Raw genomic sequence first — 112,613 nt, 5'->3', positions numbered from 1 at the left:
CCCGAGACGCTTGAGGCCGATAAGGTCTTCGGCGCGATCTTCCAATATCCGGGCACCTATGGCCATGTCCGCGACTTCACCGCCGAATGCGAGGCGCTCCATGCCGCGAAAGCCGTGGCCGTGGTCGCGACCGATCTTCTGGCGCTGTGCCTGCTCAAAGAGCCGGGCGCGATGGGCGCTGATATCGCCGTGGGCTCCGCGCAGCGATTTGGCGTGCCGATGGGCTATGGCGGCCCGCATGCGGCCTTCATGTCCTCCACCGACAAGATGAAGCGCGCGATGCCCGGCCGGATCGTCGGTGTCTCCATCGACAGCCACGGCAACCGCGCCTATCGCCTGAGTCTGCAGACCCGCGAGCAGCATATCCGCCGCGAGAAGGCGACGTCGAATGTCTGTACCGCACAGGCGCTTCTCGCTGTGATGGCGAGCTTCTACGCGGTCTTCCACGGCCCCGTCGGGCTGCGTGCGATCTCGGAACGCGTGCACCTTCTGACCGTGCAGCTGGCCGATGCGTTGAAAGCGGCAGGCGCCTTGGTGGAGCCCGCGAATTTCTACGATACGATCACCGTTGAGGTGGGCGTGGGCCAGCAGGGCATCCTCGCCGCCGCCCGTCATCGCGGGATCAACCTGCGCAAGGTGGGCCGCGACCGGGTCGGGATTTCGCTCGACGAGACCAGCGATCCGGGCGTGGTGGCCAAGGTTCTCGACGCCTTCGGGATCACCGAAGCGGCGCCCAAGGCCACGCAACCGGCGGTGCCGGATGCGCTGCTGCGCGAGAGCGATTACCTCACCCATCCGGTTTTCCACATGAACCGCGCCGAATCCGAGATGATGCGCTACATGCGTCGTCTCTCGGATCGTGACCTCGCGCTGGATCGCGCGATGATCCCGCTCGGGTCCTGCACGATGAAGCTCAACGCAGCCGCCGAAATGATGCCGCTGACCTGGCCGGAATTCGGCTCGCTGCACCCGTTCGTGCCGCTCGATCAGGCGCAGGGCTATGCGGAGATGATCGACGATCTGACCGCGAAGCTTTGCGAGATCACCGGTTATGACGCCTTCTCGATGCAGCCCAATTCGGGCGCGCAGGGGGAATATGCGGGGCTTCTGACAATCGCCGCTTATCACCGCGCCAATGGCGACGATCAGCGCGATGTCTGCCTGATCCCGATGTCGGCGCATGGCACGAACCCGGCCTCGGCGCATATGGCGGGGATGAAGGTCGTCGTGGTGAATTCCGCGCCCAATGGCGACGTGGATCTGGAGGATTTCGAGGCGAAGGCGGCGGAGGCGGGCGACAAGCTCGCTGCCTGCATGATCACCTATCCCTCGACCCATGGCGTGTTCGAGGAGACGGTGAAGCGCATCTGCGACATCACCCACGAATATGGCGGTCAGGTCTATCTCGATGGCGCCAACCTCAACGCGCTGGTGGGGCTGGTGAAGCCGGGCGAGATCGGCTCGGATGTGAGCCACCTCAACCTGCACAAGACCTTCGCGATCCCGCATGGCGGCGGTGGTCCCGGCATGGGGCCGATCGGGGTGAAGTCGCACCTCGCGCCCTTCCTTCCGGGGCACCCGGAGACGGGCGGAGACGAGGGGCCGGTGAGTGCCGCGCCCTATGGCTCGGCCTCGATCCTGCTGATTTCCTGGGCCTATATCCTGATGATGGGCGGGCCGGGCCTGACGCAGGCGACCCGCGTCGCGATCCTCGCTGCCAACTACATCGCCGCGAAGCTGAAAGAGGGCTACCCGATCCTCTTCATGGGCAACCGCGGACGTGTCGCGCATGAATGCATCATCGACACGCGGCCCTTCGCGGAGGTGGGCGTGACGGTGGACGACATCGCCAAGCGTCTGATGGATAACGGCTTCCACGCGCCCACGATGAGCTGGCCGGTCGCCGGCACGCTGATGGTGGAGCCCACGGAATCCGAGACCAAGGCCGAGATCGACCGCTTCATCACCGCGATGCTGTCGATCCGCGACGAGATCCGCGAGATCGAGGCGGGCGAGATCACCCCCGAGGACAGTCCGCTGCGCCATGCGCCGCATACGGTCGAAGACCTCGTGGCCGATTGGGACCGGAAATATACCCGCGAGCAGGGCTGTTTCCCGGCAGGCGCCTTCCGCGTCGACAAATACTGGCCGCCCGTCGGCCGGGTCGACAACGTCTTCGGCGACCGCAACCTGATTTGCACCTGTCCGCCGGTCGAGAGCTACGCCGACGCGGCAGAGTAACCGCCAGCCAGAATCAAGAAAGGCCGGAGCATCGCGCTCCGGCCTTTCTCTTCTTCTCGATAAAAATATCCAGACGCGCCGGTTACTTCACCGGGTTGCGGTAGATCACGCGGCGCAGCGAGCCGGTTTTCGAGCGCATCAGCATCGTCTCGGATTCGATATAGGTCGGCTCGCGCTTCACGCCCTTCACGATCGAGCCGTCGGTCACACCGGTCGCGGCGAAGATCACGTCCGAGCGCACCATGTCGTCGCGCGCATAGACCTTGTCGAGATCGGTGATGCCCGCCTTCTTCGCACGGCCACGCTCGTCGTCGTTGCGGAACAGCAGTTTGCCCCACATCTGGCCGCCCATGCATTTCAGCGCCGAGGCCGCCAGCACGCCCTCAGGCGCGCCGCCCGAGCCCATATACATGTCGATGCCGGTGAAATCGGGCTCGGCACAGTGAATGACGCCCGCCACGTCGCCATCGGTGATCAGGCGGATCTTCGCACCGGTCTCGCGGACCTCGGCGATCATGTCCTCATGGCGCGGACGGTCGAGGATGCAGACCGCGATGTCCTTGGTCTCGACGCCCTGGGCCTTGGCCAGCGCCTGAACGCGCTCGGTCGGGGTCATGTCGAGCGAGACCACGTCTTTCTCGTAGCCCGGGCCGATGGCCAGCTTGTCCATGTAGACGTCGGGCGCGTGCAGCATCGTGCCGCGCGGCGCCATCGCGATCACGGTCAGCGCGTTGGGCATGTCCTTCGCGGTCAGCGTGGTGCCTTCCAGCGGGTCGAGCGCGATATCCACTTCCGGGCCGACGCCCTGACCGACTTCCTCGCCGATATAGAGCATCGGCGCCTCGTCGCGCTCGCCTTCCCCGATGACCACGGTGCCGCGGATTTCCAGCTTGTTGAGCTGATCGCGCATCGCGTTCACCGCCGCCTGGTCGGCAGCCTTCTCGTCGCCGCGACCGATCAGGTCGGCGGAGGCATGAGCAGCCGCTTCCGACACGCGGGCGAGGCCCAGCGAAAGCATGCGGTCGTTGAAATCAATCGGAGGGGTCATTTGGGTCTTCCTGTCTGCCTGGGCGTTGTGGGCCGGGCATAGGTAAAGCCTGTGGGGGCGCGAAGGGCAACCCCGTGAACGCTAACAGGAGGGGCCAGCCACTATTGCGGTGAAAAATGGCACGCAATGCGGGGTTTGGGCAGCCTGCGGTCGCGAAAATAGGCGACCGAATAACCGGTGTGAGTGGGCCGGGCGCGCGTCGTCAGGCCGCCCGGCGGAACCTCGCGGTCGGGTTGACGGCGTCCGGCGGGAAAGGGCCGAGACTTGCGGCCCTATCAGACCTCTTCGATGCGGATCGCGATCGGCTCGCCCTCGACCACGCGGGTCGCGGGCAGGGCGTCGATCGCGGCGTCGACTGCGTCGCGCGTCGTCTTGTGAGTGACGATCAGCACCGGGGCCGAGGTGTCGGCATGGCCGTATTGGCGCATCCGGCTGATCGAGACGCCCGCCTCGCCCAGAACGGTCGCGACCTTCGCCAGCGCGCCGGGTTTGTCCGACAGTTGCAGGCGCAGGTAATAGGGCGCCGGGATCGCGGTGACGGCGGGGGTGGGGGCCTCGAGCTTATCGGCGGGCTGGCCGAAGACCGGAAGCCGCAACCCGCGTGCGAGGTCCATCACGTCGCCCATCACGGCGCTCGCGGTCGGGCCTTCGCCCGCACCCGCGCCGCGCAGCACGATCTGGCCGACCGAGTCGCCTTCCAGAACGGTCATGTTGGTGCCGCCGGTCAGCTGACCCAGCGGTGAGGTGGCGGGCACCAGGCACGGCGTCATCCGCTGCTCGAGCCCGCGGCCGGTCATCTGCGCGACGCCCAGAAGCTTGATCTTGTAGCCCATATCGCCCGCGCGGCGGATATCGTCGATCGAGATGCGCCCGATCCCTTCCAGCGTCACGTCGTCGAAAGCAACCTGCGTGCCGAAAGCGATGGCGGCGAGGATGGCGAGCTTGTGGCCCGCGTCGATCCCGCCCACGTCGAGGTTCGGATCTGCCTCGAGATAGCCAAGCGCGCGTGCCTCCTCGAAGACCGTGTCATAGGGCAGGCCCGCATCTTCCATCCGCGTCAGGATGTAGTTGCAGGTGCCATTCATCACGCCCATCACGCGGCGGATGCCGTTGCCGGCAAGCCCTTCGGTCAGCGTCTTGATGACCGGGATGCCGCCTGCGACGGCGGCCTCGTAGCGGATCGTGCGGCCGAGGCTTTCGGCGAGTTCCGCGAGCGCCTGACCGTGATGTGCGAGCAGCGCCTTGTTCGCGGTCACCACGTCCTTGCCTGCTTTCAGCGCGGCTTCGGTCGCGTCCTTCGCGGGGCCTTCATGGCCGCCCATCAGTTCGACGAAGACGTCGATGTCGTCGCGCTTGGCGAGCGTCACCGCATCGTCTTCCCATGCATAGCTCGACAGGTCCGCATCGCGGTTCTTCGTGCGGTCGCGGGCGGTGATGGCGGTGATTTCGACCGGACGGCCCGCGCGGGCTGCCAGCAGATCGGCATGGCGTTGCACGATCTTCACCACACCGATGCCCACGGTGCCGAGACCCGCGATGCCAAGGCGCAAGGGTGCGGTATCTGAGACGGCGGACATAGGGACCTCATGAGCGAAACTTGGTGGTTTGCGCCCTGTTAGCGGGAAAGCGCAGGCAGGGCAACGCGGCGTGCGGCTTCAACCGCTCTATGGCGTGATTTTATTGGCTGCGCATCGCGTCTGCGCGGGAGCGCAACGCATCGGCGCGGGCCTCCAGCTCGGGGGCCGGATCGGGGGTGAGGGGCTGATCGGTCAGGATCTCGTCCATCGGCAGCAGCGTCGGATAGCCCTCCATCGACTGTTTCGAACAGGCGGCGAGCGAGGCCAGCAAGGCAAACAGGGCGATCAGGGCAGGGGCGCGCATGGTTTCTCCTCTCGGGACAGGGGCAAACTATTGCGCGCGCGGCCCCATTGCCAGTGCCGATTGCGCCGCAAATCGGGTTTGATAATGAACGCCCGTTCAGTTAGCGTCGGTATCATGGCACGCAAGACTGGCTCCCATTCCGAGATTACCGGCCCGAAGATCCGCGCCGAGGCGCAAAGGCTCTTTGCGCGGCACGGGTTTGCCGCTGTCTCGATGCGCCAGATCGCAGGCGCGGTGGGGGTCCAGGCGGGCGCGCTCTACCTCTATACGCCCGACAAAGAGGCGCTGCTGTTCGATCTTCTCAAGACCCACATGGACGAGTTGATCGCCGCGTGGCACGCCGAGCCCGGCGGGGGCGACGCCCATGCGCGGCTGGAGCGTTTCGTGCGCTTCCACATCCGCTTCAACCTCGAGCGGGCGGAGGCGGTGTTCCTCAGCTATATGGAGCTGCGCAACCTGAGCCCGGAGAATTTCGCGGTGATCGAGGGGCTGCGCAAGACCTACGAGACCGAGCTGGAAGCGATCCTGAAGGCAGGGCAGGACGAGGGCGTGTTCCTGATCCCGGATACCAAGCTTGCGACGATGGCGATCATCGCGATGCTGACCGGGGTGAATACATGGTTCCGCGAAGGTGGTCGTCTGAGCCGCGCCACCGTGGCCGATATCTACTGGGATATGGTGCGCAAATCGGTGGGTGCCTGAGCTAAGGAAAAGGGCGACCGAAGCCGCCCTGTACCTCTGTGATGAATTGCTTAACACGACTTAGCCGGGCTGAGCCTCCTGCGGCGGCGGCTCCAGAACCGGTGCTGTGGGCGCTTTCGGCCGATCGAATTGCAGGCTGTGAATGCCGCCGAAGCCTTCCCAGCCGCCCTGGAAGAAGAGATCGCCGCCGACGTTCCAATGCTCGCCCATCAGCCCGCCCGTGCCGAACCAGCCGCGGCTGCCATAGCCCATGCCCAGCTCCGCCATGGCATTGTCCTGACCGGCGACTCCCGTCAGCTTGATCTTGCCCTGCACCGGCCCCGGACCCATGCCGAGATGGAGTGACAGCTTCGCCCCGTTGATGTCGCCATTCGGATCGAGGTCGTAATTCATCGCGCCGAACACCCCTTCAAGGCCGCTCGCGCCCGGGCCGAAGGTCCAGTTCAGACCCACAAAGCCTTTGGTATCATTCGCCATGGCCGCGCTTGCGAGGCAAGCGGTCACCGCGGCAATCGTCATCATGCGTTTCATGGCACCCTCCACACTTGGTGTTAACGCTGGGTTAACCCTCACGCGGAAATTCACATGGCGCAATGATTTGTGTCACTTGCGGTGGATTTCCTCAGCGCTGTGTCAGGCGCGCAGCGCGGCCAGTGCCTCGGTCAGATCGAGCGCCCCGTCATAGATCGCGCGCCCCGAGATCGCGCCCGCGATCACGCCCGTGTCGCGCAGGGCAATCAGGTCGGGCAAGGACGACACGCCACCGCTCGCGATGACCGGGATTTCGACCGCGCGGGCGAGTGCCTCGGTCGCGGCGATATTGGGCCCGCCCATTGCGCCATCGCGCATGATATCGGTGTAGATGATCGCGGCGACGCCCGCGTCCTCGAAGGACTTCGCCAGATCGGTGACCATCACATCGGTCTCTTCCGCCCAGCCCTTGGTCGCCACTTTGCCGTTACGCGCGTCGATCCCGACGGCCACCTGACCGGGGAAGGCCTTCGCCGCCTCGCGCACAAGATCGGGGTTCTCGACCGCGACGGTGCCGAGGATCACCCGCGCCAGACCCTTGTCCAGCCACCGCTCGATCGTCGCCATGTCGCGGATGCCGCCGCCGAGCTGTGCGGGCACCTTGATCCGCGCAAGGATCGCCTCGACGGCGGCGGCGTTCACCGGCTCCCCCGCGAAGGCACCATTGAGGTCCACCAGATGCACCCATTCGCAGCCCGCCGCCTCGAACTTGGCCGCCTGCGCCGCCGGGTCGTCGCCGAAGACCGTGGCCTTGTCCATCTCGCCATGCAGCAGACGCACGCATTGGCCATCCTTGAGGTCGATTGCGGGGTAGAGGATCATCTGTGGGCACTCCTGAACTGTCGCGATGCCTCTTGCCACGGGTTCGCGGATTTTCCAAGCCTGACGCGGACGTCACGTCAGTCTTGCCGGGAATCGCTCTTGCATGGCCTGATGTGGCCAGCAGGCAAAAGGGAGGAGATTTGCCATGAAGACTTTGATGATCGCCGCAGCGACCCTGGCACTGGGCGCAGGCGCGGCACTGGCCGACCCGATCGAGGGCACCTGGAAGACGCAGCCCGATGACGGCGCCTATGCCTATGTGGACATCGCGCCCTGCGGGTCGAAGTTCTGCGGTACCATCGTGCGGACCTTCAAGGGCGGCAGCGAGTACAAGTCGGAAAACCTCGGCAAGCAGCTCGTGATCGGGATGGAGCCGAAGGGCGACAACAAATACCAGGGCAAGGTCTGGCGTCCGTCCAACAACAAGATCTACCTCGGCAAGGTCACCGTGAACGGCAACGCGATGGCGTTGGCCGGTTGTGTGGCTGGCGGCCTGTTCTGCAAGTCGCAGGACTGGCAGCGCGTGAAGTGATGCTTTTCCCGGCCCCTGCGATGACGCGGTGGGCCGGGATTTCTCGCCGGACTTACTCCGGGATCAGATCGGCATGGGCGAACCCGTCGCGCATCACCGTCTCGCCCACCCGCACCGGGATCGGCGCGTCGAAGATCGGGCCCGCGCTGACGGCGGTGTGAAACTCGCCATTCTCGCCGCAGGGATCGACGCCTTCGGGCAGATCGGCCAGCAGGCTTTCATCGAACCGCCGCCCCGCGAAGCTGGGATCGAGTTTGCTCGGGTCCACCGTCACCAGATGCGTGACGAACCCCGCCGCGATCATCTCGCGCGCCAGCCGATCCGTGGGGCGCTGCCAAAGCGGGAAGATCGCCTCGACGCCGAGCGGTTTCAGCTTCTCGATCCGGTAATCGCGCACGTCTTCGAGGAAGAGATCGCCGAAGACCATCGTCTCGACGCCAAGCGCCTTCACCTGATCCATTGCAGAGGCCATCCGCGCCTCGTAATCCTCGTTCGAGCAGGGCCAGGGCAGCGGCACCTCGATCAGCGGCAGGCCAGCGGCCTTCGCCTGACGGCGCAGCAGCTCATTGCGCGTCCCATGCATCGCCACCCGGTCGAAAGCCTCGTTGGTCGTGGACAGCAGCGCCACGACATCCGCGTGACCTTCCGTGCGGCAAGCATGCAGCGCCATTGCGCAATCCTTGCCCGAGGACCATGAGAGAACCGCCTTGGGCGCCATCAGGGTTTCCAGCCGAGGAAATTCGCGATCAGTCGCAGACCGGTGGCCTGAGATTTCTCGGGGTGGAACTGGGTGCCGACGATATTGTCGCGGCCCACGATCGCGGTGATCTCGGTGCCATATTCGGCATAGGCCAGACGGTGCTGCGGCTCGGCCACCTTGAAGTGGTAGCTATGCACGAAATAGGCGTGATCGCCGGTCGAAATCCCGTCGAGCACGGCGTGATCGTTGTCGATCACCAGATCGTTCCAGCCCATATGCGGGACCTTCATCGACGGATCGGAAGGCTCGATCTTCACCACTTCTCCGGGGATCCAGCCGAAGCCCTCGGTCTCGCGGAACTCGAGCCCGCGCGTCGCCAGCATCTGCATCCCGATGCAGATCCCGAGGAAGGGGCGGCCCTTAACGGTCACCGCCTCTTCGATCGCCTGCGCCAGCCCCTCGAAGCGATAGAGCGCCGCGCTGCAGGACGGAAACGCCCCGTCGCCCGGCAGCACGATCCGGTCGGCGCGCGCGACGACGTCGGGCTCGGAAGTCACGACGATCGTGCCGTGACCCGTCTCATTCGCCATGCGCTGAAACGCCTTCTCGGCCGAGTGCAGGTTGCCCGAATCGTAATCGACCAGTGCCGTGAGCATCAAAGCGCCCCTTTGGTCGAAGGCAGCACGCCGTCCATGCGCGGGTCGGGCTCGACCGCCATGCGCAGGGCCCGGGCGACCGATTTGAATGCGGCCTCGGCGATGTGGTGGCTGTTGAAGCCATGCACGCGGTCGATATGCAGCGTGATCCCGCCATGGGTCGAGAGCGCCTGGAAGAACTCGCGCACCAGTTCGGTGTCGAACGTGCCGATCTTCGGGGAGGGCATGTCGCAATTCCACACGAAGAAGGGGCGCGCAGAGAGATCCAGCGCGCATTGCACCTGCGTGTCGTCCATCGCCAGTGCGAAATGGCCGTAACGGCGGATGCCCCGCTTGTCGCCAAGCGCCTGCACCAGCGCCTGACCCAGTGCGATCCCGGTATCTTCGACCGTGTGGTGATCGTCGATATGCAGATCGCCCTTCGCCCGCACCGTCATGTCGATCAGCGAATGCCGCGCGAGCTGATCGAGCATGTGGTCGAAGAAGCCCACGCCCGTCTTGTTATCGAATTGACCGGTCCCGTCGAGATCGATCTCGACGCTGATCTCGGTCTCGGCGGTCTTGCGGTTGATCGTGGCTTTGCGCATGGGGCGCCTCCTTGAAACTCACCGCCTTATAGGCCGGGGCAGGGGGCGCGCTCAAGCGGGGGCATGTCGATTGACGAGCAGTGGGGCGGAAAGACAAAAGCCTCCCCGAAGGGAGGCTTTTTTGTATTGGAGCGGGCGAGGCGATTCGAACGCCCGACCCTAACCTTGGCAAGGTTATGCTCTACCCCTGAGCTACGCCCGCATCCTTGGGTATTTGACCGAACTGGAGCGGGCGAGGCGATTCGAACGCCCGACCCTAACCTTGGCAAGGTTATGCTCTACCCCTGAGCTACGCCCGCGCCGGTTCGGTGGAGGCGGATTTAGGGGATAGCGGCGTAGGCTGCAAGAGGAAATTTTGCGCGAAGAGGAATTTTCCTGCCTGACGTTTCGGCAGGCGGTGCTTTGCCTCAGTGGGAGCGGCAAATGCTGCAAGCCGGGGCTGGCACATCTTCACCATGACGGAGTTTTCCTGCGCCAGGCGAGGGGGCTCTGCCCCCGCTGGCTGCGCCAGCCCCCCGGGATATTTGAGCCAAACCGAAACCGGAAAATGCCCGACTCGATCCGCAGAAGGGCGGGCGAGCCGGGCACGTTCGTCTTGGGCGGTCATCGGCGTCCCCGCCTGTTCCGCGATTCCTTGTTAACGCAGCTGTCGTTAAGACTTCGTTGCGCGTCTTCCTCTTGGTGGAAATATCCCGGGGGGCGCGCGGAACGCGAGCGGGGGCAGCGCCCCCTCCACCCCTCGGGTCAGCTCAGCGCCCGCCAGCCGATATCGCGGCGACAGAAGCCTTCGGGCCAGTCGATCGCGTCGACCATTTCATAGGCTCGGTCGCGCGCTTCCTGCAGGCTCGCGCCGCGGGCGGTGACGTTGAGCACGCGCCCGCCCGTCGCGACGACATGTCCGTCTTTCTCAGAGGTGCCCGCGTGGAAGACCATGCGCGAGCCGTCTTCGGGCAGCGCGTCGAGCCCGCCGATCACCGAGCCTTTCTCATAAGCGCCGGGATAGCCCTGCGCGGCCATGACCACCGTCATAGCGTGATCGGGCGCCCATTGCGCCTGCACCTCGTTCAGCCGCCCTTCGGCGCAGGCCAGCAGCAGGTCGAGCGCCTGTGCGCCCAGCCTCAGCATCAGCACCTGACATTCGGGGTCGCCGAAGCGCACGTTGTATTCCACGAGCCGCGGCTGGCCATCCTTGATCATCAGCCCGGCATAGAGCACGCCCTGGAACGGGGTGCCGCGCTTGGCCATCTCGGCCACGGTGGGGCGCACGATCTCGTCCATCGCCTTCGCCTCGATTTCGGGGCTCAGGATCGGGGCGGGGGAATAGGCGCCCATGCCGCCGGTGTTCGGGCCGGTATCGCCTTCGCCGACGCGCTTGTGATCCTGCGCGCCGCCCACGGCGAGCACGTTCTCGCCATCGCACAGCACGAAGAGCGAGGCTTCCTCGCCCTCCATGAATTCCTCGATCACGACTTCCGCGCCTGCGCTTCCGAAGGCGCCGCCGAAAATCTCGTCGATGCCGTTGAACGCCTCATCGAGCGTCATCGCGACGATCACGCCCTTACCGGCGGCCAGACCGTCTGCCTTGACCACGATCGGGGCGCCCTGTTCGCGGACGTAGCCCTTCGCGCCTTCCGCGCTGGTGAAGCGGGCATAGGCTGCAGTGGGCGCGTTGCAGGCGTCGCAAATCTCTTTCGTGAAGGCTTTCGAGGCTTCCAGCTTCGCGGCCTCCGCCGAGGGGCCGAAGGTGAGGATGTTCTGCGCGCGCAGCGCATCGGCCACGCCTGCGGCAAGCGGGGCTTCCGGCCCGATCACCACGAAATCGACCGCATTGGCCTCGCAGAGTTCCAGCACCGCCGCCGCATCGTTCGGATCGATCGCCGCGCAATCGGCGATCTGCGCGATCCCGGCATTGCCCGGGGCCACGATCAGCCGGTCGCATTTCGGATTTTGCTTGATCGCCCAAGCCAGCGCATGTTCGCGCCCGCCGCCGCCCAGAACCAGAATGTTCATCGCTCGCCCCCTTGGCCTTCGCTTTCTCGCCTTCTAAGCTGCGCGAAACCCTGAGGCAAGGCGCCCCGGACCAACGCTCAAGCAGGCAGGCATATGGACCTTCTCGACGACGAAAGCGGCTCGAACGCGCATGACTACACGGTCTCCGAGATTTCGGGGGCGGTGAAACGCGTGATCGAGGGGGAATTCGGCCGCGTCCGGGTGCGCGGCGAAGTGGGCCGGGTGTCGATGCCGCGCTCGGGGCATATGTATTTCGACCTCAAGGACGACCGCTCGGTGATCGCCGCCGTCAGCTGGAAGGGGCAGGTGGCGAAAATGCAGGTCCGCCCCGAGGAGGGGATGGAGGTCATCGCCACGGGCCGGATGACGACCTTCGCGGGGCAGTCGAAATACCAGCTGATCGTCGACAATGTCGAACCGGCGGGCGCGGGCGCGCTGATGGCGATGCTGGAGGCGCGGCGCAAGGCGCTGGCCGCCGAGGGGCTGTTCGACGCGGGCCGCAAGAAGCCCATTCCGTGGTTGCCGCAGGTGATCGGCGTGGTGACCTCGCCCTCGGGCGCGGTGATCCGCGACATCCTGCACAGGCTCGCCGACCGCTTCCCGCGCCATGTGCTGATCTGGCCGGTGGCGGTGCAGGGACAGGCCTGCGCGCCCGAGGTGGCCCGCGCGGTGCGGGGCTTCAACGCGTTGGCGCCGGGTGGGGAGATCCCGCGCCCCGATCTGATCATCGTCGCACGCGGCGGCGGCTCGATCGAAGACCTTTGGGGGTTCAACGAAGAAGCCGTGGTCCGCGCCGTGGCCGAAAGCGACATCCCGGTGATCTCGGCCGTGGGTCACGAGACCGATACGACGCTGGTGGATCACGCCGCCGACCGGCGTGCCCCCACGCCCACGGCGGCGGCGGAAATGGCGGTGCCGGTGCGCGCCGAACTGGCCGCGTGGCTGTCGGAGGCACAGACGCGGATGATGCGGGCGGCGCGCGGGCGGCTCGATCAGCGCGGCCAGCGGCTGCGCGATCTGGCGCGCGGGCTGGGCCGTCCCGAGGCGCTAACGCAACCGGCGCGGCAAAGCTTCGATCTCTGGGCCGAGCGGCTGGGGCCTGCGCTGCGCACGCTGGTCCTGCGCAAGAATACCCGCTTCGCGCCCTTGGCTGCACAAATTTCGCCGAACCTGCTGCGGCGCTTCATCCGGGACCGCTCGCGTGAGATCGACGGCTTGTCGGCGCGGTTGGCGCCGGCACCGGCGGCCCGGATGCGGCGCGCGACCCAGGATCATACGCAGCTTGCGCGGCGGCTGGATGCAGCGCGGGTGCGGATGATCGGCGATGCGCAACGGCGCAACCGCGACGGCGCGGAGCGGCTGGCGGGGCTGGAAGCCCGGCTGGAGCGCTCCTTGCCCGCGCGGCTCGAGGCGCAGCGCGAACGGCTCGAGCGGCTCGATCGGATGCGCCAGACGCTGGGCTATACCGAGACGCTCAAGCGCGGCTATGCGGTGGTGCGCGGGCCTGACGGCGTGGTGACCTCGCAGGGGGTGGCAGAGAAGCAGCCCGGCCTCGAGATCGAGTTCGCCGATGGCAAGCTTGCGGTCATCCCGGGCGGGGGCGGCAGTGCGACCGCGCCGAAGCCGAAGAAGAAAAAGCCCGAACCGGGCCCGTCTCAGGGCAGCCTGTTCTGAGGCTTAGACGCCGACGTCGGGGCCCTGACAGACCAGCGGATCCTGACTTTCGGACAGGCTCACCAGCGGTTCCTGCGAGGGATCACCCTTGAACTGTGCGAGCAGCCCCTGCGCCGTGTCGTAGAAGGTCCAGCATTGCAGCGGCGCGTATTCGCCGTAATCGAAGCAGATATACTGCCCGTCCTGATACCAGTCGCCTTCCTTGCACTCGCTTTCGGTGAAGGCCCAGATCACCTTGTGGCCGGGCTTGTATTGCTCGGAGCCGTAGGGTTGGCCGAAGACCGAATAGGTGATGGTGCGCCCGACGGTGCGCTGATCGAATTGCTCCGCATTGAGCGGTGGGCCGAGCGGGTCGGCGGCACGCGCAAGCGTCGGTATCAGGGCCAAGGCCGCGAGGGACAATGTCAAGATCGGGTTCGGGCGCATGGGGGGAAGGCTCCGGCAAGGTCTTTCACCCAACCTGCCAGATCGCGGCCCGCTTGCCTAGCGCGCGCTGGGCGCGTCGGAGCCGACTGGCTGCGCTTTGCCCAAGGCCTTCACGCGCTTGTCCATGACCCGGCGCCACAGCGGCGGGAACAGCGCCAGCGCCGCCATCGCGGGCAGGCTGCGCGGCAGGACGGGCCGCTGCGTCTCGGTCAGATCGCCAAGCCGCAGCGCCGGATATTCTCGGGCCGGATGTGCGTGGTGATCCGAATGGCGCGGCGCGTTGAGCATCCACAGCGAGGTGATCGGCGCGGGCGCGTCCCAGCTGTGATGCGCATCCACCGGATCGAAACTGCCATCGCCACGCCGCCTCCGAGATAGGCCGTAATGCTGGACGTAATCGGCGAGCAGGATCTGCACCTGCGCATAGGCGCAGAGCATCAGGTAAGCCACCACGCCCTCGGCCCCGAAGAGCATCCCGAACAGCACCGCGAACCACAGCCCGCCCAGCAGATAGGACGGGTAGGGACCGAGCCGCGCGATCCTCGCCTTGATCCGCGCGCTCAGCGGCGCTTTCGGGTCGATCGCGGGCAGACGGGCGAAGCGGTTGCGCTCCATCTCGTAGCCGCCGACGAAGCTGCCGATCCAGGCTCGCGGCGCAAAGGACCAGAACCCCTCGCCAAGCTGCGCGGAATTCGGATCGTCCGGCGTCGCGACGAAACGGTGATGGACGAGCCGATGCGCCGAGGTGTGATGCCCGAAGAGCAGCGAGATATAGACCCATTTCCCCAGCAGAAACAGACGTTTGTCCGAGCGGTGGATCAACTCATGCGCGTTCGAATTCGAAACCTGCCCGAAGAACAGCCCGAAGGCCAGCCAGACCGCGATCCAGCTCGGCCCCTCCAGCATCGTATGCCCCGACATCGCCGCCACGCCGAGCACGAGCAGCACGAAATGCACCACCGCCAGCGTCGTCGACAGCGCGTCCGCTGCCGGGAATTCGGAGCCTTCCGGCGCATCGGGGGAGGGATGCTTCAGTGCCTCATCCAGGATGAACATGCACAGCCCGATCCAGACCAGCGCCGCCCAGGCCGCGATCCCGCCGAAGACGCCCGCCACCAGCAGAAGCGGCACCGGCAGAAGCGTCACGACAGCGAAACTGTCGACCCCGGGGATCTCGCGCGACCGCCGCAGCAGATTGGCAATTGCTCCGCTCAGGCGGCGCTTGCGTGAAGGGTCTTTGCCTTGGGTCACGTGCTGCGGGTCCGCTTCGCTCACTCTCAATAGTGCAATGGTTTTGCGCTATTCTTTCGCCAATTTCGACCCTTTTATGACCCCGCTTGCGACGGCCGGGCTTTTCTGCGCGAGATGTGGCCATGATGTCCGCAGCCCCGATCAGTCTCCTCATCGCCGCCGTCTTCGCGCTGATTTACCTCGCACGTCATGCGGGTGCTGGGGAAAGCGGTGCGAAAACCCTTGTGAAGACCGCCTCCGTCGTGGCGCTGATTCCGATGGCGGCGGCCATGGGCGCGCCGCTTGCGATCCTCGCAGGTCTCGCGCTCGGGGCGGCGGGCGATTTCGCCCTGTCGCGCCCCGGCCAGCGGGCCTTCCTGATCGGCATGGCGGCTTTTGCTGCGGGGCATCTGGCCTATCTTCTGGGGTTCCTCGACATGGGCGCGCAGCCCTCCGCCTGGACTATCCCGCTCATCGCGCTGGGGCTCTCGGCGGAGTTCTGGCTGCTGCCGCGCACGGGCGGACTGTGCTGGCCGGTGCGCAGCTATATCTGGATCATCGTGGCGATGGCGGCGGTGGCGATGGGCCTGCCTGCGGGCTATCTGATGGTGGTCGTGGGCAGCCTCGCCTTCGTCCTCTCTGACCTGATCCTCGCGCTGGAGATGTTCGTGCTGCGCGACGCTGGCCGCAAACAGCTGGCGGCACGCGCGCTCTGGGTGCTCTACTGGGGCGGTCAGGCCTTGATCGGCTGGGGCGCGGGATCCGGTTTTGCCGGGGGATAAGCCTTCCATCCGGGCCTGCGATGAACTAGGTGGAGCGTAAGGAAAGGCCTGATCCATGTCGTTTTTCAAAAAGCTCAAATCGCGTCTGACGCGTTCCTCCTCGAAGCTCGAGCAGGGCCTCGAGGATATCGTCGCCGAGAATGCGTCAAGTGAAGACGAGGTCGCGGAGACGCCGGAACCTTCCGCGCCCGCGACGCCCGCAGAGACCTCCCCCGAGGCCGCGCCGCAGACCCGCGCCGAACCCGCGCCCGAGCCTGAGGCAGGGCCGGAACCCGAGCCGCAGCACAGCGAGACGATCAACCTCCCCGATCCGACCCCGCCCGCGCCTGGCTACGTGCCCGCGCCGGTGACCGAACCGGTCGAGGAGGAGCACGCGCAGATCGCCAAGGCGCCGCTCGACGTCGAGCCCGCGCCCGAGCGCCCCAGCCCCGAGCCGAAAAAGCCCGGTCTTCTGGGGCGCATCTTCGGCGGTGGCGAGGCGAAAGTGGCCGAGCCGCGCCGCGTCCTCGATGACGAGATGTTGGAGAGCCTCGAGGAATTGCTGATCGCCTCCGACATGGGCGTCGATACCGCGCTGCGCGTCTCGGCGAACCTCGCGGAGGGGCGGATGGGCCGCAAGCTCTCGGTCTCCGAGATCAAGGGGCTGCTGGCCCAAGAGGTCGCCCGGATCATGGAGCCGGTCGCGAAACCGCTGCCGCTTTACCCCAAGAAGCCGCAGGTCGTGCTGGTGGTCGGCGTCAACGGCTCGGGCAAGACCACGACGATCGGCAAGCTCGCCTCGCAATTCCGCGCCGCCGGCAAGCAGGTGGTGATCGCGGCGGGCGATACGTTCCGCGCAGCCGCCGTCGAACAGCTGCAGGTCTGGGGCGATCGCGCCGGAGTGCCGGTGCTGACAGCGCCCGAAGGCTCGGACCCGGCCTCGCTCGCCTATGATGCAATGAAGAAGGCCGAGGCCGAAGGTGCGGACCTTCTGATGATTGACACGGCAGGCCGGCTGCAGAACCGCGCCGACCTGATGGAAGAACTCGCCAAGATCGTGCGCGTGATCCGCAAGGTCGACGAGACCGCGCCGCATAACACGCTTCTCGTGCTCGATGCGACGACGGGGCAGAACGCCCTGCAACAGGTCGATGTCTTCCGCAAGATCTCGAACGTGTCGGGGCTCGTGATGACCAAGCTCGACGGCACCGCGAAGGGCGGCGTTCTGGTAGCGCTGGCCGACAAGTTCGGCCTGCCGATCCACGCGATCGGGGTGGGCGAGCAACTCGACGATCTGGCGCCTTTCGATCCGGAGGAATTCGCGCAGGCCCTCGTCGGTCTCGAAGACTGACGTCGGGAAGGGGGGCGCTGCCCCCCCCCCCCCGCGCTTGCGCGCGCCCCCCGGGATATTTGTGCAAGAGCGAAGAGAGGGATGCGCCTTTCCTCTTCCCCTTGGTCGAAATATCCCGGGGGTGAATGGCCCTGAGGCCAGAGGGGGCAGCGCCCCCTTGCCGCCGACATCACGAAGGACTTCCCCTTGAGCGACTGGATCATCTCCGTCTCGGGCACCGAGACCGGCAAGCACCTCGCGCTGAGCCTCGCTCTGCTCGCGGCTTTTCTTCACGCGCTGTTCGGGGCGTTGCAGAAGGGGCGGCACGACCCTTGGCTCAGCCGCGCCGCGATCGATGCGAGCTACGGGATCATCGCAGCTCCCTTCGCGCTGTTCGTGGTGCCGTGGCCCGAGCCCTTCATGTGGCCGATCTTCGTGGGCGTGTTCTTCATCCATGTCGCCTACAAGCTGCTGCAGGCGGCCTGTTACCAGCGCGGGGCCTATACGGTGGTTTATCCGGTCGTGCGCGGCACGGGGCCGCTTTTCGCGGTCATCGGGGCGGGGTTCATCTTCGGCGAGCATTTCACGCTGGGCCAATGGGCCGGGGTGGCGACGCTTCTGGCAGGCATCTACGGGCTTGCGCTCTACAATCTGCGCAATGTGACGGTCGATCGCGAGACGATGGTGCCCGCCCTGATGCTGGCCGTGGCGACCGGCGCCTTCGTCGCGCTCTATACCACCTATGACGCCTATGGCATCCGCGCGACCGCCGATCCGTTCACCTTCCTTGCGTGGTTCTTCTTCATCGACGGCTGGTTCATGCCGATCTTTACCGCGCGGCGCTGGACGAAGCTGGCGAGTTCGGAAATGGTGCCGCTCGTCAAAAGGGGTGTTATCGGCGCGATTGTTGCTTATTTCTCCTTTGGCTCGATCATGTTGGCGACACGGCTCGACAAGGTGGGCGAGGCGGCGGTGCTGCGCGAGACGTCCACGGTCTTCGCTGCGCTCATCGGCTGGCTCGTGCTGGGCGAGAAAGTGGGGCCGCGGCGCACGGCTCTGATGGCGCTGATCGCGGCAGGGGCCGTGATCGTTGAGATAGCAGGCAGGTAAAGGCAGATGGCAGAGAAAAAGATTTCCCCCTGGGTGAAAGCGGCGCTCGACTGGGGGCCGCTCATCGTGTTCTTCATCGCCTTCAACCGGCTGAAGGACGGCACCTACACGATCCTCGGGACAGATTACTCGGGCTTCGTCGTGGCAACCGCGCTGTTCATCCCGCTGATCGCGGCGACGACGCTGATCCTGTGGCTGCTGACCGGAAAACTCTCGGCGATGCAGATCGCGACGCTCGTGCTGGTGGCGATCTTCGGCGGGCTGTCGGTCTGGCTGAACGATCCGACTTTCTTCAAGATGAAGCCCACGATCATCTACCTGCTGTTCGCGGGTATTCTCGGGGCCGGATTGCTGCGCGGCAAGGCGTGGCTGCAACTGGTGATGAACGAGGCGATGCCGATGGCGCATGAGGGCTGGATGATCCTGACCAAGCGCTTCGTCTGGCTGTTTCTGGGCCTTGCCGTGGCCAATGAGGTGGTCTGGCGTACGATGTCCGACGCGCATTGGGTCGATTTCAAGACCTTCGGTCTGCCGATCATCATGATCGCCTTCATCATGTCGCAAGCGAAGCTGTTCGAGCGTCACGGGATCGACACGGAGGAAAGCGAGGAGGGCTAACTCCGCCCTGTCCGTGCCCGCCGCGATCCGCTACACCTTTCGCGACTGCCAAACCCGGAGCCGCTCATGAAAATCGCCACCTTCAACATCAACGGCATCAAGGCGCGCCATCAGGCGCTGGTCGATTGGCTGAAGGAGGCCGAGCCCGATGTGGCTTTGCTGCAGGAGATCAAGTCGGTCGACGAAGGCTTCCCGCGCGAGATCTTCGAAGAGCTAGGCTATTCGGTCGAGACGCACGGCCAGAAAAGCTTCAACGGCGTCGCGATCCTCTCGAAGCTGCCGCTTGAGGATGTGACGCGTGGCCTGCCCGGGGACGAGAGCGACGAACAGGCGCGCTGGATCGAGGCCACCGTAGTCGGCGACAAGGGCGCGGTGCGGCTCTGTGGTCTCTATCTGCCCAATGGCAATCCGGTGGAGCTGGACGATGCGGGCCAGCCCGTCGAAGGCGGCAAATACGCCTACAAGCTGTCATGGATGGCGCGGATGAAGGCGCGCGCGGAAGAGCTGCTGGCGCTGGAAGAACCTTTCGTGATGGCGGGCGATTACAACATCATCCCGCAGGACGAGGATGCCGCGAAACCCGAGGCGTGGCGCGGTGATGCGCTGGCGCTGCCGCAAAGCCGCGAAGCCTTTCGTCGTATCCTCAATCTCGGTTTCACCGAGGCGTTCCGCGCCCGCGTGCAAGGGCCGGGGCATTACTCCTTCTGGGATTATCAGGCGGGCGCCTGGCAGAAGAATAACGGCATCCGCATCGATCATCTGCTGCTGTCGCCGCAGGCGGCGGATCTATTGCGCGACGTTGGCATCGACAAGGAAATCCGCGGCCGCGACAAGCCCTCGGATCACGTGCCGGTCTGGATCACGCTCGACCTCTGATCGCGATTGCCGCGACGTCATTTCCTCGGCCCCGTCGCACCTGTGCATAGTGGCGGCGGAAGAGAGGAGACCCCACATGCAAGACAAGATCAGCCGGCATCCGGTGCCGAAACTCGCAGACATGCCCGAGGATATCCGCACGCGGATCGAGGCGGTGCAGGAGAAGGCCGGGTTCATCCCGAACATCTTCCTCGCGCTGGCGCACCGCCCCGACGAATGTCGCGCCTTCTTCGCCTATCATGACGCGCTGATGGAGAAGCCCGGCAACCTGACCATTGCCGAGCGCGAGATGATCGTGGTGGCGACCTCGGCGGCCAATGAATGCCAGTATTGCGTGATCGCGCATGGGGCGATCCTGCGTATCCGCGCGAAGAACCCGCTGATCGCCGATCAGGTCGCGGTGAATTACCGCAAATCCGACATCACGCCGCGCCAGCGCGCGATGCTCGACTTCGCGATGAAGGTGAGCCTGCGCGCGCAGGAGGTCGAGGAGGCCGATTACGAAGCGCTGCGCGCCCACGGGTTCACCGATGACGATATCTGGGACATCGGCGCGATCACCGCGTTTTTCGGCCTGTCGAACCGCTTGGTGAACATGGCCGCGATCCCGCCGAACCCCGAGTTCTACGCGATGGGGCGCTGAGCGCCTCTGGTCTTCGCCCATCCGCGCGGTCTAGGCTCTGGCGAAACCAGCCAGTAGGAGCGCGCGATGGGCGAGATCTTGATCCGGGGCGCCGAGGTGGTCGTCACGATGGACGGCACCCGGCGCGAGCTGAAGGGCGCGGATCTGCTGCTGCGTGACGGGCAGATCGCCGCCGTCGGGCCGGGGCTGGAAAGCACGGGCGAGGTGGTCGAGGCCAAGGGTTGCGTCGTCACGCCGGGGCTCGTGAACACCCATCACCATCTTTACCAGACGCTGACGCGCGCGGTGCCGGGGGGCCAAGATGCGCTGCTCTTCGGCTGGCTGCAGACGCTCTATCCGATCTGGGCGAAGATGGGCCCCGAGGAGATCCGCGTCTCGGCGCAGGTGGGGTTGGCGGAGCTGGCGCTGACCGGCTGCACCACCAGTTCCGATCATCTGTATATGTATCCGAATGGCGCGCGGCTGGAGGACACGATCCACGCCGCCGCCGAGCTGGGCCTGCGCTTCCACCCCACGCGCGGCGCGATGAGCATCGGCGAGAGCGATGGCGGCCTGCCGCCCGATAGTCTGGTCGAGCGCGAGGACGCGATCCTGAACGACTGCATCCGGGTGGTCGACGCGTTCCACGATGCGGGCGAGGGCTCGATGTGCCGGGTGGGGATCGCGCCGTGCTCGCCGTTTTCGGTCTCGCGCGAACTGATGCGCGACGCGGCCCTGCTGGCGCGCGACAAGGGCGTGATGCTGCACACCCATCTGGCGGAGAATGACGAGGATATTTCCTACAGCTTGGAGCAGTTCGGCTGCCGTCCGGGGCAATATGCCGAGGATCTGGGCTGGACCGGCGAGGATGTCTGGCACGCGCATTGCGTGAAGCTGGACGCGGGCGAGATCGATCTGTTCGCGCGCACGAAGACGGGGGTTGCGCATTGTCCGTGCTCGAACTGCCGTCTGGGGTCGGGCATCGCGCCGGTGCGGCAGATGCGCGACGCGGGGGTTAAGGTCGCGCTGGGCGTCGATGGCTCGGCCTCGAACGATGCAGGGAGCCTCATCGGCGAGGCGCGCATGGCGATGCTGCTGCAGCGGGTGCAGAACGGTGCCGACGCGATGGCCGCGCGCGAGGCGCTGGAGATCGCGACTTTGGGCGGGGCGCAGGTTCTGGGCCGTCCCGATTGCGGGGTGCTCGCACCGGGAAAACGCGCGGATGTGGCGATCTGGGATGTCTCGGGGCTGGAGGCGGCAGGCGCATGGGATCCGGTCGCGGCGCTGGTGCTGTGCGGGACGCCCAAGGTGAAGCATCTCTTCGTCGAGGGTCGTCAGGTGGTGCGCGACGGGCAGGTGGTGACAATCGACCTGCCGCGGGTGATCGAGACGCAAAACCGTCTTGCCGCGAAGCTTATGGGCTGAATTTCTCGCGCCGCACGGCACCGGCGGCGCTCGCGATCCGCAGCAGGCGGCGTCGGTCGCCTGCAAGGGCGGCCTCCATGAGCCCGGATAGCCCGCCGCGCGCCTTCAGATGCGGCCCGAGCTCGGAATGGCCGAGATCGGGGAAGATCAGGTGGTCGACGTTTTCTGCGCGCGCGAAGGGCATCGCCTGATCCAGATCGTCATGCGCGCCGTGGCACAGGATGGCCCAGCAGGGCGCGGGCGGGAGCGGCGTGGTTTCGCGGACGAAATGGTCGATCCGAGAGGTCCATTCGCTCCAGCGCGTCTCCCCCGGCACGACGCCCGGTTTGACCGAGACTTGAGGCGACAATGCGAGCACCACGTCGATCGGGATCACCTCAGCTGCGACCAGCGCCGAGACCGCGCCCATCGAGAGGCCGATGGCGGCGATGCGGGTGACGGGGCGACGGCGCGTCACCTCTGCCAATGCGGCACGTAGGGCAGGGGCAAAGCCCGGATCGTTCGCCCAGCTGCGGCTTTCGTCGCTGATGAACAGCGCCCTGCGCGGGAAGCCGGACGTGCCGCGCCCTGTAGCGGTGGCGACGAATTCCGGTGCGGGCGGGCGGCTTGGGTCATGGCCGATCGAGGCGAAGGAGATCACCAGATCACTGCCCGCGCCGTCGAGAAAATCGACCGTGAAAGGCGCGCGGGCGTAGATCCTCTCGAAGGCGGGATCGCTCAATGCAGCCGCTTGCCCGCGACCCATGTGCCCGCGATCGCGCGGTCGTCGCCCATCATGATCGTCGGGAAGATCGCCTCCCAGATATTCTCCGCCCGCGCCGCACGCTGCGAGATGGCAAGCGTCGAGGCGAGATCGACGGCGATGAAATCCGCTTCCATTCCCGGCGCGAGCGCACCGATCTTGTCGCCCATCCGCATCGACTGCGCCGAGCCTTGCGTGGCCAGCCACCAAAGCTGCGCGGGGTGCAGCGGCTGATGCGTCAGCTGCCCGATCTCATAGGCCGCGGCCATCGTGCGCAACATCGAAAAGCTCGACCCGCCGCCGGTATCGGTGGCCAGCCCGATCCGCTGCCCCTCGGCCAGACGCGTCGGCCAGTCGAAGAGCCCCGAGCCGATGAACGTGTTCGAGGTCGGGCAATGGATCAGCGCCGCGCCGACCTCCTTGATCCGGTCGGCCTCGCGCGGTTCCAGATGGATCGCGTGGCCGTAAAGCGCGTTCTCGCCCAGCAGGCCATAGGTCTCGTAAGTGTCGAGATAGTCGCGCGCGGTGGGATATAGCTCGCGCACCCATGCGATCTCGTCCACCTGCTCGCTCAGATGCGTCTGCATCAGGCAATCGGGATGCTCCGCCCAGAGCGCGCCCAGAGCGCAAAGCTGATCCGCCGACGAGGTGGGCGAGAAGCGCGGCGTGATGACATAGCTCAGCCGGCCCGTCCCGTGCCATTTCTGCAAGAGGACGCGGCTGTCGTCATAGGCCGATTGCGGCGTGTCGCGCAAAGCCTCGGGGGCGTGGCGATCCATGCAGGTCTTGCCCGCCGCAGCGCGCATCCCGCGTGCCTTGGCGGCGGTGAAAAAGGCTTCGACGCTGGCGGGATGGATCGTGCAATAGCTGCACATCGATGTCGTGCCGTTCATCAGCGCCAGATCGAGATAGCGGGTCGCGATCTCCTCGGCATGGGCGGGATCGGCGAAGGAAATCTCTTCGGGGAAAGTATAGGTGTTGAGCCAGTCGATCAGGCGCTTGCCCCAGCTCGCGACGATCGCGGTCTGCGGGTAATGCACATGCGCATCGACGAAACCGGGCGACAGGAGATGATCGCCATGATCGATGATCTCGGCCTGCGGATGGGCCTCGCGCAGATCGTCGGCCTCGCCCACGGCGGCGATCATACCGCCGTCGATCAGCATACCGCCGCGGCGCCGGTGCGTGACCGCCTCCGGCCCTTCGACAAGCGCGTCGCCGCGGTATTCCAGAACCTGCCCAAGGTGCAGCTCAGCCATCATTCTCTCCTGTCCGACGCGTCATGCTAGGGCGGGGCGGGGCGAAGGTAAATCTCTGCCGTCGCGGCGCTTCTTTTTCGCCGCCGCCCCCCTGTCCATCTGCGAGAAAACAGCTATGTTTCACGCGCGATCGGAATGGGGGCGACATGGCCGAAGCACTTGCCGAAGAGACAGAGCGCGAGGAAGAGGATTATCGGCTGAGCGGAGAGCTGGTCGAGGAAATTCTCGATGCCGTCGAGCAGGAAGATGCAGATCGCCTGAGCGAGCTGCTCGAGCCCTTGCACGCCGCCGATATCGCCGACCTTATCGAACAGGTCTCCGGCCATGAGCGGCGTGAGATTCTGCGGCTCTGGGGCCGCCAGATCGACGGCGAGATCCTGACCGAGATCGACGAGGGCATCCGCGAGGAGGTTCTCGCGAGCCTGCCGCCCGAAGTTCTGGCCGACGCTGTCCGTGAGCTCGATTCCGATGACGTCGTCGACCTGATCGAGGATCTCGAGGAGCCGCAGCAGGAAGCGATCCTCGGCGCGCTCGACGAGACCGACCGTGCCGCGGTCGAAAAATCGCTGGGCTATCCCGAATATTCCGCGGGTCGTTTGATGCAGCGCGAGGTCGTGACCGCGCCCGAGCATTGGACGGTGGGCGAGACGATCGACTTTCTGCGCAAAGCCAAATGGCTGCCCGACCAGTTCTATCACGTGACCCTGGTCGATCCGGGCCATCACCCGGTCGGCAATGTCACTCTGGGACGCATCCTGTCCGCCCCGCGCGCCTCGAAGCTGATCGAGATTTGCGAGGAAGAGTTCCGCAAGATCTCGGCCTATCAGGACGAGGGCGACGTGGCCTATGCGTTCAACCAGTATCACCTGATCTCGGCCCCGGTCGTGGATGAAGACGACCGTTTGGTTGGCGTGATTACCATCGATGACGCGATGTCGGTGCTCGACGAGGAGCACGAGGAAGACATCCTCCGCCTCGCCGGTGTGGGCGACGAATCCGCGATCTCGGATACCGTTCTGGAAACCGTGCGTCAGCGCCTGCCGTGGCTCTTCGTGAACCTGCTGACGGCGATCCTCGCCTCGGCGGTTATCTCGATCTTCGAGGGAACGATCCAGCAGCTCGTGGCGCTCGCCGTGCTGATGCCCATCGTGGCCTCGATGGGCGGCAATGCGGGCACCCAGACCCTGACGGTGGCGGTGCGTGCCCTGGCGACCCGCGATCTGACGGACAGCAACGTCTGGCGGGTCGTGCGACGGGAAGCCATCGTGGGGCTGCTGAACGGTCTCGCCTTCGCAGTCGTGATGGGCGCGGTGGCCGCCTTCTGGTTCTCGGGCGCACAGCTTGGCATCGTGATCGGGCTGGCGATGGTGATCAACCTCGTGGTGGCTGCCTTGTCGGGCATCCTGATCCCGCTCGCGCTTGAGAAGCTCGGCGCGGACCCGGCGCTGGCCTCGGGCACGTTCGTGACGACGATGACCGATGTGGTGGGCTTCTTCGCCTTCCTCGGGCTGGCCTCTGTGGTTCTGCTATGAGCAAGGATCTCGCGCGCAAGGATGCTTTCGCGGCGCGCAAGGCCGCCCATGCCGCCGATGACGGGGCAGCGACCCGTGCGCTGACGGCGGCGCTGGAGCCGTTCGCGGGCAAGGTGCTGGCGGGCTATTGGCCGATCCGCACCGAGCCCGATCCGCGCCCGGCGATGGTCGCCCATGGCGGGCCGCTCTGTCTGCCGGTGGTGGTCGCGGAGGCGCAGCCTCTGGTCTTTCACCGCTGGACGCCCGAGACCGAGATGATCGCGGGCGCGTTCGGGGCACATATCCCGGCGGAGGGCGAAGAGATTACCCCCGAGGTGCTGATTGTGCCGCTGCTGGCTTTCGACGCGCAGGGCTATCGGCTGGGCTATGGTGGCGGCTTTTACGACCGCACGCTGGAGGGGCTGCGCGCACGCGGCCCCGTCACGGCGATCGGCTTTGCTTTCGCGGCGCAGGAAGTGCCGGAAGTGCCCACCGAGCCGACCGATCAGCCGCTCGACATGATCGTGACCGAGGCGGGCATCCTACATCTTTGATCAGCCCATACGCTCGGAAGCGTAAGCGCCGGGCGAGGCCGGGAAGACGACCGTCTTGCTGTCGTTCAGGAACACCCGGTGCTGCACATGGGCGTGGATCGCGCGCGAAAGCACCTGCGCCTCGACATCGCGGCCCAGCGAGACGTAATCCGACGGGCTTTGCGCATGGGTGACGCGCACGGTGTCCTGCTCGATGATCGGGCCTTCGTCGAGATCGGCGGTCACGTAATGCGAGGTCGCCCCGATCAGCTTCACGCCACGCTCGTAAGCCTGCTTGTAGGGGTTCGCGCCTTTGAAGCTCGGCAGGAAGGAGTGGTGGATGTTGATGATCCGGCCCGACATCTTCTGGCACAGAGCATCCGACAGGATTTGCATGTAGCGCGCGAGCACGATCAGTTCCGCACCCGATTCATCGACCACGTCCAGAAGACGCTTCTCGGCCTCGGGCTTGTTCTCTTTCGTCACCTTGATGTGGTGGAAGGGCAGGTCATGGTTCACGACGACCTTCTGATAGGTCATGTGGTTCGACACCACGCCCACGATCTCGATCGGCAGCGCACCGATGCGCCAGCGGTAGAGAAGGTCGTTCAGGCAGTGGCCGAAATTCGACACCATCACCAGAACCTTCATCTTCTCGCGGGAGTCGCGGACCGCCCAGTCCATCTCGAAATCCTTGGCGACCGGCTCGAAGGCGGCGCGGATCGCCTCGGCATCCTTGCCTTTCTCGGAGACGAAGCTGACGCGCATGAAGAACTGGCCCGTCTTCGGGTCGTCATACTGATGCGAGTCGGTGATGTTGCAGCCCTGATCGGCCAACACGTTCGCGATCCCCGCGACGATCCCCCGCGTCGAGGGGCAGGCAACGGTGAGAACGTAAGCGTCGGCAGTCTGGGTCATGTCGCATCCCTTTTGATCTTTCGCCCGGTTTCCTAGCGCGCCGGGGGTGGGGACACAATCACCCCGAGTCCGGGGAGGGGCGCGGGAGAAAGCGACGGCGTTGCGGTGAAAAGCGGCATCGCGTCGGGGGCGCGGCGCGCGGCCTCAGGCCGCCGCGTTTTCGGGCTGCGTGCCGCGCAGGGATTCGATTTCGAGGAAAACGCTCGAAACCTCGGGATGGGCCTGATGGATTTTCTTCTGCACCGCCTCCACCGCGTGGAAGATCGCCTCGGGCGAGAGACCTGTGCGCATCTTCAGCTCGATATTCACCAGCACCTGATCGGGCGCGAAATGCATCGTCAGGAGGCGTTTGACCTCTGCGACCTCGTCGAACCCGGTCGCGATCTCGCGGATCGACTTGCGCACGTCGCGGTCAGCGGCCTCGCCCATGATCAGCGCGCGGGTCTCGTAGACGAGGATGATCGCCACGACGATCAGGATGAGCCCGATGACGATGGAGGCCGCGCCGTCGAAGAACGGATTCTCGAACGTCACCGAGAGATAGACGCCAAGCGCGGCCGCGAGGATGCCAAGAAGGGCGGCACTGTCTTCGGCGACGACGACGAAGATCGACGGATCCTTGGAGCGGCGGAAGGCCTTGAAATAGCCTTCGCCCGGTTTGCGCTGCTTCAGAAGCTGACGGATCGCGATGACCCAGGACGTGCCCTCGGCGAGGAAGGCCACGAGCAGCACACCGTAATTCCAGATCGGTTTCTCGATCGGCTCGGGGTTCTGGATATGGACAATGCCCTCATAGATCGAGAGCCCGCCGCCGATCGCAAACAGCAGCATCGCGACGACGAGCGACCAGAAATACAGCTCCTTGCCATAGCCGAACGGGTGTTTCTCGTCCGGTTTCTTCTTGCTGCGCTTGTGGCCCAGCAACAGCAGCCCCTCATTGCCGGTATCGACCACCGAGTGGAACGCCTCCGCCAACATGGATGAGCTACCCGTGAAGGCTGCGGCCACGAATTTCGCTATGGCGATCAGAAGGTTCGCGGCGAGCGCGCCATAGACGGCAATCGGCTTTTCTTCGGAGGCTTGGGCTTCGGCCATGGCTGGGATCCTGCATCGGGGCGCGCGACGGGGAGGAACGACCGAGCGCCAGTGTCGTGATGCAGGGGTAACATGGGCGGGGGCAGGGCGGTTCCGCGAGGCCGGTGCGGCAGGGCTCAGCCGTTGCAGTTCAGCGCTTTCGCGAAACCGCCGGGCGAGGTGTCGGTGCCGAGGCGTGTCCATGCCACGGTTTGTCTGGGCGTGACAGAGAGCGACAGCAACGCGGACCAGTCGAAACTGGCGACGATCATCTCGGGACCAGAGCCGCAATCGCGCACCCCGCCCAGGATCGTGTCAGAGCCGAAACGGTGATTGGTGAACTGCCCGCCCGCGAAGGTCGGGTGCAAGGCGCCGTCACGATATTCGAAAACCCGCAGCACGCCCAAGCGATGCGGCGCGTCGATCAGCGCGATGTCGCGATGCCCGTTGCCATCGAAATCCGCGATGCCGATGGGCGCGAGCCAATGGTTCGGCTCGCCCACGAAATCGGTCGCGGCGAGGAATTCCGGCTTGCCCGATTGCACCGTGAGCACCAGAAGCCGCGAGCCGAACTTCAGATGCGATTGCACCACGATCACCTCGTCGATGCCGTCGCCGTCGAGGTCGCTCAGGCGCGGGGCGGTGTCCTCATAGACCATGTCGGGGTCGAGGCGCAGGTCGTAGGTCAGGGTGCTGTGGCCTGAGAACAGCCCCTTGGGGCTGCCCGCCTTGCGGGTCACGTCGATCTGGAGATTTGCGAATTCATGATCGGGGCCGAGCGCGCCGTGACCGTAGCGATCCGTAGGTTCGGTGAACCGCGCGGCGAGCGTGATCTCGGCCCGCGCGGGCAGGGCGGCAGCGGTGACCAGCGCGCAAGCGAGGGCCACCGCGCGGCGCATCAGATCTGCTTTTCGGGAAGGTTGACGATCAAACCGTCGAGCTCGTCCGTGACCTTGATCTGGCAGGTCAGGCGCGAGGTGACGGGATCGGGCTCGTACGCGAAGTCGAGCATGTCCTCTTCCATCGGATCGCGCGGAGGCAGTTTCTCGATCCAGTCCTTGTCGACGTAGACATGGCAGGTCGAACAGGCGCAGGCGCCGCCGCAATCGGCGTCGATGCCGGGCACGCCATTGTCGCGTGCACCTTCCATCACGGTCATGCCGGGCTTCACGTCGATCTCGTGACGGGTGCCGTTGAATTCGACATAGGTGATTTTCGCCATAGCTCGGGGCCTCTTGTTCGTAATCAAAACGCGCTTGCCGGCGGGGCCGGTCGCAAGTGATCTAAGCTGCTTTCGGTGATTTGGCCAGAGGCGGGCTATCACGGGCAAGGGATTGCCGCAGCGTAGATATCGGCTAGTCTGCCGGCCCAAGGCAGGCGGAGACAAGAATGCGGCAGATCGCTGAAAACTTCGGCACGGCGCGGGCAATGCTGTTGGCGCTGGGTGTGACGATGGGGCTGGCGGGCTGTCAGCCCACAGCGCAGGGCTCGGAGGCCGCGCCGAAAGATCCGCCCGCCAAGACGCTCGCCCATGTGCTGCAAAGCCGCCCGCCCGCCGACGACGCGCAGGGCTGTTTCACCCAACTCAAAGGCCCGGCCAAGGTCGAGACCGTGACCGGGCAGGTGCAGGTCATCCCCGAACAGCGCGACCCGAAGACCGGCAAGGTCACGCAGCCTGCGATCTATCGCGAATTGAGCGGCCAGAAGCTCGTCGATAGCGGCAAGCCGCGCTATTTCGAATCCGTCTGCTCGGAGGATCTGACGCCCGCTTTCGTTGCGATGACCCAGCGCGCGCTGGCGTTGCGCGGGCTGTATTCCGGCCCCGCCGACGGCAAGCTGGACCCGGCGACGGGTCGCGCGATCGCGGCCTATCAGGCACCGCGCGGCCTCGACAGCCCGACGCTCTCGGTGCGCGCAGCGCAGGAACTGGGCCTCTATATCTGGTCAAACTGAGGCCGCCCGCGCCCGCCATCGCAGCGCCGCACACCCCTTTGCGCAGGCGGCGGGGTTGTGCCCACGGGGGGAACGGTCTCTAACCGGAGACCAAGGGATCAGGGGGCATCATGCAAAAGCTTTTCGGCAGCAACCTGCGCTTCATGCGCGACAATGCCCGCTGGCTTGGCGCGGGGTTCCTGCTGACGCTGTTCTCCTCCTTCGGGCAGACCTTCTTCATCGGCCTGTCGGGCAATGACATCCGGGCGACTTTCGGTCTGTCGGGCGGCACCTTTGGCGCGCTCTACATGGTGGCGACGCTGGCCTCGGCCTCGACGCTGCCGTTTCTCGGGCGCACGCTCGACCTGATGCCCGGCTGGAAGGTGGTGCGCTTCACCATTCCGCTGCTCGCGCTGGCCTGTATCGGGATCACGCTCGCGCCGAACCTGATCTTCCTGACGCTGGCGATCTACATGCTGCGGCTCTTCGGGCAGGGCATGATGACCGAGATCGCCTTCACCGAGATTGGCCGCTGGTTCGTCGCGAGCCGCGGCAAGGCGATGTCGCTTATCGTCCCGGGCCAGCCTTTCGGCTCTGCGGTGCTGCCGGTTCTGGTGGTGCTGATCGCGCAGGCGAGCGGCAATTGGCATCTCGCGTGGTGGCTCTCAGCCGCGGTGCTGGTCTTGATCGCCTGGCCGCTCCTGATGCGGCTCATGCAGGTCGAGCGGGTGCCGAACGCGACCGAGGTGCAATCGAGCGCCTCGGGCACCGCGCGCGACTGGACCCGTGCTGAGGTGATCCGCGATCCGGTCCTCTACATGCTGCTGGCGGGACTGCTCGCGCCGCCCTTCATCGGCACGGTGATCTTCTTCCACCAAGGCTACCTGACCGAGCTGCGCGGCTACTCCCCGCTTGCCTTCGCGGCGGCCTTCCCGGTGATGTCCCTCGCGACCGTGGGCTTCGGCTTCGTCTGCGGCGGGCTGATCGACCGGTTCGGGGCGCTGCGCCTGCTGCCCTTCGTGCTGGCACCGCTGACGCTTGCCTCGCTGACGGTCGCCTTGGTCACGCCGGTCTGGGGTGTCTATGCCTTCATGGCGCTTCTCGGCATGTCGAACGGGTTTTCCGGCACGCTGATGGGCGCGCTCTGGCCAGAGGTCTACGGGGTGAAGAACCTCGGCGGCATCCGCGCGATCATCGTGGCCTCGATGGTGCTCTCGACCGCCGTGGGGCCGGGGATCACGGGCGTGCTGATCGATATGGGCGTGGAACTGCCGACCCAGATGCTGGGCATGGCGGTCTGGTGCGTGATCGCCGCCGGGAGCCTGACAATCGCCTCGCGCCGGGTGCTGGCGCGCGAAACGGCACAATGAAAAAGGCGCCCCGCGGGTCAGCCCCATGCAGTAAATGGTGTAGCTTGGGGCCGAACGTATTGTAGGCGCAACACCATGTCGATCAGCAGCTCCCGACGGGAACTTCGGGAGCTGTCTGCGGCGGGTGTCGGCTAAGCGGGACGAAGCCGCTGTTGCGGACAAACGCGGCGTCGGTAAGCTAGAGGCGGAGAGTGAGGAAGCATGATCGAGATCAGGCACGCGATGGATGCCGATGCTGTCGAAGGGGTAAACACCCTGCGTCGCTCGATCACCGAACTCTGTGTTGCAGATCATCAGAACGATCCGTCCGAAATCGAAGACTGGCTTGGCAATAAGACGGTCGAGACCTGGCGACAGTGGATCGCGCGGGATGACGCCGTGGTGCTAGTGGCCGAGCGGAACAGGAAGGTCATAGGGGTCGGCATGGCCACCCTGAGCGGCGACATCCTCTTGAACTATGTCCATCCCGATGCCCGCTTTGGTGGCGTCAGCAAGGCTATTCTCGCAGGCTTGGAGGACGTCTTGCGCGCGCGTGGCATCCGGCGCTGCCGTTTGGAAAGCACCGTTACGGCCCAATCATTCTACGAAAACTGCGGCTTCCGGTCAGAAGGCGTTGACGCGCACCTGCTCTCGAAATCCCTGTAGTTGCGGGGATCGTGAAGGTCTCGAAGCGGCCATTGCGCTTCGAGCCTTCAACGTTCTCACGCGCACCATTTACTGAAAAAGGCGCCCCGCGGGGCGCCTTTTCTATCGTTTTGAAACGTGCGGATCACTCCACGGGGAGGGCCACGAAACGCGGCTCGCCAGCGCGGCGGATCAACAGCAGGATCGACTTGCGCCCCGCATCCTTCGCCGCCTGCACGCGCTCTTCGAAGTCATCGACCGCGGAGACCGGCTTCTGCCCGACCTCTGTGATCAGATCGCCGACGCGGAGACCCTTCTCATAGGCCGAAGACGTCTCGTCGATCTGCTTGATGACGAGGCCGTTGGCCTCTTTCGTCAGGCCCATCTCGGTGCGCAGATCATCCGTCAGAGGCGTCACGGTCAGGCCGAGCATGTCCTTCTCGACCTCCTGCGGGGCCTGCACCGCTTTCGGGGGCTGTTCGCCCTCAGCGGCTTCGCGGCGGCCCAGCGTCACCAGAAGCGTCTTGGCCTCGCCATCGCGCATCACGGTCACGCGGACCTTCTCGCCCACAGGCGCATCGGCCACGCGACGCACCAGATCGCGGGTGCTTTTGACCTCGCCGCCATCGAAGGAGGTGATCACGTCGCCCGCCTCGATCCCGGCCTCTTTCGCGGGGCCATCGGGCACTTCAGAGACAAGCGCGCCTTCGGGGGCCTCAAGCCCCATCGCCTCTGCCATGTCGGCGGTGACGTCCTGGATTTTCACACCCAGCCAGCCGCGCCGCGTCTCGCCGTATTCCTTGAGCTGTTCGACCACTTTCGCGACCACGTTCGAGGCCATCGAGAAGCCGATCCCGATGGAGCCGCCATTGGGCGACAGAATCGCGGTGTTCACGCCGACGACCTCGCCTTCCATGTCGAAGAGCGGACCGCCCGAGTTGCCGCGGTTGATCGCGGCATCGGTCTGCAGGTAGTCGTCATAGCTGCCGGACAGCTCGCGGTTCCGGGCCGAGATGATCCCGGCCGAGGCCGAGAAGCCCTGACCCAGCGGGTTGCCCATCGCCATCACCCAGTCGCCGACGCGCACGGCGTCGCTGTCGCCGAAGCCGACGAAGGGCAGGGGGGAATCGCTCTCGACCTTCAGAAGGGCGATATCGGTTTTCGGATCGGTGCCCACCAGTTTCGCGTCGAGCCGCTTGCCCGAGAAGAACTCGATCTCGATCTCGTCGGCGTCTTCGATGACGTGATTGTTGGTGACGATATAGCCGTCTTCCGAAATCACGAAGCCCGAGCCGAGCGCGTTCGAGCGACGCGGCGCGCCCCGCCCGTTCGGGCCATTGGGGGCGTTCGGGTTCGGCAGGCCGAAATCGCGGAACAGATCCTCGAAGGGCGAGCCGGGCGGAAAGTTCGGCATATCGCCGGTCGGCGCGGCCACCGTGGTCGAGGTGGTGATGTTCACCACCGAATTGGACACCTGATCGACGAGTTCGGCAAAGCTTTCCGGGGCGGCGCGGGCATAGGTGGGCCCGGCCAGAGGGGCGCAGGCGAGCGCCACGGCAAGCGTGGCGGCGCTCAATCCGGCGCGCAGCATGGATCCGGGTCCGGTGAGGATTGTCATATGGCTCTCCCTTGCTTCGCCGGTGCGGGAGACCGGCGCGATGCTCTCTTTGATTTGAAATGTAGGAGCAGGGAGGGGCGAAGGGAAGTTATTCGCCAAAATTCACGACAGGAAATTGCGTCGCAGGGGGCTGAAGGCGCGCTCTCTTGCGTTTGAGGCGCGGGCGCGGGGGCGATTATCCGAACTGCCGCAGCGCCCAGAGGATCGCCACGCCCGTCGCCAGAGCCGCAAGGCCAAGGGCGCGACGTTGGCCCGCCGACATGGCGCGCAGCATGTCCAGCGCCTCCTCGATACGCGAAGGGGCCAGCGCAAGCGCCAGCCCCTCGATCACAAGGACCAGTCCAAGACCGGTCAAAAGCATCGCCATCACTGGCCGACCTGGCTCGCAGATGCGCTGCCCCGGCCTGCACCGGTTTCGGGCCCCGGGTTCTCCCCGATCGAGCGCAGGAAGCGCCCGTAATCGAAGTAGAGGCTGTCGGGTTGCGTCACCAGCGACGAGGTCTGCGTCTTCATCGATTGCGCGTAGAATTGCAGCGCGCGCACGAAGGCGAAGAACTGGCGATCCTTGCCGTAGGCATCCGCATAGACCTTGTTGGCCTGCGCATCGGCTTCACCGCGCACGATCTCGGCCTGTTTCTTGGCCTCGGACGTGACCTCGACCGCGGTACGGTCGGCGGTTGCACGGATACGCTGTGCGGCTTCTGCGCCGCGGGCGCGCTCGTCGGCGGCCTCGCGTTCACGCTCTGCCCGCATCCGGCCATAGGTGGAGGCGAGGTTCTGCTCGGGCAGATCGGTGCGCGTCAGACGCACGTCGATCACGTCCACGCCCAGCGACAGCGCCTCGCGCCGTGCCAGATCGCGGATGCGGTTCATCAGCGGCGTCCGGTCATCCGACAGCACAGCCGTTGAGGGGACCGAGCCCAGAACTTCGCGGATCGCGTTGTTCAGGATGCCGTCGATGCGGCTTTTTGCGGTCGTCTCGCCACCCGCGCCAACGGCTTCGCGGAATTTCACCGCGTCGACGATGCGCCAGCGCGCGAAAGCGTCGACCACGAGACGGCGGTCATCCTCGGGCGTGACTTCGAGCGGCTGCGTGGTCAGGCTCAGGATGCGGTCATCGTATTTCACGATGGTGTCCACGACCGGAATCTTGAACCCGAGACCGGGCTCGGTCTTCACCTGCTGCACCTCACCGAAGCGCAGCACGAGGGCCTTTTCACGCTCGTCCACCACGAAGACCGAATTCAGTCCGAGGAAGATGAGAACAACGAGAACGGCAATTGCGATAGGTCCGCGCATCAGTTGCTTCCTCCCGTGTTAGCGGTCGAGTTGGTGGTGTTGGACGACGAGCTGGAGTTCTTGCGCAGCTGATCCAGCGGCAGATACGGCACGACGCCGCCAGCGCCGTCCTTGGTGTCCACGACGACCTTGTCGACGTTCTGCAGCAGCTTGCCCATGGTTTCGTAGAACATCCGGCGCTTGGTCACTTCGGGCGCTTTCTCGTATTCCGTGAGGATCGAGTTGAAGCGCGCGGCGTCACCTTCGGCGGCGTTCACGATCTGCGCGCGGTAGCCTTCGGCCTCTTCCTTGACCTGAGCGGCCTCACCGCGAGCGCCTGCCGTCACCTTGTTGGCATAGGCGTCGGCTTCCTTCTCGAGACGGTCACGCTCCTGCTGGGCGGCTTGCACCTCGCGGAAGCTGTCGATCACCTCGCGCGGCGGGTCGGCGCGGTTGAAGTTCACACGGACGATGTTGATGCCCGCATCATAGCTGTCGAGCGTTTTCTGCACCGCCGAGCGCAGATCGCCCGCGATCTCGCCACGTGCGGTCGACAGGATCGGCGCGAGGTTCGAACGTGCGATGATGTCGCGCATCGCCGATTCCGACACCGCGCGGATCGTGTCCTGCGGATCGCCGAGGTTGAACAGGTATTTCGCCGGATCGCTGATGTTCCAGACAACCTGGAATTCGAGATCGACGATGTTCTGGTCACCCGTCAGCATCAGGCCGGTATCGTTCGTGCCTGCGCGGCCCGAGCCGATATCGACGGTCTGTTCGCGCGTCACCGGAACCTTGGAATAGGTGATGAAGGGCCACGGCGCGAGGTTCAGGCCGGGGCCTTTGGTCGCGTAGTAGCGCCCGAACATCAGTTCTACCGAGCGCTCTTCCGGGTTCACCTTGTAGAGCGAGGAGCCGAGCCAGATCGCAACCAGAGCCACGAGGCCGATGACGACCGCGGTCTTGGCCGGGAAGGGGCTCTTGCCGCCTCCGCCGCCATTGGGGCGGTTGGGACGATTGCCGCCCCCCTTGCCGCCCATCAGCACCTTGAGCTGCTCGGAGCCCTTGCGCATGAATTCCTCGATTTCCGGGATTTGCGCGCCCTCGCCGGGACGTCGCTGACCGGGACGCTTGTCTTCGCGGTCGTCGTCGCGGTCATCGCCGCCGCCGCCTCCGCCGCCCCAGGGGCCTCCGTTGCTCATATGCTCCTCACCTTTCCGTTATCTTGTCGGACAGTTGGGTATCTTTTCCGTGATTTCAATAATGTCTTACAGGGTTCCGCATGGTCACGAGCTCTTCGCCCATGGTCGGGTGGACCGCGCAAGTCGCGTCGAACTGTTCCTTGGTTGCCCCCATTTTGACGGCGATGCCGACCATTTGGATCAATTCGCCCGCTTCGGGGGCGACGATATGGCATCCCAGCACGCAGCGCGTCTCGCGGCAAACGATCAATTTCATCAGCACCCGCGCGTCAGAGCCTGCAAAGCTAGAGCGCATCGGTCGGAAGCTCGAGACGTAGACCTCGGCATTGCCGCGTTCCTCTGCCTCTTCCTCGGTGATGCCGACGGTGCCGAATTCGGGCTGGGTGAAGACGGCCGAGGCCACCAGCTCGTGATCCGAGGCGCGGGCATTGGCGCCGAAGACGGTATCGGCGAAGGCGTGGCCCTCGCGGATCGCGACCGGGGTCAGGTTGATGCGGTCGGTCACATCGCCCACCGCGAAGATCGAGGGCACGTTGGTCTGCGACCATTCATCGACCATGACCTCACCGCGCTCGCCCAGCTCCACGCCGGCGGTCTCGAGGCCGAGCCCTTCGGTATTCGGCGTGCGGCCCGTCGCGTAGAGCACCGCGTCGAACTCGTCCTCGCGCCCGTCGCCGCAGGTCACTTTCAGGCAGTTCTCGGTCTTCTCGATCTCGGTGATCACGACATGGGTGTGAATGTCGATGCCGCTCGCCTGCATCTGATCCACGATCAGATCGCGCGCCTCGCCATCGAAGCCGCGCAGCAGCGGCGAGCGGTTGTATTGCGTGACCTGCACGCCCAATCCGTTGAGGATGCAGGCGAATTCGCAGGCGATATAGCCGCCGCCGACGATCAGGATGCGCTCGGGCAGGGTGTCGAGCTTGAAGATGTCGTTCGAGGTCATCACCAACTCGCAGCCGGGGAATTCGGGCACGAAGGGCCGCCCGCCGACCGCGACGAGGATATGCTTGGCCGAGATTTTCGTGCCATCGGCCAGCGTGACCTCATGCGGGCCGGACACGGTGGCGCGCTGATCGAAGACTTTCACGCCCGCGTTTTCCTGCCCCTTGCGATAGATCGCTTCGAGCCGGTGAAGCTCCGCATCCAGCTTGCCGCGGAAACCCGGCCAGTCGAACTGACCTGCATCCGCGCTCCAGCCATAGGCGCGGGCTTCTTCGATAGCCGCCGGCGCGGTGGAGGCGAAGACCATCAGTTTCTTCGGGACGCAGCCGCGGATCACGCAGGTGCCGCCCATCCGGTATTCCTCGGCCAGTGCGACGCGCGCGCCATGGCCCGAGGCAATTCGAGCCGCGCGCACCCCGCCCGAGCCACCGCCGATGACGAAAAGGTCGTAGTCGAAGCTCATGGGGGCGCCTTCCTTCCTGATATTCCTTGCGTCTTGGCTTAGCGGTCCATGCGCTCAGGAGCAAGGCGGGGACGGAAAGACGCGCGCAAGGCGGGGATGCGTCACAGCGTTGCATCCCCGAGGCGCGCGTCCGGCGCCAAGATCAGTCCATATCGCGGAAGATATTCTCGTCCTCGGCGAACTCGATGGTCTCGTTGGCCACCGTGCCCTCATTGATGTCGCGGATTTCGACCTTGCCGTCGGTACCGCCGATGATGACCTTGTCGCAGATGTCGATGAACAGGCCATTCTCGACCACGCCGGGAATCTGGTTCAGCACCAGCGCCAGCTGACGCGGGTTGCCGATGCGGTTGAGATGCAGATCGACGATGTAATTGCCCTCATCGGTCACGAAGGGCTGCTGGCCGTTCAGGCGCAGCGAAGTCTGGCGGCCCATCACGTCCATCGAATCCAGCAGTTCCTCGATCAGCGCGCGGGTGACCTGCCAGCCGAACGGGACGACCTCGACGGGCAGGGGGAAGGCGCCCAGATGGTTCACTTCCTTGGAGGCGTCGGTGATGACGACCATCTGATCGGAGGCGGTGGCCACGATCTTTTCCTGCAGCAACGCGCCGCCGCCACCCTTCACCAGGTTCAGGTCGGGGTCGAATTCGTCTGCCCCGTCGATCGTGATATCGAGCCATTTCGCTTCGTCGAGCGCCACGACCTTAATACCGACCTGACGGGCGAGATCGGCGGTGCGCGTGGAGGTGGGCACCCCGATCAGCTGCAGACCTTCGTCGCGGATACGCTCGCCAAGGCAGCGCACCATCCATGCAGCGGTCGAGCCGGTGCCGAGGCCCACACGCATCCCGTCTTCAACGAGGTCAACGGCACGGCGGGCGGCGGCGAATTTCGCCTTGTCGATCGGGGAAAGGTCGGCAGCCATTTGGCACTCCATTCATGGGCAGTCTGAGTTGCCGACGCTTATAGGCAATCACAACCGCTCAGGCGAGGGCTTTGTCGGCCTGTCTTCAGCGCAGGAGGAATTGTCGCATCCCGCCCGCTTGCTTGGCGTGGCGTCGCGCCTGCCCCGGCGGCAGGATCGGGCGCGCGGGCTGGGTAAGGAGCGGGTTCCCCGCCATCAGCGCACGCAGCCGCGCGGCCTCTTGCGGGCCAACCCCGCGCAGCGCCATCGGGCCGGGTAGCAGGCTTTCCACGGCCGCCCCGTCCGCGAAGACGATCTCATGCGCCTCGAACAGCAGATGCAGCCATTCGATGCGCGGACGCGGCGCGCGGGCGATCCCCGGCAGATCGAGTAACCCCTTGGCCGGGATCAGAAGCTCCCGCCCGCCAAGGACGCCCGCGCGGCTGCGAACCAGCAGCCGGTGCTGAGCTGAGACCTCGAAGGCGCGGTCATTGCCAAGCGCGCCTTTCGCGACGCGGATCGGCGCGTTCTCGTCGCGCCCCGTCATCCGCCAGCGGCCCGTCCAGATCAACTCGCGATAGCCATTATCGGCGGTCTGCACCTTCATGCCCGGACGCAGATCCTCCACCGCGACGGGGCCCTGCTTGGTCGCGATCCGGGTGCCGCGCGCGAAACAGACCGCGAGATCGCTATAAGGAATGACCGGATCGTTGCTGTCGATTGCGACGATGTCGTAGGTTTGCCCCGCGAAAAGGCGCTGAGATGACGCGATGCCATGAACGTCGCCTTCGAATTCTAGCACGAAGATCGTGATATTGTCGGCCGGATCGGCGGAGCCCGCCGGACGAATGACATAGCTGTATTCGATCTCGACATCGCCCGCCGCACCTGCGCCCCAGGCGATGCCGTCGAATGTCGTGGGTAGGGAGAGTTCCTGCGAGCCGTCGGCATCCTCGAGATTGGCGTCGTCATCAGTCAGATCGATCATCTGCACCGCAGCAGCGGCATCGATCGTGAAGCTGGTCGCACCCACCGCATCGGCATTCGCCAACGCGTTCGACCCGAACGGGTCCGGGCCCGATACGATCAGGTCCGAAAATTGCCATGCACCGAAAATCGGCATCGTGCCCACCACAGCCTTTCGCCGCTCAGGCTGAGCGATAATCCTGAATATCGCGTCAACGATGTTGCTTTTGCGCGTGGCGGGGTCGTTTTGGGGCTGTTGATCCGGGGGCGAACACGGCAGTCTGGGCCAAAATCAGGGCAGGGAGGTCGCATGTTTCTGAGCGTCTTCGATATCTTCAAGATCGGCGTCGGGCCGTCCTCGTCGCATACGATGGGGCCGATGGTGGCGGGCGCGCGGTTTCTCGACGCGCTCCGGGTCTCGCCCTTCACCGCGCATGGGGTGCGGGTGCGCCTGCACGGCTCGCTCGCCTTCACCGGCAAGGGGCATGCGACGGACCGGGCGGCGATCCTCGGACTCGCAGGCGTGGTGCCCGAGAGCTACGATAACGATCTGGCCGAGAAATTGCTGGCCGCGAATGCGCGCGACCACCTGTTGAAACCTGAGGGCCTGCCGCCTTTGGCTTTCGACCCCGAGGCCGATCTGATCTTCGACTACGACACGTCTCTGCCCGGCCATGCGAACGGCATGGTGATCGAGGCGCGCGACGCGCAGGGCGACGTGTTGATGCACGAGGTCTATTACTCGATCGGCGGCGGTTTCGTGCGCACCGAGGCCGAATTGGCCGCCGTCGACGATGCCGCCCGCGACGCGCCGAGCCCGGTGCCGTTCCCCTTCAAGACCGCCGAGGAAATGCTGGCGATGGCCCATGCCTCGGGGCAGAGCATCGCGCAGATGAAGCGCCGCAACGAGGCGCGCTTCCGGGGGCCAAAGGAGATCGACGAAGGTCTCGAGAAAATCTGGATCACGATGCGCGATTGCATGGAGCGCGGTCTGACCAGCGAAGGCGAGTTGCCCGGCGGCCTGCGGGTGAAGCGCCGCGCCAAGGCGATCCACGAGAGCCTGAAGGCGGATTGGGGCCAGAACCTCGCACCGCCGCATCAGATCAATGACTGGATCTCGGCCTATGCGATGGCGGTGAACGAGGAAAACGCCGCCGGTGGGCAGGTCGTCACCGCACCCACGAACGGGGCGGCGGGCGTGATGCCCTCGGTGATCCGGTATTGGCTCGATCATGTGCCCTCGGCCTCTTCCGCGAAGATCCCCGATTTTCTGCTGACCGCGGCGGCGGTTGGCGGTCTGATCAAGACCAACGCCTCGATCTCGGGGGCGGAATGCGGCTGTCAGGCAGAGGTCGGATCGGCGGCGGCGATGGCGGCGGCGGGACTGGCCGCCGTGCTGGGCGGCACGCCTGAGCAGATCGAGAACGCGGCCGAGATCGCGCTGGAACATCACCTCGGCATGACCTGCGATCCGGTGAAAGGGCTGGTGCAGGTGCCGTGTATCGAGCGCAACGGTCTGGGCGCGATCAAGGCGGTGTCGGCGGCCTCGCTGGCACTGCGCGGGGACGGCACGCATTTCGTGCCGCTGGATGCGGCGATCGAGACGATGCGCCAGACGGGCCGCGACATGCACGAGCATTACAAGGAGACGAGCCTCGGCGGGCTGGCGGTGAACGTGCCGAACTGCTGAGGGTGCCTCATTCGTGCTGAGGGCTGCGCTCGACCTCGGGTGGGCGCATGCTCGCTAGGTGGTTTGCACTTTATCGTGCCACCTCTCCCGAAAGCCGAGCGCGCGCAGCTTGCGTAGATGCGCCCTCCCGGGGGGAGGTCGGGCGCGGCCCGGGCTGGTCGCCCTGGCGGGCATCACTCCAATGAAGACCCTCAAAACACGCTCCCCCTTGACTTTTCGCGCCATCACGCGCATTTACCCCCAATCGCCGCGCTGCCGCGTGAGCAAGCCGCGCCCGAGAGAGGCGCATCGGCGATACCTCCCGAGTTCCCATTCACGCAGGGTTCTGACACGCAAGACCGGACCACGCGGGACTAGCCCGCCTGTCCCGAGGTCTGCGTCAACCTGCGCTCCGGACAATCCCGTCCGGGCTGATCGCCGTGCGCATCCCCGTGTCGGGAGCCTCGGCCATAAAGGATAGGCATTGTCCGATTTCTCTTCGCTGGGGCTCTCCCCGGCCATTCTCAAATCGCTCGCACGCGCAAAGTTCACCCAGCCGACCCCGATTCAGGAAAAGGCGATCCCGCTGGTTCTTGCGGGCCATGACGTGCTGGGCCTCGCCCAGACCGGCACCGGCAAGACGCTGGCCTTCGGCCTGCCGCTCATCGACAAGCTGATGGCGCAGCAGGGCAAACCCTCGCCCAAGACCTGCAAGGCGCTGATCCTTGCGCCGACCCGCGAGCTGGTGAACCAGATCGCCGACAACCTCGCGGGGCTCGTTCAGGGCACCAAGATGAACGTGGCCACCGTCGTCGGCGGCCAGTCGATCAACCGTCAGATCACCATGATGCATCGCGGCAACGACATTCTCGTCGCCACCCCCGGCCGTCTGATCGACCTGATGGATCGCGGCGCGGTCGACCTGCGCTACACCCGCCATCTGGTGCTCGACGAGGCCGACCAGATGCTCGACCTCGGCTTCATCCATGCGCTGCGCAAGATCGCGTCGCGCCTTGGCACGCCGCGCCAGACCCTGCTGTTCTCAGCCACGATGCCGAAGCAGATGGAAGAAATCTCGCAAGCCTACCTCACCGATCCCAAGCGCGTGCAGGTCTCGCCCCCCGGTAAAGCGGCCGACAAGATCACCCAATCGGTGCACTTCCTCGACTCCAAGGCCGAGAAGGCCCGCAAGCTGCGCGATATTCTCTCGGCCGATATGGGTGCGCTGACGCTCGTCTTCGCCCGCACCAAGCACGGCGCGGAGAAGCTGATGAAGAGCCTGCGCGCCGATGGCTACAACGCGGAATCGATCCATGGCAACAAGAGCCAAGGCCAGCGTGACCGCGCGATCAAGGGCTTCCGCGATGGTAAGGTCAATGTGCTGGTCGCGACCGATGTGGCTGCGCGTGGGATCGACATTCCGGGCGTGTCCTATGTCGTGAACTTCGACCTGCCCGACGTGCCGGACGCCTATGTCCACCGCATTGGCCGGACCGCGCGTGCCGGTCGCGAGGGCGAGGCGATTGCCTTCTGCTCGCCGGACGAGGCGGATAACTTCCTGCAGATCGAAAAGCTGATGAAGATCGAGATCCCGACTGCGAGCGGCGAACGCCCCTCTGCGGCAGTGCGCCCCTCCGCCCGCGCAGCCCGCGGCCGCGGTCGCGGCGGTCCGCGCTCCGGCGGCAACAAGGGTCGCGGCGGCAAGCCTCAGGGCAAACCGCAGGGGCAGGGTCAGCCGCAAGGTCAAGCTCAGGCCCAGGCGCGCTCGAAACCCCGCACTGACGCCAAGCCCAAGGTCGATGCCGGTGGCAACGCCTCGCCGAAGCGGCGTCGCCCGCGTCGGCGCAATGCAGGCGCTGCGAGCGCGTAAGAATTGGAAAGGCCGCGTCAAGGGACGCGGCCTTTTGCTAATAAGACGCTGTCAGCTGTTGCGGGCTTTGCTGCGTATTTCCTCAACCCCAGTGCGAAGGTCATGGGTGTAAGTTATCGGGGCCGTCTTGATGCCTAAACCCGGAAACTCCACAGTGAAGCTGAGAGTCCCAAACAAACGGACTTGGACCTGAGCATTTGGTCGGTTTCCTTGAAACGCAATTCCGTGAAATGGGGCGCTCGCGGTAGCCAATCCCACCTCAATCAGGGCATCTGCGCTGGCTTCATCTTGATCGGTCAGGATACGTCTGACTTCTTGAAGTGTGTGGTTGCGCAGATAAACGGCCCCGCCAAGAATGAGGGAGACGAATTCAAACGCAATCTTCAAAGGCACAATTGGACTTAGCGCAGGCTCATCGTATGTTGGACGAGCCGGGTGATTTTGCCACCTTTTGATGAAGACTCCGTGTCCGAGGTCCACCTCCGTATTCGGCGGAGCTGCTTCCCAGCTTTTCACAGCACTATTTATCTCGCGATCTGAGGCGCCACTTTTCCCCAGGATGGACCGGATTTTTTGTGCGGCTTCCATCTCGGGGACAATGAGAGAGCTGTCATTTAATTTCGCTGCTCCAAGCACTCGATCTTTTCGCAGCTCTGCCGTTCTATCGTTATCACCGAAACTTTGCTTATATCTCGCTCCAACTTCGAGGCGGTCGCGCAAATCGCTGATGCTTTCGCCATGCTGACCCGCAGCTTTGCGTATCTCGGGGGCAATCCGAGCATCGGCTTCGAACCCGGCGCCGAACCGCTCGTTGCAGCTTTTGCACAGAAAACGACACGTCAGTATCCCGCCAATACTTCGGGGAATAATATGTTCGATGGAGAGATCCGCTTCTTGCATGCAAACGATGCAGCGCGTGTCGTTCCAGTTGAGGCCGCTGGAAATTGTCATGCAGCTCGCTCTCTTTAGGTAGCCCTCACCCCACCTCCGCAAACACCTTCTTCAGCGCCGTTTCCAGCTTCTCGAACATCTCGTCCATCTGAGACTCGGTCAGGATGAAGGGCGGACACAGCACCACCGATTGCCCCAGGGGTCGGCAGATCAGTCCCTGATCGGTGCAGGCATTGGCGATGCGCTCCGAGACCGAGAGCGACCCGTCGAACGGGGTCTTGCTCTCGCGATCCTTCACCGCTTCCAGCGCCCACATGTAGCCCACGCCGCGCAGCTCGCCGATATTGGGGTTTTGCGCGATCTGGGCGAGGCCGGCTTCGAGCCGCGGGCTCAGGCGGCGGACATTCTCGGCCAGCCCCTCGTTCATCACCACGTCGATCGCCTTCAGCGCAATCGCGCAGCCGACAGGGTGGCCCGAGGCGGTGAAGCCGTGGGGGAATTCCTCGATCGCCTCGGAGGCCGCCTGCAGGCGGTCCGACAATTCCGGGCCGAGGATCACCGCGCCCATCGGGAAGAACCCGGCGGTGAGGTTCTTCGACGAGATGATCGCGTCGGGCTGGAAGTCATAGGTCTCGCAGCCCCATGTGTTGCCGGTGCGCCCGAAGCCGCAGATCACCTCGTCGGAGATCAGCGGGATGTCGTATTTCTTGAGGATCTTCGCGACCGCCTGGAAATAGCCCTTGGGTGGCGTGATCACCCCGCCTGCACCCATCACCGGCTCGGCGAAGAAGCCCGCTATCGTGTCCGCGCCTTCCTTGATGATCGTCGCTTCCAGCTCATTCGCGAGGCGCTGGGTGAATTGCTCTTCCGTCTCGCCGTCGTGGCCCTCGCGCCAGTAATGCGGGCAGGTGAGGTGCAGGTACCCCGGCAGCGGCAGGCCGAAGACCGAGTTGTAGGGCTTGCCGGTCATCGAAGCCGAGACCGCCGTGACACCGTGATAGGCGTTCTTGCGGGTCAGGATCTTGCGCTTCTGCGGTTTGCCCTCGGCCCCATGCAGGAACCAGAGCATCTTGACCATCGTGTCGTTCGCCTCGGAGCCGGAGTTGGTGTAGAACACCTTGCCGTCCTCGAAAGGCGAGACCTCGATCAGCTTCTCGGACAGCATCACCGTCTGATCCGACATCCGACCGAAGAAGGCGTGATAGCCGGGGAAACGCGCATATTGCGCCTGTGCCGCCTCGATCAGCCCGGAGTGGTCGAACCCCGCGACCATGTTCCAGAGCCCCGAATTCGCATCGAGATATTTCCGCCCCTCGGTGTCGAAAATGTACGGCCCCTCGCCATGGGTCACGACGACCGCGCCGCGATCGTGGATCGTGGGCAGATCGGTGAAACCGTAGAAGCTATGCGCATCGGCGCGGGCCTGCCAGCTTTGGTCTTTCATCTCGCGACTCCTCCGGGATGGGCGATGGATGAAAGCGAGGCTATCCGCGGCGCGGTCGGCGTCAATGGTCCGCGATGTGCCAGGATGCCGCATGGCTTGCGCGCCGGGGCGGGGCAGGGCAGTCTGCGCCTCAAGCCTTATCGCCTCCCCGATCACGGAGCCTCCCATGCCCGCCCCCAATCCGCGCATCAGCCTCTGGGCGGTCGAGGTCTTCGTGGCCACGGCGGAGGAAGGCGCGACCACCGCAGCCGCGCGCCGCTTGGGCGTTTCGGCCTCGGCGGTGAGCCAGCAGCTTGCGGGTCTGGAGGGAGCCTTGGGCGCGGAGCTCGTGGACCGTTCGGCCAGACCTTTCGCTTTGACGGCAGCGGGGCGGGCTTTCCTGCCTCATGCCGAGGCAATGCTGGACGAATTGGCCCGCGGTCGTGCCGGGGTGGGGCAGGCCGATCCGGCGGGGCTCACGAGTTTCCGGCTGGGCATGATCGAGGATTTCGAGGCCGAGGTGACGCCGCTTCTGCTGGCGGGCATGGCCGACGAGCTCAGCACCTGCCGGTTCGAGCTGGAAACCGGGCCGAGCCACCGGCTGCTGTCGAAGCTCGAAGCGCGCGGCTTGGATGTCGCCGTTGCGGCCGAGCCGCAGGGCGCGGCGCTCGACGGGATCGAGCTGCACCCGCTTCTGACCGAACCGTTCCTCGCCATTCATCCCGCCGATGCACCTGCGAAAAGAGATCCGTCGCTGCCGCTGATCCACTATTCCCAGCGCACGTTGATGGGGCGCCAGATCGCCGCGCATCTCGCGCAAACGGGCAAGGCGCCGCCGCATCAACTGGAACTCGACAGCTATCCCGCGATCCTCGCGCTGGTCGCGGCGGGGCGGGGCTGGACGATCCTGACGCCCTCGGCGGTGCGTCATGCGCCGCGCGCGGGGCTGGCGCTGTCGCCGCTCGACGGGCCGCCCCTGACCCGACGCATCGTGCTGGCGGCGCGCGACGGGATGATGGCCGATTGGCCCGCGAAAGTGGCTGCCCGCCTGCGGGCGTTGCTGCAAGAACGCGTGGTCGGACCGGCGCTGGAAGAAGCGCCGTGGCTGGATGGGACATTGCGGGTCGAGGCGGGCTAGCGCCTCAGCCGATCCCCAGACCTGTCAGGGCGGCGGCCAATTCCTCGCGCGGCAGCATCATCAGGGCTGGCCCCTCCAACATGATCCGCACAGGCCCCGTCGCCCGGTTCGATGTGCCGACCCGCTCGGCGGGCGTGAAGCCGATCCCGTCCAGCGGCCATTGCAGCCCTTCCGAGCGCGCCTTTACCTCGCCGAATGGAAACAAAGAGACCCGCGTGCCTTCCGTCACATCCAGCGAAAGGGACGGGGGACAACGGAAGATCACCTCTTCCTCGGCCAGCATCACGACCCGGTGCGGCGTGCGGATCAGGTCAGTCATCGCGGCCAGCGTGTGATCGAGCCGCATCCCCGTGAAGCCGAGCGCCAGGATGAACGGCGCTTTGATCCGTTGCAGGCATTTCGCGAAATCGGTGCTGTCCTGCTCGGCCACCTGATGCACGCGCGGGCCAAGTGTCGTGCGCGCCGCATCCGACAGGGAATCGAGATCGCCGATCACCGCTTCGGGCTCGAGACCCATCGACAAGGCCCGATCTCCACCGCCATCTGCGGCCACGAGACAGGGGGCGATTGTCAACGCTTCGTCAACATCCGCATGGTTAACTGCGCCGGCGCCGAGAAGCGAAACCCCGGTTGACGAATGGACAATACTGCTAATCATGGGCTGATTGATGACGATTGTGGCAAAGAAAGACAATCGAGACCGGTAAAAAACCTTTCAAATGCCTTCTTTCGTCCACGCGAAAGAACCAGTTGGACAGGAATGTCGACGCATTGAGGTCCAATAGAAAGCGAGTGGTCCATGGTTGGTGCGAGCAAGATCCTGACCGTATCCTACGGCACCTTTTCGTGCACCTTGGAAGGATTTGATGAGCCTTTCAACACGATGAAGGCGATTGCGGAGTATTTCCGCGATCTGGCTGCCGACGACCGGTATTTCGGTGCAGAGCCGCCCCAGCCTGATGCGGAGATGCTTCACCGTATCGCAGAGCGCGAAATTCAGCGCCGGGTCGAAGCGAAAATTCAGGAAAACGGCGTTGTTCTGCGCCAGCAAGACACCCTTCTGGGTGGCGAGGCTGCAGCCGACGAGGCGCCCGCACCCGCTCAGGAAGAGCCGCTGGTGACGTCGGAAGCGCCGCAAGACACCGCGCCTGCCGCCGAAACGCCCGCACAGCCGGAGGTCGCCGAGACGCCCGAGCCGGCAGCCGCGCCCGAACCGGTCGCAGAGCGGCCCGAGCCCGAGATTGAAACCCAGCCCGTCGAACCCGAAGCAGGCTTCGCGCAGCCGGAAACCGTTGCCGCCAAGCTGCAGCGCATCCGCGAAGCCGTGGCCCGCGCTCGCGAGCTTCAGGCCGACAGCTTCGCCGAGGAAGACGAACCCGTTTCCGCCCCCGAGGCGCTTCTGGACCGCTTCGAGACCGAACCGTCGAGCGAAGCCGAAGATTTCGGCTATGACCTCGACATTTCCGGCCCGCTGAGCGCCGAGGAAATCGAACCCGAAGCCTCCGAACCCACGCAGCCCGAGGCCGAGATGCCCGAGGCGGAGGTGGCAGCAGAAGCCTCGGCAGACGCCGCACTCGAACAGATCGCGGAAGAAAACGAAGAAGCGACGGAAGTAGCTCGCGAAGACGAAGACGTCGTCACCGAGGAAGAGCCTGTCGCCGAAACGGAGGAGGCTGACGCCGAGGATATCGCAGCAGCCGAAACCGTTGCCTCGGAAGAGGACGCTGCCGACGAAGCCGAAGCCGCGTTTGGCCCGACCGACGACCAGATGGGGCGCCGTCAGGCGGCCCGCCGCGCGCGCCGTTCGGCCAAGCGTGCCAAACGCATCGCCGCGCTCAAGGCCGCAGCCGAAGAACTCGGTGCGACCGAAGAGGAAACGGTCGAACAGGCCGAGGATCAAACCGAAGAGACCTCGGCTGACACCACCGTTGAGGCCGACGCGCTCGCCGCGCCGCGGATGCGCGCGCGTGTGATCAAGGTACGCCGCCGCGAAACGATCGAAGCCGCGACTGCGGAGGTCGCAGCGGACGCTTCGGAAGAGCTTCCGGCGCAGACCGACGACGCGGCCACGGCAGACAGCGCAGAGGATCAGTCGATCCCGGCTGCCGAGCAGATCGAGGGCGACGGCGCGCAACAGGCATCCGAAGTGGCTGTCGAAGCCGAGCAAGAGGTGGAAGCCGAGGCCGAGCTGGAGGCAGAGGCCGAGGATGACGACCTCGCCGCACGTCTGGCCGCCGAATTGAGCGAAACGACGGAGGAGGCCAGCCCTGCTCCGGTCGCGCCGCAGGCAGAGCAGCCGCAGGACGAAGGTGATCGCGATAGCCGGATGCCGGGGCGCCTCTCGCCCGAGGCCGAAGCCGATCTCATGCGCGAACTCGCCGCGCTGCAGATGGAGAACCTCTTCACCGGCGCCGAAATCGAGACGGCTGACGAAACCCCGGAAGAGGCGGTTGCGCAGGCAGATGTCTACGAAGACCTCGAGCTGCCCGATATCGACCTGTCCGATCTGGAAGACGAGTCGGTCGACGCGCCGCTGGTTCTGACGCAAGACGAGGCCGCCGCGCCCGAAGCGGAAGAGCCCGAAGCAGCCACCAAAACCGCATCGCTCGACGCGCAAAACGTGCTGGTTCTGGGCAACGCGATCATCGCCGAAGAGGCCGAAGCCGAAGCGTCGGAAGACGAAACCGTCGCCGAGGATGAGGCCGAGGATATCTCCGCCGACGTCTTCGCACCCGCATTTGACGCCGAGGCCGCAGAAGAGGCCGAAGCCGAGGACGCGGAGGCAGAGGCCGAAACCGTCGAAACCGCCGATGCGGAAGACACGGAAGAGGCAGAAGCCCCGACCGAGGTTGCTGCGCGCGAGGCCGCGTCGCTCTCCGAGGAAGAGACCGACCGCGAAGCCGAGGTGGATCGCCTTCTGGCCGAGGCCGACAAGCAGGCCGAAGTCGTCGAAACCCGCCGCCGCTTCTCCGCGATCGCGCATCTCAAGGCCGCCGTCGCCGCGACCGTTGCGGATCGTCTTGCCAAGGGTCAGGACACCGCGAAAGGGGGCGTCGAGGATGAGGACGGATCCGAGCCTTACCGCGCCGATCTGACCCAGGCCGTGCGCCCGCGCCGCCCGGTCAGCTCGGGCGAGACGGCATCGCGCCGTCCCGATCCGTTGCGCCCCGCGCCGCTGGTTCTGGTTTCCGAGCAGCGCGTCGATGCGGAGGAAGCCTCGGAGGTCGAGGAGGTCGAACAGCCGGCTGCTCAGCCCGCCGCCGCGATCCGTCCGCGCCGTGTCTCGGCAGGTCAGTTTGCCGCTGCCCAAGGCGACGAATCCGAAGCCACGCCGATGAATCCCGAGCAGGCGACCAGCTTCGCCGAATTCGCGGAAAGCCTTGGCACGCAGGGCCTCTCCGATCTGCTGGAAGCCGCCGCCGCCTATACTTCGGCCGTGGAAGGGCGCCCGCATTTCTCGCCGCCGCAGATCATGCGCAAGCTGTCCGTGATGGACGATGCGGCTGACGTGCCGCGCGAAGAGCGGATGCGCGTCTTCGGCCGCCTGCTGCGTCAGGGCAAGATCACTAAGGTGAAGCGCGGCCAATACGCGATCACCGAAGCCTCGCGCTACTGGGACGAGGCGAAGATGGCCTCGGGGCAGTAAGCCCGGCGACAGATCAGAAGGGGCGGTCCTGCGGGGCCGCCCTTTCTCATTGGATCAGTACAGCCGCGCGCGCAGGCACTGGATCAACACGCGCGCGCCGGGGCCGATCAGCGCGTCGGGGAAATCGTAATCCGGGTTGTGCAGGGCCGGGCGGTCGCCCGCGCCCAGAAGCGCCATCGCGGCAGGGCCATGATCGGCGAAACGCCCGAAATCCTCGGAGGCGCGCATCGGCAGATCGGTTTCGGTGGTTTCGATGCCTTCGGCCTCAAGCGCCGCGCGCAGAATTTTGGTCGCTTCGGGAGTATTTTCGCAATGGCGAAAGATGTCGTGATAGGTGATCTCGCGCTCCAGACCGAGCGCTTCGGCAGCCTCATGCACCATCGCCTCGGCTTTCTCCACGAGCCCCGCCATCCCCGCATCGCGCTGGGTGCGCAGGGTCGCCCACAGCTCCGCCGCGCCGGGCGCGACACCGAAGGCGGGTTCGCCGAGCCGCGCATGGGTGATCGTCACGCGCGCGAAATCGGGATCGCTCTGGTGCAGATCGTTGCCGAGCGCCGTCAGGTCGGTCAGCAGCCGGGCCAGCGCCGAGGCGGGGGAACGACCGCTTTCAGGCAGCGAGGCATGGGCGGTCCACCCCGTGAGCGTGATTTTCATACCGCGCGAGGCGCAATTCATCACCCCGTCCTGCAGCGCCGCCGCCCCGAAGGGCACGCCGGGCATATTGTGCAGCGCGAAGGAGAGATCGGGCGCGATCTCGGCAAAGCGCGGATCGGCGATCACGGCCGCAGCCCCCGCGCCCGTCTCTTCGGCGGGTTGGAATAGCAAGATCGCGCGGCCGCGGATGGGTCGATTGCGCGACAGCCAGCGCGCCACGCCTGCGAGAATCGCCATGTGACCGTCATGGCCGCACAGATGCCCCTTGCCGGGAAAGTTCGACCGGTAAGGCGGCGTGCCGGTCTCGTGGATCGGCAGCGCGTCCAATTCGCAGCGTAAGAGAATCGTCGGGCCGGGCTCCGCCCCCTCGTAGATCGCGGCGATGCCATGCCCGCCAAGCTCGGTCAGCGTCCGGTCGGGGGCGGTCGGCAGCAGCATCGCGACGACACGCGCGGCAGTGTCGCGTTCCTCGCCGGAAAGCTCGGGGTCCTGATGCAGACGGTGCCGCCACGCGGTCAGTTCCGCGATGTCGGAATTGGTCAGGCTGTCGGGCGGGAGGGGGCAGGGCGCGCTTGTCATCGGGCTAATTTGCCCGTTTTTCGGCGCGCCCGCCAGAGGGTGTCACGGCTGCGACGGATCGTCGGGATCGTCCTTGCCGACGCCTTTGAAGATCGGCTTGAGCGGCGCGATCCACAGCAAGCCAAGCACGACATAGACGCCGAACTCGGCCCAGATCGGCAGCCGCCCCCAGCGCGCGCCCGCCCAGTTCACCACCGTCACCGCGACGACGATATAGGCGGGCAGCCCCACGACGAGGGCCAGCAGCGAGAGGCGGCGTCGGGCCTTGTAGCTCAGCGCCATCGGATCAATCCGCGAAGGGGTCGGTCACGAGGATCGTGTCGTCGCGCTCGGGCGAGGTCGAAAGCATCGCGACCGGGCAGTCGATCAGCTCCTCGATCCGGCGGACATATTTGATCGCCGCCGCCGGCAGATCGGCCCAGCTGCGCGCGCCTTCGGTCGATTCGGCCCAGCCTTCGATCTCTTCATAGACCGGCACGCAGCGCTTTTGCTCTTCGGCGGCGGTCGGCAGATAGTCGAGCGTCTCGCCGTCGAGCTCATAGCCGGTGCAGATCTTGATCGTCTCGAACCCGTCGAGCACGTCGAGCTTGGTCAGCGCGATGCCGTTCACGCCCGAGATCGCGCAGGTCTGGCGCACCAGCGCCGCGTCGAACCAGCCACAGCGGCGCTTGCGGCCCGTGACGGTGCCGAATTCATGGCCGCGCGTGCCGAGGCGGTTGCCGTCTTCGTCGTCCAACTCGGTCGGGAAGGGGCCTTCGCCGACGCGGGTGGTGTAGGCTTTGACGATGCCGAGGACGAAATCGATCGCACCCGGACCCATACCGGTGCCCGCTGCGGCCTGACCCGCGACCACGTTCGACGAGGTCACGAAGGGGTAGGTGCCGAAATCGATATCCAGCAGCGAGCCCTGCGCGCCTTCGAACAGGATGCGCTTGCCCTGCTTGCGCTTCTCGTTGAGCACTTTCCAGACGGGGGCTGCATATTTCAGAATCTCGGGCGCGACTTCCTTGAGCTTTGCGATCAGCGCGTCGCGGTCGATGGCTTCGATGCCGAGACCCTTGCGCAGCGGATCGTGGTGCTGCAGCGCGCGGTCGACGCGGGCCTCCAGCGTCGCGTCATCGGCGAGGTCTGCCACGCGGACCGAACGGCGGCCCACCTTGTCTTCATAGGCCGGGCCGATGCCGCGACCGGTGGTGCCGATCTTGGTGCCTTTCGAGGCCGCTTCCTCGCGGGCACGGTCGAGTTCACCGTGAATTGGCAGGATCAGCGGGGTGTTTTCCGCGATCATCAGCGTCTCGGGGGTGATCTCCACGCCCTGGTCGCGGATCTTCTCGATCTCTGCGAGCAGGTGGAACGGGTCGAGCACGACCCCGTTGCCGATCACCGAAAGTTTGCCGCCCCGCACCACGCCCGAAGGCAGCGCGTTGAGCTTGTAGACCTTGCCGTCGATCACGAGCGTGTGGCCCGCGTTATGACCGCCCTGAAACCGCGCGATCACATCCGCGCGCTCGCTGAGCCAGTCCACGATCTTGCCTTTCCCCTCGTCACCCCATTGGGCGCCGACGACGACGACATTGGCCATTGCTCTCTCCTTGGCAGGTGTAAAACCGCGCGAGGTATAGCGGCTGAGCGCGCGGTGCGAAAGCCCGCATTTGCGAGAGGTGGTTCGCTCTATTCACGCGTGACGCGCGCGCGAGGGGGCGGGTGCCTCCGGCGGAGATATTTGGGCCAAAACGAAGGGGAGGGCGGATGCAGGCTGCGTGGCTGTGCCGATTTGACCCCGCGAAAGCCGAAAATACACCTCTGCGGCCTTGCACCCTCAGTCTCATCCGCCTAGATAGGCGCGTCGCAAGAAAGAAGGCCCGACCCGTTCATGGAAAACGTCGTTCTCTCGATCCATCTGATCCTCGCACTGCTGCTGATTGGCGTGGTGCTGCTGCAACGCTCCGAAGGGGGTGGCCTCGGCATGGGGTCGTCCAACAGCTCCGGCGGCGGTGTCGGCGGGCTGATGACCGGTCGGCAGGCGGCCAATGCGCTGACTCGCGTGACCTGGGTTCTGGCCGCTGGCTTCTTCGCGACCTCGGTGACGCTGACGGTTCTGGCCGCGCAGAAAGCGGGTAGCAGCTCGGTGCTCGATAGCGCCGCGCCCGAGCAGAGCGCTCCGGCCGAGACCACGCCGGCCAATGACACGACCGGCTCGACGCCGTCGCTCGACGTGGTGATGCCGCCGCCGGCAAGCGGTTCGGATTCCTCGACCGGCGGAAACGCGGGCGAAACCACGACGGATACGCAAAGCGGTCCGGTTACGCCGCCCGCCGCCAACTAAGCCGTCACATCAGCCTGAAAACCGGTTCGCACCCACAAAACGTTGCGGGTGCGTCCTATCCAAACTCAATAGCTTGCGGTCTGGTTGCGGGCAGGCCGCGAATCGTGTAAGCATTAAATCCCGTGATCCTGACCCTCTTTGGGGCAGGGAAACCATTCGAATTTCGCAGATCACGGGGGTCTTCATGGCACGTTATGTCTTCATTACCGGCGGCGTTGTCTCGTCGCTCGGCAAGGGTTTGGCATCCGCCGCCTTGGGGGCATTGCTGCAAGCACGCGGCTTTTCGGTTCGGCTGCGCAAGCTCGACCCGTATCTCAACGTCGATCCGGGCACGATGAGCCCGTTCGAGCATGGCGAGGTCTTCGTCACCGATGACGGGGCCGAGACCGATCTCGACCTTGGCCACTACGAACGCTTCACCGGGGTTTCGGCACGCAAGACCGACTCGATCTCTTCGGGGCGGATCTACACCAACGTGCTCGAGAAGGAGCGCCGCGGCGAATATCTGGGCAAAACGATCCAGGTGATCCCGCACGTCACCAACGAGATCAAGGACTTCCTAGATGTCGGCGATGACGAGGTCGATTTCATGCTCTGCGAGATCGGCGGCACGGTCGGCGATATCGAGGGGCTGCCCTTCTTCGAAGCGATCCGCCAGTTCAGCCAGGACCGTCCGCGCGGCCAATGTATCTTCATGCACCTCACGCTGCTGCCCTATCTGGCGGCGTCGGGCGAGCTGAAGACCAAGCCGACGCAGCACTCGGTGAAGGAACTGCGCTCGATCGGCCTGCAGCCCGACGTGTTGGTCTGCCGCTCGGAGCAGCCGATTCCGGAGAAAGAGCGCGGCAAGATCGCGCTGTTCTGTAACGTGCGCCCCGAGGCGGTGATCCCGGCCTATGACCTGAAGTCGATCTACGAGGCGCCGCTGGCCTATCACCGCATGGGCCTCGATCAGGCGGTGCTGGACGCGTTCGGCATCTCGCCCGCGCCGAAGCCGGAACTGAGCCGCTGGGAAGACGTGATGGATCGTCTCGACCATGCCGAAGGCGAGGTGCGCGTCGCGATCGTGGGCAAGTACGTCCAGCTGGAAGACGCCTACAAGTCGATCGCCGAGGCGCTGACCCATGGCGGCATGGCGAACCGGGTCCGCGTGAAGGCGGAATGGATCGACGCGGAGATTTTCGAGAACGAAGACCCCGCGCCCTATCTGGAAAACTACCACGCGATCCTCGTGCCCGGCGGCTTCGGCGAGCGCGGCACGGAAGGCAAGATCCGGGCGGCCCAATTCGCGCGTGAAAAGGGCGTGCCTTATCTGGGCATCTGTCTGGGGATGCAGATGGCCGTCATCGAGGCCGCGCGGAACCTCGCGGGCGTCAGCGATGCGGGCTCGGAAGAGTTCGACCACGAGGCGGGCAAGAAGCGCTTCACCCCGGTCGTCTATCACCTCAAGGAATGGGTGCAGGGCAACCACCGGGTCGAGCGCAAGGTGACCGACGACAAGGGCGGCACGATGCGTCTGGGCGCTTATTCGGCCGCGCTGAAAGAGGGCTCGAAGGTCGCCGAGGTCTACGGCTCGACCGATATCGAAGAGCGCCACCGCCACCGCTACGAGGTCGACATCAAGTATCGCGAGCCGCTCGAGAAATGCGGCATGACCTTCTCCGGCATGTCGCCCGATGGCCGCCTGCCCGAGATCGTCGAGCATAAGGACCATCCGTGGTTCATCGGCGTGCAGTTCCACCCCGAGCTGAAATCGAAGCCCTTCGCGCCGCATCCGCTGTTTGCAGGCTTCATCAAGGCCGCGCGGGATCAGAGCCGGTTGGTGTAAACCGGTCCCAAGCTCGAAATTGAATAAGCCGCGCTCAGCTTTGCGCGGCTTTTTTCTTTTTCTTCTTGGAGGTCTTGGCCGCGGGCTTTTCCGCTTTGCCGCCGCCGCGCGCCGGGTCGATGTGGCGGGCAAGCTCGGCCGGGTCGAGGCGGATCAGCGCCTGGATGTATCCCGAGGCCGCGTCGAGCAGCTCGCACAGGGCCGCCGCGCGCGGATCGGCGCTGCGGGCTTCCAGTGCGGAAAGGTGGTCGCGCGCGGGGCCGATGACGCGACGCTCGCGTTCGGCCAGCATCAGGCGTGCCAGTTCCCACGGCTCGGTGGGCGCCACGAAGAAATCCTTGCGCGAGCCCGGCGAGCGGGCGGCCTGCACGAGACCCGCATCGCGCAATTCTTTCAGAGCGGTCGAGACATTGGAGCGCGACAGCCCAAGCTGCGTCACCAGATCGTCGGCCGAGGGCGCTTGCGCCGCGCGCCAGATCGCGCCGAGGCAGCGGCCCGCGGGGCGGGAAAATCCGAAACGGGGGGCGAGTTCGGCGAAGGCTTCGGGCAGTTCGGTTTCATTCATGCATCCATCCTCTGCCGCCTATTTTCGCCGCTCGGTTACGCGCCGGGTCGGCGCGCCGCGGACAGCCCCGCGATCAGCGCGGCCTCCCCGTCGCCCAAAGTGACCTGCGCGCCCTGCGCTTGCAAGCCGCGGGTGCAAATTTCCGACCAGCCGGGGGCGGAGGCGGAGGACAGCGCGAGCACGGTTTGCCCGAGCCACCACGGTTTCGCTGCGGCGAGTTCCGCGCCGAGCACGGCGCCAGTGGCGCGCGGGGCGGGACGTCCGAGGCTGAGGGGCGCCAATTCGCGGGCGAGGCGCTCGGGGCGCGAAAGCGTATCGGCGAGGGCTGCGTCGAACCCGTCGCCTGCCTCCAGCGGTGCGCCAAGAGCGGCCAGCATCGCGGCGGAGCCTGCGCGCATCGCGCTGACCACTTCGCCCGCCGAGATATGCGCCCAGATCGCGCTTGCGCCGCAGATCCAGATCACGCCATCGAATTGCGGGAGGCCGGCGAGGATGCCGGCGATCCGGGCCGCCTCGGGGGCGGTGATCTCGGTGCCGTCGCTGTCTTGGATCAGGCCGGGCAGGGCGGGATAGCTTTGCCCGCCGATTTCGGTCAGCGGCAGCGCGCCTTCGGGGCGAGGGGTGCAGGGCAGGGCGCGCGGGGCAGGGCCTGCAGCGGAGGCCGCCACGATCGCAGCGGCCCCGTCGGGCAAAAGCGGGCGGGCGGCGGGCCCGGATTTGCGGTCGCTCACCGCCCCGTCCGAGACATGTGCAGCGCGCCAGCGCCCGAATTCTTCCGTAAGTGCGATCCAATCAGCCATGGCGCATCAGATCGCACGGAGGTGGTGCGGGATCAACCCTGCGACAGGCAGGCGGTGATCGTGTCCGCCATTCCCTGCATCAGGTCGTTGTACAGGCCGGGGCCATAGGTCAGCGCGGTGCCGGACGGATCGAGCGGCTTGCCGAGCGTGACCGGCGTCCCATCGACGAGGATTTCGACCATTTTCGGGTCGTGGTTCGCCTCCGGGAAAGCACAGACGGCATCCTTCGCCGAGGCCTCGTCGCGCAGGCTCACGAGATGGGCCGCGCCGGGGGTCGAGGCGTCGCTGGGGGCGAGCGCACCCATGATGGTCAGCCCGTAATGATCGGCCAGATAGCCATAGGCCGCGTGATAAACGAGGAAGGGCTTATCCGCGACGGGGGCGAATTCAGCCTTGAGTTTGGCGTCGAGCGTCTCGATCCGCGCCTGCGCGGCCTCGGCATTGGCCGCGTAGGTGTCGGCATGTTCGGGATCGGCCTTGGAGAGGTCGTCGGCGATCAGGCCGAGCCAGAGCTTCGCATTGTCGGGGTCGAGCCACGCATGGGGATCGGTCATCTGATCGACCTCGGCGTGGTCGTCGTGCCCCGCCTCGGCGTGATCCTCGTCCTCGTCGAGATCGGCGCTGTGATCATGCGGGTCCTGCGCCGAGAAGCTGCGTACATTCGTTCCGGGCGCCTGAAGCAATTCGATCGACTGGCCTTTCCCTCCGACCCCGTCGAGCGCGCGTTCCAGCCACGGCGTTAGCCGCGGGCCGATCCAGAAGACGAGATCGGCGTCCTGCAGATCGCGCGCTTGGCTGGGTCTCAGCTGATAGTGGTGCGGGTCCGAATTCTGACCGAGCAGCACTTCGGGCTTGCCCAGATCGCCCATCACCTGCGCGACGAGCGACTGCACCGGGGGCACATCGGTGACGACGCTGGGCACTTCGGCTTGGGCGAGGGCGGGCAGTGCGGCAAGCGCGCTCACGAGAACGGGAAGGGTGGGGCGCATCGGATGTCTCCTGTCCAACTTGATCTGAGGAGCGGAACATGTATGTTATAAAATCACTCGTCAAGAAGAAATGTGATAAGGTAACGCTCTCGTGGGATCTTCGACCTCTTCCGCCAAGGCTTTCACGCCGCATGACCACAGCCGATGCGCCGGCACGACGCTGGCGCGCGCCGAGGCTGTCGCCGCCGAAAAGGGCGCGCGTCTGACCCCGGTGCGCAAGCGCGCGCTGGAAATTCTGCTGGAAGAACATCGGGCTATGGGCGCCTACGAGGTGCTCGACCGGCTCGCAGAGGATGGGTTCGGCAAGCAGCCGCCCGTGGCCTATCGCGCGCTGGAATTCCTTGTCGAGCACGGTCTTGCGCATCGCGTGCGCCGCCTGAATGCCTTCGCCGCCTGCATGAGCCCGGGCGAGGAACATGCGCCGGTCTTCCTGATCTGCCGCAATTGCGGAGAGGTCGCCGAGGCTGGGCCCGAAGAGGGGGCCGAAGAGGTGCGCCGCGCGCTGCAGGGCGCGGCGGAGCGGCTGAATTTCCATGTCGAGCGGGCGACCGTCGAGGCGCTGGGGCTGTGCCCGAACTGCGCCGCTGAGGAGGCGCAATGAGCGAGTTGATCACGGCGCAGGGCCTGAGCGTGCGCCATGGCGAGGTCGAAGTGCTTCACGGCGTCGACTTCACGATTTTCCCGGGCGAGATCGTCACTGTCGTCGGGCCGAACGGGTCGGGCAAATCGACGCTGATCCGCGCCCTGATCGGACTGGAACGCGCAGCGCGGGGCAAGGTGAACCGTCAGGCGGGGCTGCGGATCGGCTATGTCCCGCAAAAGCTGCATGTCGATGCGAGCCTGCCGTTGACGGTGCGCCGCTTCCTGTCGCTGCCCAAGCGCGTCTCGAACGCGCGCGCCGAGGCCGCCCTGGAACGCACCGGCGTGCCGCATCTGGGCGCGCGGCAGATTTCGCGGCTCTCGGGCGGGCAGTTTCAACGTGTGCTTCTAGCGCGTGCCTTGCTGTCGGAGCCGCAAATCCTGATCCTCGACGAGCCGACGCAGGGGCTCGACCAGCCCGGCACGGCGGGGTTCTACAAGCTGATCGAAGAGGTCCGTCAGGAAACCGGCTGCGCGGTGCTGATGGTCAGTCACGATCTGCACGTCGTGATGTCGGCCTCGGATCGGGTGATCTGCCTCAACGGCCATGTCTGCTGTCAGGGCACGCCGAAGGTGGTGGCCGAGGCGCCGGAATATCGCGCGCTGTTCGGGATGGGCACGCAAGGGGCCTTCGCGCTCTATCAGCACAGCCACGATCATGGCGAACATGCGGATCACGCGACCTGCGGCCACGATCACGACCACGCCCATGACGAGGCACAAGACGGCACTCAAACCCACGGGCAGGCGCATGTTTGACGATTTTCTTTTCCGCGCGGCGCTGGCCGGGATCGGCCTGACCTTCGCGACCGGCCCCTTGGGCTCTTTCGTGGTGTGGCGGCGGATGGCCTATTTCGGCGATGCGACGGCGCATGCGGCGATCCTCGGCGTGGCGCTGAGCTTCGCTTTCGGTATTTCGGTCTATCTCGGCACGCTCGGCGTGGCGCTGGCGATGGCTCTCACCGTTGCGCGGCTGTCGGGGCGCGGCCATGCGATGGACACGCTCTTGGGTGTGCTCGCCCATTCCGCACTGGCCTTCGGCCTCGTCGCGGCGTCGCTGCAATCGGGGTTGCGGGTCGATCTGTCGGCATGGCTGTTCGGCGATATTCTCGCCGTGTCGCGCAGCGATCTGGCCGTGGTCTGGGGTGGCTCGGCCGTGGTCGTGGCGCTGTTGGCATGGCGCTGGCAGGGGCTGTTGACCGCGACGATCAATGACGAGTTGGCGATGTCTTCGGGGCTCGATCCGCGGCGCGAGCAGATGGCGCTGACCATCGCGCTGGCGCTGACTGTGGCGGTGGCGATCAAGATCGTCGGCGCGCTTCTGATCGCGGCGCTGCTCATCATCCCGGCGGCGACGGCGCGGCAATTCGCGCGCGGGCCCGAGGCGATGGCGGCGGGCGCGACCGGGGTGGGGATCGCTTCGGTGCTGCTGGGGCTCTGGGGGTCGTTGCAGTTCGACACCCCTGCCGGTCCGTCGATCGTGGCGGCCTCGACCGTGCTCTTCGTACTGTCCTTGCCGCTGCGTCGCGCGCGCTAAGCCGCGCTGCCGCTTGCCATTTCCCCTCCCGCGCGTTGAGATGCGCGGCAAAGGAGCCCCGATGGATCACCGCAGTTTCAAGACCCCGGCGCAGATTTTCGTCGACCTCGCGGAGGGCAATCCACAGCGTCGCATGGCTTTCGATCCCGCGCAGCGGCGCGCGGCGCTGCAGGCGCTCTCGCGCGCGATCCACGATTGCGAAGCGGAGATCCTCGCGGCGCTGGCGGAGGATTTCGCTAAGCCCGAGGCCGAAATTCGCCTGACCGAGATCCTGCCCGTTCAGGCCGAGATTTCGCACGCGCTGCGCCACCTGAAGACGTGGACGAAGGTCCGCCGGGTGCGCCCGACCCGCGCCATGCTGGGCACCCGCGCGCGGATCGTGCCCGAGCCGAAGGGCACCGCGCTGATCATCGCGCCGTGGAATTACCCGCTGGCACTGTCGCTCGGTCCGCTGGTTTCGGCCATCGCGGCGGGCTGCGCCGCCATCGTCAAACCGTCCGAGCTGGCCCCGGCCAGCGCCGCCGTGATCGCGCAGATCGTGGAGGAGGCGCTGCCCGCCGATCTCGTGCGCGTGGTGCAGGGCGGGGTCGAGGTCAGTCAGGAACTGCTCGACCAGCCTTTCGATCATATCTTCTTCACCGGCTCGCCGCGCGTGGGCAAGATCGTGATGGCGGCGGCGGCGAAGCATCTGACGTCGGTGACGCTGGAATTGGGGGGAAAATCCCCGGTCATCGTCGGCCCCGGTGCGGACCTGAAAAAGGCCGCGCGGATGATCGCCTGGGGCAAGTTCGCGAATGCCGGTCAGACCTGCATCGCCCCTGATCACGTCTATGTCGCCAAGCAGATCGAGGCCCCGTTTCTGGCCGAGCTGAAAGCCGCGATCGCGCGGATGTATGGCAAGACGGAAGAGGCGCAGGCGGCCTCGCGCGACCTCGCGCGGATCATCAACCCGGATCATTTCGCGCGCCTGATGGGCATGATCGAGAGCGCGCAATCCGCTGGCGCAAAGGCGCTGACCGGGGCCACCAGCGAGGCCGCGAGCCGCTATATCGCGCCCACCGTCCTGATGGGCACCGACCCGTCGATGCGCGTCGAACAGGAGGAGATTTTCGGCCCCGTTCTGCCGGTCATTCCGTTCGACGATGCGGCGGATGTGGTGGCGCGGATCGAGGCCGGGCCGAAGCCGCTCGCCCTTTATATCTTCGAGCGCGACCGCGGATTGATCGACCGGCTGCGCCGCGCGACCAGTTCCGGCGCGGTGGGCGTCAATGTCGCGCTGGTCCATTACCTGCACCAGAACCTGCCCTTCGGCGGGATCGGGAATTCGGGTGTCGGGGCGGCGCATGGCCATTGGGGCTTCGAGGCCTTCACCCATCTCAAGCCTGTGCTCGAGAACCGGTTCGCGCCGCTTGCGATGCTGATGCCGCCCTATCGGAGCGGACGCATGGCGAAGCTTGCCCAGAAATTCCTGCGCTAAGTCCGACTGCAGATTTCACGCGTGATCGCGTTCCGCCACAAGCCCGTGTAATCGCTCCGGTTGGCGAAATCGCGCCCTAGTTGAACCCTTGTGATTAATAAGAAACAGGGGATTAACCAATGGCATCAACAGAAACGATGGCCGGAGGAGGCAAACTGCGGCGTGACGCCGGGGTCATCGGGCTGCTCTTTGCCTCCACCACCTCCATGATCGGCTCGGGCTGGCTCTTCGGGGCCTATCACGCCTCGAAAATCGCGGGGCCGCTCTCGGTCTGGTCCTGGGTGATCGGGGCGGCGATCATCATGCTGATCGCGCTGTGCTTTGCCGAACTCTCCACGATGTTCTCCAAATCCGGCGCGCTCGTCCATATGAGCCATGCGAGCCACGGCGCGACGCTGGGCCGGCTCTGGGGCTGGATGCTGTTTCTCAGCTATGCGCCGGTGCCTGCGGTCGAGGCCGAGGGGATCGTGACCTATGCCAACAACTACCTGCCCTATTTCCTGCGCGGAGACGGGTCGGGCACGCTGACGCTGGTGGGATTCATCACCTCCGCGCTGCTCCTGAGCGTGCTGGCACTGCTGAACCTGCTCGCGATCAAGGCGCTGCTGAAGGTGAATAACACCGTCACGTGGTGGAAGATCGCCGTGCCGCTGATCACCGTGGTCGGCCTGATCGCGGCCTCGTCCCATTGGGGCGTCTGGCATGCGGCACCGGGCACCTACAAGGCGCAGGGCATGTTCACCGCCATTCCCGCCGCAGGGATCGTGTTCTCCTTCCTTGGCTTCCGCACCGCGATCGACCTGGGCGGCGAGAGCGCCAATCCGGGCCGCAATATCCCGATGGCGGTGATCGGCTCGGTCATTCTCGCCGCGATCGTCTATATTCTGCTACAGGTGGCCTTCATCATGGCGCTCTCACAGGGCGATCTGGCGAATGGCTGGGCGTCGTTGAGCTTCAAAGGCTCCGCTGGTCCCTTCGCCGGTCTCGCGGCGACGCTGGGCATGGGATGGCTGGCGCTGCTCCTTTACGTCGACGCTTATGTCTCTCCCGGCGGGACGGGGCTGATCTACGTCACCGGCGGCTCGCGTATCCTCTATGCGGTGGGTGACACCGAGAGTGGGCCGAGCGCACTGACCCACACGACCCGCCACGGCGTTCCGTGGCTGGCGGTTGCGGTGATGTGGGCCGTGGGCGTGTTCTTCCTGCTGCCCTTCCCGGCATGGCAGCTGCTGGTGGGCTATATCAGCTCGATCACGGTTCTGACCTACGGCCTCGGTCCGATCGTCCTGATGGTGCTGCGTCGCAGCCAACCCGATGCCGAGCGCGCCTTCCGCCTGAAAGGGGCGGAAATCCTCGCGCCGCTGGCCTTCATCGCGTCGAACCTCGTGATCTACTGGACGGGTTTCTACACCGACTCGATCCTGTTCGGGATGCTGCTCGGGGGTTTCGCGGTCTATGCGGTCGTCTTCCACGTCGTGCAGAAGAAATCCGCCTCCGAGTTCGGCTGGGGGCATATCGGCTGGCTGGCGCTGTGGTTCGGCGGGCTTTGGGTGATCACCGGACTCGGCACCTCGGATCACGCGCTCAATGTGCTGAACTTCTGGAGCGGGATGGGCCTCGTCGCGGTGTGGTCGCTGGTGGTAATCTGGTTCGCGCTGCGCGCGGCTCTGCCCGCCGAGGAGACCGGCGCGCTGATGGAGCGTATCCAGCGCGGTAACTGAGCCTTTGCGAGATGACAAAAGGGCGCGCGGGGATACTCGCGCGCCTTTCTTATGTCCGCTTCACCTTCCAGCGGCGATGGATCCAGAGCCATTGCTCCATGTGCTTGAGGATCATCTCCTCCAGCCCGTCATTGAGCGTCTGCGTCATCGCCTCGGGGGTGCTGTGCGGCACGGGCTTGTCGGCATAGATCTTGAAGTTGAGCCCGTCGGGCTGCCGGATCGCGTAGATCGGCACCAGATCGGCTTTCATCTTCAGCGCCATTTCCGCCGCCGACAGCGGCGTGCGCGCGGGTAGGCCGAAGAAGCTCAGTTCCGCGCCCTTGTTGAAATGCTGGTCGAAGCCGAAGGCGACCATTCCGCCGTCGCGCAGGAATTTCATCATGTCGCCCAGCCCCCGGCGCGAGCGCGAGAACAGCGGCTCTGCGATGGCCGAGATGGTCGAGACATATTGCTCGTTGAAGAGCGGGTTGTTCATCGGGCGGTAGATCGCGCCGACCCGGTAGCCGCGCCCGGCCAGCGCCGCGCGCCACGCGTCGTAATTGCCGAAATGGCCTGCCGCGAGGACGACGGGGCGACCCTCGCGATGGGCGGCCTCCAGCGTCTCGGCGCCGGGGCCCTCGATCGGCAGATCGTGCACGCGGGCCACGAATTCCTCGCCGGAATAAATCTCCGCCAGCATCCGGCCCAGATTGTCGGGCATCTCGCGCTGCAGCCGCTTGATTTCGTCTTCGGACAGATCCGGGCAGGCGATACGTAGGTTCTCGCGGATTTTGCGGGTGAAGCCGAGGATCGGGGCGAGCCGCGCGACCATCCGCCCCGCTGCGGGGATACGCCGCTCGTAGGGCAGGCGCTGGACCAGCCGCATCACCGCCACGAAAAGGGCATTCGAGGCGCGGTCGGACAGGGTGGGTTCGCGGTTCTTCATCGTGTCGAGTGTCAGGCTCTGGCTTGGCGCGCGGCACGGCGCTCACGCGACCAGACATAGAGGCCAGCCCCCACGATCACAAGCGCCCCGGCAATCGTGAACCCGTCGGGAAACTGCCCAAACATCAGCCAGCCCCAGAAGGACGCGAACAGCAGCCCCGAGTAACCGAAGGGTGCGAGCGTCGAGGCTTCGGCCAGCGCGAAGGCGCGGATCAGCAGAAACTGAGACAGGCTGCCCGCAAGCCCGAGACCGAGGAAAACCCAGAGATCGGACAGCGCGATCGGCTGCCAGATGAAGGGCAGGGCGAGCGACGAAAGCGCAAGCCCGGTAAAGGCGGACCAAAGCTGCGAGGTGGCCGCGCTATCGCCGCGCAGGTGGCGCGTCAGCAGCACCGCGCCCGCGAAGCTGAAGGCGGCCAGCAGCGCCAGAAACGCCGCCGGATGCAGCCCGCCGAAACCCGGACGCAGGATGATCATCGCGCCCATGAAGGCCGCCAGAATGCCGAAAATGCGGTGCGGGCCCAGCCGCTCGCCCAGAAACAGCGCCGCGCCCAGCGTCACGATCACCGGGTTGAGATCGCCAAGCGCGGTGGCGGTGGCCAGCGGCACATGTTTCAGCGCGTAGAAGAAGGCCACGATCGCGCCCATCTGGAACAGCGCCCGGCCCAGCTGGAACTTCGGCTGCGCGCTGCGGAGCCTGCGCGGCAGGCTGCCGCGATAGATGAAGGCGAGCACGGCGGCATTCACCGCGAAGCGCGCCCAGACGATCAAGAGCGGGTGATAGCCTTGCCCGAGAAGCTTCGCGAAAGCGTCCATCAAAGTCAGCATAGAGAACGCGCCGAGCATCAGCGCGATCCCCATCCCGGGACGATCGCCCTCGGGATGTGAAGAGGGGGCCACGCCGGGCCCCCTCGCAGTCGCTTTCAACCCGGGCAGAGCCATCAGAGGAGGCTCTTGACCTTCTCGGCCACGGCCTCGGGGGTGATCCCGAACTTCTCGTAAAGCTCACCTGCGGGGGCGGAAGCGCCGAAGCCCTCCATGCCCACGAAGCCGGCTTTCGCCTCGCGGCCACGCTCGCCCAGAAGCCAACGGTCCCACGGCTGGCGCACGGCGGCCTCGACGGCCACACGGACCGAGTTCGGCGGCAGCACGCGCTTGCGGTAGGCCTCGTCCTGCTCGGCGAACAGCTCCATGCAGGGCATCGACACGACACGGGTGCCGATCGCTTCCTTCTGCAGCAGCTCGCGGGCTTTGATCGCGATTTCCACTTCCGAGCCGGTCGCCATCAGGATCACCTGACGCTTGCCGTCGGCCTCGGCCAGAACATAGGCGCCGCGTGCGGTGAGGTTCTGCGGCTTGTACTCGGTGCGCAGCGTCGGCAGACCCTGACGCGACAGCGCCAGAACCGAGGGCGTGCCCTCTTGGTTCATCGCGATTTCCCACGCCTCGGCGGTCTCGATGACATCGGCGGGGCGGAAGGTCAGCGTGTTCGGCGTCGCGCGGCAGATTGCCAGATGCTCGACCGGCTGGTGGGTCGGGCCGTCTTCGCCCAGACCGATGGAGTCATGGGTCATGACGTAGACGGTCGGCACTTTCATCAGCGCCGACAGACGCATCGCGCCGCGCGCGTAGTCGGTGAAGCAGAAGAACGTGCCGCCATAGGGGCGCACGCCGCCATGCAGCCACTGGCCATTCATCGCAGCCGCCATGCCGTGCTCGCGGATACCGTAATGGATGTAGCGGCCCTTGCGGTTCTCCGGGTTGAAGACCGTCATGTCCTTCGACTTGGTCAGGTTCGAGCCAGTGAGGTCGGCCGAGCCGCCGATGGTCTCGGGGCAGGCGGCGTTGATCACGCCCAGCACCATCTCGGACGCCTTGCGGGTCGCGACTTTCGGCGCGGCTTCGGCCTGCTCTTTCTTGAACTTGCGGATCGCGCCGGTCAGCTTCTTCGAGACGCCGCCTTCCATGATGCGGGTGAACTCGGCCTGCTTGTTGGCCGAGAGCTTGCCGAAGCGCTCTTCCCATTCGCCACGCTCTGCCGCGCCGCGGGTGCCGATCGCTTCCCATTGCGACTTCACGTCTGCGGGGATTTCGAACGGACCGTGATCCCAGCCGTAGATCGCCTTGGTGCGCGCGATTTCCTCGTCGCCCAGCGGCGAGCCGTGGGCCGAGTAGCTGTCGGCCTTGGTGGGCGCACCGAAGCCGATGATGGTCTTGCAGTCGACCAGAACCGGACCCTTGGCTTTCTTCGCCTTGGTCAGCGCCTCGTCGATGGAGGCCGGATCGTGGCCGTCGCAGGCAAACACCGTCCAGCCCGACGCCTCGAAGCGCTTGCGCTGGTCGGTCTTGTCGGACATCGACACGCGGCCGTCGATGGTGATGTCGTTATTGTCCCACAGCACGATCAAGTTCGACAGTTCCTGCATCCCGGCAAGGCCGATCGCCTCCTGGGAGATGCCTTCCATCAGGCAGCCGTCGCCTGCGATGACCCAGGTGCGGTGATCGACGAGCTTTTTGCCCCATTGGGCGCGCAGCGCCTCTTCGGCGATGGCCATGCCGACCGAAGTCGCGAGGCCCTGGCCGAGTGGGCCGGTCGTGGTCTCCACCGCGTCGAGCAGGAAATTCTCGGGGTGGCCCGCGGTCAGAGCGCCCGACTGGCGGAAGTTCTTGATCTGGTCGAGCGTCACCTGCTCGTCGCCGCAGAGATAGAGCAGCGAGTAGATCAGCATCGAGCCGTGACCCGCCGACAGGATGAACCGGTCGCGGTCAGCCCATTTCGGGTTCTTCACGTCGAATTTCAGGTGGTTCTGGAACAGAACGGTCGCGACATCGGCCATGCCCATCGGCATGCCGGGGTGACCGGAATTTGCGGCCTGTACCGCATCCATCGCCAGTGCGCGGATCGCGGAGGCAAGTTTCCAATGCTCAGGATGGGCGGCGCGCAGCTCTTCGATTTCCATGAAACGTCCTTTCGCGGGGCAGCTGTTGGATGGGTCCGCGCCCCTGATAGCAGGGATCGGCCCAAGATCAAGCGCGGCCCACAAGTGCTTGGGGCAAAAGGGTGGGCTTGCCCTGTCGCAAAAGGTTAGACTTAACGAAACTCGCAGTCGGCCGCGATTCGGTCATGGCAAGCGAAAAACATGAGGACGAGGAGGCGCGTATGAGTGACATAGCCGAATACGAACGCCGCATCGCTTTCGCGCTAGAGCGGATCGGGCGCGGGGTCGAAGCGCTCAAGCAGCGCGAAGCATTGCAGGCGCAAGCAGCGCAGGATGCCACGCACCAGCCCGAGCCGGAGACCGCGCCGCCCGCCGAGGCGGAATTGCCCCCCGTGCCGGAGGCACCACCCGAAGCGATTGCCGATCCGGGGGAAGTGGCCGAGCTGAAAGCCGCGCTCGCCGCCGAGCAGGAAGCCAATGCGCAACTCTCCGAACGCGTCCGCGCGATCCGCGAGAAACAGGACACCACGCTGGGCGCGATGGAGCGCAAATACGGCGCCGCCGTGCGCGCGCAGGAAGCCGCTTTCAAGGAAGTCGCAGCGCTCAAGCAAGCCAACGCGGCGCTGGTCGCGGCCAATCGCAAGCTGATGGACGAGGGCGTGGCCTTCTCCGAGGAGGCGCTGATGGCCGAGTTGCAAAGCCTGCGCGCCGCGCGCGATGGCGAGAGCGCCGAGCTGGAGCAGATCATCGCGGGTCTCGACCCGATCATCGAAGCGGCGAACCGCGAGGAGGAGACCGATGCCTGAGGTGACGATTTCCATCGGCGGCCGCGATTTTCAGGTCGCCTGCCAAGAAGGTGAAGAACATTTCCTGCGCTCCGCCGCCGGGATGCTCGACAGCGAGGCGCAGGTGCTTCTGGGCCAGATCGGGCGGGTGCCCGAGAACCGGATGCTGCTGATGTCGGGGCTGATGCTGGCCGACAAGGCTGCGGGCATCGAGGACCAGCTTCGCGACGCGATGAATCGTCTGGGCGAATTGCAGGCGAAGATCGACGAGCTGCAGTCGAACCCGGCGCATGTCGAAGTGCCGATCGTGCCGCCCGAAGTGACCGAAACGCTGGCTGAGATCGCCGCGCGCGCGGAGTCGCTTGCCGACCGGGTCGAGGACGACGCGTGAGGCGGGCGCTGTTTGGCGCGGCGTTCGCATGCGTCGCGCTGGCGGGACCGGTCGCGGCGCAAGACGCTGCGCAGGGTGCAGCCCCGGATAGCGGGTCGGTGGAGCGGTTGGAGCCGCTCAACCCGACAACCGGAGATGCCGTTCAGCCGGTGGTGACCGCCACCTATCATTGCGAGCGCGGCGCGGAAGTGCACGCGGCCTACATCAATGACACCGATCCCCAGCGCGTCGCCCTGTTCCTGCAGGGACGGCTCGTGGTGATGAGCCATGTCCGCTCTGCCGACGGCGCGAAATATGCCGAGGATGGCGAAGGCGAGGCGGGCTATGTCTGGTGGACGAAGGGCCACGGCGCGATGCTCGACTGGATCGCCGAGGATGGCGAGGCGCAACCGCTGTTCCGCGCCTGTCAGGAAGACTGAGGGCCGCAACGCGATACGCGCGGCGGCCCTGAAGAAGTCGTGTCAGAAGAACGGAAAGCGTCGCGCGCTTACTCGGCCGCCTTCATCTCGAAACCCTTCTCCAGCTGATCCGACGGCGTGATCGGATACTCGCCCGAGAAGCAGGCATCGCAATATTGCGGGCAGGAATTGTCGCGGCCCTCCGCCTCGCCCACGGCGCGATACAGCCCGTCGAGCGAAATGAATTTCAGGCTGTCCACGCCGACCCAGTCGCGCATCTCTTCTTCGGTCATCTGCGCCGCCAGCAGTTTGTCGCGGTTGGGCGTGTCGACGCCGTAGAAGCACGGCCATGCGGTCGGCGGCGAGGCGATACGGAAATGCACCGACTTCGCGCCCGCATCGAGGATCATGTCCTTGATCTTGCGCGAGGTGGTGCCGCGCACGACCGAGTCGTCGACAAGGACCACCCGCTTGCCGCGAATGAGCGACTTGTTGACGTTGAGCTTGAGGCGCACGCCCATGTTGCGGATCTGCTCGGTCGGCTCGATGAAGGTGCGGCCCATATACTGGTTGCGCGTGATCCCGAGCGCGAAGGGGATGCCGCTTTCCTGACTGTAGCCGATTGCCGCCGGGGTGCCGCTGTCGGGCACCGGGCAGACCAGATCGGCCTCGACCGGGGCCTCGCGGGCCAGCTCGACGCCGATCGCGCGGCGGGTCTCATAGACCGAGCGGCCGCCGATCATGCTGTCGGGGCGCGAGAAATAGACATGCTCGAAGATGCAGAAGCGGCCGGTGGAGGGGCCGAAGGGGCGCGAGCTCTCAATATGGCCGTCCTGAATGACGACCATCTCGCCCGGATCGATCTCGCGGACGAAGTCCGCACCGATGATGTCGAGCGCGCAGGTCTCCGAGCTCAGCACATAGCCATGCTCGCCCAGCTTGCCCAGCACCAACGGGCGCACGCCCAGCGGGTCGCGCACGCCGATCAGCTTGGTCCGCGTCATCGCGACGATCGAGAAGGCGCCTTCCACGCGGCGCAGCGCATCGGCGATCCGGTCGGCATGCTTGCGCTGGATCGAGCGCGCCATCAGGTGGATGATGCATTCGCTGTCCGACGACGACTGGAAGATCGCGCCGCGTTCGATCAGCTCGCGGCGCAGCGCGTCGGCATTGGTCAGGTTGCCGTTATGGGCGACCGCGCAGCCGCCCATCGAGAACTCGCCGAAGAAGGGCTGGATGTCGCGGATCACCGCACCTTTGGAGCCGGCGGTGGAGTAACGAACATGGCCGATGGCGACATCGCCCGGCAGCGTTTCCATCAGGCTCGACTTGGTGAAGTTGTCGCGGACATAGCCGAAACGGTGGGCCGAGTTGAAGCCGGTGGCGGCGTCATGGGCGACGATGCCGCCCGCTTCCTGACCGCGGTGTTGGAGGGCGTGAAGACCGAGGGCCACGAAATTCGCGGCGTCGGAAATGCCGACAACACCGAAGACGCCGCATTCTTCCTTGAGCTTGTCGTCGTCGAAAGGGTGGGCGTAGTGGGTCTTCTGGGCGGCGGGGCAGGACATGGCATCAGCTCCGAATGACGCAAGGGGAGGGCGCTTTGGCCCATTTATAGACAAACGCGAGAGGTGTTAACCCCTCGCGCCTGTAAAACCGTCATGTGACTGACATCAATTGTCGGTCGCCGGAGGCAGTTCATCCGTCCGGGCCGGGGCATCCGCGCCCGGAGGGGCGGGGCAGGCGGCCACAAGTTGTTCGTAACGCTGAACGATCCAGCCGGGTGCATCGGCGGGCATCGATTCGTCGAGCTGGCCCGAGGCGCGCGAGAACACTTTGGCCGAACGCGAGTCGTCGACCACCGGCACGGGATCGTTACTCATCACGCGGTCATAGACCACGAAGGCCACCGCCACGAGGACCACCCCGCGCAGCACGCCGAACAGGAAGCCCAGACCCTGGTCGATCCCGCCAAGCGCCGAGCGTTGCACGGCCGAGGCGAAGAGCGGCGTGAGGATCGAGAACACGACCAGCGCCACGGCGAAGACCACCGCGAAGCCGCCGATCATGCCCAGCTCGCAGCTTTGGCCGATAAACTTGTCGAGGCCTGGGATCTGCTGCACCAGAGGGCGTGCCTCGTTGGCGAAGATATAGGCGACGATCGCCGCTGCGATCCAGCCGACGATGGCCAGCGCCTCGCGCACGAAGCCACGCGAATAGGCGAGGATCGCCGAAAGAATGATGACGACCGCCACGATGGCATCGACAATGGTGAACCCGTCCATTTGCGCTCCTGTGTTCTCGGCGTTAACCGGCGCCGAACATCTCCCCGGTAAATGTCACGAGATCGCCCAGCTTGCGCAGGGACATCCCGCTCGACCCTTCGGCTTTCGTTCCCGAGGGTGCGATCGCTTGTGAAAAACCAAGTTTCGCCGCTTCTTTCAACCTGTTTTCCGCTTGACCCACGGGACGCAGCGCGCCCGACAGGCTGATTTCCCCGAAAATCACCATGTCCGCAGGCAGTGCCACATCTTCGCGCGCGCTAAGAAGCGCGGCGGCGGCGGCGAGGTCCGCTGCTGGCTCCACCACTTTCATGCCGCCCGCCACATTGAGGAACACGTCGAGCCCCGCAAACGGGATGCCACAGCGCGATTCCAGCACCGCGAGAATGGTCGAAATCCGTCCGCTATCGAGCCCGACCACGGTGCGGCGCGGCGAGGCGAGCGTGGACGGTGCAACCAGCGCCTGAATCTCTGTCAGCACCGGTCGCGTGCCTTCGATTCCTGCGAAAACCGCCGAGCCCGGTGCGGGTTGGCCGCGCTCGGACAGGAACAGCGCGGAAGGGTTGGCGACCTCGGCCAGACCCGCGCCGGTCATCTCGAAGACGCCGATCTCGGAAGCCGGGCCGAAGCGGTTCTTCACCGCGCGCAGAATGCGGAACTGGTGGCCGCGCTCGCCTTCGAAATAGAGCACCGTGTCGACCATATGCTCGATTACGCGCGGGCCCGCGATCTGGCCTTCCTTGGTGACGTGGCCGACCAAGATGACGGCGGTGCCGCGCTTTTTGGCGAAGCTCACCAATTCGTGTGCGGCGGCGCGCAACTGGCTCACCGATCCCGGCGCGCTGTCGACATTGTCCGACCACATCGTCTGGATCGAATCGATGATCACGAGGTCGGGACGTTCGGTCTCCAGCGTCGTCAGGATGTCGCGAAGGGACGTTTCCGCGCCCAGACCGACCGGCGCATCGGCAAGGCCGAGCCGTTGGGCGCGCATCCGCACCTGGCTCGCCGCTTCCTCGCCCGAGATATAGAGCGCCTTCACGCCTTTGCGGGCGAAGCTGGCCGTCGCTTGCAGCAGAAGCGTCGATTTCCCGATGCCCGGATCGCCGCCGACCAGAACGGCAGAGGCCGCGACCAGACCGCCGCCCAAGACACGGTCCAACTCTTCCATGCCCGATTTCACGCGGGCAGGCGGGGTTTCCTTCGTGTCGAGCGCGGTGAGCGGGATCACCTTGCCCTTCGCGCCCTTCATGCCAGAGCCGGGCGTGGTCGAGATCGGCGCTTCCTCGTGGATCGAGTTCCACGCGCCGCAGGCGTCGCAACGCCCGGACCATTTGGCATGCGTCGCGCCGCATTCGGCACAGCGGAAGATCGCGGATTGCTTGGCCATAAGGTCAGCTACGTTCCAGATTGGCGGCGATCAGGCTCGCACATTGCTCGGGATGGGTGGCGGGCAGCATATGACCGGCGCCCTCGACGCAGGCCACGCCCACGTCCGGAAGACGCGCAGCGATCGCCTCGGCAACCTTCGGCATCGTCGCGGGCGAGCGGTCGCCATGGATGATCATTGCAGGCGCGTCGATCTGCTCGATCCCATCGGGCCGGGCGATCTGCGCCGGATCCTCGAAATTGGCGCGGGAGATATTCTCGACCATCGGCATGCACGCGGTGAAGCGCTCGCGCTGCGTCTCGGAATAGCTGTCCCACGGCTGGCCGGTGCCCCAATCGCGCATGAAGCCGCGCGCGGCGGGCTCGTAATCGCCCGCTTCCATCAATTGCTCGAAATGGTCCTGCTTGGCCCGCAGATCCTGCCAATCCGGGTCGTCCTCGGGGAGCGCCGCGAACAGGACCGGCTCGATCAACGTCAGCGAGCGCACGGCCTCTGGCGCGCCCACCGCGATGCGCAGCGCGACCGAGGCGCCGAAACTATGCCCGATCAGGTCCACGGGGCGCTCTATGAAGCTGGCCGCGATGCGGGTTACCTGCGTCTGGAAACCGCCCGGCTCGCTCACATCGCCGCGCCACGGCGCGGATTGCCCGTGGCTCGGCTGATCGAAGGCGACGGCGTGGATCTGCTGGCCCAGCGGCGTCAGCGCCTTCGCCCAGAGGTTCGAGCTGCCCAACGTGCAATGGATCGCGATCGCCGGACGCTCGCCCTGACCGAAGCTCTGCCAGAAGACTTCGGCCCCTTGTCGTTGGTCTCTCGGCATTCAGAGCGTCCCCAGGTAGTCGTCGAGCAGCTCCAGATGATCCTGCCCCCAGAACCGCTCATCCGTATCGGTCACGATATAGAAGGGCGAGCCGAAGACCCCGGCCTCGACCGCCTCCTCGAGATTCTTCTCATAGGTGACCGCGCCGTCGAAGAGGCCCGTGGTCGCCAGATTGCCGTCAAAGCCATTGGCTTCCAGCGCTTCACGGATCACCTCGTCCGAGGCGATATCTTTATCCTCGGCCCAGCAGGCGCGCAGGATTGCGTTGACCAGCCCGCCGACATCGCCGCCGCCCGCTTTTTGCGCTGCGATGATCGCGTAAGAGGAGGGCGCGGGGTTCGGCGGATAGCCGGGCGGGGTGGTGTTCATTTCCATCCCGAGCCGCTTCGACCAGCGCTTGAGCTCCTGCATCCGGTACTCCATCCGGCTCTGGTGGCGCTGCGCCGGGCGCACCCCGCCGGTGCGGTCGAACAGGCCCAGAAGGTCGAGCGGTTTGTAAGTCACGTCAGCGCCATGACGCGCCGCGATCTCTTCGAATCGCGGGCCGCCAAGGTAGGCCCAGGGGCTGAACGTGCCGAAATAGTAGTCGATGCGTGCCATTCATAACACTTTCTTGACAGTCGAAATTGCCGCCACGCTACCCCGGTGCTAAGGCAGGCGCAATCAAGCGAATCCCGCCGGCACTGACCGGCGTCACGAAGGAACTGGCCCATGTCCGTCGTCACTGAACCGAAGCTCATCTCCGGAAATTCCAACAAACCGCTCGCGCAATCCATCGCGCGGCGCATGTCGATGCATCGCGGCATGTCCGTCGGTTTGGTGGATGCGCGGGTCGAGCGTTTCAACGATGGCGAGATCTTCGTCGAGGTTTTCGAGAACGTCCGCGGCGAGGATATGTTCATCATCCAGCCGACCTCGAACCCGGCCAATGACAACCTGATGGAGCTGCTGATCATCACCGACGCGCTCAAACGCTCTTCGGCCGATCGCATCACCGCCGTGATCCCCTATTTCGGCTATGCCCGTCAGGATCGCCGCACCAAGGCCCGCACGCCGATTTCGGCCAAGCTGGTCGCGAACCTGCTGACCGAAGCCGGCGTCGACCGCATCCTGACGCTCGACCTGCACGCAGCCCAGATCCAGGGCTTCTTCGACATTCCGGTGGACAACCTCTACGCCTCGCCGGTCTTCGCGCTCGATATCCTGCACAACTTCAAAGGCCAGACCGACGATATCATGGTCGTCTCGCCCGACGTCGGCGGCGTGGCCCGCGCGCGTGAGCTGGCCAAGCGGATCGACGCACCGCTCTCCATCGTCGACAAGCGCCGCGAGAAGGCGGGCGAAGTGGCTGGTATGACCGTGATCGGCGACGTGAAGGGCCAGAAATGCATCATCGTCGACGACATGGTCGACACGGCAGGCACGCTGTGCAAGGCCGCCGATCTGCTGATGGAGCACGGCGCGACCGAGGTTCACGCCTATATCTCCCACGGCGTCCTGTCGGGCCCGGCGGTCGAGCGCGTGACCAATTCGGCGCTGAAATCGCTGGTGATCACCGACTCGATCGAGCCGACCGACGCCGTGAAAGCTTGCCCGAACATCCGCATCGTGCCGACCGCGCCGATGTTCGCGCAGGCGATACTCAACACTTGGTCGGGCACGTCTGTGTCGTCGCTCTTCGAGACCGACACGCTCGTCCCGATCTACGAGGGCATGTATACCCGCGACTGATCCGCGGTTCGCCCGAGACAAGAAAAAGGCCCGGATCTAAGCGATCCGGGCCTTTTTCATTGCGCCCGATCCCGAGCGCCGGGTTACGAGGCTTTCTTGAGCGCCTTCTTCGCCTCTTTCAGCTTCTTTTCCTGACGCTCGACCTTGGCCTTGCGCGTCTTCACTTCCTGCTTCAGCTCCTTGAGCTTCGCTTTCTTCGCCATGATCCGGCTCCTCCGTGTCAATCCCTAGCCTCTGCATCGTGCGGCAACGGTCCCGCGATGTATAGGGCCGGGCGTCGAAGCTATTGTTTTCGCGTCGGCCAAAGGTCGGGCTGGACAGCGCCGCGTGGCGCGGCGATGACTTGAGCATGCGCCTATTCGCTCTCACCGCCCTCGTCATGGTCGCCTTCGCGGCCAATTCGGTGCTCAACCGGATGGCGGTGCATGATGCGGGCTGGGGACCGGCTGCGACAGGCTTCGTACGGCTTGCCTCGGGGGCGCTGGTGCTGCTGATCCTCGCGATCCGGGCGAAGGGCGTACGCGGACTGCGCCTGCCGGGCGCGGTGCTGGGCGCCGGCGTCGCGACGCTGGCGCTTTATATCTTCGGGTTTTCCATTGCGAGCGGGCTGATCGACGCGGGCGTCGGCGCGCTGACGCTGTTCGGGATGGTGCAGATCACCATGTTCGCGGGCGCCCTGTGGCTGCGCGAGGCGATCTCGCTCTGGCGCTGGATCGGGGCGGGGCTGGCCTTTGCGGGGCTGGCGGTTCTGCTGCTGCCTGCCTCGGGGGCGGCCCATATCGACCCGCGCGGATTTGCGATGATGGCGCTCGCCGGGATCGGCTGGGGGCTCTATTCGCTCAACGGACGACGCGCGACCGATCCGCTGGTCGCCACCGCGCTCAACTTCGCACTCGCCACGCCGCTTGCGCTGATCTGGATGCTGAGCGCGGGCGATTGGGGGCAGGGGGCAAGCTGGGGCTGGACACCCGCGATCCTCTCGGGCGCGGTCACCTCGGGGCTGGGCTATGCGCTCTGGTATCGCGTGCTGCCGCAAATCCCCGCGAGCCTCGCCGCCATCGCTCAACTCTCCGTGCCCTTGATCGCCGCGCTGGGCGGAGCGGTGCTGCTGGCCGAAATCCCCTCGGTACGCTTCTGGCTGGCCGCGGCGCTGGTGATCGGCGGGATCGCCCTCTCGCTGAGGCGAAAAACCTGAGCGCATCTCTCGGATTTTCGGGCCGGAAACGGCTTGACCTCGGAACCTCCAGCGCTTCTTTAGTGTTTGACACACGTACCTTCGAACTAATGAGAGGACATCATGGCTTTTGAACTTCCCGATCTTCCCTATGCCCACGACGCACTCGCGGATCTCGGCATGTCGAAGGAAACCCTCGAATATCACCACGACATTCACCACAAGGCCTATGTCGATAACGGCAACAAGGCGATTGCCGGTACCGAATGGGAAGGCAAGTCGGTCGAAGAGATCGTGAAGGGCACCTACCAGCCGAACGCGGTTGCGCAGAGCGGCGTCTTCAACAACGCCTCGCAGCATTGGAACCACACCCAGTTCTGGGAAATGATGGGTCCGGGCAACTCGGCGATGCCGAGCGAGCTGGAAAAGGCGCTGACCGAAAGCTTCGGCTCGGTCGACAAGTTCAAGGAAGACTTCGCCGCCGCAGGCGCGGGCCAGTTCGGCTCGGGCTGGGCATGGCTGGTGAAGGACACCGACGGTTCGCTGAAAGTGACCAAAACCGAGAACGGCGTGAACCCGCTGTGCTTCGGTCAGACCGCGCTTCTGGGCTGCGACGTGTGGGAGCACTCCTACTACATCGACTTCCGCAACAAGCGCCCCGCCTACCTGTCGAACTTCCTCGACAAGCTGGTGAACTGGGAAAACGTCGCTTCGCGCATGTAATTTCCGCGAAACGAATGAATTGGAAGGGCGTCCTGCGGGGCGCCCTTTTTCGTTTTTGTACCCGTGATGATTGCCGGAACGGAAAGCCTGCAAAGCAGGAACCGCGACCCTGCCAAATCGGTTTTCTTGACAGCTACCAGAAACCAAGAGGAGGATGTGATGGCAGAGCGTATTCGTTCCAAGGACGGCAAGCGCGAAACCGAAGAGGTCCTCGGCGAGAAGCCCGAGAATATCGAGACGCCGGAAGGGCAAGGCAGCTCGGGCGGGAACCTCAATCGCAAGGTCGGCACCCGCGACGAGAAGAAACGCCTGGATGAGACTTCGGCAGGCGCGACCCGTCCGTTGGGCGGTGACGAGCGCGACAGCGGTGAAAAGGAGAAGATGTGATGACCAAGCTTTCCAAAGGCACCTGGGTTGTGATCGCGGATGGCGAGAAAGCGCTGTTTCTCGAAAACATGATGGACGAGCAGGATCCCAACCTCGTCGTGCGCCGCATCGACGAGCAGGAGAACCCGCCGGATCACGAGCAGGGCACCGACAGCCCCGGACGTATGGCCGATGACGGCCCCGGCCATCGCTCGGCCTTCCAGGAGACCGACTGGCACGAGCTGGCGAAGATGCGCTTCGCCGACGATCTGGCCGAGCGGCTCTACAAAATGGTCCATAAGGGCCGGATCGAGCGGCTGGTGATCGTTGCGGCGCCGCGCGTCCTGGGCGAAATCCGCTCTGCACTGCATAAGGAAGTCTCCGACGTGGTGGTGGCCGAGATCGACAAGACGCTGACCAACCACCCGCGCGACGAGATCGAAAAGCTGGTGAAGGAAGAGCTCGCGACCGCGTAATCCGCGCCTCGCCAAGATGACAGGAAAAGCGCCGTGCGGGTTTTCGCGCGGCGCTTTTTCATAGGAGATTTGGGAAGGAAGTGGGGGCTTTGCGGTGGTGTCCGAGCGCCACGGACGGCTCAACTAAATATTTTTTCGGACGATTCCGAACAAAAGAAAACGCCGCGCGAGACCCGCGCGGCGTTCGTTGGATGGGGAGGGAAGAGGCGGTTCAGTCGTCGCTCTCGAGGCTCTGTTTGAGCGTCTCGATATCGGGGTCGCTTGCGCGCGGCACGATCCGATAGACCGCGTTGACGAAGCAGAACACGGAGAACCCGAGAAGGCCTACGCAGATCGCCCCGGTGAGGAACTGCCCGAACGGGTGTCCGCGTAGCCATTCGAACACCTTGCCAAGCCCGCCCGCGCTGGAGGGATCGTAGCTATAGGCCGCATAGACGATCAGCGCGCCCATGATCGCGATTACGACGCCCTGCGCCGCAAGCCCCGCCTGCAGCACGATATTGGCACGCCGGGTGACCTCGTTGGCTTTCAGGTGCTTCAGATAGGCCTTGGTGATCCCCTTATAGAGGTAGTAGCCACCCGCGCCGATCACGATCAGCCCGATGACGCCAAGCGCGATGCGCCCCATCGGTGCGCTCAGGATCGTGGAGACCAGCTTGCTCGTCCCGTTGTCGCCGCTGGCGCGCGCGACCAGTGCTGTCACCGCAATGCCGCCGATGCCCAAATGCACGAGGCCACTTACGACGAGGCCGATCCGCGCGAACCAGCCTTTGATGTCATCGCCATAGGCTTCGAGGTCCCAAACCGCATCGACTACACGCCAGATCGCATAAGCCGCCATGCCGAGGGCGATGGCGACCAGCACCACGGCGCCCCAGCCGCTCGACAGCTTCTGCAGCACCTGCTTGGTGCCCTCGGCGCTGCCGCCATGAAACAGCGACCAGAGCGATACGCCGGCGACGACGAGATAGACCAGCCCGCGCCCCCCGTAGCCCGTGCGCATCACGGGCACTGCCCAAGCGAAATCGTCGGGGTCGTGGCTGTCTGTAGCGGACATTGGCGGTCTCTCTCGGTACTGTGAATTGACGCAGACCCAATGCGTGGACAAGCGCACAGGTTCCCGTGAGGCGCGGCCTTTCCTTTCGCCCGCCAATCGGTCAGGGTCTCGCGGTTGAGAGAAGGGAATTTCGATGAACGAGGCGGTCAAGGGCTTCTGGGCGATGGTGACGGCCTGCGTCATCTGGGGGCTGTCGGGCCTCTATTACAAAATGCTCGACGGGATGCCGCCGATCGAGGTGCTTGCCCATCGCACGCTCTGGTCCTTCCTGTTCTTCGCCGTGATCCTCGGGCTGAAAGGCCGCCTTGGCGAGCTTTGGATCGCGCTGGCGGAACGTCGCGGGCGCGGAACGCTGGTGATCGCGACAGCGGCGTTTATGATCTCGGCGAACTGGTTCACCTTCATCTGGTCGGTCCATTTCGGCCATGCGGTGCAGGCGTCACTCGGCTATTACATCTTCCCGCTCGTCGCCGTCGTCCTCGGGCTGATCGTCTATCGCGAGGCGCTGAGCACGCGGCAATGGATGGCGGTCGCGCTGGCGGCCACGGCGGTCATCGTCCTGACGATCGGGCTGGGCGTGGCGCCTTGGGTCTCGCTGATCCTTGCCGCGACGTTCGGCACTTACGGGCTGATCAAGAAGGGGCTGCGCGCGGGGCCGATGGTCTCGGTCTGCGCCGAGGTGCTGCTGCTCTCGCCCGTCGCGCTGATTGTGCTCTGGGGCTATCACGCGGGCTGGTGGGGCAATGCGCCCGGTGCAGGCCATTTCGGCGGCGACTGGAAGACGACGCTGCTTCTGATCTTCTCCGGCCCGCTGACCGGTACGCCCTTGCTGCTGTTCGCCTATGCGGCGCAGCGCGTGCGGATGGCGACCGTGGGGCTGGTGCAATATCTCAACCCGACACTGCAATTCGCGGTGGCGACGCTTGCCTTCGGCGAGACGGTCACGATCTGGCACGCGATTGCGCTGGGGCTGATCTGGACGGCGCTCGCGCTCTATTCCAGCGCCAACCTGCGGATGCGCCGCCCGCAGCCTGCGGCACAGCCCGCCACGCAGCGCGGTTTAGGCGAAAGCTGAGACGAGCGCGCTTTCCAGCTCCGCCACGCTATCGACCGTCACGACCAGCTCGCGCAGCGACGCATCCGCGAAGCCCTCGCCGATGATATGGTCGATCAGCGCCTCGAGCGGGGCCCAGTAGCCCTCGATATTGAGCAGATAGATCGGCTTCTCATGCAGGCCGATCTGGCGCCATGTCAGCACTTCGAACAGCTCATCGAGCGAGCCCGCACCGCCCGGCAGCACCACCACCGCATCGGCATTCATGAACATCACCTTCTTGCGCTCGTGCATCGTCTCGGTGACGACGAAGGTGGTCAGGTCGCGCTTGCCGACCTCGCGCGGGAAGAGATGCTCGGGGATCACGCCGAAGGTGCGCCCACCCGCGGTTTGCGCCGCGCGCGCGACCTCTCCCATCAGCCCGACATCGCCCGCGCCGTAGACCAGCTGCCAGTCGCGCGCGGCGAGCATCTCTCCGGTTTCCTGCGCTGCTGCCGCATAAGCAGGCTTCGCGCCCGAACGAGAGCCGCAATAGACACAGACGGAACGGGGAAGGGTCATGACGGTGTCTCCGAAAATGCATTGTTATTGAGCGGTGATACCGGGGTTGCTAAGTTCCCTCAAGGGACCGGGTGACCTAGCCGCACATAAGAACAGGCGGCAGGCCCCGAGGGATGACGTGAAGGCGGGACTTAAATGAATGAAAACGTGACGGATCAACCAGTCGAGAGCACCGGGCTCGGGGCGGTGAAAGGGGGGGCGGTCGCGCTGCTCCTCGTGGTCTTGGGGCTGGTGCTTTGGGGCGTTCTGCGCCCGGTGGAACGCGAAGGGGCGCAACCATCGGGGACAGATACAACCGCCGCGACCGGTTCCGCAGGGGCGCCGCAAACGGCGCAAGAGGGGGGCGCGGAGACGGCCTCCGGGACCGCCGCGCCGCAAAAGCAAAGCGTGGAAACCGTGGCTCAGGAAGCGGAAGATGCGGCGAGTGCCGTGGCTCCGCTGGCAGAGGAGCCTACGGATAAGCTGGTTGAAACGACTGGTGAGACTGGTGCGGAGCCATCCGCCACGGCAACCGCCACCGGGCCGGACGCTGGGGCTGCCACCGAGGCTGACAGCACCACTGCAAAGGCGGCGCCGGACGGCAAGCCGCTCGCCCAGGTGCAATTCGATGCGCTACGCGCCGCACCCGACGGATCGGTGACGCTCGCCGGGCGGGCCGAACCGAGCGCCAAGCTCGATATTCTGGTTGACGGGAAAGTCGTGGCGAGCACGCTGGCCGATGGCGGCGGCAGCTTCGCCTCGCTCTTCGATCTGCCGCCTTCCGATGGTCCACGCGCGCTCTCGCTGCGGGTGACCGGCGCGGATGGCACCACGCGTGACAGTGCCGAGACGCTCGTGCTGCGTGGCCAGCCGAAACAGGAGCGCCTTGCTTCGGCAGGGGAGAGTGCGACCTCCGGAACGGCTGCGGATGGTGCGACAGATGGAAGCGGCGGGGCGACGGCTTCGGCGACGGATGGTGCGGCGATGACCGACACTGACGCGGGCACGACCGCCGCAACTGGGACCGAGGCGGCCCCCTCGACACCCACGCCGCCGGCAGCGCCGCTCATCGCAGATGCCGATGGCGCGCGGCTGCTCGCTCCGAAAAGCGACGATCTGGTGATCGACACGATCTCCTTCGGCTCGGGCGAGGTTGCGCGCAGCGAAGGGCGCGGCGCGCCCGAGGGCACGACGCTGTCGGCCTATCTCGACGACACGCTCGTCGCCGAGGCGCAGCCGGGTGCGGATGGGCGCTGGTCGCTCAGCCTGCCTGGCTTGGGCACGGGCGAGCATAAGCTGCGGATCGACGCGCAGGATGCGTCCGGCAAGGTGGTCGCGCGGGCCGAGACCGGCTTCGACCAGCCCGACGAGATCCTCGTGGCGAGCGCGGCCGATCCGACCGGTGCGCAGGCGGCTTCGGTGCGTGCGACCGGAGAGGTGGGCGACGCGGTGAAAGTGGTGCAGATCGTGAAGGGCAATACGCTCTGGGCGATCGCGCGCGAGGTCTATGGCGACGGGTTCCTTTATGTGCGGGTCTTCGACGCCAATCGCGACCAGATCCGCGACCCCGACCTGATCTATCCGGGGCAGGTCTTCGACATTCCCGCCCCCGATGCGCAGCCCGCCGAGGCTGCGCAGTAGCGCACAGACCTCTTGCATGGCTGGACTCCTGCGCGCCGCCGAGTAGGTTGCGCGCAGGTTTGCCCGGTGAGGGGCGCTGCCCCGCTCCCTGACGGGAGCCCCCGGGATATTTTAGCCAAGAGGAAGAGGAGGGCGCGATGCCTCCGGCACAGATCACGACCAAGGGCAAGATGAATGCCGAGGAACGCGCCCGCGGCTGGCGCACGATCCGCGCGGTGCTGCCCTATCTCTGGGCGCATGAAGCCCCGTGGGTGAAGCGCCGCGTCGTCTTCGCGATGGTGATGCTGGTTATCGCCAAGATCATCTCGGTCTCGACGCCTTTCGTCTATCGCGAGGCGGTCAACGCGCTCTCGGGCGAGGGCACCTCGGCGGCCTGGGCGCTGGGCATGGGGGCGGTGGCGATCACCGTGGCTTACGGCGTCGCGCGCCTGATGACCGTGGCCTTCGGCGAGCTGCGCGATGCGATCTTCGTGAAGGTGGCGCAACGCGCGCTGCGTCATCTGGCGCTGCAGACCTTCACCCATATGCATCAGCTGAGCCTGCGCTATCACATCACCCGCAAAACCGGCGGCCTCAGCCGGATCATCGAACGCGGGGTGAAAGGCGTCGAGTTCCTGCTGCGCTTCATGCTGTTCTCGGTCGGCCCGCTGATCGTCGAGCTGACGCTGGTGGCGATCATCTTCGCGGTGGTCTTCGACTGGCGCTATGCCGCGGTCGTGCTGGTCACCATCGCGGCCTATATCAAGTTCACCTTCAAGGTCACCGAGTGGCGCGTGAACATCCGGCGCGAGATGAACAAGGCCGATACGGCGGCGAACCAGAAGGCGATCGACAGCCTGCTGAACTTCGAGACGGTGAAATATTTCGGCGCGGCCAAGCGCGAGGCGGAACGCTACGACGAGTCAATGAAGGGCTACGAGTCGATGGCGGTGAAGACCGGCCAGTCGCTCGCGGCGCTCAATGCGGGCCAGACGCTGATCATCACGATCGGGCTCGTGACGGTGATGGTCATGGCCGCGATGCAGGTGCAGGCGGGCACGCTGACGGTCGGCGATTTCGTCATGGTGCAGGCCTACATGATCCAGATCACCATGCCGCTGGGCTTCCTCGGCACGGTCTATCGCGAGATCCGGCAGGCGCTGGTCGATATGGGCGAAATGTTCGATCTGTTGCAGCAACCGGCCGAAATTCAGGACAAAGAGGATGCAGATGTTCTGAAAGTGAAAGGCGGGCATATCAGCTTCGACCATGTTGAATTCGCCTATGACCCGACGCGACCGATCCTGAAGGGGATTTCCTTCGACGTGCCCGCTGGCCAGACCGTGGCGCTGGTCGGGCCCTCGGGCTCGGGCAAGTCGACGATCGGGCGCCTGCTGTTTCGCTTCTACGAGGTGACCGGCGGCGCGATCCGCATCGACGGGCAGGACCTGCGCGATGTGACGCAGGAGAGTCTGCAGCAGTCGATCGGCGTGGTGCCGCAGGATACCGTGCTGTTCAACGACACCATCCGCTACAACATCGCCTATGGGCGCGCCGATGCGTCGGACGAAGAGATCGTGGCGGCCGCGAAGGCGGCGCGCATCCATGACTTCGTGCTGAGCCTGCCCGAAGGCTATGACACGGCCGTGGGCGAGCGCGGTCTGAAGCTTTCTGGCGGCGAAAAGCAGCGGGTGGGTATCGCACGCACGATCCTGAAGAATCCGCCGATCTTGTTGCTCGATGAGGCGACCTCGGCGCTCGATACGCAGACCGAACGCGACATCCAGATGAGCCTGAAGGCGATGGGCGAGGGGCGCTCGGTGATCACCATCGCGCACCGACTGTCGACTATCGCGGATGCCGATCAGATCCTCGTGCTCGACAAGGGCGAGATCATCGAGCGCGGACGCCACGAGGAGTTGCTGGCACAGCGTGGCCGCTACGCCTCGATGTGGGCGCGGCAATCGGCGGAAGAGGAAGACGAGGCAGAGCAAGGGGCGGCGTAAGGCGTGAAGGGCCGCACTCGACCCTTGGGTGGGCGCGCCCATCCCTGCGAGGCTTGGCGCTTTATCTCGAAAGCCCGCAGGTCGGTCGTGCCTGCTCCGACATCGCCAATGCGCCCTCCCGGGGGGAGGGTCGGGCGCGGCCCGGGCTAGCCGCCCGGGCTAGCCGCCCGGGCATTTTCGCAGCTTCACTCCGCCGCGTCGGGCCGTGTCACCAGATGCGGCTTCACGCCGCCTTCGGGTTCGCCATCCTCCCAGATGATCTCGCGGCCACGCATCTTGCGCATCGCACGCTCCAGCGCGAGGTCGCGGGCGGCCCGGCTGTCGATGCCCTGCATAAGTGCCGAAAGCGCCTTGGTCCCGCGATAGGCGCCGGTGTTGAACCAGACCCGGATTGCCAGCAGCGCGGGCGTCAGCACAAGCGTCAGCACCGTCGCGGTGCCAAGGCCGAACACCACCGCCGTCGCCAGTTGCTTCCACCAGAGCGCCGTCGGACTGTCGATCGAATAGCCGCCATTGAAGAAATCGAGCGACAGGCCGAACATCATCGGCGCGAGCCCTGCCATCGTGGTGATCGTGGTCAGCAGCACGGGCCGCAGGCGGGCCTCGGCGGTGCGGATGATCGCCTCGAGCTCGGGCATGTAGCGCGAGAATTCCTGATAGGTGTCGATCAGGATGATGTTGTTGTTCACCACGATCCCCGCCAGTGCGACGATGCCGACGCCGGTCATGATGATCGAGAATTGCTGACCCATCACCAGCATCCCGATCAGCACGCCTGCCGTGGACAGTACGACCGCCAGCAGCACCAGCACTGAATTGTAGAAGCTGTTGAACTGCGCGAGCAGGATCACGAACATCAGCGCCAGCGCGCCGCCGAAGGCGGTCATCAGGAAGTCCTGGCTCTCGTTCTGCTCGACCAGATCGCCGGACCATTCATAGCTGACGCCCGGCGGCAGGGTGGTCTCGGTATCGAGCCACTCTCCCAGTGCCGCGATCCGCTCGTTGCCGGTGATCGGCTGGCCTTCGTCATTGGTGAGGCCCTCTTCGACCCCGGCCTTGATGTCGTAATAGCGGGTCTGGTCGATCCGGTCGATCTGGCCCAGCTTGGGGGCGGGCGTGCGGGTGATGAAATTCGCGAGCGGCACCAGCCCCTCGGAGGTGCGCAGCTTCAGCGTGTCGAGGGTCGACAGAACCCGGTCTTCCTCGGGCAGGCGCACGCGGATCTCGATCTCCTCGTCGGATGAGGGCACGCGCATCGTGTCGAGCAGGATGCCGCGCGTCACCAGCTGCACCATGCCGCCCACCGTCGCCACATCGGCACCAAAGCGACCTGCGCGGGTCACGTCCACGTCGATCACCCAGTCGATGCCGGGCAGGGGGCGGGTGTCTTCGATCGCGGTGACGCCCTTCATATCCGCCATATGTGCCTCGACCTGCCGCACGGCCTTGTCGAGCGCCGCGAAATCATCGCCCTCGAGCCGGAGCTGGATCGGCTTGCCGGAGGACGGCCCGCGATCCTGAGCGAGATATTCGGACTGGATGCCGGGGATCGTGGCGATCTTCGCCATGATCTTCTCCATCACCACATCGCCATCGAGCGCCGGGTCGTCCTTGCGCTCGGCCCAGGGGATCATCTCGACCTGAATCTGGCCGATCGTGTCGCGCGGCGCGCTGGCCCCGCCATTGTTCTGGTTCAGCCCGCCTTCGCCCGCGAAGGAGAAGACCGCGCCCACGCCGGGCGTGCCGATCACCATGTTTTCGGCTTCCTGCAGCAGCGCGTCCTTCTCGGTCAGCGAGAGGTTGCCGCGGCCCCGGATATAGACGATCGCCTGTTCGACCTCGCTGTCGGTGAAGAACTGGGTGCCGTTATTGTTCTTGCCGTAATAGCCGAAGGTCATGACGACGCCGGTCACGATCACCGCGACCACGATCAGCGGCATGATCGGATTGCCCGCGATGGCGGCGGTGAAATGGCCGAAGGGGCGGCGGCGATAGCCCGCCTCGATGGGCTTCGGTTTGCCTTGCGGCTTGGCCGCCGTGAAGGTGATCGAGCTGAGCAGCGTCGCGATCACGAACAGGATCACGCCGGGCAGCGAGGCCAGAAGATTGCCCGAGGCGGTATGCGTGCCCGAGAAGAAGGCCGGGTTGAGCGTCAGGAGCGCGCCGAGGAAGACGAGTCCGGCCGAGACTACGGCAAGCAGCAGGCGCAGCCCGTACGGCCAGCCTTTGATGACCCGCGCGCCCATGTCCAGACGGCGGCTCATCCGGCCCGCGACGCCGCCCACGACGGGCAGGTAGATCAACGCCACGACCAGCGAGGCCGAGAGCACGAAGATGATTGTGACCGGCAGCATCCCCATGAACTCGCCCGGCACGCCCGGCCAGAACAGCATCGGCAGGAAGGCGCAGAGCGTCGTCGCAGTGGACGACACGACCGGCCAGAACATGCGCTTCGCGGCTTCCGTATAGGCGGCCATCGGGCCGGAGCCTTCGGAAATCCGCTTGTCGGCATATTCCACCACCACGATCGCGCCATCGACCAGCATCCCCACCGCGAGGATCAGGCCGAACATCACGATATTCGAGATCGGCACGCCCATTGCGCCCAGCAGCAGGAAGGTCAGCAGGAACGACGTCGGGATTGCGAAGCCCACCAGCAGCGCCGAGCGCGTTCCCAGCGTCGCCAGCACCACGATCATCACCAGCGCGATCGCGGTCAACACCGAGCCTTCGAGCTGGCTGACCATCGCGCCCACGGTTTTGGACTGATCGAGCGAGATGCCCACATCGACGGCGCGTTGCAGCGGCTCGGGCCATTTGCTCTCGGTCTCGGCCACGGTCTTGCGCAGCAGGTCCACCGTGTCGATGACGTTGTAGCCTTTGCGCTTGACGATCTGCAGCGCCACCGTCGGCTCGCCATTGAAGCGCGCGGTGCCGGTGCGGTCCTCGAAGGTCAGGCGGATATCGGCCAGATCGCCAAGCGTCACGACGCTTTCGCCGTTCTTCTTCACCGGCAGCGCATAGACATCCTGCGCGGTCTCGAAGGTGGCGGGGATCTTCACTGAAAACGCGCCGCCATCGGTCTCCACCTCGCCCGCCGCGATCAGCTGGTTATTGGCCTGCACGACATTGATCAGCTCGGGGGCTGTGACGTTATAGGCCTCCAGCTTCAGAGGATCGATCACCACTTCCAGCATCTCGTCGCGTTGGCCTGCGATCTGGGCTTCCAGCACCGGCTCCAGCCCCTCGACCTCGTCCTGCAATTCGCGGGCAAGCTTTTGCAGGGTGCGCTCGGGCGCGTTGCCCGAAAGCGTCACCACGACGATCGGAAACTCCGAGAAATTGATCTCGTTGATCGAATACTTTTCGGCCCCGTCTGGGAATTTGCCCTCGGCAGTGTTCATCGCATCGCGCACATCGGCGATGATCTTCGTCTTGTCCCAGCCGAAGTCGAATTCGAGCATCAGCCCCGCATAATTCTCCTTCGCGATGCCGGTCATTTTGTCCAGCCCGTCGAGCCCGGCCAGTTCGGTCTCCATCGGCTTGACCAGCAGCTTCTCGGAATCGGTGGCCGAGATGCCGGGGAAGGGGACCGAGATGAACAGCATCGGAATCTCGATATCCGGCTCGCCCTCCTTGGGCAGGCTCAGATAGGCGGTCAGCCCCGCGAGGATCGAGATCGCCACGAAGGCGATCACCATCCGCGCGCGTGCTGCGGCCCAATCGACGATGCCGGTCATTGCGCGGCCCCGTCAGTGGCGTCTGTGGCACCGCCATCGGTTTGCGGGGCGGGCGTCATGGGGGCTGGCGTGTCTTGGGCCGCATCGCCCGGCGCGTGCTCGACGAGCGTCACGGCCACGGGCGAGCCTTCGGTCACGTAATCCTGCCCGACCACGATCACCGTCGCGCTCTCCGGCAGGCCCGCCAGCCAGACGCCCTCGGGCGTGTCACGCAGGAAGTCGACCGGGGCGAAACGGGCCACGCCGTCCACCGCGAGCCGCACGCCCAGCTTGCCCTGATCGTTCAGCGTCATCGCGGAGGCGGGCAGGAAATGTGCCTTGGTCCCGTCGGCCGCGATGATCATCTCGACCGTCTGGCCCTCGCGGATCGAATGGTCGCCATTGGGCGCTTCGGCCTCGATGCGGAAGGTGCGCGTGGCGGCATCCGCCGATTGCGAGACGAAGGTGACCTTGCCCATCACCTCGCGCCCGGTCGCAAGCCGTGCGCCGACCATCGCGCCGGTCTTGACCCGGTCGATCTCGGTCTCGGGGACGTATCCCACCAGCTTGATCGGATCGAGCTGGATCACGGTGGCGCAAAGCCCGCCCGCCGAGAGAAGCGCACCGAGTTCTGCGGTGTCTTCTTCGATCATCCCGGCAAAGGGCGCGGTGATCTCGAGCCGCGCCAGTTCCGTCTGCGCGGCCCCGACGGCGGCGCTGGCCGCTTCGAGCGCCGATTGCGCGGAGGCGGTGGAGGTCTCCGACCGGTAGCCGCCCTCTTTCAGCTTCTCGGCGGCGGTGGCGTTGAGCCGTGCTTCCGCCAGCCGGGCCTGCGCCTCGGCCAGTGCTGCGGGCCGCGTGCCGGGATCGAGCTTGCACAGCAGTTGACCTTTTTCGACCTGCGCGCCCTTGCCGAGCGGTTCGGAAATCACCTTGCCCGTCGTCTCGGAGCGCACCTCCACGCGGCGCGCGGCCTCGGTCTGCCCGCGCGTGAGAACGCCCTGATCGAGCGGCTGCGCGGTCGAGACCATCGCCTGCACCGGTACGGCGGGGGTGCCGGTTTCCTCGACCTGCTGCGCTTGCTCGGCAGGCGTCGCGGCATCGCCGAGATAGCCCATCAGGCGGTCGCGCTCGAACACCAGAAGGTAGAGCGCGACAAGAACGAGGATCGCGTTAAGGATCGGGACCGGACGCATCGGCGGGCTCCTGTATGTGGACACGGCGTCTCGCCAAAATGGGGACTGAACCGCAGCGTTCAACTTACCGAGAGCGACGCGTGATCTCAAGGCTTGCATTCCTCAAGGACCCGCGTGAGCAGAGCGGTTCGTGCGGCCCTTGGCAGCGCCGGGGGAGCCGTGTAAGAGGGGCGCCAAAGCTACGAGGAGACCCGCGCGTGAGTGATACCGACAGTTTCATCGACGAAGTCACCGATGCCGTGCGTCAGGACAAGCTCTGGGCGGCGTTCAAGAAATGGGGCTGGATCGGCGCGGTGATCATCCTCGCGATCGTCGGCGGCACCGCTTGGAATGCGTGGCAGAAGGAAAAGACCGAGGCCGATGCGCGCGCCTTTGGCGATCAGGTGATGGCGGCCGTGAACGGTGACGCCACCAGCGCCGATCTCGCCAAGGTAACGCCCGACGGTCCCGGCCGCACCGCGGTTCTCAAGATCATGCAGGGCGACGCCGCGATCGAGGCGGGCAAGCCCGACGAGGCGATCAAGTTCTTCGACGCGGTAAGCGCCGAGCAGGACCTGCCGCGCTCGATCAGCGATCTCGCGAAGCTCAAGGCGGTGATCGCGGCGGGCGACAAGATGGACGCCGCCAAGCGCGATGCGATGCTGCAGGAACTGGCCACCCCCGGCGCACCCTACCGCCTTCTGGCGATGGAGCAGCAGGCGGCCGCAGCCGTCGCATCCGGCGACACGGACGGCGCGATCTCGATCGCCCAGCAAATTCTTCAGGACGCCGGCCTCACGCCGGGCTTGCAACAACGCGCGACAGAGTTGATTGTGGCGCTGGGTGGCGAAGTGCCGACCCAGCCGGGGCAGTCCGCTCCGGCACCGCAAGAGTAAAGGGTTGAACCGGCGCGCCTTTATCGGGCGTGCGGGCACTGCAAGAGAGCCGAGACAGGCAGGGGGAACGGGCGTGAAGCTGAGCAAGACGATCTGCGTGCTGAGTGTGGCGGCTTTCGTGGCAGGCTGTACCAAGGAAACGATCCTTCCCGGCGAGCGTCTCTCGCCCCGCGACGCGCTGCGCGCCGAAGAGGGGCTGCCGCTGGCCGATGCGCCCGCCCAGAAATCGCTGCCGATCTCGCTGCCCCGTCAGGTGGGCAATGCCGAGTGGCCGCAGCGGGCTGGTTCGGCGACCCATAGCCTGTTCAATGCGGCGCTCGGCAATGGCACGACGCCGGTCTGGTCTGCCGATATCGGGTCGGGCAATGCGCGCCGCTACCGCATCACCGCCGATCCGATCGTGGGTGGCGGCAAGGTCTATACGCTCGACAGTCAGGCCCGCGTGACCGCGACCGCGACGAATGGCGGGCGCGTCTGGCAGACCGACATCACGCCTCCGGGCGACCGTCAGGGCGATGCCTCGGGCGGCGGCGTGGCCTATGCCAACGGCACGGTTTATGTGACCTCCGATTTCGCCGAGCTCGTCGCGATCGACGCAGCCACCGGCGGCATCAAGTGGCGGCAATATTTCGACGCAGGCATCGGCGGTGCGCCGACCGTGAAGAACGGCGTGGTTTATGTGGTCGCGCGCGACTCTTCGGCTTGGGCGATCCGCGCCAGCGACGGCAAGGAAATCTGGCAAGTGCCGGGTGCGCCGTCGGCTTCGGGCATGACCGGCGTCTCCTCGCCTGCCGTCACCGATCGCATGGTGATCTTCCCGTTCTCCTCGGGCTTCCTGAGCGGCGTCCTGCCGCAAAGCGGGATGCAGATGTGGAACTCCAAAGTGCCGGGCGCACGTCCGGGCGTGGGCTACGCCAATATCGTTGACCTGACCGGCGATCCGGTCGTGGTGGGCGATACCGTCTATGCGGGCTCCTCGGCGGGCAAGCTGGCGGCCTTCGACGTGAATTCCGGCGAGCGGATCTGGACCGCGACCGAAGGGGCCAACAGCCCCGTGCAGGTTGCGGGCGGCTCGATCTTCCTGGTCTCGGATCAGGGCAAGATCGTGCGTCTCGATTCCAAGACCGGCGATCAGATCTGGTCCAAGGACCTGCCGTACTACACCAAGGACAAGCCGAAGCGTCAGCGTGACATCGTCGCGAGCTACGGCCCGGTTCTCGCTGGCAACAAGCTGTTCGTCGCGTCTTCCGACGGCGTGCTGCGCGTCTTCAGCCCGATCGACGGCAGCCTGATCGGCCAGGCGAAGATCCCGGGCGGGGCTGCGACCGATCCGGTCGTGGCGGGGCGCACCCTCTACGTCGTCGGCGGCGATGGGAAACTGCACGCTTTTCAGTGAGCCCTTTAGGGTGTAAGGGGGCCGCTTACGACCGCCCAAGGAGGGCATCATGAGCTTTACCCTGGCCATCGTGGGCCGCCCGAATGTCGGAAAATCGACGCTGTTCAACCGGCTTGTCGGCAAGCGACTCGCGCTTGTCGATAACATGCCCGGCGTCACGCGCGACCTGCGCGAGGGCGACGCGCGTCTGGGCGATCTGCGTTTCATCGTGATCGACTCGGCCGGTCTGGAACTGGCCGAAGACGACAGCCTTCAGGGCCGGATGCGCCGCCTGACCGAGCGCGCCGTGGAAGAGGCCGATATCTGCCTCTTCATGATCGACGCGCGCGTGGGCGTGACGCCCGCCGACGAGATTTTCGCCGATATCCTGCGCAAGAAGAACGCCAACGTCATCCTCGCGGCCAATAAGGCCGAAGGGGCGGCAGGCGATGCGGGCGCGATGGAGGCCTGGAGCCTTGGTTTGGGCGAGCCGCTGCGGATTTCGGCCGAGCATGGCGAAGGTCTCGACGATCTCTACACCGCGCTGGTGCCGCTGGCCGATGAATTCGCCGAACGTAATGCCGCGAACGCGCCGGTCACCGATATCGTGATCGAGGACGAGCTCGAGGAAGGCGATATCCCCGCCTACCAGCCGCCCTCCGCCACGAAGCCGCTGCAGCTCGCCGTGATCGGGCGCCCGAATGCGGGCAAGTCGACGCTGATCAACAAGATCCTCAACGAAGACCGCCTGCTGACCGGCCCCGAGGCCGGGATTACCCGCGATGCGATCTCGGTCACCGCCGATTTCATGGGCACGCCGATGCGGATTTGGGACACGGCGGGGATGCGCAAGAAGGCGCGCGTCACCGATAAGGTCGAGAAGCTGAGCGTGGCCGACGGGTTGCGCGCCGTGCGCTTCGCCGAGGTCGTTGTGGTGCTGCTCGACGTGAATATTCCGTTTGAAACCCAAGACTTGCGGATCGCTGATTTCGCCGAGACCGAGGGGCGCGCCGTCGTGGTTGCTGCGAACAAATGGGATCTCGAAGAAGACAAGCCTGAGAAGCTGAAGGAACTGCGCGAGGCGTTCGAGCGCCTGCTGCCGCAGCTGAAAGGCGCACCGCTGGTGACCGTCTCGGCCAAGACCGGCAAGGGGCTCGATCGGCTGCACAATGCGATCCTGAAGGCCCATGAGGTCTGGAATCGCCGCGTGCCGACCGCGAAGCTGAACAACTGGCTGACCGCGATGACCGAGGCGCACCCGCCGCCTGCGCCCGGCGGCCGCCGGATCAAGCTGCGCTACATCACGCAGGCGAAGACCCGTCCGCCGGGCTTCGTGGTGAAATCGACCCATACCGACAAGATCCCGGAAAGCTACGAGCGCTATCTGGTCAACGGTCTGCGCGAGAGCTTCGACATGCCGGGCACGCCGATCCGCCTCTACATGCGCGATCAGGGCAAGACGAACCCCTACAAGGATCGCAAGAAGTCGATCCCGTCGCGCCTGAAAAAGCACGTCGATGCGAAAAAGCGCTCGGCCCACAAGGAATCGGCGCGTAAAGCGCGCGAGGCGAAGAAGGGCGAGTAAGGCTCTAATCCTAAAAGAAAACGCCCGCCGGAGGATGTCGAAATCTCCGGCGGGCGTTTTTCGTTTCGGCGAGGCCGACGGCTTTACAGAAAGCCCAGCCGATCGAGGGCCGCTTGCGCGCGTGCGCGCTCTTCGGTCGAGTCCGAAAGCACGCTCGCATTGATCTCCGCCATCAGTTTCGACAGCGTCTTTTCCCGGCGCATCGCGATGATCTGCGCGGGGATCTGGTCCTCACCGATCTCGAGAATGCGCCTCATCAAGACGCTATCCCGCTTGTGCGTGACTGTTACGGACATGTGCAGCTCTCCCGGCGACTCACTTCGAACACGGAAACGTTAACAACGTTCCCGGCCGGAGTCTTGCGTCGCCGGGTCGCAGTGTCAGGCCAGCTTGCCGTCGACCAGCCGGGTCTTGCCGCCCAGATAGGGATGCAGGCAGGCGGGCAGGGTGACCGAGCCGTCCTCTTCCTGACCGTTCTCCAGCACCGCGATCAGGCAGCGCCCGACCGCGAGGCCCGAGCCGTTCAGCGTCGCGATGAATTCGGGCTTGCCGCCGCCTTCGGGCTTGTAGCGTCCGTTCATCCGTCGCGCCTGGAAGGTGCCGCAGGTCGAAACCGAAGAAATCTCGCGATAGGTGTTCTGACCCGGCAGCCAGACCTCGAGGTCATAGGTCTTCTGCGCGCCGAACCCCATGTCGCCGGTGCAGAGCACGATGCGACGATAGGGCAGTTCCAGCGCCTCCAGCACCGCCTCGGCGCATTTCGTCATGCGTTCATGTTCGTCGATCGCGGTCTCGGGCGTGCAGAGCGTCACCATCTCGACCTTCTCGAACTGGTGCTGACGCAGCATTCCCGAGGTGTCCTTGCCTGCGGACCCGGCTTCCGAACGGAAGCAGTTCGTATGGGCGCACATGCGCTGGGGCAGGGCGGCAGCGTCCATGACCTCGCCATTGGCGTAGTTCGTCAGCGTCACCTCGGCGGTGGGGATCAGCCACCAGCCATTGGTGGTCTGATAGCTGTCCTCGGCGAATTTCGGCAATTGCCCGGTGCCCATCATCGCCTCGTCGCGCACCAGCACGGGGGTGATGTTCTCGGACAGATCGTGCTTGTCCACATGCAGGTCGAGCATGAATTGCGCGAGCGCCCGGTGGACGCGGGCGACCCCGCCCTTGAGCACCACGAAACGCGAGCCCGACAGCTTTGCCGCCGTCTCGAAATCCATCTCGCCACCCACCGCGGACAGCTCGAAATGCTCTTTCGGATCAAAGGCGAACTCGCGCGGCGTGCCCCAGCGGCTCACTTCGACATTCTCGTCCTCATCTGCACCATCGGGCACATCGGCCAGCGGCAGGTTCGGGATCGTCATCAGCAGATCGCGCAGCTTGGCGTCGAGCTCGCCTGCTTCGGTCTGCATCTGCGCGACTTCGGCTTTCTTCTCGGTCACCAGCGCGCGCAGGCGTTCGAATTCGGCCTCGTCGCCTTTCGCCTTCGCGGCGCCGACTTGCTTCGATGCGGCGTTCTGATCGGCTTTTGCGGTCTCGGCGGCGTGGATCGCCGTGCGGCGCGCCTCGTCCATCGCGAGAATCTCGGGCGAGAGCGGCGAGAGCCCCCGCCGCGCCAGCTGCGCGTCGAATTCTTCGGGGTTTTCGCGGATTGCGCGGATATCGTGCATCTCACCATCTCCAAGACTGTTGCGGGAAAGGCTTTAGCGCATGAAAGTGAAAGCGAAAACCCCCGGCGATGCGGCCATGACACAGGTCAATGAATTCGAGCCTGTGGAGTGGTTGTATTCTGTTGGGCGAATACATATTCAATAACCGGAATATAAATTGCAGGCGCAGGGGCGCGCCGGTAAGGGAAGGGAACCCGAGATGACGTTGAAGCTTCTGCCGTTGGCATTCGCCGCGTTGATCCTGCCGGGAATCGCGTTGGCGCAGGACGGGGCGATTACGGTCGAACCGCAGGTCGTGACCGATTGGAAGTCTGTCTACGGGCAGGTCGAGGCAAAGAACACGATTGCGGCGCGTGCACGGATTTCGGGCACGATCACCGCACTTGACGTGACCGAGGGCGACGAGGTCAAAGCGGGTCAGGAGATCGGCAAGATCACCGACCAGACGCTCGATTATCAGATCGGCGCGGTCGACGCGCAGATCAACGCGCTCGAAGCGCAGCTGGAGAATGCCAAGACCGAGCTCAAGCGCGGGCAGGAATTGCAGGCGCGCGGCGTCTCGACCTCGCAGAATGTCGATCAGCTTCAGACGCAGGTGAATGTCTACGAGGGCCAGATCGCGGCGCAGAAAGCGCAGCGCAAAGTCTATGAACAGCAGCAGGAATTCGGCACCGTGACCGCGCCGATCGACGGCAAGGTCGTGACCGTTCCGGTCACCAAGGATGCCGTCATCATGGGCGGCGAGACCATCGCGACGATCGGCGGCGGCGGGTTCTTCCTCCGTCTGTCGATCCCCGAGCGCCACGCCGACACGCTGCACATGGGCGACACGATCATGATCACCGATCCCGACGGCAAGGAGATCGAAGGCAAACTGGCCAAGATCTACCCCGAGATCGAGGGCGGCCGGGTGCAGGCCGATGTCGAAGTGCCCGATCTGGATTCGCGCTTCGTCGGCGCGCGGCTTCTGGTGAAGCTGCCGATGGGCGAGCGTGACGCGATTGTCATCCCGCAGGACTATGTCTTCAACCGCACCGGGCTCGATTTCGTCCGCGTGAAGGAAGCGGACGGCACCTATCTGCGCACGGTCGTGCCGGGCGTTAAGGTCAATATCGACGGCCAGGACATGGTCGAAGTTCTTACCGGCCTCAACGCCGGCGACACGGTGGTGCCGAACGATGAGCAATAACCAAGGCACCGGGCCCGAGACGCCCGAAGACGACGAAATCCACGTCAAACTGGGGATTGCGGGGGGACTCACGAAGTCCTTCATCCGCTCGGCATTGACGCCGCTGATGATCCTTGCCGCGATCGCGGTGGGTCTGGTCGCGCTGATCTCGCTGCCGCGCGAGGAAGAGCCGCAGATTTCTGTGCCGATGGTGGATATCCACCTGCAGGCGCCGGGTCTGAAGGCGCAGGATGCGATGAAGCTGGTGACCGAGCCGATGGAAACCATCGTGCAGGGCATCAACGAGGTCGAGCACGTCTATTCGCGCACGCAGGACGATTATTCGCTGGTGATGGCGCGCTTCAAGGTCGGCACCTCGTCGGATGCCGCGATCCTGCGCGTGCATGAAAAAGTCCGCGCGAATATGGACAAGATCCCGAAAGGCATCCCCGATCCGGTGATCGTGGGCCGCGGGATCGACGATGTGGCGATCGTCTCGCTGACGCTGACCGGCAAGGACGGCGCGCAGGTGGACAGCGACGAGCTGACCCGTGTCGCGCGCGAATTGCAGACCGAGGTCACGAAGATCCAGAACGTCGGCCTGACCTATCTGGTGGGCGACGCCACGAGCGAGATCCGCATCGAACCCGAGCCCGACAAGCTCGCGCTCTACGGCGTGACGCTGCAACAGCTCTCGAACAAGGTCACGCAAGCGAACCGCGCCTTCAACACCGGCAATATCCGCCATGAGGGCAAGCAGATCAGCCTCTCGGCAGGGGAGACGCTGACCGCGCCCTCCGAGATCGCGGGCCTTCTGCTGACCACGCGCGACAACCGCCCCGTCTATGTGGCCGATGTCGCGAAGGTCTCCTATGTGCCGGACGCCTCGGACCATATCGTCTCCAACGTGCAGCGCGACGCCAATGGCAAGATCGAGCGCTCGCCTGCGGTCACCCTCGCCATCGCGAAGCGCGCGGGGTCCAACGCCGTGGTCGTGGCCGAGCATATCCTCGACCGCGTGCACGAGCTGCACGGCCAGCTGATCCCCGACAATGTCGAGGTGAAGGTCACCCGCGACTATGGCGAGACCGCGAACGAGAAGGCCAACGAGCTGCTGTTCCACCTTGGCCTCGCGACGATCTCGATCGTGGGCCTCGTGCTGGTCGCGATCGGCTGGCGCGAATCCATCGTGGTTGCGGTCGTCATTCCGGTGACGATCCTGCTGACGCTGTTTGCGGCCTATATCATGGGCTTCACGCTGAACCGGGTGTCGCTCTTCGCGCTGATCTTCGCGATCGGTATTCTCGTCGATGACGCCATCGTGGTGATCGAGAATATCGCGCGACACTGGGCGATGAAGACGCCGGGAAGTCGTGTGACCAAGGCGATCGAGGCCGTGGCCGAAGTGGGCAACCCCACCATCGTAGCCACCCTGACCGTGGTCGCCGCGCTGCTGCCGATGCTCTTCGTGTCGGGGCTGATGGGGCCCTACATGTCGCCCATTCCGGCGGTGGCCTCGGCGGCGATGATCTTCTCCTTCTTCGTGGCGGTGATCATCACGCCCTGGCTGATGGTGAAGGTCGCGGGCAAGGCGCAGCTGCATGGCCATCACGGCGATGACGACGCCTATGGCGGCGAACATGCGGGCGGCAAGCTCGGCCGGATGTATAGCGCCGTGGCGCGTCCGATCCTGAAGACCAAGGGCCGCTCGGGTCTGTTCCTGCTGGTCGTGTCGGTGCTGTCCTTCGGCTCGCTGGGGCTGCTTTATACCAAGCATGTCACCGTGAAGCTGCTGCCCTTCGACAACAAATCCGAACTCTCGGTCGTGGTCGATATGCCTGCGGGCACCTCGGTCGAGGGCACGGATGCGGTCGCTCAGCAAGTGGCCGAGATCGTGACCAAGCTGCCCGAGGTGCTCTCGGTGCAGACCCATGCGGGCACCTCCGCGCCGTTTAACTTCAACGGGCTCGTGCGTCACTACTACCTGCGCGCGCAGCCCAATCAGGGCGATGTCGAGCTTCAGCTTGCGCCGAAAGGGGAACGGGATCGCACCAGCCACGAGATCGCGCTGGAGATCCGCGACAAGATCAAGGCGATCAAGCTGCCCGAAGGCGCGAGCCTGAAGACGGTCGAGCCGCCGCCCGGTCCGCCGGTGATCGCGACGCTTCTGGCCGAGGTCTATGGCCCGACGCCCGAGATGCGCCGCGACGCGGCCCGCCGGATCGAGGACGCCTTCAAGCAGGTGCCCTATATCGTCGACGTGGATAACAGCTTCGGCATCCAGCCCGACAAGCTGCGCGCCACCGTCAATTCCGACGATCTGGAGTTCTACTCGGTCTCCGAGGGCGATGTCTGGGACACGCTGGGGATGCTGAACGGTTCGACCACGGTGGGCTATTCTCATCGCGGGCAGGAGCGCCAGCCGATCCCGATCGTGATGGAGCGCTCGAAGTCGAACAAGGTGATGAACGAGGAAACGCTCTCGACGCCGATCCCGGCCAATGTTCTGCCCGGCGCGCGCGGCGTGGTGGAGCTGGGCGACGTGGTCAGCGTCGACAAGGAAAAGGCGTCCTATCCGATCTTCCGCCATAACGGGCGCGAGGCCGAGATGGTCACCGCAGAGCTCGCCGGCAAGTTCGAGGCGCCGCTTTACGGGATGCTCGCCGTCGACGATGCGATCAACAACATGGACTGGCCGAAGGGCGAGAAACCGGTCGTGTCGCTGCATGGCCAGCCGCAGGACGAGAGCCATGTGACGCTTCTGTGGGACGGCGAATGGGAGGTGACCTGGGTGACCTTCCGCGACATGGGCGCGGCCTTCGCCGTGGCGCTTCTCGGGATCTACATCCTCGTCGTCGCGCAGTTCGGCTCGTTCCGCCTGCCGCTGGTGATCCTGACCCCGGTGCCGCTGACCTTCCTCGGGATCATGCTCGGCCACTGGATCTTCCACGCGCCGTTCTCGGCCACGTCGATGATCGGTTTCATCGCGCTGGCGGGGATCATCGTGCGCAACTCGATCCTGCTGGTGGACTTCATCCGCCACGGCAGCCACGAGGGCAAATCGCCGACCGAGGTGCTGATCGAGGCAGGGGCCATCCGCTTCAAACCGATCCTGCTGACCGCGATCGCGGCGATGATCGGGGCGGTGGTGATCCTGGCCGACCCGATCTTCCAGGGGCTCGCGATCTCGCTGCTGTTCGGCCTGCTCAGCTCGACCCTGCTAACCGTGCTCGTGATCCCGGCGATCTACCGAATCTTCAAGACCTGATCCGGTCTCCGACCTGAAACGCAAAACCGCCCGCACGTCTCTCTCGTGCGGGCGGTCTTTCTTTATCGGATCGCGGAGCGGCCCCCCCTTCGCCTTGGCGAAAATATCCCGGGGGTGAGGGCGAAGCCCGAGGGGGCAGAGCCCCCTCCCTGTTAAGTTTTGTCGCCCTCCGGCGACGGGGGCAGAGCCCCTTAACCCGGTTGCCGCTCAGCCCAGCCTGCGAAGATCTTCTCCAGCGCGACGACGGCGTAATAGAGCAGGATGCCCAGGAAGGCCAAGGCGATCAGCACCGCGAACATCAGCGGGTAATCCCCGTTGGTCTGACCCGACAGGAACAGCGCGCCGAGGCCTTTGCCATGCGGCGAGATGATCTCGACGAGGTTGGTGCCGATGAAGGCCAGCGTCACCGAGACCTTCAGCGCGCCAAAGAACTCGGGCAGCGTTTTCGGCAGGGCGATCTTGCGGAAGATGGTGAATTTCGAGGCCCCGAGCGCGCCGAGAATGTCGCGATATTCGGGCTCGAGCGTCGATAGGCCGATCCCCACCGACACGGCGATCGGGAAGAAGGAGATCATGAAGGCCATCAGCACGGTGTTGAAGTCATGCGCGCCGATGAACAGCAGCGCCAGCACCGGCACCACGGTCGCTTTCGGCACCGCATTGAAGCCCACCAGCAGCGGATAGAGTGCATCGCGCGCGGTGCGCGAAAAGCCCATCACCATCCCGAGGAACGTCCCGAACACGATCGAGATCGCAAGGCCCGCCACGGTCCGCCACAGCGTCTGCCAGCTGTCGATCAGGAACAGGTTCCAGTAGCGCATATAGGCGGCGGGCAGGTCCGAGGGCGAGGCCATTACGTAATTCGGCCAACCGTTCGCCCAGACGATGAATTCCCAGATCGCGAGGAAGGCGATGATCGACAGGATCGGGGTGAGGATTTTCTTGAAGTCCATCAGTGCATCTCCTCGTCGCGGCCCTGAGCGATCCGGATCTGGTCGCGCAGCAGATGCAGCATGTCGACGGCTTTCGGCTCGTAGAGAACGTCGATCGTGCGATCCTTCGGCAGGTCGACATCCAGCACATATTGCGTATGTGCCGGGCGGCCCGAGAGAACGATGACCTGATCGCCGAGGAACACGCTCTCGCGCAGGTCATGGGTGATCAGCACGGCGGTGAAGGGCTCGGCGGCGCGCAGGTCGCGCATCGTCTGCCACAGATCCTCGCGGGTGAAATTGTCGAGCGCGCCGAAGGGTTCGTCCATGATCAGGACATCCGGCTTATGCACGATGGCACGGCAGAGCGAGGCGCGCTGCCGCATCCCGCCGGACAGCTCGGAGGGGCGCTTGGTCTCGAACCCCTTCAGGCCCACCATCTCCAGCAGATGCTCGGCGCGCGCGATTTTCTCGGATTTCGCCATGCCCGGAGCCACGATCTCCAAGGGCAGCATGACGTTCTCGATGATCGAACGCCATTCCAGCATCACCGGGTTCTGGAAGGCCATGCCGACGGTCTTGCGCGGGCTGGTGACCTTCTCGCCATGCAGCCAGACCTCGCCCTGATCGGGCTTCATCAAGCCCGCCACCAGACGGGTGAGGGTGGATTTTCCGCAGCCCGACGGGCCGACCACGGCGCAGAACTCGCCCTGCGGCACGCGGATGTCGAGATGGTCGAGCACGGGCAGGGGGCCATGCTTGGTTTGATAGGCGTGGGTCACGCCGCGAATGTCGATGAGGTTTTCCATGAATGTCCGGCGCGAGAAGGCAGAGAAAAGGGGCGGGCGCGTCTGCGGCGCCCGCCCCTGAAACGATGACGGATCAGTCGATCTTCAGCTCTGCCGCGTCGGGCAGGTATTCGCTGTCGAAGTAGAGCGCCGCGTCGGGCGTGTTCTGGAACTCGTAGACGGTCTTCGTCTGCTCGATCGCGGTGGCCATACGGTCCGCGTCGATCCCGCCCATGCCGTTTTCCTTGACGTAATCGGTCAGGACGTTGGCATCGATCGCCATTTGCAGGCGCTCGGTCTCCAGATCCTTGTCGGCGGCGGGGTTGCGCTTGAGAAGCGCGTCCACGGCCTTGCCCGGATCGGCCACGGCGGCTTTCCAGCCCTCGGCGGTCGCTTTGATGAAGCCCGTGATCTCTTCGGGGTGCGCTTTCGCGTAATCGGTGTTCACGATGATCGCATTGCCGTAAAGCGCCACGCCGTAATCGGCCATCAGCAGGATCGACTGGTCATCCATGCCGACGCCGAGGCGCTTGAGGTTGAGCGTCGAGGAGAAGGAGAAGCCGGTGACCGCATCGACCTTGCCCTCGGCCAGCATCGGCTCGCGCGTGGGGAAACCGACGGGCTCGACCTTGATCTTGTCCATGTCGAGGCCGGTCTCCTTGGCGAAGATCGGGAATTGCGCCCAGGCGCCATCCGGCGGCGGCGCGCCCAGCACCTTGCCTTCGAGGTCTTTGGGCTCGTTCACGCCCTGCGACTTACGGCCGACCACGGCAAAGGGCGGCTTGTCATAGACCATCATCACAGCGGTGACCGGCGCGCCGGGGTTCTGGTCGAGGAATTTCATCAGCGAGTTGATATCGGCGAAGCCCACCGGGTAGGCGCCGGTCGCCACTTTCGGAATCGCGTCGAGCGAGCCCTTGCCCTCTGCGATCTCGACGTCGAGCCCGGCCTCGCCGTAATAGCCCTCGTCCACCGCGAGGAAATAAGGCGCCGAAGGGCCTTCGAATTTCCAGTCCAGCGCGAAAGGCATCTTGGTTTCGGCCTGTGCCAGCGTGGCCGAGAGGCCGAGCGCGAGCGCCGCGAAAAGCCCCGGTTTGATGTGCAGCATGATATCCCTCACTTCGTTAATCCGTTTTCGCCCCGATCCTGACCGGCGGCGCGCGGGGGTAAACTCAAACCGCGCGCGCCATGCGAACAGGCGGGGCGCTCACGGTTCCGTGATTAAGTTTTGGGCGGGGTGCTGTAAGAATGCAAGAAAATTAGGCGCGGCATCGGCGGGCGCTCAGAGCGAAATCTCCAGGGGCAGAAACCCATTCGCGTCGACCGGCCCGGAAGACGCGCGCAGCCCCGCCTGTTCCAGTTCGCAGAGATAGGCCGCGGCGCCGGGACCCGTATGGTAGAGCGCACGCGCACCGGGCAGCGGAGAAAACCGCCAAATCGGGGGCGCGTCGAGATGCAGCGGTCCCTCCTGCGCATCGATCTCTTCGAGCAACAGGTCGCGCACCAGCACCGGCTCCGGATCGATTGGAACGGGGCGGCCCCGCCGCTTGAAGCCGCCGCCGCCCGACAGGCGGAAATCATTGCTGACGACGATGAAGCGGTCGGTGTTGCTGATCCGAGCGCCCTCATGGCGCAGGTCGCGGATGCGCCCGGGCGCGGCGGGGCGCAGGCTGCCATCGGGGCGGAAACGTGGGGGTTGAGAGAGGTCGATCTCGTAGGTGATCCCCGAGATCACGTCGAAATGGTAGCTCGCGAAGGTGAGGTCGCAGAGCATCCGCAACTGCCCGTCGGGATGCTGCTGGTTGTAGATCGAGGCCGCCTGTTCGAGCCAGTCGCGCAGCTCCGCGCCGTTCAGCTCCACCGCGCCGACCGTATTATTGAACAGGTAGATATCGTCGACATGGCTCATCCGCAGCGGGCCGGGGGGGATGTCGATGAAATGGGCAGATCCCGCCGCGCCGCCCGATTTGAAACTCGACGCGGCGCCGAGCAGGGGCAAATCCGCCTCGGGGCGACCGGCGAGCCGTTCGCGGGCGAAGCGCCGCTTCGCCGCGCTGATCAGCGCGAGCGTCCGGTCGGGTGCGATCTGTGTGAAATAGCTGTGCAGCGGCTCCGCAGTGGTGCCGATGGGGCGGCGGATGTGATCGAGCGTGCGGCGATGGGCGCGATCGGAGGCGGCGAGCACCGCCGCGCTGTCCGGCCCGGTCTCTTGCTGCGCCGGGCGCAGTTCCGCCCGATGTGCCGCGAGTCTCCAGCCGTCCTGCGTCTGTTCCAGCACGAGGTCGAGCACCCCCAGATGTGTGCCGCGCGCGCCCGCATTGAGCGCGGGCTTGCCGTGAAGCGTGCCGAGAACGGGGTCGATCCCCGCGAAGGCCGGCCGTGTGGCATCGGGAAATCCGTGATGGTCATGCCCGGCGAGCACGATATCGACCCCGTCGAGCCGCGCGATCAAAAGCGCCGCCCGTTCGGCAGAGTGTTCGGGGTCTTGCGATGCCTCGTCCCCCGGCGGCAGGGGCGAAATCCCGGTATGGGCGAGGGCGATCACAAGATCGGCGCCCGAGGCTCGGATCAGTTGCAGCTGAGCCTCCGTCGCCTCCAGAAGCGAAGAGGTCGAAAGCTCGGCCCCGGGTCGGGTCTCGAGCCAGGCGAGGCTCGGGGGCGGCAGCACACCGATTACCGCGATACGCAGGGTCCGCTCGTTGCCGTGACTATCGAGCAGGCGGCGTTCGAGCATCGCCCAAGGGCGGATCGGCGTGCCGATGGAGGCGCTCAAATTGGCGCAGAGCATCGGAAACGTCGCCGCTTCCAGCGCTTGAGCGAGCGGCCCGATCCCGAAATCGAATTCATGATTGCCAAGCGCTGCCGCGTCGTAGCCCAAAGCGTTCATCGCCGCGATCATCGGATTTTCGCCATCGTGGCTGCCTGCGATCTTGCATGGTTCGCTCCAGAGCTGCGTCAACGGCGTGCCCTGAAGGAAATCGCCGCAATCGAACAGAAGGCAGTTCGGGGCTTCGCTGCGCGCTTGCGCGATTTCCGAGGCCAGCGCTGCCAAGCCTCTGCGCGGGGCGGGGCGGTCGTTGAAGTAATCGTAGCCCCGAGCTTGACCATGCAAATCGGTCGTCTCAAGAAGCCTCAGCGCGAGCGTGACGCGCTGATCCGAAAACTGGCCGGGCCAATCCCGGTCAGACAGTTTTCCCATATGATCCCCTTGGCCCGAAATTGACCTTTTATCGTTGTAATGCCGCCATTTGGCGGTCGCGTGTCCCCATACGCAACCTAGAGTAGTGGCTCGTCCCTTGCCAAGTTTTAAATTGACGTAACGTACTTGCGAGGTAAGGCGAGTGGTGAATGTGGCCGATGCGCGTCACCTGATCGGCACTGGTCTCCGGTCGGCGGCTCGTGGCATGGGTAGGGCGTTCCGCAGGAGTTTTTCATGCCGCCCGATTCCCTCGCCGAGACCCAGCAACCGATTTCGCAGCCCGCCCAGCTGTCTCAAGGACGCGTGCTCGATCCGCGGGGATTGGCCTTTGCCGAAGCGCCGGGTGCGCTCGAGCGGGCGGCCCATCTGCGGGGCGACGCAGAGCGGCTCGCGGAGCTGCGCGCCGGAGACGCCGCGCGGGTGGTCGCGCTTTGGCGCGGCCGTCCGCTGTTCGGGCCCGAGGGGCTGCATCTTCTGCGCGCGGGCGAAGCGGCGCTCGAGGCGATGCCGGGACCGGAGATTTTCCTCGGGTGTCACGACGGGCTTGCGCTGTTTTCCCGCGATGTATCTGCGTTCGAGCCTGATGGCGAACGACCCGACGGGGCCGCCTTCTTCGACGCCTCCGAGCAGCGTCATCCAGATCTGTCCGACGATATCGTCTTCGCGGAGCTGCGCGGGCGGATGGGCTTCCTCAGTCCGGTCGAGGCGGAGATCGCCGCTACCGCGCGCGGGCTCGTCGAGTGGCACCGGACGCATTGCTTCTGCTCCACCTGCGGCGCTGAGAGCAAAGCCGAACAGGCTGGCTGGCATCGGCGCTGCCCGGTCTGCGAGCGGCACCATTTCCCGCGCACCGATCCGGTGGTCATCATGCTGATCACCCACGGCAACCGACTGCTACTGGGGCGCGGCCCGCATTGGCCCGAGACGATGTATTCCTGCCTCGCGGGGTTCATGGAGCCGGGCGAGACGGTCGAGGCCGCCGTGCGTCGCGAGGTCTTCGAGGAAAGCGGCGTCGAGGTGGGCGAGGTCTCTCTCGTGGCCTCGCAACCCTGGCCGTTTCCGGCCTCGCTGATGCTGGGCTGTCGCGGGGTGGCGACGACCACCGAGATCACTATCGACCCGGTCGAGATCGCCGATGCGCGCTGGATCAGCCGCGAGCGGCTGCTGCAGGTGGTGGCAGGGCGCGATCCTGAGATATCTGCGCCACGCCAAGGCGCGATTGCCGGTTGGCTGATGCGCGAGTGGCTTGCAGATCGGTTGGAATGAGGCCAGTTTGCCCCGCACGGTGCGCCACTCCCCGGCCTCCGATCTGCTGCCCTGAGGAACTCGCCTGATGAAATTGTCGACCCGCACCGATATTTCCGCGCCCGCCGGTTTCGTCTTCGAGCGGCTCGCGGATTTCGGCAGCTTCGAGCGGGTGGCGATGCGGCGCGGGATCACGCTGAAACGGCTCGACACGCTGAGCGAACCCGGCGCGGGCATGTCCTGGGATATCGGCTTTCGCTTTCGCGGCAAGCAGCGCCAGATGATCACCGATGTGAAGCAATTCGAAGTGCCGGAGCTGATCGTCTATGAGGGCGTGTCGAACAGTTTCGAGGCGGTGATGGATTTCGATCTGACCGATCTGTCGAAGACGCGCACGCGGTTGTTGGTGGGGTTGGACCTGAGGCCGCGCAGCCTCGGCGCGCGGCTGATGATCCAGTCGGCCAAGCTCGGCAAGGGCAATCTGGAACGCCGCTTCAAGGAGCGGATCGACCAGTTCGCGCAGGATATCGAGCGTCAGCACGAGAAGTCCGCCTGACGCCCTGATCCTTAGCCGTCGCGTTCGGGGGCGGCCGGATAAACGCCCAGAATTTCCAGATAGCTGGTGAAGTAGTCGAGTTCTTCGAGCGCACGCGCCAGCGCCGGATCGTCCGGGTGGCCTTCTACATCGGCATAGAACTGCGTCGCGGTGAAATGCCCGCCGACCATGTAGCTTTCCAGCTTGGTCATGTTCACGCCGTTGGTCGCGAAGCCGCCCATCGCCTTGTAGAGCGCGGCCGGGATGTTGCGGACCCTGAAGACGAAGGTGGTCATCATCTTCTCGCCGCGCGGGCGGGTGTCGGGCTCGGTGCCCATGATCAGGAAGCGCGTGGTGTTATGCGCGTGATCCTCGATATGGCGGGCGAGGATGTTGAGGCCATAGGTCTCGGCGGCCATGTCGGAGGCCAGCACGCCGACGCTCCGGGTCTGGGCCTGCACAAGCTCGGCGGCGGCACCCGCGCTGTCGGCGGCGGCTTCGCCGCGAATGCCGTAGCGCGCAAGGAAGCTCGCCGCCTGCGGCAGAAGCACCAGATGCGCGCGGACCTTTTCCAGCTCCTCGATCTCGACGCCGGGCAGGGCCATCAGGCTGATATGCACGCGCACGAAGGCCTCATCGAGAATATGCAGACCCGATTCCGGCAGCAGGCGGTGAATGTCGGCCACCCGCCCGTAGGTGGAGTTCTCCACCGGCAGCATCGCGAGATCGGCATCGCCTTTCTTCACGGCGGCGATCACGTCCTCGAAGGTGCGGCAGGGGACCGGCTCGAGGTCCGGGCGTGCGTCGCGGCAGGCCTGATGCGAATAGGCGCCCAGCTCGCCCTGAAAGGCGATCCGACCGGTTTTCGGCGATTGTCCTTGGCGGCTCATGTGCAATCCCCCGCACTGATCTTGTCTTGCGCCCTGCCTAGCCCGTGCCCGCGCGGAAGGGAAGGGCCGGGGCGCGGGAGGCTCACGCTGCGTCATTCATTATCCACCCTCTGAAAATCCGATCACATCTGGTAAAGTTCCCTTGATCTGAAAGGCTCTGTGCGGATAGATGCGCGGGACGACGACGCATATCAGGGACGAGACATGTTCAATACCATGACCTTTACCAAGGCGGCGGGCGCGTTTCTGGGCGCGTTGCTGTTCTTCCTGCTCACGGCCTGGGCCTCGAGCGCGCTCTACACCGTTGGCGAGAGCCACGACGCTTCGGGCGGCAGCGAGCACGAAATGAAGGACATGATGTCCGCAGCCCCCGGTGATCTGCTGGCGACTGAGGACGCAGGCGATGGCGCGGCTCAGGAAGAGGAAGTCGCACAGATCGAGCTTGGCACCGGCGACGCGGCCAAGGGCGAGAAGATCTTCGGCAAGTGCAAGGCCTGCCACTCGATGGAAGGCAAGAACGGCGTTGGCCCGCATCTCGATGGTGTGGTCGGTCGCGCAGTCGCCTCGGTCGGGGACTTCTCCTATTCGGACGCCCTCAAGAGCCACGGTGGCGAATGGACGCTCGAAGCGCTCAACTCGTGGCTGGAGAACCCGAAAGACTACATCCCGGGCAACAAGATGTCCTTTGCCGGTCTGAAGAAACCCGAAGACCGCAACGACGTGATCGCCTATCTGCAAGAGAATTCGAACTGAGGCAAACCTCTCTCGAATCTTCTCAAGGCCGCCTCTTTGGGCGGCCTTTTGCATTTCCCGTCCTGCTTTACAGATTCGTAACTTGCTCCCTGCGCACTTAGGCTTTTAGCTAGGCAGACGCGAAAACGCTTTGGAGCAGGGAGCAGGTGTGCATGGCAAAAGCGCGAGTGGCGAGTAAAGCGATCGATACGGATTGGACGCAGGTGGCGCCGCGCGCGCTGAGCGGGCTGGTTGCAGCGGGTCTGATCTGGGCGGGACTGGCCTTCGGCGCACATGCACAAGACAGCACGCAAAGCGGCGACACGATCACATCCTACGGGATCGCGACGCTCGGACATCTGAAATATCCCGCCGATTACACCCATCTCGATTACGTCAATCCGGACGCGCCGAAGGGCGGAGAAATCTCGGAATGGGCGCCGGGCGGGTTCGACAACTACAATCCCTATTCGATTCAGGGCCGGGCCGCCGCGCTGTCCTCGGTTCCGCTGGAATCGCTGATGGAGGGCACCGCCGACACGGTGGGGGAGCTGTATTGCCTGCTCTGCAAGAGCCTCGAATATCCCCCGAGCAAGGATTGGGTCGTCTTCACGCTGCGCGACGGGATCAAATTCTCCGACGGCACGCCGCTGACCGCGCAGGATGTGGTCTTCTCCTATGAACAGTTGCGCGACAAAGGGCTGAGCTCCTTCCGCGCGGTGATCGCCCAGCAGGTCAAATCGGCCGAGGCGATCGACGACACGCACATCCGTTTCGAGTTCCAGCCCGATTACCCGCGCCGCGATATCATCCAATCGGTGGCGTCGCTGCCGATCTTCTCCAAGGCGCAGTTCGAGAAGGAAGACATCGACCTGTCGCAAACCTCACCGGCGCCCTTCATCGGCTCGGGCCCCTACGTGTTCGACAGCGTCAAAAGCAATCGCGCGATCACGTGGAAGCGCAACCCCGACTATTGGGGCAAGGACCTGCCGATCAACAAGGGGCGCTCGAATTTCGACAAGATCCGCGTCGAGTATTTCGGCGATTACCAGTCGGCCTTTGAGGGTTTCAAATCCGGCACCTATACGTTCCGCAACGAGGCCAGTTCGATCATCTGGGCCACCGCTTACGACTTCCCGGCGATGCAGTCGGGCGAGGTCGTGAAGGCGGAGCTGCCCAACGGCAATATCGCCTCGGGGCAGGGCTTTGCGATCAATCTGCGCGAGCCGAAATTCGACGACATCCGCGTGCGCGAGGCGCTGGGGCTCGTCTTCAATTTCGAGTGGTCGAACGAAACGCTGTTCTACGGGCTCTATGACCGGGTCGAGAGCTTCTGGGAAAACTCCAAGCTGCAGGCGCAGGGTAAGCCCTCGGACGCGGAGAAGAAAATCCTCGAACCGCTCGCCAAGGACCTGCCCGACGGAGTCCTGACCGACGATGCGGTGATCCAGCCGGTCTCGGGCAAGCGCCAGCTGGACCGCAAGAATATGCGCAAGGCGGCGAAGCTGCTGGAAGATGCGGGCTGGACCGTCGGCGATGACGGGATGCGCCGCAACGACAAGGGCGAGAAACTGACCGTCGCGATCCTCAATGACAGCCAGACCTTCGACCGTGTCATCAACCCTTATGTGCAGAACCTGCGCGCGCTCGGCATCGACGCCAGAATGGACCGCGTCGACGACAGCGAATATGAGAACCGCCGTCGCAGCCACGACTTCGACATGATCACCACCCATCTGGGGCAGGACGAAATCCCCGGCTCGAACCTGCAGCAGTATTTCGGCTCGGGCTCGACCGATGATGTGTTCAACGCGATGGGGCTGAAGAATCCGGCCATCGACAAGATGATCCGCATGGTCGAAGAGGCGAATACGGAAGAGGAGCTGCTGCCGCGCGTCCATGCGCTGGACCGCAGCCTGCGCGCCCTGCGCTTCTGGGTGCCGCAATGGTTCAAGCCCACCTATACGGTCGCTTACTACGATATGTACGATCACCCGAAAAACTTGCCGCCCTACGCTCTGGGAGAGCTGGATTTCTGGTGGTATGACGCCGACAAGGCCAAGAAACTGAAAGCGAGCGGCGCACTCTGAGCGACCGCCGATAAACGAGCAGAGGGCCGGACATGGGCGCCTATATCCTGCGGCGATTGCTGATGGTGATCCCCACTTTGTTGGGAATCATGATCATCAACTTCACGCTGACGCAATTCGTCCCCGGCGGGCCGATCGAGCAAGTGATCGCCCGCGTGCAGGGCGAGGCGGATTCGATGCGCAATATCTCGGGCGGCGGGGATGCGGGTACGCAGAACCAGGGCGGCGTCGAGGATAGCGGCTATCAGGGCGCGCGCGGCATCTCTCCGGAGCTGCTCAATCAGCTCGAGGTGCAGATGGGCTTCGCGCGGATCGTCTGCGATGATGGCTTCACCGGCACGCCCGATCTGGCGGACCCGGCCTGCCACAAGGAGAAGATCCCCGCCTGGCAGCGCTTCGCGATCATGATGAAGGGCTATCTGACCTTCGATTTCGGCAACAGCTTCTTCCGCAACGAGAGCGTCGTGAACCTCGTGATCGACAAGATGCCGGTCTCGATCACGCTGGGCCTGTGGTCGACGATCCTCGCCTATATCATCTCGATCCCGCTGGGCATCCGCAAAGCGGTGCGCGACGGCACGCCCTTCGACACCTGGACCTCCGGCGCGATCATCGTGGGCTACGCGATCCCGGGCTTCCTGTTCGCGGTGATGCTTATGGTGCTGTTCGCAGGCGGTAGCTATTTCAAGATATTCCCGCTACGCGGCCTGACATCGGATAATTTCGACCAGCTGACGATGGTCGGCAAGGCGCTCGATTACCTGTGGCACATCGCGCTGCCGGTGACGGCGACGACCATCGCGAGCTTCGCCACGATGACGCTGCTGACGAAGAACTCCTTCCTCGACGAGATCAACAAGCAATACGTGATGACCGCCCGCGCCAAGGGCCTGTCCGAGAAGAAGGTCCTGTATGGCCACGTCTTCCGCAATGCGATGCTGATCGTGATCGCGGGCTTCCCGGCGCAGTTCCTCGGCATCTTCTTCGGCGCGTCGATCATCGTGGAGACGATCTTCTCGCTCGACGGTCTGGGCCTGCTGGGCTTCCAGGCGGCGGTGGAGCGCGACTACCCGGTGATCTTCGGCACGCTCTACATGTTTGGGCTGATCTCGCTCGTCGTGAACATCATCTCCGACATGATGTATGTCTTCGTTGACCCGCGGATCGATTTCGAGAAGAGGTCCGGCTGATGGCATTGTCTCCTCTCAACCAACGCCGCTGGCGCAACTTCAAGGCCAATCGCCGCGCCTTCTGGTCCGCGATCATCTTCGCCGTGCTCTTCGTCCTCGCGATGTTCGCGGAGTTCATCGCGAACGACAAACCCATCGTGGTCAGCTACCGCGGCGAGCTGTATTTCCCGATCTATAACTTCTACCCCGAGACCGCCTTCGGCGGCGATTTCCGCACCGAGGCGATCTATCGCGACCCGACCGTGCAATGCCTAATCGAGACCGGCGGCACCGAGGGCTGCTTCGACGCGGACGACCCGAAAGCCTTCGCGAACGAGGCGCTGCAGGCGGGCGAGGTCGATGGCGAGAAGATTGAGAAGGGCTGGCTCCTGTGGCCGCCGATCCCCTACAGCTTCAACACGATCAACGATGTGGGCACCGCGCCCTCGGCCCCCGATGCCGATCACTGGCTGGGCACGGATGACACCGCGCGCGACGTGCTGGCGCGGGTGATCTACGGCTTCCGCACCTCGGTTCTGTTCGCGCTGATCGTGACCGGGATCGGCTCGATCATCGGGATCGCGGCGGGTGCCGTGCAGGGCTATTTCGGCGGCAAGGTGGACCTGTTCTTCCAGCGTATTCTGGAGATCTGGTCCTCCACGCCCGCGCTCTACGTCATCATCATCCTCTTCGCGATCCTGGGCCGAAGTTTCTGGCTGCTTGTCATGGTCTCGATCCTCTTCGGTTGGCCCGCGCTGGTCGGCGTCGTCCGGGCCGAGTTCCTGCGCGCGCGCAACTTCGAATATGTCCGCGCCGCCCGTGCGCTTGGCGTGTCGGACCGGGTGATCATGTTCCGCCACATCCTGCCCAATGCGATGGTGGCGACGCTGACCATGCTGCCCTTCGTGATCACCGGTGCGATCGGCGCGCTCGCCTCGCTCGACTATCTGGGCTACGGGTTGCCGTCCTCCGCGCCGTCGCTTGGGGAGCTCGCACTGCAGGGCAAGCAGCACCTGCAAGCGCCGTGGCTGGCCTTCTCGGCCTTCTTCACCTTCGCCATCATGCTCTCGCTTCTGGTCTTCGTCTTCGAGGGGATCCGTGACGCGTTCGATCCCAGAAAGGTGTTCCGATGAAACCGGTTCTCGAGGTCGAAAACCTGAAGGTCTCCTTCAGCTCCGAGGGCAAATTCACTCCGGCCGTGAAAGGCGTGAGCTTCACCGTGAACGCGGGCGAAACCGTCGCGCTCGTGGGCGAGTCCGGCTCGGGCAAATCCGTGACCGCGCTCTCGACCGTGGCGCTGGTCGGCGGCAACTCCAAAGTCGAGGGCTCGATCCGCTACGAGGGCCGCGAGATGGTCGGCGCGACCGAGCGCGAGCTGATGCAGGTGCGCGGCAACGATATCAGCTTCATCTTCCAGGAGCCGATGACTTCGCTGAACCCGCTGCACACGCTGGAAAAGCAGATCGGCGAAAGCCTCGCGCTGCACCAGGGCGTCACCGGCGAAGAGGCCAAGAAACTTATCATCGACCTGCTCGACAAAGTCGGCATCCAGAACCCGGCGGACCGGTTGCAGGACTACCCGCACCAGCTCTCGGGCGGGCAACGCCAGCGCGTGATGATCGCGATGGCGCTCGCCAATGGGCCGGACCTGCTGATCGCGGACGAACCCACGACCGCGCTCGACGTGACGATTCAGGCGCAGATCCTCGAACTGCTGGCCGATCTGAAGCGCGACATGGGGATGAGCCTTCTGTTCATCAGCCACGACCTCGGCGTGGTGCGGCGCATCGCGGACCGGGTCTGCGTCATGCAGCATGGCGAGATCGTGGAGCAGGGGAAGACCGAAGACATCTTCGCCAACCCCAAGCACCCCTATACGAAGAAGCTGCTGGAGGCCGAACCCACCGGCCGCGCCGAACCGGTGCCCGAGAATGCGCCCGAACTGGTGCGCACCGAGCATCTGAAAATCTGGTTCCCGATCCAGCGCGGTCTGCTGCGCAAGACCATCGGCCATGTGAAGGCGGTGAACGACGCCTCGCTGTCGGTGAGGGCAGGGGAGACGCTGGGCATCGTCGGCGAATCCGGCTCGGGCAAGACCACGCTCGCGCTCGCGATCATGCGGCTCATCGCCTCCGAAGGGCCGATCATCTACGAGAACCAGGACATCTCCAACTGGCAGGCGAACAAACTGCGCGCGCTGCGCCGCGACATGCAGATCGTGTTCCAGGACCCGTTCGGCTCGCTCTCGCCGCGCATGACGGTCGAACAGATCATCGGTGAGGGGCTGACCGTCCACGGCGTCGATCCGGGCCGCAACCGCCGCGAGATGGTCGCCGAGATCATGGAGGAAACCGGGCTCGATCCCGCGATGATGGAGCGCTACCCGCATGAATTCTCGGGTGGCCAGCGCCAGCGGATCGCCATCGCCCGCGCGATGATCCTGCGCCCCAAGGTGGTGGTGCTGGACGAGCCGACCTCCGCGCTCGACATGACGGTGCAGGTGCAGATCGTGGACCTGCTGCGCGACCTGCAGAAACGCCACGGCCTCGCCTATCTGTTCATCAGCCACGACCTGCGGGTGGTGCGCGCGCTCAGCCACAAGATCATGGTCATGAAGCGCGGCGA

At 65.2% G+C, this 112,613-nt stretch carries 102 protein-coding genes and 2 tRNA genes (2 of these 104 cut by a window edge); 50 read left to right on the top strand and 54 right to left on the bottom strand.

Annotated elements, in window-relative coordinates; all coding sequences use genetic code 11:
- Positions 1 to 2,241, top strand: partial view of an aminomethyl-transferring glycine dehydrogenase gene (gcvP, locus tag BMI91_RS03335; RefSeq protein WP_078603948.1) — the 3' portion only. The gene continues 600 nt to the left of window position 1, outside the view; 2,241 of the gene's 2,841 nt are visible here — the last part of the coding sequence; its start codon lies off the left edge, out of view; the stop codon is at positions 2,239 to 2,241.
- A gap of 82 nt (positions 2,242 to 2,323) precedes the next feature.
- Here the strand turns inward: gcvP and glpX are convergent, their stop codons facing one another.
- The 3 genes from glpX to BMI91_RS03320 all read right to left on the bottom strand — a co-directional run bounded on the left by glpX (position 2,324) and on the right by BMI91_RS03320 (position 5,170).
- Positions 2,324 to 3,289: a class II fructose-bisphosphatase gene (gene glpX, locus BMI91_RS03330; protein WP_075776136.1), complete on the bottom strand. Its 966-nt coding sequence runs from the start codon at positions 3,287 to 3,289 to the stop codon at positions 2,324 to 2,326.
- A 275-nt stretch (positions 3,290 to 3,564) separates the two neighbouring features.
- Positions 3,565 to 4,866 (bottom strand): homoserine dehydrogenase, encoded by a 1,302-nt coding sequence (locus tag BMI91_RS03325; RefSeq protein WP_078603947.1) that lies wholly within the window; start codon positions 4,864 to 4,866, stop codon positions 3,565 to 3,567.
- Positions 4,867 to 4,966: 100 nt separating this feature from the next.
- Positions 4,967 to 5,170 carry a hypothetical protein gene (locus tag BMI91_RS03320; protein WP_078539731.1) on the bottom strand — a complete coding sequence of 68 codons (204 nt, stop codon included), beginning with the start codon at positions 5,168 to 5,170 and terminating at the stop codon, positions 4,967 to 4,969.
- 114 nt (positions 5,171 to 5,284) lie between these two features.
- Here BMI91_RS03320 and BMI91_RS03315 point away from each other — a divergent pair, with 114 nt between their 5' ends.
- Positions 5,285 to 5,872, top strand: a complete 588-nt coding sequence (locus BMI91_RS03315; RefSeq protein WP_078539730.1) for a TetR/AcrR family transcriptional regulator — start codon at positions 5,285 to 5,287, stop codon at positions 5,870 to 5,872.
- Between the two features lie 60 nt (positions 5,873 to 5,932).
- On the opposite strand, the gene BMI91_RS03310 is transcribed toward BMI91_RS03315, so the two are convergent.
- Entirely contained in the window at positions 5,933 to 6,403 is a 471-nt protein-coding gene (locus BMI91_RS03310) for a hypothetical protein (protein ID WP_078603946.1), read from the bottom strand.
- 102 nt (positions 6,404 to 6,505) lie between these two features.
- A complete protein-coding gene (gene hisA / locus BMI91_RS03305) occupies positions 6,506 to 7,225 on the bottom strand; it encodes a 1-(5-phosphoribosyl)-5-[(5-phosphoribosylamino)methylideneamino]imidazole-4-carboxamide isomerase (protein WP_078603945.1) in 720 nt (239 codons plus the stop codon).
- A 145-nt stretch (positions 7,226 to 7,370) separates the two neighbouring features.
- On the opposite strand from hisA, the gene BMI91_RS03300 reads away from it, so the two are divergent.
- Positions 7,371 to 7,757, top strand: a complete 387-nt coding sequence (locus BMI91_RS03300; protein ID WP_078603944.1) for a DUF2147 domain-containing protein — start codon at positions 7,371 to 7,373, stop codon at positions 7,755 to 7,757.
- A gap of 52 nt (positions 7,758 to 7,809) precedes the next feature.
- Here the strand turns inward: BMI91_RS03300 and BMI91_RS03295 are convergent, their stop codons facing one another.
- The 6 genes from BMI91_RS03295 to purD form a co-directional block, all read right to left on the bottom strand.
- On the bottom strand, positions 7,810 to 8,475 hold the full coding sequence (locus BMI91_RS03295) for a Dph6-related ATP pyrophosphatase (protein WP_078603943.1): 666 nt from the start codon (positions 8,473 to 8,475) through the stop codon (positions 7,810 to 7,812).
- Positions 8,475 to 9,113 (bottom strand): imidazole glycerol phosphate synthase subunit HisH, encoded by a 639-nt coding sequence (hisH, locus tag BMI91_RS03290; RefSeq protein ID WP_078599463.1) that lies wholly within the window; start codon positions 9,111 to 9,113, stop codon positions 8,475 to 8,477. The genes BMI91_RS03295 and hisH overlap by 1 nt, the downstream gene beginning before the upstream one ends.
- Positions 9,113 to 9,700, bottom strand: coding sequence for an imidazoleglycerol-phosphate dehydratase HisB (hisB, locus tag BMI91_RS03285; RefSeq protein ID WP_078603942.1), 588 nt, complete (start codon positions 9,698 to 9,700; stop codon positions 9,113 to 9,115). The genes hisH and hisB overlap by 1 nt, the downstream gene beginning before the upstream one ends.
- Positions 9,701 to 9,827: 127 nt before the next feature.
- Positions 9,828 to 9,902 (bottom strand) — tRNA-Gly (locus tag BMI91_RS03280).
- A gap of 22 nt (positions 9,903 to 9,924) precedes the next feature.
- Positions 9,925 to 9,999, bottom strand: a tRNA-Gly gene (locus BMI91_RS03275).
- A gap of 445 nt (positions 10,000 to 10,444) precedes the next feature.
- Positions 10,445 to 11,710 (bottom strand): phosphoribosylamine--glycine ligase, encoded by a 1,266-nt coding sequence (gene purD, locus BMI91_RS03270; RefSeq protein WP_078603941.1) that lies wholly within the window; start codon positions 11,708 to 11,710, stop codon positions 10,445 to 10,447.
- A 93-nt stretch (positions 11,711 to 11,803) separates the two neighbouring features.
- On the opposite strand from purD, the gene xseA reads away from it, so the two are divergent.
- Positions 11,804 to 13,384 carry an exodeoxyribonuclease VII large subunit gene (xseA, locus tag BMI91_RS03265; RefSeq protein ID WP_078603940.1) on the top strand — a complete coding sequence of 527 codons (1,581 nt, stop codon included), beginning with the start codon at positions 11,804 to 11,806 and terminating at the stop codon, positions 13,382 to 13,384.
- Between the two features lie 3 nt (positions 13,385 to 13,387).
- Here xseA and BMI91_RS03260 read toward each other — a convergent pair whose 3' ends face one another.
- Both BMI91_RS03260 and BMI91_RS03255 read right to left on the bottom strand, forming a co-directional pair.
- Positions 13,388 to 13,792 carry a hypothetical protein gene (locus tag BMI91_RS03260; RefSeq protein ID WP_244176540.1) on the bottom strand — a complete coding sequence of 135 codons (405 nt, stop codon included), beginning with the start codon at positions 13,790 to 13,792 and terminating at the stop codon, positions 13,388 to 13,390.
- Between the two features lie 75 nt (positions 13,793 to 13,867).
- Positions 13,868 to 15,085, bottom strand: coding sequence for an alkane 1-monooxygenase (locus BMI91_RS03255; RefSeq protein WP_244176539.1), 1,218 nt, complete (start codon positions 15,083 to 15,085; stop codon positions 13,868 to 13,870).
- Positions 15,086 to 15,183: 98 nt separating this feature from the next.
- Between BMI91_RS03255 and BMI91_RS03250 the strand changes: the two genes are divergently transcribed.
- From BMI91_RS03250 to BMI91_RS03220, 7 genes are all read left to right on the top strand, one after another.
- Positions 15,184 to 15,822 (top strand): lysoplasmalogenase family protein, encoded by a 639-nt coding sequence (locus BMI91_RS03250; RefSeq protein ID WP_078546265.1) that lies wholly within the window; start codon positions 15,184 to 15,186, stop codon positions 15,820 to 15,822.
- 55 nt (positions 15,823 to 15,877) lie between these two features.
- The gene (ftsY, locus tag BMI91_RS03245) at positions 15,878 to 17,152 is read left to right on the top strand and encodes a signal recognition particle-docking protein FtsY (protein ID WP_078603938.1); all 1,275 of its coding nucleotides are present in this window, start codon (positions 15,878 to 15,880) and stop codon (positions 17,150 to 17,152) included.
- A 186-nt stretch (positions 17,153 to 17,338) separates the two neighbouring features.
- A complete protein-coding gene (locus tag BMI91_RS03240; protein WP_078603937.1) occupies positions 17,339 to 18,241 on the top strand; it encodes an EamA family transporter in 903 nt (300 codons plus the stop codon).
- A gap of 6 nt (positions 18,242 to 18,247) precedes the next feature.
- Complete coding sequence (locus BMI91_RS03235) at positions 18,248 to 18,859, top strand: inner membrane-spanning protein YciB (RefSeq protein WP_078603936.1); 612 nt, start codon at positions 18,248 to 18,250, stop codon at positions 18,857 to 18,859.
- A 66-nt stretch (positions 18,860 to 18,925) separates the two neighbouring features.
- Positions 18,926 to 19,735: an exodeoxyribonuclease III gene (gene xth, locus BMI91_RS03230; protein ID WP_078603935.1), complete on the top strand. Its 810-nt coding sequence runs from the start codon at positions 18,926 to 18,928 to the stop codon at positions 19,733 to 19,735.
- Between the two features lie 76 nt (positions 19,736 to 19,811).
- A complete protein-coding gene (locus BMI91_RS03225) occupies positions 19,812 to 20,378 on the top strand; it encodes a peroxidase-related enzyme (RefSeq protein ID WP_078546273.1) in 567 nt (188 codons plus the stop codon).
- A 66-nt stretch (positions 20,379 to 20,444) separates the two neighbouring features.
- Positions 20,445 to 21,782, top strand: a complete 1,338-nt coding sequence (locus BMI91_RS03220) for an 8-oxoguanine deaminase (protein ID WP_078603934.1) — start codon at positions 20,445 to 20,447, stop codon at positions 21,780 to 21,782.
- On the opposite strand, the gene BMI91_RS03215 is transcribed toward BMI91_RS03220, so the two are convergent.
- On the bottom strand, positions 21,772 to 22,503 hold the full coding sequence (locus BMI91_RS03215) for an alpha/beta hydrolase family protein (RefSeq protein WP_078603933.1): 732 nt from the start codon (positions 22,501 to 22,503) through the stop codon (positions 21,772 to 21,774). The two genes, BMI91_RS03220 and BMI91_RS03215, sit on opposite strands and share 11 nt — an antisense overlap.
- On the bottom strand, positions 22,500 to 23,783 hold the full coding sequence (gene guaD / locus BMI91_RS03210) for a guanine deaminase (protein WP_078603932.1): 1,284 nt from the start codon (positions 23,781 to 23,783) through the stop codon (positions 22,500 to 22,502). The genes BMI91_RS03215 and guaD overlap by 4 nt, the downstream gene beginning before the upstream one ends.
- A 146-nt stretch (positions 23,784 to 23,929) precedes the next feature.
- On the opposite strand from guaD, the gene mgtE reads away from it, so the two are divergent.
- Both mgtE and BMI91_RS03200 read left to right on the top strand, forming a co-directional pair.
- Positions 23,930 to 25,315: a magnesium transporter gene (gene mgtE, locus BMI91_RS03205; RefSeq protein WP_078539714.1), complete on the top strand. Its 1,386-nt coding sequence runs from the start codon at positions 23,930 to 23,932 to the stop codon at positions 25,313 to 25,315.
- Complete coding sequence (locus tag BMI91_RS03200; RefSeq protein WP_078603931.1) at positions 25,312 to 25,848, top strand: 5-formyltetrahydrofolate cyclo-ligase; 537 nt, start codon at positions 25,312 to 25,314, stop codon at positions 25,846 to 25,848. The genes mgtE and BMI91_RS03200 overlap by 4 nt, the downstream gene beginning before the upstream one ends.
- On the opposite strand, the gene purU is transcribed toward BMI91_RS03200, so the two are convergent.
- From purU to BMI91_RS03180, 4 genes are all read right to left on the bottom strand, one after another.
- Positions 25,849 to 26,745 (bottom strand): formyltetrahydrofolate deformylase, encoded by an 897-nt coding sequence (gene purU, locus BMI91_RS03195; RefSeq protein ID WP_078546283.1) that lies wholly within the window; start codon positions 26,743 to 26,745, stop codon positions 25,849 to 25,851.
- Between the two features lie 144 nt (positions 26,746 to 26,889).
- On the bottom strand, positions 26,890 to 27,840 hold the full coding sequence (locus tag BMI91_RS03190) for a cation diffusion facilitator family transporter (RefSeq protein WP_078603930.1): 951 nt from the start codon (positions 27,838 to 27,840) through the stop codon (positions 26,890 to 26,892).
- A gap of 116 nt (positions 27,841 to 27,956) precedes the next feature.
- Entirely contained in the window at positions 27,957 to 28,718 is a 762-nt protein-coding gene (locus BMI91_RS03185) for an FG-GAP repeat domain-containing protein (RefSeq protein ID WP_078603929.1), read from the bottom strand.
- Positions 28,718 to 29,041 (bottom strand): 2Fe-2S iron-sulfur cluster-binding protein, encoded by a 324-nt coding sequence (locus tag BMI91_RS03180; RefSeq protein WP_075776110.1) that lies wholly within the window; start codon positions 29,039 to 29,041, stop codon positions 28,718 to 28,720. The genes BMI91_RS03185 and BMI91_RS03180 overlap by 1 nt, the downstream gene beginning before the upstream one ends.
- Before the next feature lie 167 nt (positions 29,042 to 29,208).
- Between BMI91_RS03180 and BMI91_RS03175 the strand changes: the two genes are divergently transcribed.
- The 3 genes from BMI91_RS03175 (at position 29,209) to BMI91_RS03165 (ending at position 31,766) form a co-directional block, all read left to right on the top strand.
- The gene (locus BMI91_RS03175; RefSeq protein WP_078546289.1) at positions 29,209 to 29,772 is read left to right on the top strand and encodes a peptidoglycan-binding domain-containing protein; all 564 of its coding nucleotides are present in this window, start codon (positions 29,209 to 29,211) and stop codon (positions 29,770 to 29,772) included.
- 110 nt (positions 29,773 to 29,882) lie between these two features.
- Positions 29,883 to 31,121, top strand: coding sequence for an MFS transporter (locus tag BMI91_RS03170; RefSeq protein WP_078603928.1), 1,239 nt, complete (start codon positions 29,883 to 29,885; stop codon positions 31,119 to 31,121).
- Between the two features lie 201 nt (positions 31,122 to 31,322).
- Complete coding sequence (locus BMI91_RS03165; protein WP_078599448.1) at positions 31,323 to 31,766, top strand: GNAT family N-acetyltransferase; 444 nt, start codon at positions 31,323 to 31,325, stop codon at positions 31,764 to 31,766.
- A gap of 124 nt (positions 31,767 to 31,890) precedes the next feature.
- Here BMI91_RS03165 and BMI91_RS03160 read toward each other — a convergent pair whose 3' ends face one another.
- From BMI91_RS03160 to BMI91_RS03135, 7 genes are all read right to left on the bottom strand, one after another.
- Complete coding sequence (locus BMI91_RS03160) at positions 31,891 to 33,363, bottom strand: DegQ family serine endoprotease (protein ID WP_078603927.1); 1,473 nt, start codon at positions 33,361 to 33,363, stop codon at positions 31,891 to 31,893.
- Positions 33,364 to 33,538: 175 nt separating this feature from the next.
- Positions 33,539 to 33,730 carry a DUF2065 family protein gene (locus BMI91_RS19665; RefSeq protein ID WP_083079137.1) on the bottom strand — a complete coding sequence of 64 codons (192 nt, stop codon included), beginning with the start codon at positions 33,728 to 33,730 and terminating at the stop codon, positions 33,539 to 33,541.
- Complete coding sequence (gene hflC, locus BMI91_RS03155; RefSeq protein ID WP_166741438.1) at positions 33,730 to 34,665, bottom strand: protease modulator HflC; 936 nt, start codon at positions 34,663 to 34,665, stop codon at positions 33,730 to 33,732. The genes BMI91_RS19665 and hflC overlap by 1 nt, the downstream gene beginning before the upstream one ends.
- On the bottom strand, positions 34,662 to 35,843 hold the full coding sequence (hflK, locus tag BMI91_RS03150) for an FtsH protease activity modulator HflK (RefSeq protein ID WP_078603926.1): 1,182 nt from the start codon (positions 35,841 to 35,843) through the stop codon (positions 34,662 to 34,664). The genes hflC and hflK overlap by 4 nt, the downstream gene beginning before the upstream one ends.
- A 55-nt stretch (positions 35,844 to 35,898) precedes the next feature.
- Positions 35,899 to 37,251 (bottom strand): glutathione-disulfide reductase, encoded by a 1,353-nt coding sequence (gene gor, locus BMI91_RS03145; RefSeq protein ID WP_078603925.1) that lies wholly within the window; start codon positions 37,249 to 37,251, stop codon positions 35,899 to 35,901.
- Positions 37,252 to 37,393: 142 nt separating this feature from the next.
- On the bottom strand, positions 37,394 to 38,179 hold the full coding sequence (gene rpiA, locus BMI91_RS03140) for a ribose-5-phosphate isomerase RpiA (protein WP_078519635.1): 786 nt from the start codon (positions 38,177 to 38,179) through the stop codon (positions 37,394 to 37,396).
- An 85-nt stretch (positions 38,180 to 38,264) separates the two neighbouring features.
- A complete protein-coding gene (locus BMI91_RS03135; RefSeq protein WP_146684003.1) occupies positions 38,265 to 39,281 on the bottom strand; it encodes a Hint domain-containing protein in 1,017 nt (338 codons plus the stop codon).
- A gap of 153 nt (positions 39,282 to 39,434) precedes the next feature.
- Here BMI91_RS03135 and BMI91_RS03130 point away from each other — a divergent pair, with 153 nt between their 5' ends.
- Positions 39,435 to 40,814: an L-serine ammonia-lyase gene (locus tag BMI91_RS03130; RefSeq protein ID WP_078603923.1), complete on the top strand. Its 1,380-nt coding sequence runs from the start codon at positions 39,435 to 39,437 to the stop codon at positions 40,812 to 40,814.
- Between the two features lie 463 nt (positions 40,815 to 41,277).
- Positions 41,278 to 42,663, top strand: coding sequence for a DEAD/DEAH box helicase (locus tag BMI91_RS03125; RefSeq protein WP_078603922.1), 1,386 nt, complete (start codon positions 41,278 to 41,280; stop codon positions 42,661 to 42,663).
- Positions 42,664 to 42,714: 51 nt separating this feature from the next.
- Here the strand turns inward: BMI91_RS03125 and BMI91_RS03120 are convergent, their stop codons facing one another.
- A complete protein-coding gene (locus BMI91_RS03120; protein WP_078603921.1) occupies positions 42,715 to 43,614 on the bottom strand; it encodes an HNH endonuclease in 900 nt (299 codons plus the stop codon).
- A gap of 25 nt (positions 43,615 to 43,639) precedes the next feature.
- Positions 43,640 to 44,998: an aminotransferase gene (locus tag BMI91_RS03115; RefSeq protein ID WP_078603920.1), complete on the bottom strand. Its 1,359-nt coding sequence runs from the start codon at positions 44,996 to 44,998 to the stop codon at positions 43,640 to 43,642.
- A 166-nt stretch (positions 44,999 to 45,164) separates the two neighbouring features.
- Here BMI91_RS03115 and BMI91_RS03110 point away from each other — a divergent pair, with 166 nt between their 5' ends.
- Positions 45,165 to 46,115: a LysR family transcriptional regulator gene (locus BMI91_RS03110; RefSeq protein ID WP_078519629.1), complete on the top strand. Its 951-nt coding sequence runs from the start codon at positions 45,165 to 45,167 to the stop codon at positions 46,113 to 46,115.
- A 4-nt stretch (positions 46,116 to 46,119) separates the two neighbouring features.
- Here the strand turns inward: BMI91_RS03110 and BMI91_RS03105 are convergent, their stop codons facing one another.
- Complete coding sequence (locus BMI91_RS03105) at positions 46,120 to 46,773, bottom strand: thiamine diphosphokinase (RefSeq protein ID WP_078547276.1); 654 nt, start codon at positions 46,771 to 46,773, stop codon at positions 46,120 to 46,122.
- Between the two features lie 141 nt (positions 46,774 to 46,914).
- Between BMI91_RS03105 and BMI91_RS03100 the strand changes: the two genes are divergently transcribed.
- On the top strand, positions 46,915 to 49,761 hold the full coding sequence (locus tag BMI91_RS03100) for a hypothetical protein (protein ID WP_078603919.1): 2,847 nt from the start codon (positions 46,915 to 46,917) through the stop codon (positions 49,759 to 49,761).
- A 54-nt stretch (positions 49,762 to 49,815) separates the two neighbouring features.
- On the opposite strand, the gene BMI91_RS03095 is transcribed toward BMI91_RS03100, so the two are convergent.
- The 3 genes from BMI91_RS03095 to BMI91_RS03085 are packed head-to-tail and all read right to left on the bottom strand — an operon-like array spanning position 49,816 to position 52,576.
- A complete protein-coding gene (locus BMI91_RS03095) occupies positions 49,816 to 50,994 on the bottom strand; it encodes an amidohydrolase (RefSeq protein ID WP_078603918.1) in 1,179 nt (392 codons plus the stop codon).
- Positions 50,995 to 51,036: 42 nt separating this feature from the next.
- On the bottom strand, positions 51,037 to 51,276 hold the full coding sequence (locus tag BMI91_RS03090; protein WP_078539696.1) for a DUF2842 domain-containing protein: 240 nt from the start codon (positions 51,274 to 51,276) through the stop codon (positions 51,037 to 51,039).
- Between the two features lie 4 nt (positions 51,277 to 51,280).
- Positions 51,281 to 52,576, bottom strand: a complete 1,296-nt coding sequence (locus BMI91_RS03085) for an adenylosuccinate synthase (RefSeq protein ID WP_078539695.1) — start codon at positions 52,574 to 52,576, stop codon at positions 51,281 to 51,283.
- Between the two features lie 291 nt (positions 52,577 to 52,867).
- On the opposite strand from BMI91_RS03085, the gene secG reads away from it, so the two are divergent.
- Both secG and BMI91_RS03075 read left to right on the top strand, forming a co-directional pair.
- Positions 52,868 to 53,320, top strand: a complete 453-nt coding sequence (gene secG / locus BMI91_RS03080; RefSeq protein ID WP_078603917.1) for a preprotein translocase subunit SecG — start codon at positions 52,868 to 52,870, stop codon at positions 53,318 to 53,320.
- Positions 53,321 to 53,504: 184 nt separating this feature from the next.
- Positions 53,505 to 55,148, top strand: coding sequence for a CTP synthase (locus BMI91_RS03075; protein ID WP_078519623.1), 1,644 nt, complete (start codon positions 53,505 to 53,507; stop codon positions 55,146 to 55,148).
- Between the two features lie 34 nt (positions 55,149 to 55,182).
- Here the strand turns inward: BMI91_RS03075 and BMI91_RS03070 are convergent, their stop codons facing one another.
- From BMI91_RS03070 to BMI91_RS03060, 3 genes are read right to left on the bottom strand one after another with little or no spacing between them, the layout of a single operon-like run.
- Complete coding sequence (locus BMI91_RS03070; RefSeq protein WP_078603916.1) at positions 55,183 to 55,713, bottom strand: GbsR/MarR family transcriptional regulator; 531 nt, start codon at positions 55,711 to 55,713, stop codon at positions 55,183 to 55,185.
- 35 nt (positions 55,714 to 55,748) lie between these two features.
- Positions 55,749 to 56,513 carry a 2-dehydro-3-deoxygalactonokinase gene (locus BMI91_RS03065; RefSeq protein ID WP_078603915.1) on the bottom strand — a complete coding sequence of 255 codons (765 nt, stop codon included), beginning with the start codon at positions 56,511 to 56,513 and terminating at the stop codon, positions 55,749 to 55,751.
- A 32-nt stretch (positions 56,514 to 56,545) separates the two neighbouring features.
- The gene (locus BMI91_RS03060) at positions 56,546 to 57,502 is read right to left on the bottom strand and encodes a zinc ABC transporter substrate-binding protein (RefSeq protein WP_078599434.1); all 957 of its coding nucleotides are present in this window, start codon (positions 57,500 to 57,502) and stop codon (positions 56,546 to 56,548) included.
- Between the two features lie 91 nt (positions 57,503 to 57,593).
- Between BMI91_RS03060 and BMI91_RS03055 the strand changes: the two genes are divergently transcribed.
- The 5 genes from BMI91_RS03055 (at position 57,594) to BMI91_RS03035 (ending at position 62,876) form a co-directional block, all read left to right on the top strand.
- Entirely contained in the window at positions 57,594 to 58,103 is a 510-nt protein-coding gene (locus BMI91_RS03055) for a Fur family transcriptional regulator (protein WP_078569424.1), read from the top strand.
- Positions 58,100 to 58,900 (top strand): metal ABC transporter ATP-binding protein, encoded by an 801-nt coding sequence (locus BMI91_RS03050; protein WP_078603914.1) that lies wholly within the window; start codon positions 58,100 to 58,102, stop codon positions 58,898 to 58,900. The genes BMI91_RS03055 and BMI91_RS03050 overlap by 4 nt, the downstream gene beginning before the upstream one ends.
- Entirely contained in the window at positions 58,893 to 59,678 is a 786-nt protein-coding gene (locus BMI91_RS03045; RefSeq protein ID WP_078519617.1) for a metal ABC transporter permease, read from the top strand. Before BMI91_RS03050 ends, BMI91_RS03045 begins: the two co-directional genes overlap by 8 nt.
- Positions 59,679 to 59,739: 61 nt before the next feature.
- A complete protein-coding gene (locus BMI91_RS03040) occupies positions 59,740 to 61,155 on the top strand; it encodes an aldehyde dehydrogenase family protein (RefSeq protein ID WP_078603913.1) in 1,416 nt (471 codons plus the stop codon).
- A gap of 119 nt (positions 61,156 to 61,274) precedes the next feature.
- Positions 61,275 to 62,876, top strand: a complete 1,602-nt coding sequence (locus BMI91_RS03035) for an APC family permease (RefSeq protein WP_078603912.1) — start codon at positions 61,275 to 61,277, stop codon at positions 62,874 to 62,876.
- Between the two features lie 49 nt (positions 62,877 to 62,925).
- On the opposite strand, the gene BMI91_RS03030 is transcribed toward BMI91_RS03035, so the two are convergent.
- The 3 genes from BMI91_RS03030 to tkt are packed head-to-tail and all read right to left on the bottom strand — an operon-like array spanning position 62,926 to position 66,760.
- Complete coding sequence (locus tag BMI91_RS03030) at positions 62,926 to 63,801, bottom strand: lysophospholipid acyltransferase family protein (protein ID WP_078546331.1); 876 nt, start codon at positions 63,799 to 63,801, stop codon at positions 62,926 to 62,928.
- A gap of 11 nt (positions 63,802 to 63,812) precedes the next feature.
- Positions 63,813 to 64,700, bottom strand: coding sequence for a DMT family transporter (locus BMI91_RS03025; RefSeq protein ID WP_158522073.1), 888 nt, complete (start codon positions 64,698 to 64,700; stop codon positions 63,813 to 63,815).
- A 41-nt stretch (positions 64,701 to 64,741) separates the two neighbouring features.
- Positions 64,742 to 66,760 (bottom strand): transketolase, encoded by a 2,019-nt coding sequence (gene tkt / locus BMI91_RS03020; RefSeq protein ID WP_078603911.1) that lies wholly within the window; start codon positions 66,758 to 66,760, stop codon positions 64,742 to 64,744.
- A 200-nt stretch (positions 66,761 to 66,960) separates the two neighbouring features.
- Between tkt and BMI91_RS03015 the strand changes: the two genes are divergently transcribed.
- The 3 genes from BMI91_RS03015 to BMI91_RS03005 are packed head-to-tail and all read left to right on the top strand — an operon-like array spanning position 66,961 to position 68,334.
- Positions 66,961 to 67,545: a hypothetical protein gene (locus tag BMI91_RS03015; protein ID WP_146684000.1), complete on the top strand. Its 585-nt coding sequence runs from the start codon at positions 66,961 to 66,963 to the stop codon at positions 67,543 to 67,545.
- Complete coding sequence (locus BMI91_RS03010) at positions 67,538 to 67,915, top strand: cell division protein ZapA (RefSeq protein WP_078569416.1); 378 nt, start codon at positions 67,538 to 67,540, stop codon at positions 67,913 to 67,915. The genes BMI91_RS03015 and BMI91_RS03010 overlap by 8 nt, the downstream gene beginning before the upstream one ends.
- The gene (locus BMI91_RS03005) at positions 67,912 to 68,334 is read left to right on the top strand and encodes an MliC family protein (protein WP_078603909.1); all 423 of its coding nucleotides are present in this window, start codon (positions 67,912 to 67,914) and stop codon (positions 68,332 to 68,334) included. The genes BMI91_RS03010 and BMI91_RS03005 overlap by 4 nt, the downstream gene beginning before the upstream one ends.
- A 68-nt stretch (positions 68,335 to 68,402) precedes the next feature.
- Here the strand turns inward: BMI91_RS03005 and purF are convergent, their stop codons facing one another.
- The 5 genes from purF to BMI91_RS02980 form a co-directional block, all read right to left on the bottom strand.
- A complete protein-coding gene (purF, locus tag BMI91_RS03000; protein WP_078539679.1) occupies positions 68,403 to 69,881 on the bottom strand; it encodes an amidophosphoribosyltransferase in 1,479 nt (492 codons plus the stop codon).
- 105 nt (positions 69,882 to 69,986) lie between these two features.
- Entirely contained in the window at positions 69,987 to 70,598 is a 612-nt protein-coding gene (locus BMI91_RS02995) for a CvpA family protein (protein ID WP_078519607.1), read from the bottom strand.
- 22 nt (positions 70,599 to 70,620) lie between these two features.
- Positions 70,621 to 71,985 (bottom strand): DNA repair protein RadA, encoded by a 1,365-nt coding sequence (radA, locus tag BMI91_RS02990; RefSeq protein ID WP_078603908.1) that lies wholly within the window; start codon positions 71,983 to 71,985, stop codon positions 70,621 to 70,623.
- 4 nt (positions 71,986 to 71,989) lie between these two features.
- Positions 71,990 to 72,805 (bottom strand): alpha/beta fold hydrolase, encoded by an 816-nt coding sequence (locus BMI91_RS02985; RefSeq protein WP_078603907.1) that lies wholly within the window; start codon positions 72,803 to 72,805, stop codon positions 71,990 to 71,992.
- Entirely contained in the window at positions 72,806 to 73,405 is a 600-nt protein-coding gene (locus BMI91_RS02980; RefSeq protein ID WP_078603906.1) for a 2-hydroxychromene-2-carboxylate isomerase, read from the bottom strand.
- A 111-nt stretch (positions 73,406 to 73,516) separates the two neighbouring features.
- Here BMI91_RS02980 and BMI91_RS02975 point away from each other — a divergent pair, with 111 nt between their 5' ends.
- From BMI91_RS02975 to BMI91_RS02955, 5 genes are all read left to right on the top strand, one after another.
- Positions 73,517 to 74,536 (top strand): ribose-phosphate pyrophosphokinase, encoded by a 1,020-nt coding sequence (locus tag BMI91_RS02975; RefSeq protein ID WP_078519603.1) that lies wholly within the window; start codon positions 73,517 to 73,519, stop codon positions 74,534 to 74,536.
- Between the two features lie 349 nt (positions 74,537 to 74,885).
- On the top strand, positions 74,886 to 75,731 hold the full coding sequence (locus BMI91_RS02970; RefSeq protein ID WP_078603905.1) for a DMT family transporter: 846 nt from the start codon (positions 74,886 to 74,888) through the stop codon (positions 75,729 to 75,731).
- 102 nt (positions 75,732 to 75,833) lie between these two features.
- A complete protein-coding gene (locus tag BMI91_RS02965) occupies positions 75,834 to 76,433 on the top strand; it encodes a superoxide dismutase (RefSeq protein ID WP_078546351.1) in 600 nt (199 codons plus the stop codon).
- 159 nt (positions 76,434 to 76,592) lie between these two features.
- A complete protein-coding gene (locus BMI91_RS02960; RefSeq protein ID WP_078519600.1) occupies positions 76,593 to 76,820 on the top strand; it encodes a hypothetical protein in 228 nt (75 codons plus the stop codon).
- Complete coding sequence (locus tag BMI91_RS02955; RefSeq protein WP_078519599.1) at positions 76,820 to 77,275, top strand: baeRF12 domain-containing protein; 456 nt, start codon at positions 76,820 to 76,822, stop codon at positions 77,273 to 77,275. The genes BMI91_RS02960 and BMI91_RS02955 overlap by 1 nt, the downstream gene beginning before the upstream one ends.
- Positions 77,276 to 77,486: 211 nt before the next feature.
- On the opposite strand, the gene BMI91_RS02950 is transcribed toward BMI91_RS02955, so the two are convergent.
- Entirely contained in the window at positions 77,487 to 78,332 is an 846-nt protein-coding gene (locus BMI91_RS02950; RefSeq protein ID WP_078603904.1) for a DUF1206 domain-containing protein, read from the bottom strand.
- 133 nt (positions 78,333 to 78,465) lie between these two features.
- On the opposite strand from BMI91_RS02950, the gene rarD reads away from it, so the two are divergent.
- Positions 78,466 to 79,407 (top strand): EamA family transporter RarD, encoded by a 942-nt coding sequence (gene rarD, locus BMI91_RS02945; protein WP_078603903.1) that lies wholly within the window; start codon positions 78,466 to 78,468, stop codon positions 79,405 to 79,407.
- On the opposite strand, the gene BMI91_RS02940 is transcribed toward rarD, so the two are convergent.
- A complete protein-coding gene (locus BMI91_RS02940; protein WP_078519596.1) occupies positions 79,393 to 79,947 on the bottom strand; it encodes an LOG family protein in 555 nt (184 codons plus the stop codon). The two genes, rarD and BMI91_RS02940, sit on opposite strands and share 15 nt — an antisense overlap.
- A gap of 147 nt (positions 79,948 to 80,094) precedes the next feature.
- Here BMI91_RS02940 and BMI91_RS02935 point away from each other — a divergent pair, with 147 nt between their 5' ends.
- Positions 80,095 to 81,567 (top strand): LysM peptidoglycan-binding domain-containing protein, encoded by a 1,473-nt coding sequence (locus BMI91_RS02935; RefSeq protein WP_158522072.1) that lies wholly within the window; start codon positions 80,095 to 80,097, stop codon positions 81,565 to 81,567.
- A 137-nt stretch (positions 81,568 to 81,704) separates the two neighbouring features.
- Positions 81,705 to 83,552, top strand: a complete 1,848-nt coding sequence (locus BMI91_RS02930; RefSeq protein WP_078603901.1) for an ABCB family ABC transporter ATP-binding protein/permease — start codon at positions 81,705 to 81,707, stop codon at positions 83,550 to 83,552.
- Positions 83,553 to 83,737: 185 nt separating this feature from the next.
- Here BMI91_RS02930 and BMI91_RS02925 read toward each other — a convergent pair whose 3' ends face one another.
- Positions 83,738 to 87,292 (bottom strand): efflux RND transporter permease subunit, encoded by a 3,555-nt coding sequence (locus BMI91_RS02925; RefSeq protein WP_078603900.1) that lies wholly within the window; start codon positions 87,290 to 87,292, stop codon positions 83,738 to 83,740.
- Entirely contained in the window at positions 87,289 to 88,467 is a 1,179-nt protein-coding gene (locus BMI91_RS02920) for an efflux RND transporter periplasmic adaptor subunit (RefSeq protein WP_078603899.1), read from the bottom strand. The genes BMI91_RS02925 and BMI91_RS02920 overlap by 4 nt, the downstream gene beginning before the upstream one ends.
- A gap of 197 nt (positions 88,468 to 88,664) precedes the next feature.
- On the opposite strand from BMI91_RS02920, the gene BMI91_RS02915 reads away from it, so the two are divergent.
- The 3 genes from BMI91_RS02915 (at position 88,665) to der (ending at position 92,302) form a co-directional block, all read left to right on the top strand.
- On the top strand, positions 88,665 to 89,342 hold the full coding sequence (locus BMI91_RS02915; protein ID WP_078603898.1) for a hypothetical protein: 678 nt from the start codon (positions 88,665 to 88,667) through the stop codon (positions 89,340 to 89,342).
- Positions 89,343 to 89,415: 73 nt separating this feature from the next.
- Positions 89,416 to 90,738: an outer membrane protein assembly factor BamB family protein gene (locus BMI91_RS02910; protein WP_078603897.1), complete on the top strand. Its 1,323-nt coding sequence runs from the start codon at positions 89,416 to 89,418 to the stop codon at positions 90,736 to 90,738.
- Between the two features lie 49 nt (positions 90,739 to 90,787).
- Positions 90,788 to 92,302, top strand: coding sequence for a ribosome biogenesis GTPase Der (der, locus tag BMI91_RS02905; protein WP_078519589.1), 1,515 nt, complete (start codon positions 90,788 to 90,790; stop codon positions 92,300 to 92,302).
- A gap of 83 nt (positions 92,303 to 92,385) precedes the next feature.
- Here the strand turns inward: der and BMI91_RS19985 are convergent, their stop codons facing one another.
- Positions 92,386 to 92,559 carry a hypothetical protein gene (locus BMI91_RS19985; RefSeq protein WP_158522071.1) on the bottom strand — a complete coding sequence of 58 codons (174 nt, stop codon included), beginning with the start codon at positions 92,557 to 92,559 and terminating at the stop codon, positions 92,386 to 92,388.
- A gap of 123 nt (positions 92,560 to 92,682) precedes the next feature.
- On the bottom strand, positions 92,683 to 93,972 hold the full coding sequence (serS, locus tag BMI91_RS02895; protein ID WP_078603896.1) for a serine--tRNA ligase: 1,290 nt from the start codon (positions 93,970 to 93,972) through the stop codon (positions 92,683 to 92,685).
- 199 nt (positions 93,973 to 94,171) lie between these two features.
- Here serS and BMI91_RS02890 point away from each other — a divergent pair, with 199 nt between their 5' ends.
- Complete coding sequence (locus BMI91_RS02890) at positions 94,172 to 95,161, top strand: efflux RND transporter periplasmic adaptor subunit (protein ID WP_078539660.1); 990 nt, start codon at positions 94,172 to 94,174, stop codon at positions 95,159 to 95,161.
- On the top strand, positions 95,151 to 98,408 hold the full coding sequence (locus BMI91_RS02885; protein WP_078603895.1) for an efflux RND transporter permease subunit: 3,258 nt from the start codon (positions 95,151 to 95,153) through the stop codon (positions 98,406 to 98,408). The genes BMI91_RS02890 and BMI91_RS02885 overlap by 11 nt, the downstream gene beginning before the upstream one ends.
- A gap of 191 nt (positions 98,409 to 98,599) precedes the next feature.
- On the opposite strand, the gene BMI91_RS02880 is transcribed toward BMI91_RS02885, so the two are convergent.
- The 4 genes from BMI91_RS02880 to BMI91_RS02865 all read right to left on the bottom strand — a co-directional run bounded on the left by BMI91_RS02880 (position 98,600) and on the right by BMI91_RS02865 (position 103,327).
- On the bottom strand, positions 98,600 to 99,361 hold the full coding sequence (locus BMI91_RS02880; protein WP_078519584.1) for an ABC transporter permease: 762 nt from the start codon (positions 99,359 to 99,361) through the stop codon (positions 98,600 to 98,602).
- Positions 99,361 to 100,149, bottom strand: a complete 789-nt coding sequence (locus tag BMI91_RS02875; RefSeq protein ID WP_078603894.1) for an ABC transporter ATP-binding protein — start codon at positions 100,147 to 100,149, stop codon at positions 99,361 to 99,363. The genes BMI91_RS02880 and BMI91_RS02875 overlap by 1 nt, the downstream gene beginning before the upstream one ends.
- A gap of 73 nt (positions 100,150 to 100,222) precedes the next feature.
- Positions 100,223 to 101,236, bottom strand: coding sequence for an ABC transporter substrate-binding protein (locus BMI91_RS02870; protein WP_078519582.1), 1,014 nt, complete (start codon positions 101,234 to 101,236; stop codon positions 100,223 to 100,225).
- Between the two features lie 174 nt (positions 101,237 to 101,410).
- A complete protein-coding gene (locus BMI91_RS02865) occupies positions 101,411 to 103,327 on the bottom strand; it encodes a 5'-nucleotidase C-terminal domain-containing protein (protein WP_078603893.1) in 1,917 nt (638 codons plus the stop codon).
- A gap of 234 nt (positions 103,328 to 103,561) precedes the next feature.
- On the opposite strand from BMI91_RS02865, the gene nudC reads away from it, so the two are divergent.
- Complete coding sequence (gene nudC, locus BMI91_RS02860; protein WP_078603892.1) at positions 103,562 to 104,593, top strand: NAD(+) diphosphatase; 1,032 nt, start codon at positions 103,562 to 103,564, stop codon at positions 104,591 to 104,593.
- A 67-nt stretch (positions 104,594 to 104,660) separates the two neighbouring features.
- A complete protein-coding gene (locus tag BMI91_RS02855) occupies positions 104,661 to 105,128 on the top strand; it encodes an SRPBCC family protein (protein ID WP_078539654.1) in 468 nt (155 codons plus the stop codon).
- A gap of 11 nt (positions 105,129 to 105,139) precedes the next feature.
- Here the strand turns inward: BMI91_RS02855 and BMI91_RS02850 are convergent, their stop codons facing one another.
- Positions 105,140 to 105,997, bottom strand: a complete 858-nt coding sequence (locus BMI91_RS02850) for a prephenate dehydratase (RefSeq protein ID WP_078539653.1) — start codon at positions 105,995 to 105,997, stop codon at positions 105,140 to 105,142.
- 204 nt (positions 105,998 to 106,201) lie between these two features.
- Here BMI91_RS02850 and BMI91_RS02845 point away from each other — a divergent pair, with 204 nt between their 5' ends.
- From BMI91_RS02845 to BMI91_RS02825, 5 genes are all read left to right on the top strand, one after another.
- Positions 106,202 to 106,750 carry a c-type cytochrome gene (locus BMI91_RS02845; RefSeq protein WP_078519577.1) on the top strand — a complete coding sequence of 183 codons (549 nt, stop codon included), beginning with the start codon at positions 106,202 to 106,204 and terminating at the stop codon, positions 106,748 to 106,750.
- A 152-nt stretch (positions 106,751 to 106,902) separates the two neighbouring features.
- A complete protein-coding gene (locus tag BMI91_RS02840) occupies positions 106,903 to 108,819 on the top strand; it encodes an extracellular solute-binding protein (RefSeq protein ID WP_078603891.1) in 1,917 nt (638 codons plus the stop codon).
- Positions 108,820 to 108,851: 32 nt separating this feature from the next.
- A complete protein-coding gene (locus BMI91_RS02835) occupies positions 108,852 to 110,009 on the top strand; it encodes a microcin C ABC transporter permease YejB (RefSeq protein WP_078603890.1) in 1,158 nt (385 codons plus the stop codon).
- Complete coding sequence (locus BMI91_RS02830; protein WP_078569392.1) at positions 110,009 to 111,121, top strand: ABC transporter permease; 1,113 nt, start codon at positions 110,009 to 110,011, stop codon at positions 111,119 to 111,121. Before BMI91_RS02835 ends, BMI91_RS02830 begins: the two co-directional genes overlap by 1 nt.
- On the top strand, positions 111,118 to 112,613 hold the 5' portion of the coding sequence (locus BMI91_RS02825) for an ABC transporter ATP-binding protein (RefSeq protein ID WP_078603889.1). It continues 115 nt past the right edge of the window; the window shows 1,496 of its 1,611 coding nt (coding positions 1–1,496); it begins with the start codon at positions 111,118 to 111,120; the stop codon falls past the right edge of the window. The genes BMI91_RS02830 and BMI91_RS02825 overlap by 4 nt, the downstream gene beginning before the upstream one ends.

This window comes from Thioclava sediminum, assembly GCF_002020355.1.
In the GTDB taxonomy this organism is placed as follows: domain Bacteria; phylum Pseudomonadota; class Alphaproteobacteria; order Rhodobacterales; family Rhodobacteraceae; genus Thioclava; species Thioclava sediminum.
Note: the sequence above shows the minus strand (reverse complement) of the source record. Positions and strands in the feature narration are given on the sequence as shown.

Excerpts from the sequence above, each read along its gene's own strand:
- glpX (WP_075776136.1), bottom strand. The coding sequence starts at position 3,289 with ATGACCCCTCCGATTGATTTCAACGACCGCATGCTTTCGCTGGGCCTC.
- BMI91_RS03325 (WP_078603947.1), bottom strand. The coding sequence starts at position 4,866 with ATGTCCGCCGTCTCAGATACCGCACCCTTGCGCCTTGGCATCGCGGGT.
- BMI91_RS03320 (WP_078539731.1), bottom strand. The coding sequence starts at position 5,170 with ATGCGCGCCCCTGCCCTGATCGCCCTGTTTGCCTTGCTGGCCTCGCTC.
- BMI91_RS03315 (WP_078539730.1), top strand. The coding sequence starts at position 5,285 with ATGGCACGCAAGACTGGCTCCCATTCCGAGATTACCGGCCCGAAGATC.
- BMI91_RS03310 (WP_078603946.1), bottom strand. The coding sequence starts at position 6,403 with ATGAAACGCATGATGACGATTGCCGCGGTGACCGCTTGCCTCGCAAGC.
- hisA (WP_078603945.1), bottom strand. The coding sequence starts at position 7,225 with ATGATCCTCTACCCCGCAATCGACCTCAAGGATGGCCAATGCGTGCGT.
- BMI91_RS03300 (WP_078603944.1), top strand. The coding sequence starts at position 7,371 with ATGAAGACTTTGATGATCGCCGCAGCGACCCTGGCACTGGGCGCAGGC.
- BMI91_RS03295 (WP_078603943.1), bottom strand. The coding sequence starts at position 8,475 with ATGGCGCCCAAGGCGGTTCTCTCATGGTCCTCGGGCAAGGATTGCGCA.
- hisH (WP_078599463.1), bottom strand. The coding sequence starts at position 9,113 with ATGCTCACGGCACTGGTCGATTACGATTCGGGCAACCTGCACTCGGCC.
- hisB (WP_078603942.1), bottom strand. The coding sequence starts at position 9,700 with ATGCGCAAAGCCACGATCAACCGCAAGACCGCCGAGACCGAGATCAGC.
- purD (WP_078603941.1), bottom strand. The coding sequence starts at position 11,710 with ATGAACATTCTGGTTCTGGGCGGCGGCGGGCGCGAACATGCGCTGGCT.
- xseA (WP_078603940.1), top strand. The coding sequence starts at position 11,804 with ATGGACCTTCTCGACGACGAAAGCGGCTCGAACGCGCATGACTACACG.
- BMI91_RS03250 (WP_078546265.1), top strand. The coding sequence starts at position 15,184 with ATGATGTCCGCAGCCCCGATCAGTCTCCTCATCGCCGCCGTCTTCGCG.
- ftsY (WP_078603938.1), top strand. The coding sequence starts at position 15,878 with ATGTCGTTTTTCAAAAAGCTCAAATCGCGTCTGACGCGTTCCTCCTCG.
- BMI91_RS03235 (WP_078603936.1), top strand. The coding sequence starts at position 18,248 with ATGGCAGAGAAAAAGATTTCCCCCTGGGTGAAAGCGGCGCTCGACTGG.
- xth (WP_078603935.1), top strand. The coding sequence starts at position 18,926 with ATGAAAATCGCCACCTTCAACATCAACGGCATCAAGGCGCGCCATCAG.
- BMI91_RS03225 (WP_078546273.1), top strand. The coding sequence starts at position 19,812 with ATGCAAGACAAGATCAGCCGGCATCCGGTGCCGAAACTCGCAGACATG.
- BMI91_RS03220 (WP_078603934.1), top strand. The coding sequence starts at position 20,445 with ATGGGCGAGATCTTGATCCGGGGCGCCGAGGTGGTCGTCACGATGGAC.
- guaD (WP_078603932.1), bottom strand. The coding sequence starts at position 23,783 with ATGGCTGAGCTGCACCTTGGGCAGGTTCTGGAATACCGCGGCGACGCG.
- mgtE (WP_078539714.1), top strand. The coding sequence starts at position 23,930 with ATGGCCGAAGCACTTGCCGAAGAGACAGAGCGCGAGGAAGAGGATTAT.
- BMI91_RS03200 (WP_078603931.1), top strand. The coding sequence starts at position 25,312 with ATGAGCAAGGATCTCGCGCGCAAGGATGCTTTCGCGGCGCGCAAGGCC.
- purU (WP_078546283.1), bottom strand. The coding sequence starts at position 26,745 with ATGACCCAGACTGCCGACGCTTACGTTCTCACCGTTGCCTGCCCCTCG.
- BMI91_RS03190 (WP_078603930.1), bottom strand. The coding sequence starts at position 27,840 with ATGGCCGAAGCCCAAGCCTCCGAAGAAAAGCCGATTGCCGTCTATGGC.
- BMI91_RS03185 (WP_078603929.1), bottom strand. The coding sequence starts at position 28,718 with ATGCGCCGCGCGGTGGCCCTCGCTTGCGCGCTGGTCACCGCTGCCGCC.
- BMI91_RS03180 (WP_075776110.1), bottom strand. The coding sequence starts at position 29,041 with ATGGCGAAAATCACCTATGTCGAATTCAACGGCACCCGTCACGAGATC.
- BMI91_RS03175 (WP_078546289.1), top strand. The coding sequence starts at position 29,209 with ATGCGGCAGATCGCTGAAAACTTCGGCACGGCGCGGGCAATGCTGTTG.
- BMI91_RS03170 (WP_078603928.1), top strand. The coding sequence starts at position 29,883 with ATGCAAAAGCTTTTCGGCAGCAACCTGCGCTTCATGCGCGACAATGCC.
- BMI91_RS03165 (WP_078599448.1), top strand. The coding sequence starts at position 31,323 with ATGATCGAGATCAGGCACGCGATGGATGCCGATGCTGTCGAAGGGGTA.
- BMI91_RS03160 (WP_078603927.1), bottom strand. The coding sequence starts at position 33,363 with ATGACAATCCTCACCGGACCCGGATCCATGCTGCGCGCCGGATTGAGC.
- BMI91_RS19665 (WP_083079137.1), bottom strand. The coding sequence starts at position 33,730 with ATGGCGATGCTTTTGACCGGTCTTGGACTGGTCCTTGTGATCGAGGGG.
- hflK (WP_078603926.1), bottom strand. The coding sequence starts at position 35,843 with ATGAGCAACGGAGGCCCCTGGGGCGGCGGAGGCGGCGGCGGCGATGAC.
- gor (WP_078603925.1), bottom strand. The coding sequence starts at position 37,251 with ATGAGCTTCGACTACGACCTTTTCGTCATCGGCGGTGGCTCGGGCGGG.
- rpiA (WP_078519635.1), bottom strand. The coding sequence starts at position 38,179 with ATGGCTGCCGACCTTTCCCCGATCGACAAGGCGAAATTCGCCGCCGCC.
- BMI91_RS03135 (WP_146684003.1), bottom strand. The coding sequence starts at position 39,281 with ATGCCGATTTTCGGTGCATGGCAATTTTCGGACCTGATCGTATCGGGC.
- BMI91_RS03130 (WP_078603923.1), top strand. The coding sequence starts at position 39,435 with ATGTTTCTGAGCGTCTTCGATATCTTCAAGATCGGCGTCGGGCCGTCC.
- BMI91_RS03120 (WP_078603921.1), bottom strand. The coding sequence starts at position 43,614 with ATGACAATTTCCAGCGGCCTCAACTGGAACGACACGCGCTGCATCGTT.
- BMI91_RS03115 (WP_078603920.1), bottom strand. The coding sequence starts at position 44,998 with ATGAAAGACCAAAGCTGGCAGGCCCGCGCCGATGCGCATAGCTTCTAC.
- BMI91_RS03110 (WP_078519629.1), top strand. The coding sequence starts at position 45,165 with ATGCCCGCCCCCAATCCGCGCATCAGCCTCTGGGCGGTCGAGGTCTTC.
- BMI91_RS03105 (WP_078547276.1), bottom strand. The coding sequence starts at position 46,773 with ATGATTAGCAGTATTGTCCATTCGTCAACCGGGGTTTCGCTTCTCGGC.
- BMI91_RS03100 (WP_078603919.1), top strand. The coding sequence starts at position 46,915 with ATGGTTGGTGCGAGCAAGATCCTGACCGTATCCTACGGCACCTTTTCG.
- BMI91_RS03095 (WP_078603918.1), bottom strand. The coding sequence starts at position 50,994 with ATGACAAGCGCGCCCTGCCCCCTCCCGCCCGACAGCCTGACCAATTCC.
- BMI91_RS03090 (WP_078539696.1), bottom strand. The coding sequence starts at position 51,276 with ATGGCGCTGAGCTACAAGGCCCGACGCCGCCTCTCGCTGCTGGCCCTC.
- BMI91_RS03085 (WP_078539695.1), bottom strand. The coding sequence starts at position 52,576 with ATGGCCAATGTCGTCGTCGTCGGCGCCCAATGGGGTGACGAGGGGAAA.
- secG (WP_078603917.1), top strand. The coding sequence starts at position 52,868 with ATGGAAAACGTCGTTCTCTCGATCCATCTGATCCTCGCACTGCTGCTG.
- BMI91_RS03075 (WP_078519623.1), top strand. The coding sequence starts at position 53,505 with ATGGCACGTTATGTCTTCATTACCGGCGGCGTTGTCTCGTCGCTCGGC.
- BMI91_RS03070 (WP_078603916.1), bottom strand. The coding sequence starts at position 55,713 with ATGAATGAAACCGAACTGCCCGAAGCCTTCGCCGAACTCGCCCCCCGT.
- BMI91_RS03065 (WP_078603915.1), bottom strand. The coding sequence starts at position 56,513 with ATGGCTGATTGGATCGCACTTACGGAAGAATTCGGGCGCTGGCGCGCT.
- BMI91_RS03060 (WP_078599434.1), bottom strand. The coding sequence starts at position 57,502 with ATGCGCCCCACCCTTCCCGTTCTCGTGAGCGCGCTTGCCGCACTGCCC.
- BMI91_RS03050 (WP_078603914.1), top strand. The coding sequence starts at position 58,100 with ATGAGCGAGTTGATCACGGCGCAGGGCCTGAGCGTGCGCCATGGCGAG.
- BMI91_RS03045 (WP_078519617.1), top strand. The coding sequence starts at position 58,893 with ATGTTTGACGATTTTCTTTTCCGCGCGGCGCTGGCCGGGATCGGCCTG.
- BMI91_RS03040 (WP_078603913.1), top strand. The coding sequence starts at position 59,740 with ATGGATCACCGCAGTTTCAAGACCCCGGCGCAGATTTTCGTCGACCTC.
- BMI91_RS03035 (WP_078603912.1), top strand. The coding sequence starts at position 61,275 with ATGGCATCAACAGAAACGATGGCCGGAGGAGGCAAACTGCGGCGTGAC.
- BMI91_RS03030 (WP_078546331.1), bottom strand. The coding sequence starts at position 63,801 with ATGAAGAACCGCGAACCCACCCTGTCCGACCGCGCCTCGAATGCCCTT.
- tkt (WP_078603911.1), bottom strand. The coding sequence starts at position 66,760 with ATGGAAATCGAAGAGCTGCGCGCCGCCCATCCTGAGCATTGGAAACTT.
- BMI91_RS03015 (WP_146684000.1), top strand. The coding sequence starts at position 66,961 with ATGAGTGACATAGCCGAATACGAACGCCGCATCGCTTTCGCGCTAGAG.
- BMI91_RS03010 (WP_078569416.1), top strand. The coding sequence starts at position 67,538 with ATGCCTGAGGTGACGATTTCCATCGGCGGCCGCGATTTTCAGGTCGCC.
- purF (WP_078539679.1), bottom strand. The coding sequence starts at position 69,881 with ATGTCCTGCCCCGCCGCCCAGAAGACCCACTACGCCCACCCTTTCGAC.
- BMI91_RS02995 (WP_078519607.1), bottom strand. The coding sequence starts at position 70,598 with ATGGACGGGTTCACCATTGTCGATGCCATCGTGGCGGTCGTCATCATT.
- radA (WP_078603908.1), bottom strand. The coding sequence starts at position 71,985 with ATGGCCAAGCAATCCGCGATCTTCCGCTGTGCCGAATGCGGCGCGACG.
- BMI91_RS02985 (WP_078603907.1), bottom strand. The coding sequence starts at position 72,805 with ATGCCGAGAGACCAACGACAAGGGGCCGAAGTCTTCTGGCAGAGCTTC.
- BMI91_RS02980 (WP_078603906.1), bottom strand. The coding sequence starts at position 73,405 with ATGGCACGCATCGACTACTATTTCGGCACGTTCAGCCCCTGGGCCTAC.
- BMI91_RS02975 (WP_078519603.1), top strand. The coding sequence starts at position 73,517 with ATGTCCGTCGTCACTGAACCGAAGCTCATCTCCGGAAATTCCAACAAA.
- BMI91_RS02970 (WP_078603905.1), top strand. The coding sequence starts at position 74,886 with ATGCGCCTATTCGCTCTCACCGCCCTCGTCATGGTCGCCTTCGCGGCC.
- BMI91_RS02965 (WP_078546351.1), top strand. The coding sequence starts at position 75,834 with ATGGCTTTTGAACTTCCCGATCTTCCCTATGCCCACGACGCACTCGCG.
- BMI91_RS02960 (WP_078519600.1), top strand. The coding sequence starts at position 76,593 with ATGGCAGAGCGTATTCGTTCCAAGGACGGCAAGCGCGAAACCGAAGAG.
- BMI91_RS02955 (WP_078519599.1), top strand. The coding sequence starts at position 76,820 with ATGACCAAGCTTTCCAAAGGCACCTGGGTTGTGATCGCGGATGGCGAG.
- BMI91_RS02950 (WP_078603904.1), bottom strand. The coding sequence starts at position 78,332 with ATGTCCGCTACAGACAGCCACGACCCCGACGATTTCGCTTGGGCAGTG.
- rarD (WP_078603903.1), top strand. The coding sequence starts at position 78,466 with ATGAACGAGGCGGTCAAGGGCTTCTGGGCGATGGTGACGGCCTGCGTC.
- BMI91_RS02940 (WP_078519596.1), bottom strand. The coding sequence starts at position 79,947 with ATGACCCTTCCCCGTTCCGTCTGTGTCTATTGCGGCTCTCGTTCGGGC.
- BMI91_RS02930 (WP_078603901.1), top strand. The coding sequence starts at position 81,705 with ATGCCTCCGGCACAGATCACGACCAAGGGCAAGATGAATGCCGAGGAA.
- BMI91_RS02925 (WP_078603900.1), bottom strand. The coding sequence starts at position 87,292 with ATGACCGGCATCGTCGATTGGGCCGCAGCACGCGCGCGGATGGTGATC.
- BMI91_RS02920 (WP_078603899.1), bottom strand. The coding sequence starts at position 88,467 with ATGCGTCCGGTCCCGATCCTTAACGCGATCCTCGTTCTTGTCGCGCTC.
- der (WP_078519589.1), top strand. The coding sequence starts at position 90,788 with ATGAGCTTTACCCTGGCCATCGTGGGCCGCCCGAATGTCGGAAAATCG.
- BMI91_RS19985 (WP_158522071.1), bottom strand. The coding sequence starts at position 92,559 with ATGAGGCGCATTCTCGAGATCGGTGAGGACCAGATCCCCGCGCAGATC.
- serS (WP_078603896.1), bottom strand. The coding sequence starts at position 93,972 with ATGCACGATATCCGCGCAATCCGCGAAAACCCCGAAGAATTCGACGCG.
- BMI91_RS02890 (WP_078539660.1), top strand. The coding sequence starts at position 94,172 with ATGACGTTGAAGCTTCTGCCGTTGGCATTCGCCGCGTTGATCCTGCCG.
- BMI91_RS02885 (WP_078603895.1), top strand. The coding sequence starts at position 95,151 with ATGAGCAATAACCAAGGCACCGGGCCCGAGACGCCCGAAGACGACGAA.
- BMI91_RS02880 (WP_078519584.1), bottom strand. The coding sequence starts at position 99,361 with ATGGACTTCAAGAAAATCCTCACCCCGATCCTGTCGATCATCGCCTTC.
- BMI91_RS02875 (WP_078603894.1), bottom strand. The coding sequence starts at position 100,149 with ATGGAAAACCTCATCGACATTCGCGGCGTGACCCACGCCTATCAAACC.
- BMI91_RS02870 (WP_078519582.1), bottom strand. The coding sequence starts at position 101,236 with ATGCTGCACATCAAACCGGGGCTTTTCGCGGCGCTCGCGCTCGGCCTC.
- BMI91_RS02865 (WP_078603893.1), bottom strand. The coding sequence starts at position 103,327 with ATGGGAAAACTGTCTGACCGGGATTGGCCCGGCCAGTTTTCGGATCAG.
- nudC (WP_078603892.1), top strand. The coding sequence starts at position 103,562 with ATGCCGCCCGATTCCCTCGCCGAGACCCAGCAACCGATTTCGCAGCCC.
- BMI91_RS02855 (WP_078539654.1), top strand. The coding sequence starts at position 104,661 with ATGAAATTGTCGACCCGCACCGATATTTCCGCGCCCGCCGGTTTCGTC.
- BMI91_RS02850 (WP_078539653.1), bottom strand. The coding sequence starts at position 105,997 with ATGAGCCGCCAAGGACAATCGCCGAAAACCGGTCGGATCGCCTTTCAG.
- BMI91_RS02845 (WP_078519577.1), top strand. The coding sequence starts at position 106,202 with ATGTTCAATACCATGACCTTTACCAAGGCGGCGGGCGCGTTTCTGGGC.
- BMI91_RS02840 (WP_078603891.1), top strand. The coding sequence starts at position 106,903 with ATGGCAAAAGCGCGAGTGGCGAGTAAAGCGATCGATACGGATTGGACG.
- BMI91_RS02835 (WP_078603890.1), top strand. The coding sequence starts at position 108,852 with ATGGGCGCCTATATCCTGCGGCGATTGCTGATGGTGATCCCCACTTTG.
- BMI91_RS02830 (WP_078569392.1), top strand. The coding sequence starts at position 110,009 with ATGGCATTGTCTCCTCTCAACCAACGCCGCTGGCGCAACTTCAAGGCC.